This is a genomic window from Legionella resiliens, assembly GCF_021344005.1.
Classification (GTDB): Bacteria; Pseudomonadota; Gammaproteobacteria; order Legionellales; family Legionellaceae; genus Legionella; species Legionella resiliens.
Genome location: NZ_JAJTND010000005.1, coordinates 346,029 through 461,371 on the forward strand (window position 1 = coordinate 346,029; position 115,343 = coordinate 461,371).

Below are 115,343 nucleotides of genomic sequence, written 5' to 3' on the forward strand. Positions count from 1 at the left end.
AAAGAAGGATTTATTCCTAAATACGATAACCCCAAAGATCCTTCAGAGTGCATCGTTTTAAGTACTAGCCCATACATTGGAAGTTTATATGCTGATATTCAGTCAACAATACAGAAAAAAACAGCATATGTATATGCTACCTTAATTGATCCGGAAACTGCTGCGTATTTTGGACAAACATTAGGATTTAGTTCAAGTAAAAAACCTGATGGAAATAATGACTTAGGGCATATTGATTTAATGGAATATCGTTCATCCGCTATTTCACCTCTACACATTCTTGCTGCAAGGACTAGTGATGCTCAAGGAAAAGGACCTGATGACGTTCTCTATGTTAATGGCTCTGCAGAAGAAAAGTTCAAAGCTCTCCTAACAAAGATAAGAGTGGATGACTCAAAATTCAGAGAGTTTATGACTAAACCAAGTCACCAAGTAAAAAATTGGCATCCTCACGATCGTCGCGAAGGAACGCTTGATAAAGCCCCTTTTGTACCCGATTATTTTTAATCACCTATTTGATAATAACTCCTTTCACTTAGGAGTTATTATCATTAATTTAAGGTTAGTTTTGGGATCAGATCTAAGTCGTCCAGCATTTTTACAGCACGTGGATCACCTAAATTCGCAGCAAGAGTTAAATAATACTCAGCTTCCTTATGATCCTTTGGAATACAGCCTTTTCCAAAAGCAAAAGATATTCCTAAACTGATAGCAGCATCGGCATCTTCTCGTAAAGCCGCCATTCTAAAATATTCAATAGCCAACTCGGAATTTTTACTAATACAACCTAATCCATCCCTAAAAGAAGCTCCTAATTCTCGCGCCGCTATATTATCTCCACGTGTTGCCGCCAACTTATAATTGAATATCGCCTTCTCCTGATTTTGGGGTATAGCACCTATTCCATCACAATAAGAAAGTCCTAACAGTCGAGCTGCCCGGTTATCATTTCGATTTACTGCCATATTTAAATAATAAATAGCTTGCTCACAATTTTTTTGTATACCCCCACAACCATCCCTCAATGAGATACCCAGTTCCACCGCTGCATTATTACAACCGCTGAGAGCAGCATCTTGATAATATTTGATGGCTGTAAGAGAATCAAAAGGATAACCATATAATCCATCTCGATAAAAACTTCCAAGCAATTGTCTAGCACCATTATGATTTAATGTTGCTGCTTGTTCACAAAGTGTTTTCCCTAGTTCGATATTCTGATACTTACCCTTATTTTTTAAATATAATTTAGCAATATGATATATAATTTCAGAATTTCCAGGATTATTTTCGTTGTATCGGATCAATTTCCCATAGAATAAATCAATTTCTTTTTCATCTATAGAAATTTTTTTATCTAGAGCCTCATCAATAATCGCCATCGCCAGAAAAATTTCTCGCGCATCTTCTTTAGGATAAAACCCATAATTTGTTTTGCATTGTTCTATCCAGTATATTTTATTGGATTTCCTGTTGATTCTTGAAAATACATCTTTCTCATTTTTTTTATTAAAAAACGAATAAATATGAGTTAGCACTTCAAGTGGTAAATTATCGAACATTTACTTATTTTAATATTAAGAATATCTATATTTTATTCAATGTAATTTCTATTACAAGGCTTATTAGTCACGACGCATCAATAAGGTCAGGCTCGATTGATAGTTACGTAACAAAACCTAAAATAACCCTATCGTTGATAAATACCGGATTGGAGAATTTAACTCAAATGAACTAATACAAAAGACCAAAGTATTTTAATTATTAAATTCCGCCAGTATTTTCAGCTGGAGGAGAAGGAGCTTCTAAAGGTATATTCGATTTTTGAGTTTCATTAGGTGAAGAAGAGTAATGTGAATAATAATAAACCAGAATAATTGCTAGAATGACAATGACGATGATTGAGACAATCCCTCTGTATTCGTTTTCACGGTTTTTCCTTTTCATAATTGTCCTTAGAGTATCTCCATACTACTTAATTATAGTATTAATTTGAGTTAGGGCCATGCTGAAAACACATGTTTACTCAAGACAATTGTTTTTACACAAAGAACTACATACTCAATAGAATTTAACGAGAATCAATAGGGTCAATCTATGATCACGAGCTATCCAGGCAGGTTTTATTTAATCATTTTTGCCACTTCATAGACTTTTTTTCTTATCTCCTGTATCGGTTTGGGAATATTACAGAGCAACACATAAAATATTTTTTCTTCCGGCCACCAGCAATAATCGCTGATAAAGCCACCCTGCGAGCCCGTATGCCCGACCATTTGATGACCAATTGAATCTTGATTGATAAACCAGCTTAGACCAAGTCGTTGCGGAATTTCATCTTTCCAATCAGGGAATGGGTATAGTGTTCTTGATTTATCTATCCATTCAACCGGCAAGAATTTATGCTGTTGAATAGCCTGTTCATAGTTCCATAATTCTTCCACGCTGCTCCATACTCCTCCGTTACCTGCTGCCGCGAATGTTGGCTCTTCGCCATAATCCAGTTCTTCAAATTCTTTTTTATCATTCAATACATAACCATGTGAAACACCTGTTTCAGGATGCGGACCGTCAGTAATAGTGGAAGTCTTCATATCGGCGGGCTTATAAATATTCTCACTGATATATTCCTGCCATTTTTTACCAGTTACTTTTTCAATGATCAATGCAAGGCCATTAAATGCGGGGTTGGAATAACTGTACTTTGTTCCCGGCTCAAATTGTAATGTATCAGTTTGCTTCAACGGGGTAAAATTCTCTTCGTCTTTAGCGGTAAGATAAAAATCATGTTGCTCTTTCACGGGCCGGATATCAGGAATGCCGGATGTATGGGTGAGCAGGTGATAAAGCTTTACTTTTTTTACTATCTCCGTATTCTTAAAATCGGTAAAATATTTATACAGTTCATCATCCAATGATAGTTTTCTTTCTTTGGCAAGTTTTAGTATTCCATAAGCAACAAAGGTTTTGCTGATAGAGCCGACATTAAAAAGCGTCTTTGTATTAATAGGCTGTTTTGTTTTCATGTCAGCCAGGCCAAAGCCGTCCATGTAGATAATCCGGTTATCTTTTACCACCAATGCGGCTCCTCCCGGTTCGACAGGGTTGAAATAAGATTGGAAGATGGTCCGTAACTGCATAGTTACTGTATTTAATTGTGCCGTTGTACTCATGGAAATGAGCATTAATATGAGATAAACATATTTTCATAATAGCATGAAGATAGCGATTAACATTGAAATGCCTAGGATGTACACCAATGAGATCAAGAAAAATTTTCGCAACATATTGATTATTAATTTTTTTAAAAATAAAAGTATCAGGCTTCGGAGGTTCAAGTCCCTCCGAGCGCGCCATTTAATCCTTTTAAAATCATATAAGTATAAATTTTAGCTCATCTTCATTGCCGCGGAGCAACATAATCTACCAGACTAAACAATAAACAACGTAACGAGTTCTTGCTCCTCTTCGTGTTGGCGCTTCTTCGTATGATGGGTATTTGGCGTGAAGAACGCATTCTTGTTGCTTTCGACAGGGGCATTCGCCTTTGCAAAAGCGCTTATTTCTACTGCATGAACTCCAGTTTCTTTCTCCAAAATCAGATTAACCAAATCATCGGGTAACGGTATGTCCTTTAGTTCCACATGTGCTTCATTAATCCATGCCCCCATATGCTTTTTCAGCTCTTGCGTTGTTGCATGGGTGCTGGGTTCATTGTTGGCATCGACAATTTTAATGAGGGAATGAGGCCGTGCTTTTCCTAAGGCAATAAGCTCCTCTGTAGAGCGATTGACAATATCGCTTTCAGATAAAGTGATCGTGGTTACTGCAGATGGAATTGCTGCTAAAACCTGGGCCAGTTCGGCGCCGGTTCTGTTGTCAAGAAAATTTGAATTCAAATTAAGTGTGGTTACACCCGCTGGAATTGCCGCGAAAGCTTGGACTAGTTCAGCAGCAGTTTTGTTGCCAAGGCTATTCCAACTCAAATTAAGTGTGCTCACACCCGCTGGAATTGCCGCGAAAGCTTGGGCTAGTTCAGCACCGGTTTTCTTGTCAAGATAATTCCCACTTAAATAAAATGAGGTCACGCTTGCTGGGATTGCCGCGAAAATTTGTATTAGTTCGGCGCCGCTTTTCTTGCTAAGAGCATTCCAGCTCAAATCAAGTGTGGTCACTCCTGCGGGAATTGCCGCGAAAGCTTGGACTAGTTCAGCAGCAGTTTTGTTGCCAAGATCATTCCCACTCAAATTAAGTGCGGTCACGCTCGCTGGAATTGCCGCAAACGCTTGGGCTAGTTCAGCCCCGGTTTTGTTGTTAAGGCCATTTCCGCTCAGATCAAGTGCGGTCACGCTTGCTGGAAGTGCCGCGAAAGCTTGGGCTAGTTCAACGCCGGTTTTGTTGTAAAGGTTATTTCCTCTCAAATAAAGTGCGCTCACACCCGCTGGAATTGTCGCGAAAGCTTGGACTAGTTCGGCTGCGGCTTTCTTGTCAAAGCCATTCAAACTCAAATAAAGTGTGGTTACGCCTGCTGGGATTGCCGCGAAAATTTGGGCTAGCTCTACAGCAGATTTGTTACCAAGATCATTCCCGCTCAAATCAAGTGTGGTCACGCTTGTTGGAATTGCCGCGAAAGCTTGGGCTAGTTCAGCGGCAGTTTTGTTGCCAAGACCATTCCAGCCCAAATTAAGTGCGGTCACGCCCGCTGGAATTGCCGCGAAAGCCTGAGCCAGTTCGGCAGCGGTTTTGTTGTGAAGACCATTCCAGCCCAAATTAAGTGCGATCACGCCCGCTGGAATTGCCGCGAAAGCCTGAGCCAGTTCGGCAGCGGTTTTGTTGTGAAGACCATTCCAGCTCAAATCAAGTGCGGTCACGCCCGCTGGAATTGCCGCGAAAGCTTGGGATAGTTCGGCATTTTTATTGCCAAGGATATTTATTTTGTAATGCATCATTTAATACCTCTGTTAAATAGAATGAAATAGTCATCCTGATAAATAACCAGGAACCACCCTTCTCCTTGGTTCTTACTTTTATGGGGTGGCTTTATGGTTTCGCTATCGTTGACTGAATTAATTGTCGGGGTAAATATTTTTCTCTACTCGTACAAGTTAATTGCAAATTGTATTTTGTTTGCTCTTTTATTCAAATCGGTGAAATTCGCCCATTGACATGTACTCATAACTCTGGTAGCAGGTTAATTGAGATTTGTTGATAATGATGTCGAGAGAGGGAAGGCTTGCAGGAATTTTGTTTTTACCTAACTTTGGAAAAGATAAAGTATTTGAGAATAAGAAGTACTGATGATAAAGAATTAGATAAGTTGCTATAAAGCCACCATATTGCCAATTTTTATGGTTCTAATTTTAAACAAAGTGGAACATGACCATAGTTGTTCCAAACAGCAATTCAGGGAGTTACTCCATCGCAACTTAATGGTTTTTAATAATATTTGTTCTTCTTGATAAAATGACTTCGAACCGATGTATTGGGAATTCGAATCCCTCCGAGCGTGTCATTTAAGCAGCATGCCCAATAATACTTTTAAGATTAAAATTTTTGCATTTCCTTCAAGTTATAGTGATCTTGCAATAATACCCAGTTTGATTAAACTAATCGCTCATCAGATCAGACATGGAGGTTTGAATTATGGATTCATCGTATTACTGGTTAAAAGTATCCATTTTAGGCATGCTTTTATCATTAATTGTGGTGCCTTTCTCTATTGCAAAAGAGTTTGATTCCGATCTGTTGAAATCAATTAAAACAGTTCCTGTGCCACTTAAATCCGAATATCATCAAAATGCATTGGAAGATGAAGGAATAATTCAGGTTGTGGATGGTTCAGCTTGCGCTGAATCCAATCGTTCCGGAACCGAAGAAGCAATTATCTTACAAGGAAGTGTTGATTTACCGGACTACGCAACCGATGCGACTGTCTTTTTGAATGGGTGGGATACTCGTTATTTAAGCAGCGATCATCACATTGGGCGTGTCGCTGCCATAATTAGAAACATCCAACAGGATAACTCTCGTTTAACATGGGAAGCTGTTGGTTTATTACGAGATAAAAATTTTGATGATGGCTATCGGTGGTGTTATCGCTTCACGGTGGTTGCATGGAATCGAAATCAAATCGATGCTCGAGTTTTGGGGCATAGAGATAATACAACCTTCTCTTTTTATGAAGAGCATGAGCATGTCGCTTTGGTTTCTGCTGCTGGTTTTCTTAATCATACTTTCTTGACCCGAGATATTAAGGCTACTGTATTACCCAGAGGTTTTGTTTATGGTTGGGAAGAAGGATTTAGTCAGGCAGATCATCATCTTTTGCAAATAGCTTATAATCTTGATCATAGTGAAACGTTCATTCAGGCGGGACGTAATTGGAGTGGTCCGCCACCTTCCATTACGAACAGTCAAGCATCTAACTTTGCTAGCTGGGAAACTCTGGGTATTTTTAAAGACAACAGTACTAAACGAGATTTTAGATTTGGTTCTGCAGTGACTGTGCTTGCCGGGCGCGGAGTGGAAACCAAACAACCTCCGTTTACGATTATTCCTACAGAAAATTATGGCAATTGCGGCGAATTAGGAGGAGACGTAGTCACTCAAAACCTCGTGATAGAAAACGTCCCTTATGATTATGCAATCCCAGTACTAACAGGATGGGAATTACGCTATCCCTGCAAAGACCATCATGTCAAACGTCTTGGGGTGTGGTTACATGATATGAGTTATGAAAAAGCTGCAGGAAGCTCTGTAGGGACCTTGCGCTATAGTATTTCCAGCATATTAAGAGATAAAAACACGGTACCATTACATATTCCACGCCATAAGGTCTCAATCTTAGGAATGAATATCACACCAGCTCGTCCAGTTCCTATCCCCGATAAGGAATCATAAAATCCAAGGTTGGGCCCTTTCGCCCAACCTATTACCCAATCAGGTATCATTTTATGCTCCAATTCGAATATTGAAGCAGGTTGAAATTTAAATGAAGTGAGTTAGATAATTGAACACCTTATTTAAACAACACAACAAATGAGATTGACTTATAACTTTAAGAGTAGTATCCTAATCTCAGCTAGAAAATGTCTATTTTATTCTCTCCAAATCGTCGTTTTATTCATTTAATCCCACGTTCTGAAGTTTTAATTCTTGACCGGTTTTCCGGCTAAATTCGCTTATACAAGCATTATAATAAACACTTAAGGATACTTATGTCTAAAACAGTAAATGGAGTCGTTAAATGGTTTAACGAATCCAAAGGATTTGGTTTTATTGAGCAAGAAGCCGGTCCGGATGTATTTGCCCACTTTAAAGAAATTTTAAGTTCTGGCTTTAAAACCCTCACAGAAGGTCAGCGAGTACAATTCATTGTGACGCAAGGAGCAAAAGGTCTCCAGGCACAAAATATAATAGCTCTTTAATTTAAGTAGCTAATATTATTTTTACCACTATATCTCCCTGTAGTTGTAGTGGTGACTTTAAGGAAACGACAGTAAGACAAAAAAAATGGCAATTAAGCACCCATGGGGGAAGCAGCTTCATGATTCAATCAGAACACACCGACCAACACTCTTCATTCTCTCAACTCCCTCTTCGTCAAGAATTAATAAAGAGTCTTGCTTCTGCAAACTATGAAAACATGACTCCAATCCAAAGGCAGAGCTTGCCCATTATTCTTAGAAATGAGGATATTATTGCTCAAGCAAAAACAGGTAGTGGAAAGACCGCTGCATTTGCATTGTCTTTATTAAATAATTTAAAAATTTCTTTTTTTGCAGTACAAGGCTTAGTTCTTTGCCCTACCCGTGAATTGGCAGAACAAGTAAGCCAAGTCATCCGTCGATTAGCCTGTTTGATGCCTAATGTCAAAATTATTAATTTATCCGGTGGTATACCGATGAAGCCTCAGCTTGATTCATTACGGCATGGAGCTCATATCATTGTAGGAACGCCGGGGAGAGTTCTTAAGCATTTAAAAAACGCCTCTTTAGACTTATCTCAGGTAAAAGCTTTAGTGTTAGATGAGGCAGACAGAATGCTGGATATGGGTTTTTTTGATGACATTAACAACATTATTTCGGTTTGTCCCAAACAACGCCAAACGCTACTTTTTTCTGCCACATATCCTGAAGAAATCAAACAGCTTTCAAAACAATTTATGAAGGACTCGAAAGAAGTTTATGTGGAAATTCCTCCTGAAGAAATTGATATTGAACAACATTTTTATGAAGTCCCGAAACAAGCGCAGAAATTTCCCTTATTAAAATCATTATTGTTGCACTATCAACCCGTTTCAACGTTAATTTTCTGTAATACTAAGCAACAAACAACGGAAGTCAAAGACCAGCTCATCCACGAAGGCTTTAGTGCCATCGCTTTAAATGGAGATATGGAGCAAGTCGATCGTGATTTTGCTGTCTTGCGTTTTGCCAACCAAAGTTGTTCTATTCTTGTCGCCACTGATGTTGCAGCACGAGGACTTGATATAAAGGAACTTTCTGCAGTGATTAATTTTGATCTCGCTTTTGATCATGACGTCCATATTCATCGTATTGGTCGAACTGGACGCGCTGGGAATAAAGGCATTGCCTTAAGTATTATAACTCCTGCAGATGCACAACGCATTTGCGCAATTGAAGATAGCCTCCCACACCCCATTCATTGGGGAAACATTAATGAATTAGAAAAGCACCCCACTACTCGTTTAGTGCCAGAAATGGTTACACTTTGCATTGCTTCGGGTAAAAAAGATAAAATTCGCCCCGGTGACATCCTTGGAGCATTAACCAAAGATGCAGGATTAACAGGCAACACAATTGGCAAAATTAACATTACCGCCATGTACTCCTATGTTGCAATTCACCACAGCCAAGCAGATAAAGCGTACCAATATTTACAAAGTGGAAAATTGAAAGGACGCAAAGTTAATGTACGTAAAATAAATTGAATTTGCAGTTACAATGGAACACCAGGTTGCGAACAACAAGGTTTCCTTATAGAACCTCCAGAGAAGATGTAGACTATACAACTGAATTACATCAAATAAAATATAGGAAGCAAATAACTAAGTTACTCTGAAGATTCTTGGATAAGGAGTGATATCGGTAACGATGCACTCTAAATATCAAATGATTTCAACCTCTTCTGCTTGAGGCCCTTTTTGTCCTTGTACTGCTTTAAACAAAACATTGGTACCTTCGGAAAGGGTTTTAAAACCTGTCGATTGAATTGCGCTAAAGTGCACAAAATAATCTTTCCCATTACTTTCAATAAAGCCAAAACCTTTGCCCTCATTAAACCATTTTACTTTTCCACGTAATTTATCTGACATTTAATCTCTCTCATTTATTGTATAGGTATTTAAATTATAACAAATTGAATTGGCTACTGCGAACTAAAAATAGTAGGTACTTAGATTCTAGAATAAAACAGGAGAACTGGGGGAGTATTTTTTGCGAACAAAAGCGTAAAGTACCCCGTCACATCAATCAGGCTCATCCCGGACACTCTTTCCCAAGTCAATATGCTCTTCTGTGAGACGATTTACATAAATCGGACAGGACTTTACCAAACAGTAGCCAGCGTAATGCCCATGTGCTTTTGCAGCTCATGCGTTTTTGCATGGTGGCTGGGTTGATTGTTCTCGTCGAGAATTTTAATGAAGACATGGGGCAGTACTTTTCCTAAGTCAATAAGCTCCTCTGTGGGGCGATTTACAATATCTTCTTCAGATAAAATAACCGTTGTTGCCGCAGCTGCCGCTAAAACCTGGGCTAGTTCGAGCGCGGTTTTCTTGTAAAGATCATTCCCGTTCAAATTAAGTAAGGTCACACGTTTTGGAATTACCTCTAAAACTTGGGCTAGTTCCGCAGCAGATTTGTTACCAAGGACATTCCCGCTCAAATTAAGTGAGGTCACGCCCTCTGAAATTGCCACTAAAGCTTGAGCTAGTTCAGCGCCGGTTTTGCTGTAAAAGACATTCCCTCTCAAATTAAGTGAGGTTACCCTCGCTGGAATTGCCGCAAAAATTTGAGCTAGTTCGGCGCCGGTTTTCTTGCCAAGGAAATTCCCGTTCAAATTAAGCGAGAGCACGCCCGTAGGAATTTCCGCTAAAGCCTGGACTAATTCGGCAGTAATTTTGTTGTGAAGTTCATTCCAGCTCAAATCAAGTGAGGTCACATCTGCTGGAATTTCCGCGAAAGCTTGGACTAGTTCAGCAGCGGTTTTATTGCCTAGGTCAGTTAATCGGTAATACATTACTTAATACCCTGGTTAAATATAATGAAATAGCCATCCTGATAAACAACCAGGAACTACACTGCTTCTTGGTTCCTACTTTTATGGGGTGGCTTTATGGTTTCCCTATCTTTACCTGAATTAATTACTGGAACAAATACCTCTCCATTCGATTAAATTTATTTCGAATTGTATTTTTATTTGGGTTTTCATTTAAATCGGCGAAATTCGCCCATTGATATATAGTCATAACTCTGATAGCAGATTAATTGGGATTTGTTGACTCGAACAGGGAGGAATGTCTTGCAGAAATTTTAATTTTAACTTTGGAAAAGATAGAGTATTTGAGAATAAGAAGTACTGATGAAAAAGAATTAGATAAATTATCTCTACTTAAAGCGACCATATTGGCATTTTTACTTTGCAAATTTACAACAAAAATATAGCGTAACCCTAGTTGTCCACACAGTCATTCAGTGGGTTGTTACATTGCTAATTAATGATTTTTAATAATATTGGTTCTTCTTGATAAATTTGGCTTCGAACCGAGTGTCGGGATTCGAATCCCTCTGAGCGCACAATTTAAAATCAATGAGTTAGCTCCTATTAGGCTTCTCGCTATGATTATTTAGGCTGCCACCCCTATGAATGAAGCCAACATTATGGGATAATTATTGACCAATTTCAATAATGTTAGTTATAATTATATGAAAATAAAAGCAATTTTTTTAATGATCTCTATTTTTTTTCCTGTCGCTTTATTCGCTAGTACTGCAACTTGTCCTTTATCAAACGGAATCAATGTACATACAACAAAGCGAGTTTTAAATATCTGTAAACACGGCGCTGTAATCAAGAGCTTTAAAGTAGCTCTCGGATATAAAGGCGTCGGTAAAAAACATGCGGGCGATAATAAAACTCCAATTGGTTTATATAGGTTAGCTCATCCAAGAAAATCCAATCAATTTAAAGTTTTTATTCCAATTCTTTATCCGACTACAAAGCAATTAGCTGCAGGTTATTCAGGTAGAGATGTAGGGATTCATGGACCAACTCAGTCATCTACTATGTTTAGTTGGTTAAATAACTTACCCTACTCAACGCGTGGATGCATTGCTGTCGGCAAAAATAATTATATCGAGTATGTAGCAAATTGGGTAAAAGCCAATCCTGGAACTAAGGTTTTAATTATTTAAATTGAGACGAAATTAGATATCGTACATTTTCTTCGTACAAATGCGCGCTGTCCTTAGAGCTCAGAGCTACACCCATTGCTATCCACCGATATGTAAATTAGAACGGTGCCGACATTACCGCGCACCTGTGGAACTCAGTGGCAGTTGATGATGCCATTCGGAGATGCGGTTTTGAGTTCTTGATCTTTAACCAAGCCTGGTAGCTTGCTACTGCAAAGCATTTACTACCAGTGGTTCAGGCTTATAGTCTTTCATATTACTCACAATATCACGCAAGCGATGAGAAATGACCCCTTTTGGCCAATTTCCCCTCTGCTCTTGACTCAATTTTTGTTCAGCATTCTGGATGCAAGTATTAATATAATCTTTAAAATCTTGGCCAGGTGAAGGCTCAGATTTCATTAGCTCTTCGATCATTTCTTCGGCAAAACGACATTTATCCGATTTGCGTATTTTTTCTAGATTAATACTCTTACCTTTAATTCCAGTTTCTGTAAATAAGGCGTCTCGATAGTCTAATAACGCTTCAATTGCTTTCTTTCTTTGAGAAGCACATTCCTGATCTTGAAATTCAGGAGCATCTAATTTAGTTCGTAAGTCATCGGTATATCGTTGATCGAGACAGGCAATAAAAGTTGGAAAATTCGTTTCTATTTTTCCTTTAATTTCTTTTTCATCTTCTTTATCTTTAGGAATTTCAAATTTTTCGACATTAGGTGAATCAAGAATATCATCGATTGCATGATTAATAACTTTACCAAACTGACTCTTTGTAAGCCCTTTATCCTCGTCAAAAATCTTGAGGTTCTTTAATAGCCAATTAAGGCCATTTTTAAAACTATTATGCTGGTGACTATTTAATGCTGCATTTAATACTTCATAAACAGTTTTACCCGGATAGTTATTTCGGTTTTGCTCAAGCCAATTTTTTAAAAATTCACCTCTTAACTCGCCCTTATTGCTTACCCGCCAGTCCAGCTGAGCAAAAATATCCTCATCATCTGTATGTGAAATTATTAATCCTTCCCCATCTCTTAACTCTACTTTCATCTTATCTATTGGAATCAGTTTTAACTGATCACAGTGCAATTTGATATAGCGAACCCTGTCTGGTCCTAAGTTTCCTCCTACATTATCCCAGAAACAAGTAAATTCTTCTGGCTTTTTACCTAGAGTATTAAACAGATACTGGCCGAACATTTTACTACTTTGTGTTAGAAAATCTTTATCACGATAAAAAAAAGCCATAATAACTCCTTACAACAATCATTCCTATTAATTAATTTTATAACAATAAACTTAATCACATTCCAAATTGATAGGTATTTATTCTTTATATTTTCTTTCATTAAGGAATTCATGAAAAAAATTTAATTGAGTCTGAGCCTATCAATATCGGTATTTCTTCAAAATTTACGTTCCATGATTTTGACTCGAACAATAAATGCACTCGTATTAAACTTTGTATTGATACATTTTACACGATAATTTTTAGTTTTCTTAATGCATCTCAAAATAATAGGAATACCTATTGCAAGGTCCGTCAGGGTCAATCTAGAATCTAATCCAGGATTTTTTTAAATGATTTGAAGGATAAAGTCTATGAACAGTGAGTCATTTTTTTCATTTTTTAAAAACCTTTTTAGTAATGACTTTATGCCGCATGGACATTGTTATTTTTGGCGCCCTGACATAGTATGGTTGCATGTGATATCAGATAGCTTGATAGCACTTTCTTATTTTGCCATTCCAATCATTTTAATTTTTTTCATGTTAAAGCGAAAAGATTTTCCGTTCCCATGGGTTCTTATCATGTTTGGTGCTTTTATTTTGCTTTGTGGCACCACCCATGTGATGGGGGTAGTGACGTTATGGGATCCTTTATACCGTCTTGATGGAATAATAAAAGCGGCGACTGCAGGGATTTCCGTTTTGACTACGATTATGCTGGTTCCCTTAATCCCAATGGCTCTTTCTTTAAAAAGTCCTAAAGAACTTGAGGCAGCCAATTTACAACTTGCTGATGCCAATGAAAAATTAAAAGAAATTGATCGACTGAAAGACAATTTCTTTTCCAATATATCCCATGAGTTAAGAACACCACTTACTTTAATTATCGCACCTTTAGAGTCGTTTCTTGCCAAGGATTATGGCTCAATTTCAACGGCACAACGTAACGCTTTAGAGACAATGCATAATAATTCAATTCGACTTTATCAAATGGTCAATAGTATTCTTGATTTTGCAAAAATCAGCGCTCAAAAAATTGTAGTAACGCGCGAACCTGTGGATATTGTTGCACTAACTCAATCCATTACGGATGAGTTTAATCCTCTTCTTAAGCAAAAAAACATCAACATGCAATTTAAATGTCCTGTACCCCAAAAAATCGTGAGTCTCGATCGCTATTTATACGAACGTATTTTATTTAATCTATTATCAAACGCCACAAAATTTACTTTAGATCAAGGTTTGGTTTCTATTTTGCTCCATTTTGAAGGTGAAAAAGTAATCCTCACTGTCAAAGACAGCGGTATTGGAATTTCTAAAGAAGACCAGGAAAAATTATTTCAGCGTTTCCAACAAGTTGAAGGTTCTGCCACGCGACGCTTTGAGGGAACAGGACTTGGACTGGCGCTGGTTAAAGAATTTGCCCTTCTTTTAGAAGGAGATGTTACCGTCGAAAGCACCCTTAATAAAGGCTGCACTTTTGCAGTTGAAATAACAGCACCACCTGCAACTCTGGAGGGAGAAACCGGCACCAAATCGCTTGAAGGACGTTTTCAAAAATTTGCTACAACTCCGGTTTTAGAAAACCAACTTGCAAAGGATAAATCCATAAGTACTAAGGTTTCTAAGATATTAATAGCCGAAGATAATTTAGAACTTGGAACCTATACCGCATCCCTGCTCAATGAATTTGCTGAAACCAAACTCACAAGAGACGGGGAAGAAGCCTGGGCAACTATTCAAAAGTGGAAACCTGATCTTGCTCTTTTAGATGTGATGATGCCAAAACGAGATGGGATTTCTCTATGCCGTGAAATTAAATCCTCACCAAAAACAGCCCATATCTCAGTGGTACTACTAACCGCATTAACCCACCGTGACGCGTTGGTTCGAGGTTGGGAAGCAGGAGCGGATGAATATCTGTTTAAACCTTTTCACCCCAAGGAGTTGATCACACGCATCAAATTGTTACTCGCTCATTCTATCGATAATAAACTTCTACAAGAGTTAAATCGAAAACTAATTGACTCGGCACGCTTGGCTGGAATGTCTGATGTCGCAAAATCAATGTTACATAACGTAGGGAATGTCTTAAATAGTGTTAATATCACAACGAATCTCTTATTAGAGCGATTGTCTAAATCAGAAATTAATAATTTAACTCAATTAACGGACTGGCTAAATACAGTTATAGAAGACCCTAAAGTTCTTACTGATGATAAGCAAAAACAAGCCTATCTTATTGATTATTTTACTGAATTAAATAACACCTTATTGGAAGAACAGAAAGAATGTGTTGAGGATGTAAAAATGCTCAATAAATATATCCAACACATTAAAGATATTGTTACCCTACAACAAAAAGAAGACAGACCTCTTGGTGTCATACAAGAAGTGAATATAGCCGAGGTGTTAGATGAAAGTTTGAGGATTAGCCTGCATGATGTGACCGATATTAAAATAGTTAAAAACTATAATGATATGTTAAAAGCTGTTCTAGATAAAATGAAGCTAGAAGACATATTAGTCAATTTAATGATCAATGCGAAAGAAGCCTTGCAAGAAGGTACACCAAAAGAAAAATATCTTATCATACACGCTAAAACCAAGGTCGTGAACGATAAGGAATGGCTAGAAATAGACATCGAGGATAATGGGATAGGTATTCCTCCAGATATTTTAAATAAAATTTTTACCTTCGGATTTACCACAAAGTCAGAAAACTGCGGTTTTGGCCTCCATTTTAGCGCTTTATCTACAAAGGAAATGAGCGGCAAATTAAGCGTTACCAGTCCAGGAGAATATAAAGGAGCTATCTTCTCCTTAAAATTACCCACCGTACCCCCACATACAAAAAAATGGGTAAAAATAACTACCTAACAAATTTTCCCATTCCCATCGAAGCAGATACATTGTGCTAAAATTAAACAATCAAGACATTAGCTAAATATAAAATTTAAGTAAAGATATAGGCATAATTCATTACTATCATTTATGGAGCTTATGTATGACCTCATCATCAATGGATATGAGTTTAGAGGAACAATACAAAATCTTAGAAAAATGGAATCAAACTGAATCTCAATATCCTTACGATAAAATCCTACCCGAACTGTTCGAAGAACAAATTGGAAAGGTATTCCATCAAGAAGCGTTGACCTATGAATCGAATACACTTACCTACGAAGATCTTAATAGTCAAGCCAATCAGTTGGCTCATCATTTAAGAGAACTGGGAGTGAAACAAAATACCTTAGTCGCAATCTGCATGGAGCCTTGTTTTGAATTATTAATTGGTATCTTGGGAATTTTAAAATCAGGGGGTGCCTACATTCCATTGGATCCGAACAATCCTGTCCTACGTCAAAAAACCATATTATCTGATTCATGTGCAAAAATTCTAATTACTCATTCTCAATTCGCGAATCAATTTGAAGGATTGACATCATCTCAAATGATCTATTGGGACGCAATTAAATCAAAGCTAGCCACATATCCAACCACCAACCCGAAGCATATTAATAAAACAAATGATTTAGCTTATGTAATCTATACTTCCGGGTCGACTGGAAAACCTAAAGGCGTAATGATTACACATCGTAATGTAAATCATTTCTTACATTGGTTTGGAAAGGCCATTTCCATTTCATCGGAAGATATTTTTGATTTTTCATCTTCCATTTCATTTGATTTTTCAGTGGCATGTACTTTATTTCCCTTGATCAAAGGAATAAAAATAGCAATTTGCTCTGAAACTGATAAAAAAGATCCCTATTTATATTTAAGGCATTTGCACGATACACATGTTTCGATTATTAAAATCACCCCAAGTCGTTTCAGACAAATCAATGACATTGTATTGAGCGAGAAAAAAATACTGGATTTAAAATACATTGTCTTTGGTGGTGAGACTTTGTTCGCAAGGGATATCAAGGATTGGTTAAAAAAATTTCCCAAACATAAACTGTTTTGTGAATATGGTCCCACAGAAGCTACCGTTGCATCATCATGGATGATCATTGATAAAAGTAATATTGATCAATATAAGCATCGAATTCCAATTGGAAAACCTGCATTAAACACGAAGATGTTTATATTGGATAAAAATATGCGTCCGGTAAGCGTTGGGGTTTTAGGAGAATTATATATTGGTGGTAATGGTATTGCTAAGGGATACTTGAATAAAAAAAAACTTACTGAAAAGAAATTTGTTAAAAATCCCTTTAACTCAGGTAGATTGTATAAAACCGGAGATTTATGTTGTTATTTAAACGATGGAACAATTGATTTTGTTGAACGAATCGATCATCAAATTAAAATTAGAGGATTCCGGGTTGAAATTGGTGAAATTGAACAATGTTTGACATCGCATGTGGGTATTCAAAATGTTGTTATTCAGGCGTGCTCAGGACGTGAAGAGTTTGAAGAAAAACAATTGGTTGCCTATTGCGTTCCCAAAAAGTCCGCAAAATTAGAAACCAAAGATTTGCGTGATTATCTTAAAAATCAATTACCTGATTATATGGTGCCCGCATTTTTTGTGATTTTAAACGAACTTCCCTTGTCCGCAAGTGGTAAATTAGATACCCATAAATTACCTCAACCTGAAGCCAAAGAATCTAGCCAAGTTATAAAACCACGAAATAAAATTGAAATCATACTTCAAAAAATTTGGATAGAAACATTAAATTTAAAGCATATTAGTATCGATGATAATTTTTTTGATTTAGGTGGCAATTCATTATCAGCGGCCCGATTGATCACAAAGATTCGACAAATCACTCATAAAAATATTTTATTACATGATTTGTATCATACCGGAACGATTGCTCATCTTGCTGATGTTATCAATAATGCAGCAGATATTTCCGATGATGAAGATGGAAAACATCATCCACCTCCTCTAAAGGCAATGCCCTTAAATGAATTGCAATTTTTACTCTGGTTAATGAGATTATTTTATCCCAAGTCGAAAGTATCCAATATAGTGGCTAGAAAACGTATTGCTGGAAATTTGGATAATAAGAAATTAAACAGCATCTTTGAATCATTATGTAAAAATCATCCAATTCTATGCTATCGCATCGCAAGATATTCACCTTTGCAATATCCGCAGGAAAATATTCTTCAATTTAAAGTCATTGAAAAGGACATTAGCGACTTGAAATTGGAAGAACAAGAACACGAGTTACATATGTCGTTAGATGAATTAGAAAATTACACGTGGAAGAATGGATCACCATTGATCCTATTTAAATTATTCCGACTCGGAAATAATTCTTGTGAAATACACATCGCATTATCCCATTTTGTCAGTGATGAAATATCAGCGGACATTGTGTTGAATGAGATGTCTCATGCATATGTAGAGTATAAGGAAGGATCTGGGACAGTCGGGCAACAGGAATTAGTTTTTTATGATTATATTCTATGTGAACAAAGAGATCTTAGTAAAAACTTATCTAAAAATATCGACTTCTGGGATGATTATTTAAAAAACATTCCCTTGCTGGTTTTTCCAAAAAATCAAATTTTAAATAGTATTAGCTCATCGTGTACTACGTATTTTGAGATACCAGAAAATGCCTTGCTAAGGTTACGTAGCTTTTGCAAAAAAAACCGTGTCGGTATTGGAGATACATTAATCGCAGCAACGGGTTATACTTTGGCTCCATATATCAATGATAAAAATAAAATAGCGATTATTAATTTTGTTAAATCAATCCGTGAAAATGATTCCTATGATAAAGCGGTAGGGCTTTTTGTTCGGAATGATGTGATTAAAATCGATTTAAATCAACCGGAAACCTTACTCAAATTGGCAAAGCAAGTACAGAATTCGCGAATTGAACATTATTATTATCAATCATGCCCCGCTATAATAAAAATTGCATTTCTTTTGCAAAAAGATTGGAAAAATAAAAAACTCAGTAATTTCCTTATAAAACTTTTCGCAAAAATGTATACACGTATTTTTTATAAATATAAATTAAATTATGAAATTTTATTGATGTTTGGTCGAGTTTTTTTAGCACGTAAAAAACATAGTTTTTTTGTTAATATCAATATCCTGAATCATTTTATTGATGATAACTCTGAAACAAAATTGTTTGGGTTTAAGCAAAAGCCATTTAAAGTGTATCATGATGATAAGTTAGTTGAAAAAAATGTACTCAATATTTGGTTTGATCGAGATGAACAGGGTAAGTCATATCTCATAATATCAGGCAATTTAAGATCTGAATTTCGAAATATTATTGGTTTCAATTTATTAAAACTCATTGACTCGTGTTCGTTACACGAGCTTTAAACCTAGAAAAAGCAGTTAAAATTCGTTGCGCTTCCTTGAATGCAGCGCTTCAATGCATAGTAAGGAAGAACCATTGAATATTACAGGGATGTGATGTTTTGACTATCCATTACCTCTTTGTAATTTTGCCGTACATTGTTTGAAATAATCTATATACTTAAATAACGTGCTCCAACATTCAGGACGAGATTTCGAGTCATTTTTATTAGCTGAATAAACTGTATCTATGTCAGTAACGTTTTCATGAGTAACATAGTAACATTTATTATTTTTCAATGATGAAACAACCCGCACTAAATTAAAATTTTCAAAATGGAGCATGCAATCATCTGGCACAGCAAAACCTGATGGTAATAATCCTTGTTTCACTGCAAAGATGTAAGCATCCATGCGTTCTAAATATTGATTATTGCTATAAACGCAAAGCGATTTTCTTTTCGAATTAGCATGCGGACAAAAACTTTCTTTAAACCAGCCTAAGCAAGATAATGCTCTGTATTGACCAGGTGTAGCATCGCTTAATCCTGAATGAAAAGGATACATTCCGCCAGCACTTACACCGGCTAAAATGGGTAACCGTTTTTCGGATTTCAATTTATTTAGGACAAAAATAAATCCCGATTTTTCCCATATCTCCAACATTTTTTCTGTATTGCCGCCGCCAACAAAAAGTATATCTTGTTGCATAAGATGGGTTTCAAGTTGTTCTTTTGTTAACTGTGATTTTGTCAAGACTAATTCTGAAGTAATGGCACTTTTTCCAAATTTTGCACGAACAAATCGATTAAAGAAAACTCGTTCAATCAACCTATCATTACCGGCTGTGCCGATATAACAAAAACGAATACGCGACTTTTTAATTAAATCAAAGGCGTATTCCATAAATTGATTAAGTGTACGATTTAACTTCATGAAATTACTATCATCAAAGCTCATTAACAACATATGACTCATGTCGGCCCACTCTTAAAGAAAGGAATTAATAAGAATATATCTAATTTTTGCGGATACATGCCTCACTCCTAATTATAGCATGTATTATATAAGACACCTCAAAAGCAGTCGGTTATTACATTAGAACTCATTTTTGTCAGAGCAATAATGGTTATATTGCCGACGTCCCGCCCCCACGACTTGTCCCTGAACGATCGTCAGTTTTTTAAATTTATCATGTACCACTTAAGTTTCTCTACGTACTGCTTTCCTACGTACCGCGCTTTATGCCTGAGAGATGGTCACTTTTTGTGACTATCTCTCAGGACTTGTCCGCGGGATCCTGGGAGATCTGCGCTAAAACACTCAACTCAGCGAACCATGGGCTTAGGAAGAGATGTGTGCAGACTTGATTCTAAAAATATTTTAATGAAGTATTTTGCTCTGTTTGTTCCTCTTGAGCATTTAAATCTATTTTGGGCTTTAATTCAGCAACATAACTAAGGAAAGTCAAACTGGCTTCATCCAATTTTGTATCACTACTCTGATCTGCAATAATATTTCGGACCAAAGTGATAACATTCTCTTTAGTCTCAGTTTTATCTTTTACGCTGGGATCAGGAATGAATTCGCCTCTGGGCCAGGGTGCTATTAAGCAATTTTGCAAAGGATCTGCTCCTAAAGATAATAAGGTTTCTATAATATTTTTTAATTTAGGATTATGCCAACGAATTTGGGGCTTATCTCTGTTAAGAACACATCTATGATCATTAGGACTCCAAACAGCATAATACAGGGGTGGCATAAACACGTAGACTCCATCATCTTGATAAAGACCAGTACAAAAGTAATCGCGGATATTAGCTCCTGATTCGACTAAAGCTTGCACAGATTGAGAATGTAGGCAGCCTACCGCTTCTTTTAATAAGCTAGAGAAATTTATTTCTACAGCAGGATAATGCAGCTTAAGAAAAAGCCGCAAAGAATGGGACGCATTAATGCGACAAAGGAATAGCAACATTTCATTACGCATGCCCTTTTCTATTTTTTCAGGATCCTTAAATAATAAAGAAAAATTAGTATACCATTTAGTAATTAATTCCTTATTAACTTCTTTCTGTATAAAATCATCCATTAGCTGGATAAAGGAATGATAGTTATTCAGTTCGAGTGTACATTTTTCCCATTCATTAATTAGATAAGCAACTCGGCGAGTTGAATCATTAAAATCCCAAAAAGCTTGGGATAAGGCTGAAACCGCTACCGCATAACAAAAATAGAGTTTCCGTTCCTCTAGCAGAGCAGAGTAAACTAAATCTGCTTTTTCATTATTGGGAAGATTAAAACAAAACTCTTCTCTAATTTTTTCCCGGTACATATGATTATAATTTAATCTACTTAGTACTTCCTGCCTCTCTTCCATTTTCCCCTCCATTGTAAATTGACTACCTTATAAATTTTTTATTAATCAATAAGTAAAAAAATATCAGCATTTGTATTTAAATAAAATATATTATGGAATTAGAGATTGTCGGGTTTGGAGTATTTGAGAATGTCTATGATTTTATTTTGCAATCGGTGACAGAATCTAGAAATAATTTATTTTTTATATCAGTGAGTTGGGATGCTTTTTCTATCAGGTCACTTCGATGATAGCAATTTAATTTGTTTTTAGCGTTGTTAATATGGTGTTCAACTGTTCGGGAGGAAATCTGCAAAACATGGGCGATCTGCTTTAAAGCGAATCCTTTGATTAAATAATAAAGACATTGTAACTCTCTTTGAGAAATAATATCGTTGTTAGAGAAAGTGGCCAAAGGAATTTTGCTAGCAATTTTTATAAGAATTAAAACGCCACTTACTTTATCCCTCATATAAACAGGCGATTTAACTGCAGTGCAAGTATACTTATTGTTTTGATGTACCATGTCCTCAGTAAATTCTATCGACCTTTGTGAAGACATTACTTGAAAATCATTTTCACGCCATTTGGCTGCATTTTCTTTCCAAGGGAAATCAAAATTTGTTTTGTACAATAACTCATCTGGTGATAATTCTAAAAATTCACACGATTTTTCATTGCAATTGATGTATTTGCCTTCCGAATCTAAATGATAAACATGCCAATCAGATAAAAAGAATAAACTTTCCATGCTAATTGATGGTATTAAATCGTTGCTTTCAGATTTATTCTTATCACTCAATAGATGCATATTAATTTCATTTAAGGTTAATAGAAGAATAGATTAGGGCTATTATAGATTAAGAACAGTTAATTGTCCATATATTGTACATATCGTTTCAATGATACCACATGTTATATAGTCAATTAATCGCAAATATCAGTGTAAGAATCCATGGGGCAGAACAGTTTTCTTGTTATTCTCCCAAAGCCCACAATTGTTTATTTCGATCAATAATATAAACCGTACCATCATCGGCAATGGCTGGTGATGAAATGCCACCAAGTATACTCGTGTTTTTATCGACGTCATCAAGATTTAAAGAAAATGAATGGAGTCCTTCTTGAGCGTTGACATAAACACGATTTCCTGAGATGGCTGGCGATCCCAGTGCCGCACCAAGTGAATGCTCACTCATTTCAAATTGACGTAATAACCTTCCTCCTGCATCTAAAGCGACCACCCATGTACCCGCAGTAAAATAAATTTGACTAAGAAATGACGCAGGGGGTGATTGTATGGCTTTTCGAGCTTTATACCATGGTTTTAATAATTCAGAACCTGTTAACAGATCGTAAAAAGCTAAAGTACCGTCTTGTTGACCTGCTGCAACCATACTGCTTAAGAATATTGCCGGAGAAGCCCTTAATCTTGGTTTTGTTGAACGCTTATTCCATAAAGGCTGGAATTGTCGATTTTGCCAGCGAAATGCTGATAGTTGCTTGTAATTATCATCAACTACAATCACTGGTCTGGAGGAAAATGGACCAAAATCTGCGATGGCAATTGATGGCTCTGGCCACCCAAACAGTTGTTGGAGCGTTGGACCACCCCCGCTTGGCTCAAATTCCATGCCATTAAGGAAATCCCAAATGCCGCCAAAAATACCTCCAAGAGTTACCCCTCCGCTCGTTTCAATCGGAGGAGGAGGATATTCTGAAACGAAAATATTATTTACTACTTGCCCCATTTGGTCGATAGCTAATAATTCCATTCTTGATACAAGTCTAGTGAACAGTACTGGAATAAAAATGAGTGGTTCTTGTGTATTCCATATTTTGGGTGATGATAGAGTATAACCATCCGTTATATTTCGATTTGGATTAATTGGAAAATTGAAAATCCAACGTAGCTGCCCATCTGGGGTTAAGCTATGTAATTTACTGTGAGCTACATAGGAATATACAGTACTGCCTCCTCGATGATCACGAACTTTAGCTCTAAAAGTAGTAATAACATAAATATTGCCATTTTTATCTACTGCGGGGCTACCGGCAATAATGCTCCCGCGTTGATCCAGCATTCTTTTCCATCTTATTGAACCCGTTGGCGAGATAGCCACGAGTTCACCCAATAAATTGCCAATATAAATAGTCCCATCATTGCCAATAACCGGTGAAGCAAAGGCTACAGGACCTACTTCTACCTGCCATTTTGCAGAAGATACAGGCATGTTAAAAAGAGGAGCAAATCCCTGGCTGGCCGCATTTGCTTGAAATTGATTCCAGTATGCCATTTTAGTCACTCCTTTCACTAAAAAGCTAAAATCATAACTTAACTAATTCCTGACTACAGCCTTTCCTTTTGCAGTTCTTTTTTTAAAGACTTATGCGAAACTCACTTTGAACAATAAAATCCAACTTGGTCAACATTTATTCTATTAATTCTATATCAGGACAGTTACTCCGTCAAAAAGATAAGGACTGATTAATAATCATTTCTATCGTTAGTAATGAGTTATTTTGGATTAAATTTAAAATTTTTTGTCTTTTGGTTTGCCGGTTGCAGTACTGAATTTAGACTAATATTAAATATATGTCATATCAGATTCTGGATCATTGATGTTCACTATAAGTGACTTAGAAAGGGATATCTATCTTGAAGGGAAAGGACCGCTTGCACACCGCATTGATTTTGCATGGGAAATATACAGTGATGAAACGTCCAATGAGCAGAACCAGAAACATGCGCTAAAATTTCTCATTTATGCTTTCGATCTTACAGAAACTGAAGATATAAACGAGCAACTGATTTCTTTGATGGACGATAGAAATAAATACAAAGAGAAAAACCCATATTACATTCCAGGTAAAGCTCCAAAATCACTAAGTCAATTACTTGAGCCAGCACAAAGAAATCTAGAAGATGCTGAAAAACAAGATGCATATATGAGAAAAGCCCTAAGTGAGGCACGAGCTAAGAAAGAGATTCTTAGTATAAATAAAGAATCACAAGAAGCAGATCGTGAATTACAGATTAGATATCTTTCTCCAGAAGAGCGTGCTAAACATAATATAGTAATAAGAGATAAACGTTTCCTTCAAAATGGTGAACCTGTTAATACAAGCGGAATGATATCGCATGGTAAACGAGGATATGCTGCATTTACCTTGAATGCAAATGGTGAGCTTTATATATTTGCGCACAATGAAGGTATCGATCATATTGCGCATTCTTCAATGACTGCAGGTTCACCCGTTGTTGCTGCAGGAGAAATTAAAATAGAAAATGGCGTATTAAAAGCTATAACGACACACAGCGGACATTATAGACCTTCTTTATTTAATCTATATCGAGCATTAGAATATTTTTCACATAATAAAGTTGATATCTCACAGGCAGTTGCGGTTACTTTTACAAATCCATCACTTAAGAATGTTGAAAGTAAAGCAGTTACAATGTGGATGCCTTCCCCAGTTACTCGATTCGAGACTCCAGCTGATAAAGTTTATAAATCAATAGACAAGATTCTTGATGAAAATATTCAATCAATTAGTAAAGACATAACAAATTATAGATCGAGCATACTTACTTCAATATATAAAATAAAAGATAAAGTACTTGGTTCAACTTTAACTGAGGATAGGGCTAAAGTAGCTTCGGGTTTTGTCACAAAACTAACTGAATTTAAACAGAAATTAAATACTGATCTAACTTCTGTAGAACTTAATGATACCATTAAATCCTTGAACAAATTAATCACAGACCACGAGGAACACAATAAAGCTTTAGCAAAAGGAGGACGATTAGAATCCAAATTTTGTTCATTTAAAGAACATTTGTTACAAGTTCATTCAGAATATACTGGTATGGCTGAGCAAATGAAATACAAAACTTAAAAGCGGCAAAGTAGGCATAAAACTTTCAAAAGCAAAACTCAAAGAAGCCAAGCTGTACCCCTAATACTCTCTTATATCAATGCATTCCCGTTTATCATTTAGGTGAGCTACTCAATTCATCCCTTTGATGCCTGGTTCAATAGCCTATATAATCCTTGTTATAAACTCAAATTAATAGTTGGGCAAAGGCTCAATTATAGCTAGGCTAAGGATACCAATGGTTCAATCTGCATTCATAATTGCCCTAATGACTTTGAGCATCATCGCTCAAGCAGCCCTCCCCGCTGATTCAATTCAGCGCTGTTTGGATGTTAGAAGACTCGCAGACTTTACCACAAGACAGAAAATGGCTGCCAAAGAACCCGGAGTATTGCGCTTTAAATTTCATAAAATTTCAGCATCAGAGCTGCCGTTAGACAACCCTGTAGGCAATATGGATGAGGTGATTGAAGCATTAAACAACCAGATTGAAAACTGCGATAAAAACCATGGTGAATTTCAGACAGTGACTCTTGCTGGGCGTAAATTTAAGCGCCAAGAATGGTGCCAAAATACCAATAAAAAAATGCTTGCTCTTGCAAAAGCTGCCCATGGCAATTTTCAAAAATATTTATCGAGCATCAAAACTGAATTTGACTGGTATAAAAGCGAGGGCTGGCCTGAAAATCATGCGGGATTTAAACAGGGTGAGTTTCAATTTACCGCCTATTACGCGCCAGCAGCTGTTGAGGCACGCACTCAACGCGGTGGGAAGTTTTTATATCCTCTCTACAGTAACCCAGGTGTTGTAAGTGTCGCTTCGGAATGCAAAAAATTTAATTTGAAACCTCCTCTTTGCGGTGTTGACCCGCTGACTAAAATGGTGCGAGGTTTTTGTTTGAAAAATGCCAATGGCACATACTCTGTAGTGCCAGACCGACACGAAATTGAACATGGGGCGTTACATCCAAAATATATCATTGGCTACGTTAAAGACCCCAATGACCCTGCTTTTTTAATGGTTCAAGGCTCTGGTTCATTAATTCTTGATGGTAAATTATTTCGTATCAATTATGAGAGTTCCAATGGCAGACCACGCACCATGCTGGGTCGTATAGTCCAATGCGCGCAAGACCCAACCTGTGGTGGCAACCTTGATACAATGGAGCGCTGTGCTAAAGATCCAAAATGTCATGATGAAGCAAAGTTACGCTGTAACGTATCTAAAAAAATTAGACAAAGTGGAGCATCAGAAAAGCAAATTCGTCAATATCTGAATAACCTACTTAGCCGTGAAGCCGACGACTTGCGAAATCGCGATCAAAGCTATGTATTTTTTGCTAAGGAAAATGGCGGCCCTTATGGATCAGAAAATATTACTCTTACGCCCCATGCATCCTGTGCCACCGATCATAAGGTAATTCCTATTGGAATGAATTTTATCTATAACTACAAAAAAACTACTTCCTGGTGTGTTTCCCAAGACCGAGGTGGCGCCATTATGGGGGCTCACGTTGACGTCTATAAGGGTGAGGGTAACCAAGCGGGTTTGGAAGCAAATGCGCTCAATCACCCGGGCACATTATTTGTGGCGCTGCCAAAACGTGAATAAAACAAATCGGGGAGTTCAAACCTCCCCGAGCAGGCCAATTTTCTTATTTGAGGGCGCAAGGTCCTTGCCCGTTAGCAGACCAGGCCGCAGACACAGTCTTCAGTTGATTGCATGATGCGTCTTTACATAATAAGCTTGCAGGTTTAACTAAACAGGCTCCATTAGAGTCGTTAAAATTAAACCCAATGGTTTTTAAAGTTTGGGGGTTGGGTATTTTTCCTTTGTAATTTTGCGCACCAGGATTAGAGATTGTTACTGCATTATGCCAGCCAGAACTATCCTCATAATTAATAGAGATGTTTGTGAGTGGTAGTTTTAGATTTCCAACATCAAACGAGAACTCATGGGTTCCTTGTGAATCTCCTCCAGCCTTGGGAAGTTGATCAGGGTCAAGTTGAAACGAATCCATTCCAGGAAACTTCGATGGATCACAAGTAATTTTCTGTAGGTTGACGCCTTCGCCAAGCATAAGAGGTGCTTTTTCATTGTATTCTGTAATTAAATTGTTTAATCCACCATTAGGTGTTGGAGTTTGTAAACCGTTATCTTCATAAAGACCAAATTGGTCCTCCCCTTTTTTTTGAACGAGGCGAAAAACCATACCGCCACTGATGATATTAGCCCCCTCTTGAAACATCCAATCGACTTGCGCGAATAATCTGGGTGTATCTGGGCGTCCAAACTCAGTCAGAATTACAGGAAGATTAATGCCGTTAAAACCATTCATCATTTTATCGCCATCCCCATCTCCACCATCGGGTATGGAAAGCACTGGGCGATATTTCGCATAGGGGTTAAGTAATCGAGGATAATTTCCTGGATCGGTACCTTGTCCCCATCTATAAACGTTATAACCAATGTAATCAGCTGACGTATCTTCTTTTTCATTTTTTAAGTGGCAGGCATAATAGTAAGCCAATGGAATGGTTACATCAGGAACATCACGTAAAGCAACGCCTACTGGTTTATTGTAATTTTTTTTCTTAATGTAGGCCTTCATATCGCGAATCAGTGCCTTCATTGTAGCTGAAGGCCTTAAATAGTTATCATCTATTTTATGCGGCATCATCCATACTTCGTTACCAACAGAAAATCCAAATACATTACTGTACTTACTGAATGCATCAATTTTTTTAGTAAAACAATCATAAAGTGTTTGCGGATAATTGCCTGTGCTTCGATCAACGGTACATTGGGTACCATTTTTATAATCCGCAAGTTCTACAAGAACTTGAATATTATTTTCTTGCAATGCGTTCATGACTTGATCATGTGAAGCACAGTTACCACCAGGACATACCTGATAAACGCGAATAATATTAACCCCTATGTTTTTTAAAGCCGGAATAAGGGTTTGGGTGATGGTATCGATTTTATCATCACTAAGTGGATCGACATTTTCTTCAGGTTGATAACAAACTCCTTTAGGCATGAAGCGTTCACTGCCTTGATCGCAAGAGTTCAGTCCAATCTGATTTCCACACATTTTAACTTGGGCAAAAGCAGGATTACAAAGAAGAAGGGGGGCAAAAAAGAGACTATATGATAATTTCATGCTGAACTCCAATATGAAGACTTAACATAAAAACCAGAAATGATTTACTTGAACATTAATTTAAGTATAGGTTTAAGTATAGGAAAATTTTTGAACATAAAGTGCAACTCAATAAATTTTCCATGTATTTTTATAGAAAAAACACATTGGCAAATGAGAAATCAGTTGCTTAACTACTAAATTCCACAAGGAGTTAGACAGACTATAAACAGACTTATCCACAGAAAATGTGCATAACTCCAATGAAACTATCAGGACTTAAAAATGAAATAAAACAGGCTCAACAAGGGCTTATATTAGGTACTGGCTTTTGATTAACGATTTGGTTGAAATTAATATCCACAAAACGTGGATACTTAAAAAGAACTAAGACGTAGCTATCTTATACAAATAAAAAGTAAAAAAACAGTCTTGACTCGAACTATTTTTCTTCATTATTTTAGCCTGGAAATGAGAAAAATTTTATTTGTTAGCTAAAAACTCCAGCCCTGGCATAGCAAAGTATAGATACTGTCTTTAAAAGCAAACTTTATGTTGGTTAAAAGTATTTTTACGAAGCAACTTCAGGATCTTTTCTTCCTACGCCCCCGAGAACAAGCAGCGCAACGCAGGAAATAATTGGAATAGTACTTATACGGAACGTTACTTGTTAAAAAACAACATCTTATTTACAATATGTGTCGCATTTAAACATAGGAATGTTCATCACAGGGATTCATGATGATTAAACGTAAACAAGAAATACTGGAAGAGCTAGCAAGAGCATTTACGAACGAATTATCCAAAGAAGCTCGCTTCGATTTAGTATTTTCTGCGCTTTTTGAACTGGATAAAATTCAAAAAGGTCAAATAACTCAACTTTCCAAGGCCCAGCTCGAAGAGGTAAGTAACGAAGCAGCTACAAAAGTATTCCTGGATCGCATTTCAGCCACAACAAAAACAAATAACCCTGATATAAAAACGGCTCGAAATATACTCACTCAAATAATAAGAGATCCTGAAGCTTTTGGTTTAGATGGAAAAATACGCTCTTTTTTTCTTCCCTTCGCTAAAACGTTCATCACCGCTAAAGGAGATGTGGTAGAAGAACAAATCGTTAGCGCACACCTACATCAAAGAGATTGGATGATACGAAAAATACTTTTCATACAAGATTTGGGTACAAATGCAGAAAGCGCACAAATATTTGTTGATGCGCTAAGAACGGGTAATTATGCAATTACCTCCAAATTTGCCCGCTGGGTAATCAGTAAATATAACGATGTGACATTAAACCCCGCGCGAAGACCTATTGGTGCAGATGATATTTTACCACTTGTTGCTTATGAGTTAGCACAAACTGATATTCGTGCCGAAGATATGGCCGCTATAATGTATTTATATGATCATACTAAAGAAGATAATCAATATACGGCTTCTCTTATGTTTTCAGGTGTACAGACTTCGCTTAACCGACAATCCGCTCTTCAAAGAGCATATCCTAAAGACAATCCATCACAAATTTTGATGAGAATACGAACTGAACATGCGACGTTCTTAACAATGGATGATCCTGTCGGAAGTTTGGTGAAAGAAGGATTATCGTATGATCATGAAATCGATTCGGTTAACCTAAAAGAACATTATGAAGAGAATAAAATCACAGCTTTTGCAAAAAAAAACAGAGATTCTATTACGACTCATTTAATCGCATTGAATATCAAAAGAGCTAGCCCTGACGATATTAATACCTTATTAGCCATTAAAAATCATATTATTAAATACATTAACTTTTCAGAAACGCATCCCCCTGAGAAGCCACAGCAGACTTACACTAACCGCTTAAATGCAGCAGAAGAGATGCTAAAAATACTTCAAAAAGGCGAAACAATAAAAGATGACATTTTTCCAGGAATAAGGGCACAAGCTAATATCATTGCAATGAATAAGCCCGGTTTGAGAGAGTTGGGTTTCTTAGGTTGGTTACATAATTTGACCGATAATCACAAGCCTCAAATCAGTATAGAAACTGCTGCGACTCTAAAAGCTATTGATTTAATTGTAGTATCTCAAGTGAGTGAATTACCCAAAGAAGCCCGAGCGAAACGAATAAGTCAAAATTCCCCTCCTGGCGATGAATTAACTAATACGCATACAATACAATATCGCTGATATCATAATGATTATTGCTTTTCTTTGCCATGCATGAATAACCGGTTTAAGGCCATGGCGACGCATTGAAAAAATGCGTTAGTATCCATATAAATTCTTTTGATTATGAAAACGACATGCAAAAAGAGCTAATTCGGAAAAACACAATTAAAAGATTCTTCGGGCTAAAGCCCGACATGCATTAAGGGGTGAATTTCGGGGTATTCTCTTGAACCACTTTTGCAGCGTCATCAATGTCCTTGAGAAATTTATCTTTATTTTGTACGACCATAATTTCGTCGGGTTTTACAGAGTACACTTCATAATCTTTCGCAGCTAACTCTTCTTTTAATTTTGCTAGTTTTTCAACATCATTTTCTTTTGAAGTGATTACTCCAATTCTATCACCATTTTTTTCCATTAATCGTACCCGGTATCCAGGGTTACTATATGCTCGAGAAAAAAATTGAACAAAAGTAGGTCCTTTCGATATAAATAACTTCGTCATCATAAATAGATTCTCACTTAAATTAATAAAATGTTACCATCATTAAGATAAGACATTGTAACAAAATTTAATCAAATCATCAAATTTACACTCATTGATATATTCTATCTTATTGATATTTATATAATTTTATAAAACCAATAGTTCCTAGATTTTTGGTTCTTATTTCTTCTGTACTCTTCATAAGTTAATGTTACCAAGAGCTATCAGACGGAATAATTGAATTTATCAAATAAAGTACTATTATATTAATACAAGTTCATTTTGTTTGGTTTTTAATCATGTCAAGAAGAAAAACTCTAGGCCTTTTTGTACAAGGTTTAACTTCAGTAGGTAAAAGACAATTTTCAGTTGACCGTTTTTTTTCTCTAAACTCCTCAATGTGGGGCAAAATACCCGACGAAGCACTCGAGAAAGGAGGAAGTTATATACCCATTTCTTATGGAGGAGGTCCTCTTACAGTAGAGAACGCCCTGATTAAAATAAGCACACTAGGTACGAGTAGGTTTCTCGCTCGAACAATGACGATGGATCAGTTTAAAGAAGGCCCATCTCTTGATGTTGGTGGGACACATATTCCACTAGGTTTATATGGTAGCAGTCAACTTGTTGAATATGATGATAAAGGTAAAATCAATAAGAAGGAAACCACAAAGAATTTTGCAGGTCATCATAACCCGGATGGCGCAGAAAAATTTAGAGGATATGCGATATCGTGTTCGGACGAATATACAATTTATAGTCTTCTCGCTCTGGTAACTGGAAGATCCAGTGTCGTTTTGATTGATCCATCGGCGCTTCCTCACACACATAGATATGAACAGCTGCCTCCTGACCTTCAGCCATCATATGATTCCCATGGAACTCCTTCGCATTATACTTTTGAAAAGGAAACAACCCTACAGGGAATACCTTCTATTTTTATCCCAGGTCGTTTAGAGAGGCAAGGTTTACAGGTGGTTTTAGCGACCAATCCTTATTTTATTGATATGCAAAGTAAATCTACTCCTCAATCCGTAAAAGATAAAGCACATATTGCATGTTCTGCCTATTTAAACTTTATGACTGAAGTAAGAACGGGTAAACCAATTCCTGGAATGGACAGCGTTTCAAAAAAAGAAGCTCGATCTTTGCAGATGGCTGCCATTTTAGAAAATATGCAAGCAAATCTTGAAATATTGCCTATGAGTAGCAAAGATAAAGATATCTATTTCATCATTTATCAAGATTTAAAAAGTAAAGCACCTCCACCGAGTAAAAAAACGTACAAGGCAATCGAAGTAGAAGAAGTTGAAGAAATGGACAAAGAAACGGATAAATTAAAATCAGAAACTGAGGGGCGGGAAAGGGGTATGGATGAAGAGGATGAAAGCTCTGTCAAGCCTATAATATGATTATGGAGAAAGCTTTTATGCTTCCTCCTTAGCTTGAACTATGGGTCCGCCCGACTCGGGTTATATAAATACTACTTCATCAAATCAACCGGTTGTGGAAAGCTTAGGTAATTTTTAGTCAATTGCTTTTCTTTTTGCTGGTTTGGATTAGCGTTTTGACACCACTCGTTTGACTTGGGATGTTTCTCGCCATCGCTCTTAGTTACACTACAAGATTGCTTATTGACAATTTCCGCTTTATTCGTCGGACATTGTGAAGACTCCATGCCGTCCGGACATGGCGCAAACTGAGTATTGACGACAAAGGTATACACATTATCCTTTAAATCAGTAAAGCGTACCTTGATAGGATATGAAGCAACCGTACCAACCCTGAAGCCAGCGATTTGACTGTTATCAGGCATCATAACGTTTTGTTTGACCTGCTGACAATTCAAATCCTCGGCGTCTTGATTAAATACACATACCCCATATTTTTTGAGCAAGGGCTTATTCACCTGATCCACCATAGATTGAGGCACACCAATCGCCACAGAAAAGCCATCTGCATAGTTAAACTGTTGTTCATTTTCAAGACCCTTGGTCCCGCCCACAGTAAAAATCAACCCATCCCCCAGTTCGCTCATGAACCCAACCGCATCGTCAACAGAGAATCCGTAAGCGTCCATAGAAAGATAGTCTTTATCATGAATCAGTTGGACATAAGGGTTGAACAATAATTCGGAAGTAATATTGGTTTTGTAATTATACTGTAAATCATGGATGTACATGGATTGTATCTGAGCATGATTCCATCCTGGAATCTTGGTATCAGCCAATGGGTTTACTCCAGCACCACATCCCTCGTTGAAAGGTACCCAACCATAGATGTGCTTAAGCGCTTCCCAGTAATTAAATGGTACAGGTTCCACATCAGGTGTTAAGTGACACTTTTTATCAGCATACATTTGCAAATATTGCTGGTGATTTTGCTTGAAAAACTGCTGTAACGCGCCAAGTTTTTCTTTTAAATCTTGTGGGCAATCTATCTTTTGGGTGACGTATTTACTCACATCTTCATCCCAGTTAACGCAAGAACCCCATAGATTTTGCATACGCTGAACCGATTCACCATAGTGCAGTGATTTTTTTTGTTCTTCACTACATTTTCCCTGAATGCAGGACAACACAGTCAGTACAGGCGGAAAACCATCTTTTGGCTTGACCGGTACATTATCCTCAGGGGGCAAAGTACCAGTACGCTGCGCAAAAATATTGTAACCGCCCGGTAATTTCAATTCATTCAAATTATATACTGGCCAGCCTTGTCCTAGAGTCGTTTTTAGAAAGGAATCAAGATGGTCTCTAAATGCAGTCAAAGACTGCGCTGATCCACTGTACCCAATATAGGGATTGTTTTTAGGGCCTATAGCAACCGGCATGTAAACATGATCCACATACGAAATGTTATAACCTACATTCTCTGGTTTTAATATCCGCACTGATTGCTTGGGCTGTATAATCGAGTCGCCAAAAGTATACTCTGATAACTGCGCATATATATTTTCTGGAAATTGGACATCGCTGGAATAAGTACTTAATTTACATTCAGCGTTTTGTCCCTGACACGTTACGCCGGCAGGTGTCGCCAATGACTCATCTTTTTCGTTGCGCAGCCTGTCGTTTTTATCGGCTAACACAACCCGACCACCATTCCACCAGGTAATGTAACGATCCTTCGCTAACTCACTATATAAAGGTAATGTAATCGTTACCGAGGAGCCGGGAGCTATTCCTGTACCTTCGTTGACATACAATTTGTAAACATATTTTGTTGGGTAAGGTTCGGTAGTACGAAAACATCCCTGAATCCACTCATTTACCTCATTTTTGCTTGTCGCCAACACGGGATAAATCGTCGTATTTTCAGAATTGTTATAAATGGTTATCGTCTTTGGTTTGAGCGTCATTGAATTTCCGTTGTAGTCTTTGCAAACAATGTTCTCGGCTACAGAAATTTCTGCCCACAATGACAAAACCACAGCCCCTGAAGCAACAATCAGCGTTTTCAACATAAAGGTATTCCATGAATTATTTTGGGAAAATATAACATAGATGCTGTATTCTTATAGATTCACCCATGTGGCTTTTAACAGTTCTTTAACAAAAAACAGATGTGGTTGGAAAAAACTCTGTCGTTGAACACTGCACTTTTCGAGCAGTAAATTAAGAAAATACGAATTTCTATGCGTACTTGTACTTCCTTTGTCATTCAACTATTATTATGAAGCTGTTTTCTTGGCTGTTTAATTGGCTGTTTTTAATATATGGAGATTGAAAATGAATAAACGAAGCTTAATTATTGCCGCTACAGCTGCTGCGTTGTTTACTTCAGGCGTTTATGCCTCTTCTGCCCTCGACAGTAATGGGGCTAACACAAACTCACCTACCAATCTAGCAAAGAACAATTGCAGTGGGAAAAATAATTGCAGTGGCAAAAACGGCTGTAAGGGTAAAAATGGCTGTAAGGGTAAAAACGGCTGCAAAGGCAAAAACGGCTGCAAAGGTAAAAACTGCTGCAAAGGCAAGAATCATTGCAAAGGTAAAAACGACTGCAAAGGTTCAAATAAATGCAAAGGAAAAAATAGCTGCAAGTCTTAATATTTAACCTGAATTGATGTCTTGCTTGAGACATCAATTCACCCCTAACAATAGATTTCTCCCGTCTAGGAAAAGACAGATGGAAAAAAGTACACAGACCTACCCCAAAAAATATGAGTCTCTCGGAATGGGTTTAGGTTTACGAGCAGAGCATTACAGTTATATTTTAGAACACACCCCGGAAGTAGAATGGTTTGAAATTCTCACCGAAAATTACTTGGTTGATGGGGGAAATCCTCTTTATTACTTAGACAAAGTGCGTGAAAATTATCCTGTTGTGATGCATGGCGTATCACTATCAATTGGTAGCACCGATCCCCTGAATCCTGAATATCTTAAGAGAGTAAAACAATTGGCAGACAGGATTCAACCAAAATGGATTTCTGATCACTTATGCTGGACTGGCGTCCATCAACGAAACATGCACGATTTATTACCTCTTCCTTATACAGAAAAAACAATTACTCATGTTGTTGAGCGAGTTAAATACGTACAGGATTTTTACCAACAACAAATAGTGCTCGAAAATGTATCCAGTTATATCACCTACAAAGAATCTGAAATGACTGAATGGGAGTTTCTCTCTGAAATAGCCCATCGTGCAGATTGTTTTATTTTATTAGATTTAAATAATATTTATGTAAGCTCCTATAATCATGGCTTTAATCCTGAAACCTATTTGCAAAACATTCCCGTTGAACGCGTACAACAATTTCATTTGGCGGGACATCAAAATTGTGGTGATTACATTATAGATACACATGATCATCAAGTCATAACAGAAGTCTGGAGCCTGTATGGCCAAGCGATTAAACGATTTGGTGACGTATCAACAATGATTGAGCGTGATGATCGTATTCCACCATTTGAAGAATTATGGCAAGAATTAGAATATGCAAAAGCAATGAAGCTAAGTTGTTTATCAAATGAAAAAACGGATTTAGCATATGAAACTTACTGAATTACATACTTTATTACAAGACACTATTCTAACCTCTGAGCCACTCATTAATCCTTATCTTGATTCTCCGCCTAAAGGATCTATTGCAGACAGAGTAGCTATCTATGCCGATGGCTTTTACGCGCGGTTAGAAGAGGCGTTAATGAGTGACTATAGTACATTAGTTGAGGTAATTGGTGAGGATAAGTTCACCAAAATGAGCAAAGATTATACTCAAGCATATCCATCATACAACTATTCACTCAATAATTTTGGGGAAAATCTCAGCCGATTTTTAACAGAAACGTCACCTTATCAGAAAAAACCCTATTTAGCCGAAATTGCTGCATTTGAATGGGCTGAATACCAAGCCATTGTGGCTCATGATGCAAATCTACTTTCAATAACTGATTTGCAATCTTTGCCATTAAGCCAATGGCCAGAAATGAAATTCCATCTGCATCCTTCATGTAAAATACTTACCATGCACTGGAATAGTCTTTCTCTTATTAAAGCATCACGAAGTAATAAATCCATTCCCGCCCCTAAGAAGCTTAACACCCCGCAATTCATAATGGTCTGGCGTCGTCAACTTGAAGTACGATACTGCAAGCTAGAATATGCGGAACTAACCATGCTCAATGCAATAATACAAAAAGCATCGTTTATGGATATTTGTGAGATGCTAAGCCATCAGATGCCTGAAGATCAAGTTGCACCTTATCTTGTAAAAGAATTGCATGCATGGATTCAAGAAAATTGCCTTATAAGTAACAATTAACAAAACCAGACTACAGTTATTCTGGGAAAAGCAATTTGGAAAAGCCTTGGGACAAAGCTTTCGTTCCTTATGCTGGATGAACTCAAGTAACACATGAAATGTTACCAAGTTAGATTGTGTGAGGAACTCTCAGAACTTGTTCCTGAAAATATCTATTCTACATTTACAGTAACACCTGAAAGACTCTCATCCTGCAGAGGCAGGGATCCATTTACAATGTACGGGGAAAAACAAATTAAAAGTGAATAGATAATGGAATTTCGCATTATGAAAACTGACGATACCTCAGGTCCTGACACCTAAGTCATTCATTTTGATTCTAAATGAACTCCAGGAAAACCCGTTAATATGACATTTTTAGTCTATAATATACTATTAGAATTGTCCTTCAATTGAGAGTTTGTATGTCTATTTTGAAGGGTCTGGTGGTTGTACTATTGGATTTTGTACGAAGCACATTTGATATTTACTGTATCTATTCGTATTTTCATAAGGAAGGAAATAATGAAAAAATCAAAAATGGTAAATGAATTTGCTATGCCAGCACCACGATGGATAAGAACCTACCCCTGTGGACCATATCGATTTATCAATCGAGAATTTTTCATCATCACTTACGAAACCGCTCCTGAATTACTTGAAGATATATTACCTCCTGGGCTGGAACTACTTGGACCTTATGTAAAATTTGAATTCATTAGAATGCCAGATTCTACAGGGTTTGGTGATTATACAGAATCTGGACAGGTGATTCCGGTTCGATATAAAGGAGAAGAAGGCGGTTTCACTATCTCGATGTTTCTAGATTGTCATGCACCGATAGCGGGTGGTCGAGAAATTTGGGGATTTCCCAAAAAACTAGCCAAACCAAAATTATTTGTTGAGGAAGATGTATTAATCGGTCTGCTTGATTATGGTAGCTTGCGAATTGCCACTGCGACTATGGGATATAAACATCATGAACTGGATTCTAAAAAGATATTAGATTCTATGAAAAAGCCTACCTTCCTTCTAAAGAATATACCAGGGGTTGATGGCAAACCTCAAATTAACCAGCTCACTAAAACCTATCTAACAGATGTAACCGTAAAAGGAGCTTGGACTGGACCTGGTAGTTTGGAACTGCACCCCCACGCATTGGCTCCAATCGCTGAGTTTCCCGTAAAAAAAATTGTATCGGTGATGCATTTTGTTACTGATTTAACCTTACCTTACGGTACAGTGGTTGAGGATTACTTGAGTTAGATTGCCCACGCACCAGTAAAACTTTGCTATGTCGATAGGGAGATTGAAATGTCGAAAAGAAAAAAAATAAATCTAGCCCTGCAGGGTGGAGGTGCTCATGGAGCGTTTACCTGGGGTTTATTAGATAAACTTCTTGAAACAAAGTTATTTACTATCGAGGGCATTTCCGCAACCAGCGCCGGCAGTATGAATGCTGCCGCTCTTGCCTATGGTTATCTTCATGGGAAAGAGGAAGGAGCAAGACAATCATTGTATGATTTTTGGCTTGCAATGAGTAATTATGGAAAATTATTTGGTATTACGGCGAAAACACCCATCGATTATTTCATGGAGCCCTTCTCAAAAACACCATTTAGTTTTTCTCTCTTTAGCTCGATAATCAGTCTTTTATCTCCCTATCAGTTCAATCCTTTTAATTTCCATCCTATTCGAGATGTATTGGAGAAAATAATTGATATAGAGCAAATCAAAACGAAAAGTGATATTAAACTCTTTATTTGTGCCACGAATGTTCAGACCGGTAAAATCCGTATTTTTGACAACAATGAATTATCTATAAACACTCTTTTAGCCTCTGCCTGCTTACCCAAATTATTCCAATCCATCGAAATTGATGGAGAGTTTTATTGGGATGGAGGGTATTTGGGAAATCCTGCTATTTTCCCTTTGATTTATCAAACAAGTTGTAGGGATATCTTAATCTTTCATACGGTACCCATTGTTCGTAACGAGATCCCTTTAACTGCAGCAGAAATTGACTCACGTTTAAGAGAAGTATCCTTTAATTCTTCTCTAATGCGTGAAATGCGGGCTATTGGCTTTGTCACCAATTTGATTTCAAAAGGACAGTTGAAAAAGGAATTCGAAAAGAACTATAAAAAACTGTTTATGCATTGCATTCGTGCTGACGAAGATTTGCGCGAATTCCCACTTTCAACCGTATACTCTCCTGATTGGGAGTTTTTAGTAACCCTGCGTGATTTGGGGAGGCAGGAAGCAAGTCATTGGATTGAAAAAAATTACGACCATATTGGCAAAAAATCCACTATTGATTTTGTTGAATGGCTATAGAAGAAAATAAAAATATACTTAAAAACCTTCCTGCTTTTCGTAAAAAATGGCTCATGGAATATGAAACTGCAATACAAGAAAGGAAAGCCTTGCAAGGAGATAAGTACAATTTGCATTGACGCCTATTCCAGTAGACGAATGCAAGCCCTGGCAAATCATCCAGAAGGACTACAAAAAGCGCAAGAACATAATCTATCTAAAACTCTTTTTGTGCTTCGATATGTGTGTAATCATAGAACTTCTGACTATCGGATGTTGAGAGGGCTTCAATTAAACGGTAATCCGCATGCCTACCAAATACTAATGAAATAAAAACATCGATTGCAGTTTTGCAGAGCTGAACAGGATCATACCACGCCACCATTTTTTGCGGTGGAGGAAGCGGCGGCTGTGGGTGCGCATTTGTAGACATATCCTTGTCTCCTTCATGCATATTAAGTAAATCCCTTGCATGATAAATAAATGCACAATTTGTACTTATTTTATTAATTTTGGGTGCAAATTGCTAGAAAATCGATGAAGATCTTCTCACTGGTAAAAAGACGAGTCAGGCGTTATAGAGCGTGAAGTTTCTCCTTATCTGATGATAAAAAAGTGTGGAGCGACGTAAGGAAAAAAGAGCAAAACGATTCTCTCTTTGAAATTTTTTGGAGTTTTTTATGTTCATTCAACTTTTGGTTGTCGCAATTTTAGAATTCTTGTATTGCACCAAGGTATTTGCTGTTGTACAAGTACCCCCTATCTCAGGGAAAATAAATCAGGTAATTTATATCACCTTGGATGGTGTCCGTTGGCAAGATGTTTATCAAACTCACCAACATTTTCCAAAGTTTTGGCAAAAACATGCAGGCAAATTTATTTTATACGGAAATCCGGCAAGCAATACTCCGATGTATACTGCTTCAGTGCCAATCAGCCTTCCTTCTTATCAAAGCCAAATGGCAGGGGCGGTACAACCGTGTGCAGGTAATGAGTGCGGCAGGATCAAAGTTGAAACATTGCCTGAGAAAATTATTCGCCAATTGCATGTACCTAAAAAGAAAGTAGCAATTTTTTCCTCTTGGCCTGAGATTGGCTATGCTGTGGAGCACGTTGCGGGGACAACGTTCAGTAATAACGGAAATGAATTTGTCTACGATCCTGATAATTTAAAACCTGATGATGTGATGAAAGAATTGAATCAAAAACAACTTAAGGACCATCCTGAAGGCAAGGATCGTTATGATTCATACACTTTTGCACAAGCATGGCATTACTTTGTTACCTATAAACCTCTTTTCCTATGGATATCATTAGATAATTCCGATGGAACGGCTCATGCAAATGATTTAAAAGGATATCATAAAGCCTTGTCCTATTACGATGAAATGTTAGATGAAATTTTGAGCTACTTACAAACGCAGGGACTAGATAAACAAACCCTGGTCATAGTAACTACAGATCACGGTCGCGGTGATGGAAACAATTGGATAAACCATGGGCCTAGGTACCCAGAATCCAGGAAAATATGGGCCTTTGTGATGAACGGAGAATTGGTTCCCGTCGCCCAGGATGAGGAGAAAGGACACTATAGTTTATTGTCGATTCGTCCCACTATAGAAAAGGCTTTAGGCCTAGCAGATCAGTAGTTATATAGGAAAAAATGATTGAAGGAACAGGAAAATACGTATTCTACTCTCTACAGGAATACTAAAAAAGGCTGCCATCCCTGCTTTACGCAGGGATCCATTTACGTGTGCATCTAAGCTTAGTCATAATATTCTATTGATCCCATTTTGGAGAACCGTAGCCTTGGCTGTTTGCAGCTTTTATCTTCTACACAAGTGTGTATCAGTGTCCAACATTTCCCTGTTATACACTTACATTAAGGATAAGCACATGCAATTACGCATAATACTACCTTGTTTGCCAGTATTCGCATTGGTTCTCAGTGCCTCGACGTACCGCGGCTTGTCCGCGGTATCTAGAGAGGATCTAATCCTCAACCCCATTAAAAACTTATAGAGAGATTGATATGATGAAATCTACTCTTAAAAAAACACTTACTTCATCTGCTACAATCTTGGATGCGAGAGTCGTGCCATTCTCTCTGGATACCGCGGACAAGCCCTGAGAGATGGTCACAAAAAGTGACCATCTCTCAGGCATAAAGCGCGGTACGTAGAGAAACTTAAGTGGTACATGATAAATTTAAAAAACTGACGATCGTTCAGGGACAAGCCGGCGGTACGTCGAGGTTCTAGGTTAAGTGCCAAAAACCACATTACCTTATGAGGTTGTTCTATACAGACTTATGTAGAAGATACAGTTGCCTGCAACCAGACAACGATATCATGGACTATTTGCGAGATAGATCCCTGACTATGCAGAGTTTTACTCTAAAAATTAAAAGCCCTTTTAAACACTATGGCAAAGAAATGTAAACAGACCCTAATGAAAACGTCTTACACGAAGTGCAAAACTACAGCAGATCATCGCTCATGATTGATTTGTAAAAATAGTCCTATATTCCCAAAGATAATTTATTTAAAATACAATATCATCACTTTATAGATGTAGATGAGTTCTTGTCAAAAATGTACTTCCTACTCACTACAACTCACTGAAAAAAGATTAAAAATATTTAGAACGTACCTTCCGAGGATAAAAAAATGGATCCGGTTACACATGCAGTCTTAGGGGCTGCTTGTTCTCAGGCAATTTTATATAAACACGATAAACACAATGCGTGGCTTGTAGGCGGCTTAGCAGCAATGGCGCCTGATTTGGATATATTCATTCGGGCGTCAGAAAACCCGATGCTCTTTTTTCTCTATCACCGCCACTTCACCCACTCTCTACTTTTTATTCCAATAGGTGCTTTAATCGTTACTTTAGCTTTACTCATTTTTAAGCGCTTTCGAACCAATTGGAAATTAACTTTTTGTGCAGCTTTGATTGGCTATGCGACCCATGGGCTACTTGATGCCTGTACTACCTATGGAACAGTGTTACTTTGGCCATTTTCAGATGCCAGAATAAGCTGGGATATTATTTCCATTATTGATCCCTTTTTTACGGTACCTTTATGCTTAGGAGTAGTCTCTACCCTTGTCTTCAATAAAAGACAGCCAGTAATTATTGCTTTAATACTTGCAAGTTCATTTATGCTGTTTAATATAGCGCAGCATAATCGGGCAAGTGCAGCCGTTCATGATGAACTTGCCAAACTCCAGTTAAATGTATACAAAGTAGGTGTGTTTCCTAAATTCTTAAGTTCAACACTTTGGAGGGGAGTTGCATTAGCGAATAATCGTTTGTATGTCATTGATGCTTCAGCCCCCCTGTTTAAAAAATCAAGCAGTCAGCTTTTGAGAAGCTTTCCTCATTTTTCTTCCCAGGAATTACCCGATTACATCAAAGAATCACCTTCATTATTACGCGATTTTATTATCTTTAACTGGTTTACAGATAACTACCTCATTTTCGTTAATAAAAAACCGCTCATGCTCGCTGATGGACGGTTTTTAATAAACGCCGAGGCTACAATCGCACTTTGGGGCATTCAGTTTTTACCCAACAGACCGCATGTGAATGAACTCAACTCGATACATTTAGAGAATTACAAATTCAATAAAGGTCATGAGTTCCCAACATCCAATTATTAACTTTTTATTTTCATTATGATTTTGGCAAATTGTCTCATTCTCTCCCCATGGCTCAATCGTTTATCCTCGATTCATTATGATTTACTTTTGACTCATTTAATAATTTCTTAAGCAAAAAACCATATAATTAGCACCCTGGACAATCGTTGAACATTATCTATGAGTAAAATTATTTTATTTATTCCCTTCACTATTAGTGAGAATAATTTCTCTCTTTATATGAGAGCCTTATCATGGAGATATAATTTAAGAAATTTAGAAGAGAACAGCGATAATGTTCCAAGCATAGTAATGTATCATCACCCTGACGAAAATGCAGAAGATTATGACGATTATCCTGAAGCTCAGTTTCATTTTACTCCGGAAAATGTAGACCCCGACACAGTAATTTATATTCTTGCTGATGGAACTGGAGACCCTCGGTGTGTTGTAAATGTTAATCAAGTCTATTATGAACATTTCTCACAAGAACCTTATCAACTACCAATTGATGCAGTGGCCTGGCGGATGAAACAATGTGGTCTTACGCCACAATTAGCCGAGAATGTGAAGGGAATTAATTTATTTATATGCGATGAGAATAATACTAATGATCAGTTAGCTGTTTTTTTTGCGCAGGGTTTGGGTAAAAAATATAAAGATGTTGCGATAAATTATTACTCATCAATAGTTTATATACCTCAGCCAATTTCATCCGATAAAGTTAAAAAACTAGCTTACTTACATATTTATTCCAGTGATGGAACAACAAAACAAGTTGAGGCCGGCTATGCCCATGAACATAAACATACGCTAAATGTTAGTGATGCGTTCACACAAGAGGAATCTTCCTATCATTGCTTGAGAAAATCTAAAGCACTCCTATTACCAACATTTAGAGAACTAAGTTCTACTAGATGTTCTTTAAGTATCGAGGAAATTATTGATACTGAGGATACACAATTTCGTTCGGATCAAGAACTTAAATCACCAACTATAACCTTCCCTGAGGATGAACAAGATACTGAAAATGAAATCAATAGTACAAGCCATGCAGAGCGTAAAATAGAATCTCAGCCTGCAAAGCCTAGTACTGCTATTATTGTACGACAAGAAAGAAGTATTTTTTTCTTTTTTAAAAGCATTGCTGAATCAGATAAAAAGAGTTTGCTCCATACATCGAACTGCAGCCCGAATAATTTCAAGTAAAGCGCTTTGCGGTTTTTAGCAATAATTTAATATACCCATGGAATGTTCCGCTTCGATTTTTCCTTTGGGTATCATAGAACTGAGAGATCGTCAGTTTTTCATTTTAAATTTCGCTACGTACCACTTAAATTTCGCTACGTACCGCTTAAATTTCTCTACGTACCGCTAAATTTCTCTACGTACCGCGCTTTATGCGCGGTATCCAGAACGATATTTTAAGATGCCGCTGAGCATTCCTATAGCAAGAACCCATGGATACCGCGCATAAAGCGCGGTAGGTAGGTGAAAAATTAAGCGCGGTACGTAGGCGAAAAAATTAGTGGAGGTTTCTCATCATAAAACTGACGTTACCTCAGGTATGACTGATTGTACCTTTATGAAGTTTTTGTTTAAAACTCATGATTAGAGATATAATTGAGATGTTCTGAAATATTTCCAAAATGAAAGTAAAACTCTAACCACTTATTATTGATACAACTATGTTTCATATTGCACTTTACCAACCTGAAATCCCTCCAAATACGGGAAACATCATTCGCTTATGCGCCAATACTGGAGCAAAATTGCATTTAATCCACCCTCTTGGCTTTTCATTACACGAAAAAGCATTAAGACGCGCAGGTTTAGATTATCACGAATGGGCTTCCATTTCCCAATATGAAAATTGGGAAACATTCATCCAGCAACATGATCAAAAAAGGATTTATGCATGCAGTGCTAGAGCTAAGAAGTGTTACTCAACAGTTCAATACACTGCAGAAGATATGTTTTTGTTTGGACCAGAATCCAACGGATTACCTAACGAATTGCTACAAAAATATACGTCGCTCTACATTCCAATGCGTGAAAATAATCGAAGCTTAAATCTTTCGAATGCTGTTGCTGTTGTTTTATATGAAGCATGGAAACAATTAGATTTTGACTGAATGTAATTAAAGATCCGCCCCGTCCGCGTCTTTCAGGCAAGCGCTTTCGTTAGGGGTGCATGTAATCGAAGCAGGCGAATAGATATTCTATAAACTGAAATTGTATTCATTTTTATGTTGACAATATAAAAGACAAAATGTATATTCGTTTTATGGATAAAATATGAATTCAAATTCAAATGAGTCAATTTTTAAAACTATTCCCACTGGTAGCAATTATTTTTATATCTTCATGCAAAACAAAAGAAAATGAGGAGTACTTGCATTTTGCAACAGCCGCAGAATATCCACCATTTGAATACAGCGTGCATGGAGAGATAAAAGGTTTTGATATTGATTTGGCAAAACTCATTGCTAAGGAACTTGGAAAGAAAGCTGTTTTTGACAATATGCAATTCAGTACTGTCCTTCCTGCAATAAGCTCCGGACAAGATGACATTGCTATAGCGACAATCTCGGTAACTGACGCTCGTAAAGTCAATTTTGATTTCTCTGAACCTTATTATTTCGAAGGCATGGCCTCGGTATATCACTCCGATCAGCCCGTCACAACACCCAGTCAACTTGAAGGAAAAAAAGTAGCAGTACAGCTTGGAAGTATTATGGAAATTTGGTTGAGGGAAAATTATCCGCAGATCGAACTTACTGCACTGGATAATAACAATCAGGCTGTTGAAGCTTTAGTTGCAGGCCATGTTGATGTTGTTTTAATGGATGGAGCGCAAGGTAAGATCTTTAGTAAAAAAGACACAAAACTCTCTTATTCTGTAATTGCTAAAGCAGATCATGGATATGCATTAGCGCTCAAAAAAGGCTCTCCGTTGACAATAAAGATTAATAAGGCATTACAAAAACTTAAGGAAAATGGAGAAATTCAAAAACTAGAAAATATCTGGTTAAAGGATTCATTATGAAAAAACTAATTCAAAAACCTCTCTTTATTTGTAAAAGAATAGTCTTATCTTTGTTACATACAAAGTTTCAAAGAGGCTCTCTGAATACGACTGCATTATCACATCGATTTCTGGGTAACAAAAGCCAACCGCTGTTTATTTACTGTTTTACCAAGGAGGCTAAATATGTCCCATACCCCAGTTAAGAATAATTTAGTTAAAAGCGATCATTCCGAACCTATTAGTGAAGTAACAACCAATACGTTTGTGATTAATCTACAACAAGCCATATTTGATCTTGAAACAGGAACCCATCATGCCGAAGCGCTGGCTACTAAATCATCAGAAACAATCAATACATCATCTACAAAAAAAATAAAACATTTCCTCACAGGAACCGAATTAAGTACTGAAGAATTGAAACATGTTTTGGAAAAAGCTAAAGCGCTTAAGCAAACGCCTTCCTTTTACAGTCAATCTCTACTCAGTAAAAGCCTTGCTATGATTTTTGAAAAGCCATCTTTTCGAACCCGCTTAAGTTTTGCTATGGCCATTCAGAGTATGGGTGGAATAGCTATCGAAAGCGTGGGTAATACGCGAAAACAGGAAACTCCTGGGGATATGGCCCGAGTTTTAAACGGTTATGCTGATTTTATTATGCTGAGAACCCATGCCGATGAGACTTTACGGGAAATGGCTGCTTATGCAACAGTGCCAGTAATTAATGGTCTTTCAGCGTTACATCATCCATGTCAAATTCTTGCCGATTTACTTAGTCTATGGGAGCAATTCGGCTCACTTGAAGGACTTACTGTTGCTTATATTGGTGATGGAAATAATATTCTTCATAGTTTGATGCTGCTTGCACCTCAATTGGGAATAACGATTAATTACTGCTGCCCAAAATTCCGTCAGCCTAATGCCGCGATTATCAAACAAGCACAAAGCATTAAAAAAGATATGATTTTTAATTTTTCTAAACCTGAAGAAGCAGTTAAAAATACGGATGCAGTCTATACTGACGTTTGGACCAGCATGGGGTTTGAAGATCAGGAAAATGATCAAGACTTTCAAGGATTCCAGGTGAATGAAGCCTTGATGTCTTATGCAAAGCCTGAAGCAGTATTTATGCATTGCATGCCCATGGAACGAGGAAAAGAAGTATCTGAGACTTTACCAGACAGCCCTGCATCAATTATCTTTACGCAAAGTGAAAATAGGATGCATGTGCAAAAAGCATTAATGCTATTTTTAAATTTATAATCTATTCTTACCGACTAGTACTCCCCGAACGGCACGAAGTGTAGCTGCTTGCAGCTGTCTCTTAGCCACAAGTTAAGAATCTTGGAGAAAAGTAAGATTTGAGTGCTGGCCTAATCTTTCTCTCTACCTCAACACCCCATTTCCAACGTGAAAGTATTCGTTGCTGTATTGAAGAGATAGAAAGAGAGTTAAGTCGAACACCACCTCCTTCTGCACCATATAAATATCCTCATTGTTAATGGGCTTTGAGTAACTTTTGCTTTATCTTGACACTGTATCCTGGTAGGCAACTGTCTATCACATCTCTATCTACGCCTCGAGGCTTGTCCGTGGGGTCTAGTGTTTTAGGGTAGATCTGCTGGATCCCGCGGACAAGCCCTGAACGATCGTCAGTTTTTTAAATTTATCATGTACCCCTTAAGTTTCTCTACGTACCGCTTAAATTTCTCTACGTACTGCTTTCCTACGTACCGCGCTTTATCCCTGAGAGATGGTCACTTTTTGTGACCATCTCTCAGGGACAAGCCGCGGGGCGTGGGAATAGAGCTGGGCTAGTTTTTCAGCATGTGTAGAAGATTCAGTTGTAAGCAACCAACAATATGATAAATTATGTCCCTACTTATTTCTCATAAAACAGGATAAGATAAGAACACTACTATAGCATCCCTATAAACTTAAAAGGAAAAGTTCACATGGTAGTCATCTATTACCAAACTGACTCTCGCATACAATCCAGTGCACTTAATGATGAGAATATGCATCTACTGCAAGATGCGCTATGGATCGATTTACTCGATCCAACAAAAGAAGAGGAAGAACTAGTAGAAACCCAATTAAAAATTGAAATTCCTACCAAAGAAGAGGTTGAAGAAATTGAGCCATCCAGTCGATTGTATGTTGAAAATGATGCTATTTATATGACCGCAACAATGGTTGCACTATCTGATTTACCTGAAGCAAAAACGGATGTAGTTGCTTTTATAGTTACTGAAAAATGTTTAATTACCCTCCGTTATATTGAACTGCATCCCTTTAAATTATTTACTAAAAAATTATTACGCTCCAAAGCAAAGGATTACAATGCAAAAGCTCTATTAATCGGTTTGTTAGATGCGGCTGTGGATAGACTTGCGGATATTTTAGAAAAAATAAGTGGAAAGTTTGATGAAATATCAAAAATTATTTTTCATGCAAAAGGAAATAATCATACAGCGCCTGAAACTAACTATAAACATATATTGCAATACATAGGAACAAATGGTGATCTTGGTACTAAAGCCAGTGAAAGTTTAATATCATTCACACGTTTAATATCCTATTTGGAGCAAGCGAATCACTCAGAGCTCCCTAAAGAGTTAATGACTTATCTCACTATTATCCAAAAAGATATCAACGCTCTTCGAGAACATGCAAGCTTCCTCGCTACTAAATTTAGTTTTTTATTGGATGCCACTCTAGGCATGATTAATATAGAGCAAAATAATACGATTAAAATTTTCTCAGTTGCAGCAGTTATTTTTCTGCCTCCAACTCTTATAGCAAGCATCTATGGGATGAATTTTACTTATATGCCCGAAATACGCTGGTATATAGGTTATCCTCTTGCAATACTCATGATGTTTATTTCCGCATTATTGCCATTCAGTTATTTCAAAAAGAAAAAATGGCTATAAATTTTGACTCAAAGTCAAAAAATTACCTGTATTTTTGCAATGCTTCAATTCGTTTTTCAAGCGGAGGATGGCTTGAAAAAATTGCAAGCCAGCCATCATGACTTGATATTTTCATGGCTTTAAATGCAGGTGCACGATCATCTACTGGTGTTTTATCCATGAGTTGCTGCAAACGTTGTAAAGCTTTTATCATTTTGTCTCTGCCGACGTATTGCGCAGAACCCCTGTCTGCTCGAAACTCGCGATAACGCGAAAACCACATTACAATTATGGAAGCAAGAATTCCAAACAGTAATTCAAAGATAAGAGCGACACCATAATAAACAAAACCACCCTGCACCCCTTCATCATTGTCTCTTCGGAAGAATTGCATCACAAAAAACGCTGCAATACGGGCAAAAAAGATTACAAAGGTATTTACCACACCTTGAATTAAGGTGAGCGTTACCATATCACCATTAGCAACATGAGAAATTTCATGTCCTAAAACACCTTGTACTTCTTCTTCATTCATTGCATTGAGCAATCCAGTTGAAACAGCAACAAGAGCCTTGTTTTTATTCCACCCTGTAGCAAAAGCATTGGGCTCTGGACTATCGTAGATTCCCACATCAGGCATTCCAATATTTCTTTTTTGGGCTAAAGATCTTACTTCGTTCATTAACCACAATTCTGATTCGGTAGTTGGTTTCTCAATGAGTTGAACATTAAAAGCATGAATTGCCATCCATTTAGAAATAAAAAGTGAAATAAATGATCCTGTGAAACCAATAATTGCAGCAAAAATTAACAAGGCTTGATAATTTAAACCATATTGGGTCAAGTATGGGCTAACGTTGAATATACTTAGTATAAAAGAAATGACTAAGATTATAGCCAAGTTTGTAACAAGAAATAAAACAATTCTTTTAAACATAGCGTTATTCCTCTTTTCTTAAACCTTTAATTGTTTTTCCACTTCCTTATCTAATTATAGATTGTTCTATGATTTTGGTAGTTGTTTTTCCACTTAAATAGTTAAATTGGAATGCAGCGATAATACTCTGTTTAAGTGATACGGTGCATTGGCATCAAAATTTAATTTGGAATAATCGTACTAAATGTGCCATATTAACAATCTGTTGTAATTTCATAAACGAAGAGGAGTTTTTTTATGAATTATGTGGATGGATTTGTTGCTGCAGTACCAAAGGCAAATAAAGCACAATATATTGAACATGCAACAAAGGCGGCGGTGGTATTTAAAGAGCATGGTGCCCTAAAACTGGTTGAATGCTGGGGGGATGATGTTCCAGAAGGAAAAATTACTTCTTTTCCAATGGCAGTCAAGTGCAAAGAAGATGAAATAGTCGTTTTTTCCTGGATTCTTTGGCCGTCCAAACAAGTTCGTGAGGAGGGGATGAAAAAAGTCATGGAAGATCCCCGATTAGAACCAAATATTAATCCCATGCCTTTTGATGGCAAGCGTTTGATTTATGGAGGATTTAATATGGTTGTTAATGTTTAACAGGATGAAAAATCTCATAATTTATTTGTTTTTAAATGAAAATTGCAGAGAAGCATCAACTTTTGCCATGCCTGTTCTGATGACCAATACTACTCCTAATAGATTCACTTTTATCCGGAGAATTTAAATGCCTGGTCCCTACAATACACATGTAATAGTGAATGTATTTCGCTCAATTGTTCAGTTAGTATCCCAAAATCCAGAATTATTAAATACTCCCGGGGTTTTTCGAGTCGCGGGAGCAAAAGAAGAAACGCAGAGATTGCTTGATCAGCTTATTAGAGAACAATTTGATGCGGACATTCTAAGTTCTTATGTGATGGAACAAAATAAAGTAGATAGCGAGCGATTTCATAACATTTTAGGAATGATACCTGCTGTTTTTAAAGACAGACAAATATTAGATGCTGCAGATAGCCAGCGTGTCATCTTCTCTAAAAAATTAAAATCTTTATTGAAGGATCAAAAAGAAGAGGATCTGATAAAAGCAGCTCAATTATTCGATGAGTTTATTCGTGATCTATTACTTTCGAAAAGAGTAGATCATCAACGTGCAGGAGAAATCCTTGATCATTACTGCCATTTAATGCATCAAGCGGGTACGTTCCAAGATACCAATCTCATGACGCACAATAATCTAGCTATTATTATGGCGCCCCGTTTAACCGAAGTTTTAGATCTCTTCCCTGGAACAGACTTTTTGGGACTCAGTGGATTTATAAGTCAGTTAACTCCAGTGTTAGAGAATTACATTATGGATGAAAAGTGGAACTATGATTTTAAAGAACGTCATACTGATAAATTGGAGCATTTAGCAAGTACTAGACAGTCTATTCGGGAACAATTGGAACATATGAAAGAAGCCGCCAGGGATGCAGTAACGGTTCCCATGAAAAGTTTGATACAGCAAGCATCAACACTCAAAGTCAGGATTGATGCTGTAGAAAAACAACTTAACGATAATTCCCTTAAAAGAAAAGCAAAGAAAGAATCAAGCAAACAGTTGAAGCAATTAAAAGCAGAAATGAATGAACTTGACCTCAGAATTTCTGAATTAATGCCTCAAATTTCAATGATGAATCGTGGATGTCAAAAAATACAAGAAGAAATCAATCACCTGTCTTTTGCAGAAGATGGAATAAGCTCAGCAAAAGTTAGTCGTGGAGAAAAATCCAGTGATTCAAATCTAGCCCGATTCAGCATTTTTGAGTCTGGAGGCAGCATGGACGCATCTACTTTTTTATTTCCAATTACAAAAGAAGATGAAATCGCTGAAAACGAAGAAACTGATTATGAGAATCAGTTTGTTGCTCACGTTTAGGAGTTCAAAGAAAAATTGTATTTATCTCTCAAGCCAATAAGGCTTGAGAGCTTTGGGTTTTACTGGATACTAGAGCTCAAGGCCCCTAATATCCAGAAGCCTTTATTAATCCCCTTTCTAAGGACCACCACCACGCAGCAGCAATACAAGAATCAAAATTACAAGAATTAAGCCTACACCGCCGCTAGGATAATATCCCCATCCGCTACTATAAGGCCAAGTGGGAAGTACTGCGAGCAAAAGAACAATTAAGACAATTAATAAAATTAAGTCCATAGTAAATTCCCTTTTTTTAAATGATCGTGTTCTAAATATAGATTATAATTTTACAATTGGCTTTTTTTTTAATCGAAACCAGCTTAGTCCACCTTAAAAAATCATAGAACGTCTAGAAACGATTTATTCCAAGATCAATTTGATTTACTATACATTCGCCTCGCAGGAGGTCTGTGAAAAATATTGAATTATTTATATTTTTATTTATTTTTCATAGTTCAAATTGATATTTCCAAATATTATTTAAGGGGTTCTAAATGCGTAAATTATTGATATCATTTTTGTCTATCCTATTTACAATATCCTATGCAACTCTAGCTAATAGTTATGGTGTTCACGAAGACCATCCCTATGATTTTGTAGTTACAAAAGATGTTTATAAATTTTCTGAAATTTATCAGATTAAATCCCCCCAAAAAGAAACCTATCCTGGATCAGTAAAAAAGAGCTCATTTCGTATCCGAACAAATTATGATTTATCCAATAAAGATGGATGGCAGGCAACGGGTATTACACGAATCATTTCCTTAGGTTCCCTATATCCTTGGGCCAAAGAGATTGATATTTATGATACTCGAGGCGTGCAAATTGGCTTTATTGATGGAAATTTAGCAACTCTTGAATCTGCAAAATTTACTATTTATGACTACGATGAAGCAGGAAAAGCGACTGAAATTGGCGTTGCTTATGCAAATCCAAGCTTTGATCGATTTGTTATTTTATCATCAACTAACAACCCCCACCCAATTGCAGAATTCAATCGAAACTTTGACGACAAAAGCTGGAATGCTTCTGTGCATTATCCTGAAAAAATTGATGACCGCATCGTTCGAATTTTTGCCGGTTTTGTGATTGATTATGAAGATAAGTTTTTAGCAAATCCAGAAGACTCAGACGAAGATGAGTTCCCTTATCAAAGCACACATTAAAGTGATTCCTAAGTTTGGGTAAAATGACCAGAGGGATCGTCAGTTTTTTGATAAGAAACCCCCACTAATTTTCGCCTACGTACCGCGCTTTAAGCGCGGTACGTAGAGGAGTTTAAGCAGTACGTAGTGAAATTTAAGCAGTACGTAGTGAATTTAAGTGGTACGTAGTGAAATTTAAAATGAAAAACTGACGATCCCTCTGGTCATTTTACCCATCCTTGTCCTAATTAAAAACATCAACTAAACGCTGTCACGCTCCAAATCGCTACATCAATGACATTGAAGCATTTCCAACTGCATTTTTGTCAATAGCATCCAGATGCGCGAGATCCCTGTTAAGGTCATCGCCTTTTTGTTTTATAATTTTGTCCATTTCTTTTACAAAGTTATGTACATCGGCCAGAATAAAATGACGCTTCTTATGTTTTACATAACTAAGATACTGCAAAGCGATTTCTACACATTTCTCCGGAGTGTATATTTTATTACCATCCAGTCCTTCTTGATATATTTGCCTCAACGCCTTAGCTACTTTTGGGCCACTCTGTTTCCCTTCAGAAATATAACGAGCAATTTCTTGAGGATATGTTTTTTGCAATGATTCTTCGGATTTTTTAAACAAAGTATGATGGGAAAATTTACTTAGAGAGCTCATTTGAACTTGTTTCGAGATGAGTTCTTTACCAGATGAATCTTCAGAGGACAATTCTTTGCTTTCCAGGCTCATTGGTTTGTCTGCTAAAAATTTGGGGGTACACTCGATAAACGCAGAAAGAAAATTGCCAAGTAGTAGTCTCCAAGAAGAATCAGACCCTAATTTCATAATTAATTTACCAGCAAGTTGAAAGACTGACTCAATTGCTTTTTCTTTCATGGCATAACTCGGGTTAGCATAAATTAAATCCATTTCTTTCATCAAAGTGGATAGCAGATCATGTTCCATCTTATCCTTTTCCAATGCAATCTTAGAATGCATCATACGGAGTTCATCAAGTAGTTCGAAAAGCTTTGTCTCATTGGCTGTTAATTTTGTTGTGAATATTGAATCAGGAATTGTAGAAGTCCAATGAATATCACTTTGATTATTCAAAATCATATCCGGGCTTCTGGATTGAAAAAAGGGACTGCTGCCATTTCTATGAATATGTAATACGAACTCAGTATCGTAAAATGTATCAATAGTTCCTTTTTCGTTTCGCACCATGCGCTCACCTTGTAGTGCTCGATGTAAAACGAGGAGTGTTTCTTCTGAGCCCCATACATATTCTTTTTGCAGATGCTCTTTATACAGATTCAAATATTTTTCATTATCTGATAAAAAGAAGTGAACTGTTTCATCTCTTAAAATATGATCTAAAAGCTTTTCTTTATAAACCTTAATCTCTTTTTCAGTAAACGGTTTCTCTTCTTTTTTGAGTTCTTCTTCCTTGATGGCCCACAGGCGTTTAAATTCCTCTATAACATGTGGCACTCTTCCAATTGCATGCTCTGTCATCGCAAGATCGGTGCCACTCATCTTATATATTTCAGCTGCCGTGTAATCCGGATTAGTAAATCCATGATCAATAAGCTCATACAGTTCTGAACCATTCTCCCGTAGTGCTTGTCGGAAACAAAACTCCAAACCATATTTCGCTGAAGTAAATAATGGGGAGTCATGAGGAGACAGTTTAAACTCTCGCAGTGTATATTCAGCAGCCAAATCCCGAGTGGCTTTTCCAAGAATAGGTTCAATAATGGTTTTGATTTCCCGAGATGTAAATTGATAATTTGGGTTCTTAGACACTAATGCTCGCAACAGAACTTTATCATCTTCTTTAAGCTTTAACTTGTTAAAAATATTTTCTGTAGTATCAGGAGCATTTTTAGCCCGTAAATAATACATTAAAGAAATGCTATAAGCGTAGTACATACAATTGCCTTTACCACTATTATCTACATCAAACATATTGACTCCTTTTTTTGTTTTTATATTCCTCGACATTCTTATGTAAACTTTACATTGGCAGTTTATAAATTATGATTTGGATCGGTTTATAAAAGAGAACGCTATTTAAATCTAAACTATTTTCTTTATTGCTAATGGATTCTTAATCCTCTGCATCAAGTACAGAATGGTTTTATGATTGGATAGATTATCCTTTTGTATGATGGGAACGAAACACATTGACATAACATTAGTCCTTTAGTTTTTATTTCGCTTAACTTGTAATCTATACGATCAAAATGGCATGCGCAATACTTTTATACCATTATCAGTTCAAAAAGTATTAATTATGGTAGTCATTGATTTTTATGAGAATTTTTTGACCGACCCATTAGGTTAGAATGGACAAAATAACCTTCCATTTTGCTGGGCAGTTAAGGCCAAAGGATTGTCAGTTCTGGTTAGACCTTTGATCTATTACCCTTTACTACTCCGCCCCACGGCTTAACCGCCCAGCAATGGATGGATTTTCTTTTGTCCCTAAAAAGAAGGCTTACACTCAGGATGAGCCTCTGCATAGGAAGGAATATTTTCCTTATTTATTGTTTTATCCTTAGAATAGATTATATTTAAATTTCTTCGATCCGTTTGTTTCCCTTCAAGGTTCACTAAATAGGCTTCCATATTATAAATATGTAACGTGACGCTCACCCCTTCTCCTAAAGCTTTTCTTCGCTTGAGTTGATGGACAAATACTCCGCTTAAGTCATCGCGATTGCTGTGGAATTGATAACGATCAACACGATTCACAAGTTGCGCAGAGCATTCACTAGTAGGTTGGTAGTATTTCTCGGATACAGGCCCCTCTAGAACAGTAACAGTGCCTTTGTATTTGTGGTCATGTATTGTTGTTTTTTGCCTCGGTGCAAATGCAAATACCCATATGGAGAAAGGATTGGATTTATCAGGATGATCATAAAGAAGATATCGGCCAACACCATTTGGCATCACTGTAGTTGCATCAGCAGGCTTATAGGTACTGTGATCGAGTTTTAGTGTACCCTCTGCAAGTTTCTGAGCTAAAGAAGTTGAAACCGTCTCATAAGTTACTGCATCTAACTCAGTTATTGCTTTGATTATTGTTTCTCTATTTTTTTGTTTTATTCCATCAATTTTTTTAAACATGTCCCTTCCTTACTTAATTATCCCTGCTTAAAGCTCATTAAGATTGATAGTCCCCATGGTTCAAACAGTACTGGGTAGTGATAATCTGCTGGATGACCTGGAACTATCGTCATTGCGATTGTTATTAACCAATAAAGCTTCTGATTTATGCCGACTAAAAAAAAGCGACCTGTTTACCATCTGAGACTTCACCTCACCCACTTTATTAAATAGGATATTAACTATGTGGATTGCTTCATTTAAAATAGTTGATTTTTGCGAGGTGTCAAATGTTTTTAGAGCATCATATAGAGTGATATGAGCTTGCTCTGATAAAGAACTATCGGATAAACGGACCTTTAATGCATGAGTGTAAAAAAGGTTTAACGCCTTAGTGGATTGAAGATCGATGCATTCCATCCTTTTCCTATCATAAAAATTTTTTAAGACAAGCAGGTCATCAAGAGGCAATTCGTCACTTTGGGATTCTATTATTGCTTGCCAAAGGATTTTATCAGCTGAAATTTTTTCATAGAGCATCCTGTCCGTAACATCCGCCTCTTTTTTATCAGTTTGTGCCACAAAATTATCCATCTCCATTAAAGAACCGTTACTTTTTTCTAATATGAGAAGGCTTTCGTCCATTTGCTTCAGTCCCAACTCAAGACTGTACCGACGTTGCAAGCTTCTAAAGTCATCCTGAATTTGATTTAAGACCGATGCAAGCTCCTTCTGCAAAAATTCTGGCAGATTTTCAAAAAGATTATTTAGTTTATCCACTACGACTCTCTTTGTAGCAAATTGAGATATGGATGACGATTCACTAACTAAAGTTAAAAATAAAGTATAATCTTCATGACATTTTCGTAACTTAACAATGTAATCATTTATTTTCTCTTGATAGAGTATTTCGTATTCTTCAGTTAGAGCCTGATTCATACGCGCCCAAAGTTCAGGATTTTTCAGAACTATTCCGATGAGAAAACTCGAACTTATAAATTCCATTTCATTGAGACAAACCCGTGCAAGTTGTGTCCCCGACATTAAGAAAAGCATATCGTGCATCTCTTGCAGAAACATATGATGAACCGCATTCAGATCAAGTAGGTATGTTTTTAAAGCATCAAACAAAAAATGGATGGAAGATCCACTGGCGAGCATTGTAGTGGTTTGGGTGCTTTGCAGCACTCTAATAGTAATAATGGCGTTAAAACCCATGGTTAATACTGTTTCAACAAGTTCCCAGTACGGCTTTTTGTAAGAAATACGTGACTCTGCATAAGAGGAGCATGGTTTTAAATCCATGTCTAAAGTAAACTGCTTCCGAAAAGAATCGCTTATTGATAAAGATTGCGTCTGATCCTCTACATAAGCGCACTGGTCTAAGTGTTCTACTTGACGCAATAAGGCCTCCATAAAAAAATTATATTGTTCGACTAATTTAGTGCGATCAATACTGTTAAAATCAAAAATACTGCGTTCATCAGATAAAGAAAGTATACTCAGCCAAATACTCATTTGCTGATTAAAAGGAATAACGCTATTCACGGGTAATCCAATAGCCGTTGGTATGCTTTCTGCATATATAATTTGTGGTAAATCCGATTCCGCTTCAGTAACTGGAAAATCCTGAAGAACGGTCATCTTTTCTAATCGATTAAATAAAATATGCGCCAAATCTCGTGCAAATTGCTGCTCTTCCTCACCAAAATTGATTTTTTCAAAAGACTTAATACATAAATATTTAGCTAACTCTAATTTAGTCTTGTTATCAACTAAATCGACTGGGAGTTGTCTTAAAACAGAGTTAATCATCTCAACAAACAATATTTCATCTACTTTTTTTTGTAATAGACTCGCCTGTTCAGCAATGGCCGGGAACAATCCTTTTATTTTTTTGTAATTGAGAAAATACCCTTTGGTGTATCCTTTATGATTGAACCATCCTTGATACTCTAATGGATTCAAAAGATTTTCATTATTCTTTTTATGGCCGTAATAACGGAATGCGGCTCCCCAATCAATACGAGCAAACTGAATAAACATCATTTCAACTGCTGACAGGACATCCAAGCAAACCACATTCCCACTGTGCACGCTATGATCGCCTAGGAGCAAAGAAAACATCAATACAATCGCAAGACCAAAGTATGATTTTAATTGGGTGAGTAGTAAGTAGGATTGGGGACCGTAAAACATTTCCACTAAAGGATCTCTATCAGAACCATCTCGATAGCCTGTGCCAATGATTTTATATAATTCTTGAAAGTCGATTTTAGGCTGAATCAGCCCGTAACTGCCGTCTTCAAATTGAATCAGTTGAGCACAAATGAATGATGCATGATATATTTTATCAATCAACTCGCGACGGATACATTCTTGAAGCAATAAACCTGCAAACAATTCTGTGAACAATTCTCTAGGGTCTTTAGGTTTTTTTATAAAATATTCCATTCCGTCCGAATCACGATAAAAGCCATCTACTTCCCCTTGATTTTTACCGCTGTTCTTATTTTTAAATTTAGTTAATACCTTACCTTTATAAATTAGCATCCCTAACTCGAACGAAGACTCATACAAATCATTTTTATCATTTATCAAACGTTTGAGAAAGTTTTATAACACCATGATCTTAAATAAATATGATGTAATTTAAGTGAAAGAAAAAAGTGTTTTTTGTGTTCTATAAATTTATTGCGTTAAAAACTGATTTCGCAATTTGGATGTCTTGCACGGCAAGGCCAGTTAAGTCTGCAATTGTAATCTGTGAATCATTGGTTCTACCCTCCTTTACCCCGGATATAACCTGGCCCAATTCAATTAAGTTTCTTTCATTAATTATTTTTTTATGGATAGCATGCGATATATCTCCGCGTTCAATACATTGTTTTATACTATCTGCAACGATAACATCTGCATTTTTAAAAATATTTTCATCCAGTTCTTGTTTTTTGGGAGTATCCGCTCCAACTGCGGTGACATGAGTCCCTTTTTTTATTTGATGTGCAAATAAAAGCGGTGAGGTAGAAGGTGTAGTGGTGATTATGAAATTGCAAGATGATACTACCTCTGCAATTGTTTCCGTAGTTTTTACTTGAAAGCCGCTAAGTTCCATTTCAGTCTTGAATTCAATAAGGTTCGATCTGTTTCTTCCAGATACCACAACTTCTCTACAGTGAACAATATTTTTCAAATAGTATAATTGCAATTTAGCTTGAGTACCTGTTCCAATAATACCAATTTTGTTAACGCGACGTGGGGCAAAATATTTCGCTACAATAGCGCCAGCTGCTGCTGTTCTTAAATCAGTAAGATAGCCTTCATCCAGCAAAATACCACAAAGAATCCCTGTTTTTTGACTAAAAATCAGCATCAGTCCATAGCTCGAAGGTAAATGTAATTTGGGATTCTCATAAAACCCCGAGGCCACTTTAATAACATAATAGTCTTCACCCAGAACATACCCATATTTAATATGAACATCTCCAGGAGGATTATTGAAAAGAAGTTCACCAACTGGTGGTAAAACAGTTTCTCCATTGGAATATACGATAAATCCTTGTTCTACAGCAGGAATAATATCGATTTTTTCCAAAATTTTTTTAATTTGCTCAAGGTAAATTATCTTCATTTTTATTGAACCAGAATTTTTTAGAGATACGACAGTGGATTGTTTTTTTATTCATTATAGTCTAAATTAGACTTATATGTAAAATATTTACTGTGGGGATAAAATTATAAGTTGAAAAAAATACGGAACCGAGAATTCTGTATCCTAAGGTATCGTCAGTTTGGATAAGAAACCTCCACTAATTTTTTTCGCCTACGTACTGCGCTTTATGCGCGCTATCCAGGAGTCTTTAAAAAAATTCAGCAGTATCTTAAAATATCGCTCTGGATACCACGCATAAGCGCGGTAAGTAGAGAGATTTAAATTAACAAGTCGACGATACCTCAAGTCACTATATCCATATGAGCATAAGAACCAAGCACGATGATTAATAAAGAAAAATGGGATAAATTAACCGAGTTAATGGTTCAACTTCATATTAGGAGTGATGATCTCATCGAAAAATTTATTGTGGGTAGTGGGAAAGGAGGTCAGAAACTCCATAAAACCGCCTCGACAGTTTATTTGAAACATATCCCTTCCGGTTTGGAAATAAAATGTCAGGAGTCTAGAAGCCGCGAAGACAATCGATATTTTGCAAGAATACGGCTTTGTGAAAAATTACATTCAGCCGTGAGTGAGGAAAAAACAAAAGAACAACAAAAAATTGAAAAATTAAAACGCCAAAAGAAAAGACGATCAAGGCGAGCTAAGCAGAAAATTTTAGAAGAAAAATCCAGACAAAGCAAAATAAAAGTACTAAGAAAAAAAAAAACCTGAATCCTGCGAATAACCCTTTACTTACTCTTTGCCCAAATTCAAGGATGAATGTATCAAGCCATGGTATTCCAAGAAAACTTGACACGATTGGTAAAATCCCATAATTAGTATATATTTTATAAATATTGTATTATTTTTAATCAAGTCGCATTTGGAAATGGAGTTCGAAATGGGATACCGAGACGGATTAAAATTCCAATTTACAAAAATGGATGCATTGCACGCTCTAAGTCAACCTGTTTCTTCCTTGCTTGGAGTTTCAACTCAAACAGAACAAACCTTAAATAAATTAGGTATTAAAACGATTTACGATTTAGCAACAAGCCCTTTATTCCAGATTGCTCATGATATTGCTGCTGCAGCAAATGGAGTGGGAAACTCAATCGTTGCTCGTGCAGGAAAGATTTCTTCGAGTTTTATCACGGCAGACTCACCACAAACTCCAGATGCTTTAGTTGGAGAAAAAATTAGTGTCTTTAGAGATATTGGCACTGTGCTTGTTTCTGAAATAGAAACAAACTTGCAAGTTGAAACCGTTGGTGATTTGGGTCGATGGCCTCCATTCTGTGCCGCTCAAGTTATATTAAGTGTTGGAGTTCCGGACCTAAATCAGGAGGGAGAAGAAAAGGGAAGTGAATTAGTTCCGCGCCTAGGCGAATATCCGACTGAACGGCATTTTTATCGTTCGGTAGTTATCGATCAGGTTACACCGCAACAAACAACTGATTTAAAAACGGCAGGTGCTATTGACATCTCTCCCACTGTTTCCTCTGATTTTGGTTTTAAAGCTCCGGCGGTAGGAGCGATATTAACCTTTGCCCAATCTTGGTTTGCCCAAGGAGTAACTTTAGGTAATTTATTACATAGCGTTGCACTGGCACCCGGTGAAAGCACTCGTATTGCAGTCATGGACTGGTCACGACAAGTCAAAGCATCCGGACAAGAAACGATTGCAGAATCGGAAAAACTAACTAATACGACTACTCACAATCGCGCGATTAGTGAAGTGCAGGATGCAGTAGCCACAGAAGTTCAAACAGGCTTTTCAAAAACGAGTGGTAGCTCAACTACTTCAGCAGGTGGTGGCGGTTTGGGATTAAGCTTAGGCCCCTTAACTTTAGGCGGAAGTGGCTCTTCCGCTACTTCAAGCTCCAATGCTGAAAGCTTTTCAACTTCATCAGGTACCCGTAATCTGGCTGCAACTATGAATCAACGAGTTGCAGATTCAACACAACAAGCTGCATCCTCAGTACGCGATCGTCGGGCCTCAATCGTTAAAGAAGTTTCCGAAGAGGAACATCAAACAGTATCTACTCGCATTATCGCTAACTACAATCATATGCATGCCTTAACAATTCAATACTTTGAGGTCATCGAAATTTACCGGGTTAATGTGCAATTACAGCAAGTGGAACGTTGTCTTTTTGTCCCCATGAAATTAATTAAATTTGATGAAGCAACAATTAAACGCTACCAAGGGATCCTTGCCAATGCAGCCATAAACCAGCGCGCAAAAGAATTATTAAATAGAGAATTCGGTTCTGTAATTATTCAACCCGTCCTACCCCTTCGTCCAACACGTTCCGTGTTCGATCGCGTAGCAGTGCTTGATCGAATGGCTGCACTAAACGTTTCTGCGCGATCGTCTACGAATGCAACAAACGCTACAGAGGTTGGGGAGAATGCTCCCTCAGCTGCGACAACAGAGCCTGCAGCCCCACCCGCAGCTACTCTAACAAGTGGACCTTATTGGATAAATGATGAATTAATACGAGCCTCACGTATTACTCTGGCGGGCATCACAAAGCCAGGAACAAACAATATCTCGCTACCCGGTGAAACTGTATTTTATGGAATTTCACTGGATCTTACAGCTCAAAATCGTTCATCTATTTCCATTACCGCAGTTAATGTAGATTTGCAATCCGGTAACCTAATTAAATTAAACAGTATCAGTCCGATTACCTGGATTTCTACTGAATCGATTCCAATTCAAGAATTAGCTGCAATTAGGATTACGTCGGCGAATACAAGTTACTTAACAGGAAGGTTAACTCTGCAGCTCAGTTACAACAGTGCAAAGTTTCCTATTAGTTTACCTGTTGAAGTGAGCCCTAATGCAGTAGAGTTACAACTTTGTCGCTTTTTAGTCAACCAAAGTGATGAAACAGAATTAGAAATGCACCTGGAGAAAAACCGGTTGCATTACAGTCAAGCGATTTGGCGTGCATTGGATCCTTCACAAATTTCCTTGCTTTTATCAGCATATACTTTTGAAGGTAAACCAATTGGGGATTTAATTGATCCAAATCCTATCATGGTGGCAGGTAATTACTTAGTATTTCGCATGCCCAGCTTTATCACGGCTGTGGGTATTGAAGATACTGTATCGGATACAGAAGATGAGGCTCATAAAAAATGGCGGGGTTGGTTAAAAGATCGTGGCTTAATATTAGGTGCGAATACAGCAGTCGAACAACTTATTCCTATTCCAACAGGTGGTGTCTTTGCTGAAGCAGTACTGGGTCGTTCTAATTGCGCGGAACGCCTTGATGCCACTCGCTTCTGGAATTGGCAAGATTCACCTATACCGCTACAACCACCCGAAATTGCAGCAATTCAAATGGAATCTCGTGCTCAACCAGTTGATGCTACCCCTGGCCAACTGGGGGCACCTGTTCTAAATATTATGAATCCTACGACACTTCCTGATCCAACGGGTGTCGGAGCCATATTAAATGCTGTTCAAAATGGCAACATGTTCCGTGATATGGCGGGACTTGCATCCACTGCCGCATTAGCCCAGGCTTTAGGAAGCAACTCAACCAGCGCAGGCATTGAGGCAGGGAGACAAGCAGCAGCTAATTTAGCTGTCGCAGCCCAAAAAGACATTGAAGAAAAGAAAATTGCTGCGCAACTAGCCCTGGCTGCAATGGGATTACCTTCAGCGAATGCTGGCTCAACTAAAAATATCTCTGAGGGCGGTGCCTTATTAAATACTGCTACAGAGATGGATAAGCGCTCACCAAGATCAGCACCTTCTAACTCTCCGAATGTAGGCGGTAGCGGTTCAATAGAGGATTCGGGTGATGACTTAGGAGGAACCAATGGTCCGATGATGCCAGGGGTCCCCGAGGATGTACAAAATCTATTCGGCAGTCCCAGTCGAGCTGATGAAGTGCTTTCCAAAATGAATTGGGGAAGTCTGGGACAATCAGGAGCTTCAATTGTTCCAGCCAGTTACGCGGACAAGGGAGGTGGCAGCGGCAGTGGCAGTTCTGCTACTACAGTGATTAGCTACGAATTGGCTTGCTATGCTAAATTCCCTAAACCATGGGCCAATGAAGCAGATGAAGTTCAAGGTTTAGCAAATGACACATGGCTTCCTTCAGAAGAAGAGTTTGATATCATTAGTCCTGCTGCCACCAGTGCAAATAATCAAGCCACGAAACCTTTTGGCCAAGTCATGGCTTCACTCGAAGATCTCATCACTACAGTGACCTATTTTGCACCCAAAGTGCCTGGCTTTGGAACATCGTATTCATCCAAAGTGCTAAGGCTTAATCTTTTCTTGTATGCACAAAGTGACAATGTAGGATTTGAAGGAATTTTAACCACTAACGGTAAATGGCAGTCCACTCTTGGTACTGATATTAAATCAGCAGGCTTAGATTCAGCCCTAATAACTGCCATTAGTAAAAAGGCTGCCACTAAAACATTATTGGCCAAACTCAAAAAGGCTTGGACTCCCTCTACTGAAATCTGGCTTTATACCTGCTCTGCTGTTGTTAGCGATGCATTTGGGAAGAAGTTGGCAAAATTACTTGGGGCAAGAATTCGAGCATTTGATGAACCATTTTGGGTATTACCTACTTTTGATACCACCCAACAAAAAGTCTTAACCCGAGATGAGTTTGGCATAGGCGCTGATTTTACAAGTGCCTCAGCTACCAGGACCAAAGACCTGCACAGTTTAGATGCCTTATCAAAAAGGACATTTAGACCATAACGTCCATTAGGCTTCCAAACAAAGTTTAATGGACATGCATCGAGTTTATCTTCTATTGGAAGAACTTGATGCTTTTAGCTGATCTGCATGAAATATTTTGCTAATATATACAAATAAATCATTTTTTATACACAATGATTCTATTCATTTTGGAGAAATCAATGACTAAAAAAATGCCAAAAAATTTTGGAAAGTCGATTGACTGGACTGTAACAACAGACAAAAAACAAATCAACTCACTGAATAAAAATACCCGAACAATTGCCGAGCAATTAGATGAGAATCCATTGCCAGAGAAAGACCAATTAAATCCAAAGAAAAAACAATAACATATCAACGAAAAAATAAAACTTGCATATTTTTTATAAAAATTTATCATAACTAATGCGATTTTTTATTGAAAAAGGATTTCAGATGATGATGTTATTTAGAAAATTTGCTACTTCTTCTTTCCCTAGAACCGTTAAGCCCTCTTCTGCTCCCAGCCGTTTTTTCAAAAATATCGATTGGTCAATAGTCAAAAAAAGTGAGGCTGAAGCAGAATTAAATAAATCCGTTAAAACCATCGTGAAAGAGCTTGAAAATACCTCGTCAACGGATGCCCCAGGACCTGCTCCTAGATTTAAATAATTGTGATGCAGAGGATTCCTTCTGGAATCCTCCGCACCTTATTTTGTAGCTGCTGGTAATGAATGGTGAGATGTTAAACTCTCCAATACTTCAAAATGCTCGGGAGTATCCGATTTTAACTTCTCAAAATCTTCTTCGTTTTGAATATCAAGCGTACCATCCTGAACTGTAGCTACGACATTTTTCTCAAGGCTAGTAATTGAAGTTGAAGTAATTCCTTGGCGAACAAATGCAATTTTAGCCGATCCAAATTTACTCGGATCAATTACTCTTGTCATACTCGTCTCAATTGAAATATCTGCGCCTTCAAAAAGTTCATCTGCAGATGTGGCATTACTATTGAGTTGGCTTTGATTAATGAAGTCTACATATTGCAAAAGATTGATAACATAGATTGTATTGGTCTCACAATCTACTACTACAGCTGGCTTATTATCTTCTGCCTGCTCCAACTCTTGCCCTTTTCCTTTACTGAATTTTTTCTCAATCGCCAACTCGTTATTTACCACACTAATAATTACTTTTTTAGATTGGTTTTCTTGAATCACGAATGGAAAACGTTCACTAACACTACGGTAAGAATTCAATACATACTTAGGAGGTGTAATAAAATCATTATTTGAAATACCCCTCTGAATCACTCCATCCACTGCTTTCTCAGGTTTTCTTGTCGAAACGGTGATTAAATAAGTACCATTCTTTTCTAAGCCGATGTCAACCCATTTAGGCCAAACATTGCACATTTCTTTAAATACATTAGGCACTCGTTTGTGTTTATCCATACGACGTGTTAAGAACTCACCACTCATATTGTAAGTCACTACTGCTTCGTCGTGCGTCAATGTACCAATATGTTTTCTATGAGCTCCCTTTACACATTCGTCGTCATAAAAAATTGTGCGTTTTCTATCAACGGTAAGCAGAGCCAGCTCATCTAATGAATATCCTGTTTGCCGTTGTAATTGCAAAGCAAAACTCTCTGTTGTAATGGATTTACCACTTCCAGGCCCTCCAGCCATCAAAACAGTGAAACGGTCAGGATAACTTTTAGGTACTTCGGGGACACCAATAAATGTATTCGCTTCTATTGCTGAAACTAAAGGTAACGATTCATATTTAGCTTGTTTAATAAGAGTTTCGATTACGCGTTCTGAAAGAGCATATATTCGCGCATCTACCTCGCTTTTAAGTAGTTCATCTGATACATGAACCATAGCTAACTCGCTTAGCGTAGCATCAGATACATCAATTATTCCTTTTTCTCTCCGTTGTCTCAGCTCTGTTTTGAATTTATTAAAATGCTTATGAACCTGGGGATGCTGAACTTGCGTGCTTGTATCATGAAGGGTCTTATATACCCAATCAAAATATTTCTCTCGCTGAGTCAACATGCTTATTTGCGGAATCATTGGTAAAATATGTTGTTTGTGAAAATCACGGACAAAAACTCCAAAATCATTATTTTTAGGGGGAGTTTTTAACAATAAAGGAATTAAAGCTCCAGTTATTTGTAATGAGCGGCGAGGCGTTTCAAACAGTATTAAATCACCTACGGATTGGCCATTTTGACCTTTATGGCGTCCAAACCCTTTAACCTTCAATGACAGTTCATCTTTTTTTTGTACTGAATTTTTTAATGCAGTAAATTCAACAGAAGAATCTCTAAATACCTCTGGGAATGAGCCTTTCCCTGATTCAAGAACTGACTCGATATCACAAGAGCCTGCATTGAATTCCTTCCAATTGTATTGAGAATAAAAACGAACAATTCGTGTGTTGCCGCCTAGAGAGATAGTTCTATTGACTCCTTGAGATGTCAATCTATTTTTCGTATGTCTAACTGTTCTACTCCACATCGTTTAATTCCTATTTTAACGCATTACGTAATCTGGAGTGTATTTTACACATAACACATTAACTAAATATTAAGCATTCCGTTAATATATAAGTCCTTTCGGGGTAATCGCACTATTTTTAAACATAAAGATTTTTTTTTGAATATCTGCTGCTTCCGCCCCCAGACTTGTTCATAGGGCGCAGCGCAAAAAGTGATTGGATAGAGGACGCAATTGTATCGAACTGCAGGAACACCGGAGCTGAATCCCGCGCCTAAAGACTAAGTATTATGGTAACTATAACCATATTGCCCTGCATACCGTGCATAAAGAGACAGTACGTAGATTTTTATTAAAAACTTATTAACAAAAACTCACCATTTTATTTTATAGGTTTCCCCCTCCACTAACTGTTCAGAAGGTTTATCAATTTTCCTTGAAATTTCTTGATGTTTAATTAAATACCTAAGATCCTCATCAAGAAATGGCTTCTTTTTATCCAAACCTTCCTTTTCACCTTGCTTGCCAAGCAACTCTTTAAGCTTACTATCATAGACCCCTTTTAATACGGATAATACCTGTTCATGAGCCTTTGTTTCCTCAGATTTCCCTTTAAAGAAAGTTAAGCCTGACTGCGGTAAAAAATCCTTAGGTGTACGAATATCATTCGCTTTGATTTTTATATATAAATCATTCAATTGCGCCATGGCAATTAAAGGATCATCACTCAATCTTTTCATCAATCCTTTATTAAAGGTTTTAGGGTAATTGAATATGGAGTCAGAGCTAGCTTTCTCAAGAAATCTAGCCGCTGAAGAAATATTGGTATGAGCTCCCTCTTTCATCAATTTTACGCATAGGTGATAGTAGTTTTTCGACAAAGCAATATCTAATATTGTTTTTTTATTCACATCTTTTGTATTTAAATTTACTTTTTCTTTTATCAGAAAATCACTTAAATCCATAAACTTAATTTCATTTTCTTTTTTAAAGCGTGCAGAAAAACTTACACTATCCAGTGCCTGATGAAATGGATTTCTCCCTTCAATATTTCTCTGGTGAATCAAAGTGCGATCCCGGGACAGAATTTCCTGGACCACAGGCAAAGGACACCTACCCATAGCAGTATGTAACATGTTATTTCCTTCTACATCTTGGAAATCAATCTTTGCTCCCATGTCTAATAAAATTTGCGTGCATTTGAAATCTTGCAATGTAATCGTGGAATATATAGGAGGACGTCCATATTTATTTGGTTTATCAAGTACTTCTTTGTTTTTTTCAGCGATTATCTTTACCAAAGCTTCTCTAGGCTCTGGACCTGTAAAAAAAACATAATGCATAGGAGAATGCCCACTCGCATCAGTTAAATTTGTATCAGCACCTTTTTTTAATAAATACTTGACTAAATTTATATTTCCACTACCAACAGCTAACATTAATGGAGTTGCATTATCTTTATTTAATGGAGTATTAATATCCATTCCTGCCTGCAAAAACTTTCCGACAAGGCTTCTGCTTCCCAAACCAATAGCAAGTCTCAAAACATCTTGATTTAAAAGAAGTTTTTCATTCTTGCTAATAATTTTTTTAAATGTTTCAATATCTTTTCGAGCCGATACTGTATCAAGAAGCTCTTTACTAATCTCTGCACCAGCATCTAACAATATCTCAAATGTTTCTAATTTACGATTTTTATACGCTAAAGTTATAGGAGACATGCCTCTTTTGTCGGGTTCATTTATCTGAACAACACCTGTGGATATTAAGCCAGTAATTAACTCTGGATTTCCATGCTCAGCAGCATAATGGAACGCTGTTTTGCCTTGATTGTCTTGAACGTTTAATAGTTTAAGCGCGTCTTCTTGTTGCGATAAAGTTTTTAATATTTTCGACATTATTTCTATATTTCCAGATTCCGCAGCGTAATGAAGAACTGTTTTGCCATCGTAATCCGGGATTGATAAATCTGCCTTTTGCCCAATAAGCTCATCAACCATTGCACTATTGCACATCATGACCGCTAAATGCATAGGAGTTTTACCTACATAAAGCGGAGGAGCACCTTGCTTTATGCGTTTATTAATTTGAGACTCATTCATGGATACAAGTTCTTTTATATCACTAGGATCACTAAGATAAACTGCTCCTCGATGCAGTGGATATAGAGCAGCTAATGAGGCGAGACAATCTTTGGTATCCCTTTGAAGGGTTTCAATATCGGAGTGTAAAAAACTATTCCCACGAATTTTCGTATAAGCAGGGCTATCCAGCATCTTCATAAATTGATCTCTATCTTCTAAGCTGGAAGAATACCCGTACAAGGAAATATCTTTTTTGCTTCTTTCAATAACCTCTACTGTATTAAAAATTGCTTCCTTAATCACCACGACTAATTCATCAGCACTATATAAATCAAAAACATTAGGCTCGTAGAATGTTGCAGGCGGCAAACCTTGCTGCATTAAAAGAATATTTAATAAATTATTTACGAAAGTTCTGCCATTAGCATCTCTAAAAGGATGTAATACTTCATAATATCGAATGTGCTTGGCAATCACTTGAAGTTTTTCATCAATGGTATGGGCGGCTTTAATTTCTTTGTTATAAGATCGAGTGATGGCTTCCAGGAACCCATCAACATTTTTTTGCACTGCGAGATAAAAATGAGTCGTATTGCTATGGCCATCTTCAGACATGTCTTTATATATTTTTTTAGCAAGCTCAGGTATTTGTTCAGGAGACAAATCTTTAAAATAGTTTTTATCGAACTTTGGGTAACCTAGTGGTCCAAGTTGTCCAGGACCAAACTCTGCTTCACCTTCTAAAAGGAAAAATAAACCTAGAAATTCTTCGATGCCTTTAATTGATGCACGGCTTGCAGGAATACCAAATGACACAGGTTCATCCGTTCTAATTTCACCTGGGTTTTTGTCCTGTAACTCTTCTACTTTTTTCCCGCATTTTTTATGTATTTCCTTTATTAAATCAACACTTAATTCAAAACCCTCTCCTGCCGTATCAACTTGTAAAGCAATGGAGCATAAACTTTCTAGAGCAGCGTTGAGAGAACCGCGTTCTCTTGACTCATAACCCTGCCAACCATTTTCTTTTGACCAAAAACGCCCATCAACAAATAATCTCCATATTTCCTCAGGTGGATACGCTTTTAGATAAAACAGCCCAGGTAGATTAGCCATAAAATTACTCAAAAAAAGCAATCTTATTTATAATAATAGACCAGGGTGGCTCAAATTGACTCAATATATCAATATTTTGTGTTACGCTAATTTGAGGTTATAATATCCGCAAAAATTTATAATTTTTTAAAAAATCTCAATATATGAATTGATTTCGTGGAACAATGATTTAGATGTACAGAAAAAATAGTTCTTTTAATGAAATTTAAAACTTTGCAAAACAAAATATGGGAAAAATTCTGTTAAAATAGCAACCAGCTTATATCCAAGATAGTTTTCATGGGCATAAAAAGCCGCCCCGTTCTGATTTTTTAGAGTAATACAATGAGAAATAAAATCATCACAAATAAAAAAGTTATTTTTTCACGAGCCATTGCAAAAGACTCCGCCAATGAATTGGAGAATTTTTTATCAACACGATTTTATTCTGTGAATCAAAGTCATAACTGCGCCATTGTTATTGGTTCAAGCCTCGCTCATCAAGATCAAGATATGGAACAGGATATGATACTTGATAGTTCTGGAGCATTAGCCACTACAGATAAAGTGGGCACAATTAATGGTGCTCGCGTTGCAGTCACCGACGGCTTAGGCGGAGGAGCTGGTGATCAACAAGAAGATGAAATGATACACGAAATATCCCAAGCGAGTTGTGAAGCATTTTTGGATTGTGATGAAAATATAGATGCAACACTCGACTTAATTAGCCAAGCAACTGCATCAAGAAAAAATAGTGATGGAAAAGGAACGTATGATGCACATGCATCTATAGCAGCTTTTATCTATAAATACCAACAAGGAGAGCGATATTCTGGAGAGTTTGCAAATATCGGCGATGGATTAATTATTGTATTAGATAAACACTATAAGATAAAAAACACTCTTTGTGCCCGGCATATTTATCGAGGATTTGGTACATGGACTCCCTCATCCCTGCAAACACTTACTTCAACTTCCAATAGAGATAATGTACTTGTCAGACAAACACTCGAACTTGCTGAGGGCGATATTATCGTTTCAATGACCGATGGGATCTGGGGAGAATTAGCATCTGATTTGATTTCGCAAACAAAAGATCATCGAGATATCGATATTGATCGAAAATCATTTGAAACGCTTTTGGAGGGATTCAATGGTGTTCCCTACCCATCTTCATTCGATATAGCTCGAAGGATTACGAATCAGGCGATATCTCAAAGTTTAAAGCGCAGGAAGACATTAGTAACATTAATTCAAGAAATAGAAGAACAAGACTTTCAGGAAAAAGCTATAAAAACGGTTAATGATGCATTAGCTTATTTGGTTAAAATAGGCCATCATAAAACAGCAAAGACTTTAAAGGCGGTTCTTTTTGAACAAGCCATGAATGATGGGATCACTTATTTTGAGAACATGGAAATCCCACTTGATGTAGTGATGCATGATTTAAAAAGTCGTACCGTCGGAGATTGTTCGACAATCAATGTCACCAGAATCCCTTATCATTTAGATGAACTCATACGTTGTTTTATAAGGTATCCTGAAAAATGCCGAGTTTTATCACCGCAATTTGAAGTAACGATCAAATCCGAAGCTGATTTAGAGCAGGCATTTAAGCGTCTGTCCCTTGAGGTAATACAATCTGAAGTTGAATCAGGCCTTTCTAAAGTACATTTTGCACCTGCATTTAAAAAAGAAACTCTTAATAAAACCCAGACAGTACTAACCCATTTTTTCCGCATAACGACTCATTTAGACAGTAAAAAGAGCTATCAAAAATGGCTAAGTAATCTAAGTGCTTATATAACCCAAGAATCGTCACTGGAAAAAGAAGATATTAAATTATTATTATCCATGCTAGAGGATAAGATTAAGCCTAAAAAAGGATTCTTCCAGACATTCTTGGGAGAAAATCAAAGCAAATTATATAAGGCATTTCAGAAACAAATCGAATTACAATTTTTAGACAGTGAAAGAACAAGTGATTTTACGCTGCATTGATACAGCATAATAATTTCATAGATACCCAATCATATGCATACAGGAAAGCGCGGCGGATTTATTAATAAAAAATCAGTTTATTAATATCAAAATGAATGATTTCAAATTAGTATCCGCTGAAATTAAAAGCACTCAAATTAATTTAGAATCCTATCAAGAATTATTTCAAAAAATTAATCGTAATCCATTAAAGCCCATTCGTCGGCTTGGAATTGGTGTTCATTTTGATCACCCTTCAACCGAGGCGAGTTATTAAGTCGCTGCATAAATAGCTCGAATTATTTTAGATTAAGATGGAAATCTTCGACCACATCACGAGGGGAAAATCCATCTCTATATTTAAAATGTTCACAAATATGGGTAACAATAATATAAGTGGACTGTTTGCTTTTTTTTAAAATCCAAGTATGACTTAAATCCGCGATCAGTTGTTGGCTGTAGGCAGCAGGAGATTGCCAAATTTTTGCAAACCAAACCCCTTTAGTACTCAGCGTGATATGATCGCTTTGGGTTTCACTTTTAATAAGCTCACATTCAAACTTTTGATCGAAATAAATGAGTTTACCTATTTGATGATCAGCAAAGCCAGCAATGCCTTTAAAAACTATATCGCTACCGCGCAGAGTAATAATTAACTTTTCTGGATCAACGATTGGTAAAAAATCGGATATGGGCGCTCGTGATGCATTCAAATGATTAAATTGTTCAACCACTTTTAACGCATCTTTTTCATTATGTGTGATTTCATTCATAAATTGGTCCACTCGTTGAGTATTATAGCTTGGGCGAGATTGAGAAATTTTATTAAAATCCAGAAATCCCAGACTCTAACGCGCTGCCCAAGCGATGTTTTTAAAAGGCTCCATTCTTATACAAGATAAGTAAGATTGAATAAAACACCATTTGTATAAAGATGGTTTTGTTCCAAACCATTTCCCATTGTTTGACCTGATGCACGACCCAATTTACTTTTACCCCAATCTGCAAACTCATATCCCAAACCCACTTGCCAATTTTGATTCAATACTTTTTGTATTCCTGCACTCACAGTGTAGGTCAATGTTGTTTGGGTATGTGACGTAAAATCAGGATTCGGTAAGGCCTCAAAAATCTTTGGTGTATTGCTAAAAGAATGCGCATCGTTAAAACCTACACCAACACTGCTACTCACCCAAGGCATTACTATAAATCCCCAATTTGCCAATAATTTCCCCTTTAATGCTATATGAGTGTGTTGGATTTTGTAATTGTAGGTATAGTTGTCAAATTCTGGGCTGGCATCATCCCAAATGTCTCCTGAAAAATTGGCATTAGTGGTCGCTGCAACCGCCACACCTAACTGCCCCAAGAATGTAGCGGTTAATGATCGTTGCAAACCCAAAAACACCTCAAAATCCGCAAGTGTATTTGTTGAGTTATTCTCAGTATAAGTTTTTTCAATCCCAGGGGCTAAAAAGAACGTCTGGGCATCACCCTCACTTTGCCATACCGGACCAATACTTAATGCTGCGACATAATTGAAGTGCGGGACCGCTTCACCCATGACGCCCGCTATTACACTGCTATTGCTTAAAACGCTTGCCAATATTACCAATAAATAGGGCTGTTTCCTCATTCAAACTCCTGCATCAAGCCAATTAATATAATTATTCTTTAGGGAATAATACAGGTATTAATTGTTACACCACCGGGAATGTTTCCTGGATTATATAGTGCAACATTATTATCTATATTCGCTTTGTTACTTAAAAATTGATTCGAAGACAAACATACATGAGCCAGACTCATATTAATTGGAGTACCTGCTGTACCTCCCACTAATATCGCGCCTCCTCTGTTATCTTCTCCTAATGGATTTTTTAGTGCCATATTCTTTTTAAAAATATTACCGAAAATCTTGGCCTCTCCAAAAAGTCCAACAGCAATTGCCCCTCCTCCTGGTGCCATAGTAGTTACTGAGGAACTTCCTCCACTAAAAAAATTGGCTACAGAGTTAAAGAAAAATAGAGGTGAATGAATACCAACAGGAACTCCCTCAATCGTGTTGTGGACAAAAGTGTTATTGGAGATTTGTGCCTGCGACCGTTGAAGGGAAGCAAATACTGCATTCCCATAGTTATTTACAAAAATGCCCCCACCTTCCAATTGTGCTTTATTATCCACGAAAGTAGATTTTGTGATTGTTGTAGGTATTGAGTCCACATACATTGCTCCACCAACACCCCCACTATTGTTGGTAAATTCAGAGTTAATGATCGTGGCTTGTGAACCTGGGTTAGGAAGTATTCCAAAAACATTAATAGCACCTCCCCCAAATGCTGCACCAACATTCTTGATAAACTTTGAGTTTTCAACGTTTAAAAAATGAGGCATGCCATTATTAAAGGGGGTATGGAAAAAAATTGCCCCGCCGCCAAACCCTGTACGGATAGTTTGATTTTGCGTAAACGTTGAATTGGATACAGATAAATTGGTATTAATCATCCCAAGAGCGCCGCCGCTTGCATCTGGAACAGGACCATTCAGAACATTGCTCTTAAAATCGCTTGAAAAAATCGTGGTACCCCCTGCATCTTTACTACGAATTGCTCCACCATTACGAAAGGCAACATTTTGTTCAAATTGACTTGAAGCAATAATATAGGCAGCGCCAATTAGATTCTCCAAAGCCCCTCCGCTTCCTCCTGGAAATGTGGCAAAGTTATTCATAAATTTGGAGTTTTTTATAGTAATTACAGTATTTGTATCTATTGCTGCTACAGCTCCTCCACCTGAAGCTAATGCAAGGAGCTCCCCATCAAGAATTTCGGTCACTGTAGCATTGAAACCATCACTTATATTTTGCTCAAAGAGCATATGGCTGAGCTCAATCGTAGAACCATAGCGTGCTAAAAGACCACCGCCCGCAGCATGTTCATACTCCAAACTCTCGAGAACATTGTCAACACCTAAAACGCCACTGTCTGGGCCTACTGCATACCCCCCTCTTACGATCAGGCTATCGAGCGTGATATTTTTAACACCTGTGCCTGGAGGGACATCACTTCCGGCTGTAAGCACATGCCAAACCCGATCATCGTTACTATTAACTACATAGGGAGTCAGACAGGTTGAAGTCATGTCCCCACATAAGATAGTGGGATGAAGTTGTCCATTTCTTTGTTCACGACGAGTTTCCGTCCCAGAGAATCCCCCATATATGGCTGTATTACTTGGTAAGTTAAACGTTCTTAACTTAGGGGTATTCACCCCATAAGCCCCGCCAATAATTCCTTGTGGAGCATATACTCGAGAAGGTTTATAGACCCCATTTGCTACCCAGATTTCAACAAAATCCGGGTCAGCGTCGGCAGCTTCTAGTGCAGAATCTAAATTATTAAACGCATTTGCCCAACTCATTCCATTACCGTTTGTCGGTCTACTGCCGTTAACATAAAATCGTGTTGTTTCTCCTTTAATGATACTCAGGCTGTTTATGGCGCTTGGTTGATAACACTGCAAGGGATTGCCTTGGTTGCAAACCATAGGACCTCCTGATACATCGCCCAATAATTCGCGGCCAATCACTTCCAAGGTTAAAGTACAGGATTGTTTATACCCTAATAAAAATGGATTGTTGCAATTTCCTTCCCCTGATACCACTTGATTGATGCCGATAATAGGGTTCATAACCAGAGTCTGTGTTTTTTTCGATTGATTGGTTACGATGTATTTCACTGTAGCAGTTCCTGTTGAACTCACAGAGACCTTAGGTGGAAAATTTGCATCGGGCATAAAAGTCCATAAAGGGCTACCAGCCTGCGCTGCAGTGATAAAACAAAAAGTATATAAACCAAAGCCTAATTGAGGCATTAAATGAGAAAATTTCATGGCGGCGCATCCCTACGAACTAATGTGAAATTAAAAAAATTAAGACTTAGGAAGGTTTTTAAAAATTGGCATACAGCACTCCAGCATAAGTTTTTAACTTCTCATCTCAATATTTAAAATTTGCAGCCGATTTCAGAGTTATGAGCCTCAGCTTTTGACACTCTAGGAACTGCACTAACCGTAGCATCTAAACATAAAATGGTGTAAATATCAATAAATGAACTTTTGAGCGCTTACCAAAAATATTTAGAAGGTTTTTCTTTTTTTTCAACAGCTTATGTTCGGAATAGAAAACCCGAATTATGACGTAGTTCATTCGGGTTCCCTGCTATTTTCTTATGGAAAAATGAAGACTTTTTGCAAAGTGCAAACGCTTATTTGATGATGTGTTACATCTTATTGGCGATGTCTAGAATCATATAAGCACCCGCCGTAGACAATGATTTATGTAATAACCGACAGTTAAATCCTTTAAAAAAGCTGCTAATTCCATGATTCGTATATATACCTGATGCAATTTCTCTTATTGTTGGCTTCAATTCATCAGTACAAGCCTGTTGTCGGCTTTTTATTACATCAAGTGGGGTAGTTGCAAAAACAACTGGGACTGAAGCAGCAGTTGCCCACAGAATCGTTGATAAAAAAGTTTGTTTTTCCCGTTTGGTTTTAATTGCATGATATGTCATGAATAAATAGAGCCAACTAGGGAATGCTTTTCCCAGAGTCGCTGTACTACCAACAAAAAAGCCTGGAACCCCTCTTTGTTGATAAATAGTTTGTATGGCTTGAACAGGTTTTATGGGCTTATCCTGACTTGCTATTGCTCTCATTTGAACTGTTTTAATATTTTCAAGCGGGCTAAGTACCAAAGTATCAAAAGTTGCGGCAGTTGTTGCTTTGAGGAAACTGCCGAACCCCAGAGGAAACTGGTATTTATCAATTTCTTTTGGCATGTAGGTAATCAACAAAGGCCTGTATATTATTTTACTTTGTTGCCGAATAATACATGACATGAGTCCTGTAGATAAATGGCTGAAATTCGCGCCTAAGAAATGTTTTGTGACAGAATAAGAACTTTGGTAAAGATTTGTTTGAATTGCTACCTTAAGTCGTTCTGCCGGATGCCCTATTAAAGTAGTGAGCCCTGTATAACTGACACTAAATGCATAAGCATCCCAAAGCGTCTTTTTCTCTTTTTTTTCTTGACTCATAAAATATACCCTTCTTCGCAATAAAACGCGCGAATACTACCATGATGCCTGTTTTTAAGACACTGTGTTTTTTATACGAAACAATTTGAAATTGAGTGTTCTTATCACGGAAAGAAAACAGAAATTCTGAATTAGAAGTTATATAAATCCCCACTGGCTTTTATTTATCTTACTCATGATTTATGTAGCAAATTTGAATGGCATTAATTAGTATTGTGTCTCTTGCTTTAAAATAAAATGAATTAGAAAAGCTGCGCTGTATTACCTAGAAATGAGTATGATGACGTAAATTGCTTATGTATCAATGACACCACATCCCCATTTTAAATAGCATTTCTTATTGTTGAATTTATTATTACTAAAAGGGAACATTAGAGTGAAAATGAATCAATTCCAATTAGCATGCACTTTATTTTTAATGATGAGCCAGACCTTTGCGGGCAATCCTGTTCTTCATTTTTTGGATAAACCTTTCCCAACAAAGAGCTCCACCTTAGGAGGGAGTGTCACTTCTACATATACTTTTACCAATAATCTCCCTTTTACTTTTAAAAAACCATTTCAGGTAATTCCGATATTGTGCCCGTCTCCTAATCAAGAATGTACAGCTACTGGAGTAGAATTTAAATACAACGATCAATGTACAGGGAAACAATTGCAGCCTAAGGAAAGCTGTACTTATAGTATTACCTTAACTCCCAACAGCATTGGCCGAAAAACGATTTTAGTGGCTTACAGCGGATATGATAATAACGTAGTTCACGTGCAACCTGCATTAACCACAATTGCAACAACAGCCCCGGCGGGTATTTTAGGTACAACCAATTTTCCTTCAGCCCAACCTTTGCCCCGTCAAACATTTGCAAATACAAACTATACAGTAGTTTTTACGTTCACAAATTACGATGCCTCAACGGCCAGCTTTATACAAAATATTACACAAAACAATAATCCGCTCCATCCCAATTTAGTCATCACATACAACAGCTGCATCCCCTCTGGAACAACGGGAACATTAGCAAGCGGCGCTCAATGCAGTATTGTCGGTATATTCAATTCACCCACTCATGGAACGGTTACCCTCGCCGCTGAATTGATTGGCAACCTAAGTTCCAATAAACTCATTACATCGACCACAATACAATCCGTTTCATTCAATCAGCTGATTGGTGTTGATTATAATCCCAATCATTATACCAATAACTACCCATTCAATTTTCATGATGTTTTCTATACGGGCACACCTAACAATTCCGCTGCCACTAATGTTTATGCAGAACTTCAACAATTGCAGGACGCTGGTTTTACAACAGTTCGCTCCTATCAAACCGAACCCTATAGTTGGATAGATATTATTAAGCAAGCTAACGCTTTGGGGATGAAAGTTATTTATGAGGCAGTGATTCCTCAACTACCCAATGACGCTATGTATCCTGGATGTCCATTAGGTGCCCAAGATTATATTCCATGCGCTCAAGCTACATTAACTGCTGTGATTCAGGCAGTTACCCCTGCAGTGTTTAATAACACCGTCATACTAGTTTTTGCGGGTCATGAAAATTACTGCAACGCAGGCAATATGATTCCTCCATGCACAGGTACCTCAAATGTTACTTATCTAACAAGTGCAGTATCTGCTTTAAAAGCCACCCTCACTGCACAGGGTTTAACAACTCCTGTAAGCTCTGCAGTCCTTAGTGGCAGTTTTGTCACCCCAAGCCCGGCAATTTCTACCGATATGCAAACATTAATTAATTCTTATTCTTCGACAGCCCCCCTGGCCTTTGATCCGTATCCCTTTCAATTTGGCGTAGCTCCAGCAAAAGCAGCTGTATGGATGCCTCCGTTAAACACAACAGTTCAACAGACCAATTCACTCGCATGGGATTACATAAAGGTTGTAGGTTCAACAACGCCACCTGCTTTACCCATGGCAAACCAACAACCTTTTTATACACCAGGACGTGTTCTCTTGACAGCAGAAACAGGTTGGGCAACAGCAGGAACTACTACTGGATATGCATGTAATTCCCCTGGCCCCTGTGCACCATCTGTGGCAAATGCTACTGCTTATTTCCAAACTCTTTATCAATTGAATACAAGTAACTTTGTAAAAAAATCAGGATATAATATAGGAGTTCTCGCCTTCGAGGCTTACGATGAGCCCGCAAAAGGTGGTCCTACAGCAGAACAAAATTATGGTCTTTTTAACTCAAATTGTGTTCAAAAAAGCGCGGGTATTGTTCCTAACAATACGACGGTATCTGCAAAGGGATGTCAAGGATTTACCAATGGTACACTATTAACCCTATTTGGTACGACTCCCCCGACCCAACCATCATTTAGGGTGCACATTACTTATCCATCGGGGCAACATCCAACAATTGATGTGACGATACCTGCTAATTCTGGAGTCGCTCCTAATATAAGTACGATAACACCATGGCCACAATTTTTAATTTATCAAGGTGCCCGAATTACTGTGGCTTCGACTACAAGTACTCAAACCTGTACAACTACTGCCGTAGAAGTTACAGCATCCCCTTCTTCAATTACTTTCGGACCAGTGACCTGTACTAATCCCCCTCCCAGAAGCATGGGATGCTTCGGTCTGGGATGTCAATTATCTAATCCTTTTTAGATTGGAGATTTGAACCTTAGATCCCGACTGTAAGCTAAGCAGAAAGTGGATATGGTGATTCCTGCGAAGGCAGGAATCCATCCATGAAGCATTGCCAATATAAAAAGGATCCCCCCCCCCCTATGCGGGGAGGACAGGCTTACTTGCTCACGTTGCGTTGATCTTACGCAGATACATAAAAAAATGGGGATCCCGGTAGTTTGCAGCCCGGAATAGACCTTAATTTGAGCCAAGTAACTTAAATAGTGCACTTACAACGTCTCTCGGCTTGTCGCGGAAGTAGTAACAAAAGATAATGAAATGCCGATCCTTCATATTTCTTAAGTACCTTAAGTTATAAATGCTATGAACAGACGATACAGAAGATTTAATTTGCATCATCTTCTAATTAGTTTATTGATCGCCAGAAGAGAAAATTAATAAACATTATGGATTAAAACTTGACAACATAGCATGTGCATCTGTAAACTTATGCGCACATTGATTAATATCAGAACACAAATAAGCGAGATAAACCATGCAATCAAAATTTTTTAATAGCGCATCCATTCCAAAAACCAGCCAAGAAGCGTTTCGTATATTAACCAAAACTGATGATTTGGAAGATATTCAAAATATTTTATTTCACTTTAAGCAATTGGTTGATATTAAAAAAAGTAGGCTTACTTCTCATGGTCGTCAAGATTCAAAAATACCTAACAATCAGAAATTTATTGAAAATATGGAAACACTCTTTCAGAAACTGCAGAACGCAGTAGCGGATGGAAAGCCCTACCAATCTTTATTTGGTGATGTGTGCAAGTTAAAAGAGGATTTGCAAGTAATTTTAGGATATTATCAATCTCAGATCCGCCATAATCAGCCCATTGTGAAAAGCTATCTAAAACAGGCAAACAGTAAGGATAGTGCGGTTAGAACATTAGCAACAGAAATTGAATCTCATGAAAAATCGTTACTTGATGAAGAGGATTCAAGCATCTTAGCCAAGTACACAATTAATTTTAGTGCTACCGATATTATGCGGAAAGATATCGAAATGATTAGCGACATCGTTCTGAGACCCTACTTAGCTGATCATAGTAATGAACCTGGATTTTCCTATATCTAGCACTATCTTAGTAAAAAAGTACCAAAATATTTGGTACTTTTACTCTCGTCGCCTACTCTATTATATAAAGAAATGATTATTGACACGTTGCTAACGCAAAAAGAGTAAGGTGTATGTTCAATGAATAAAAAAAGTTTGAGATTTCTTCTTTGTCTGACGATTTTTCTTCCTTTGAAATGGGTCAATGCAACTCCAGAAATAATAAAACAAAAAATTGATAATACAGTCTCTGTCTTTATGCAGAAAAACAATGTTCCTGGATTAGCATTAGCAGTACTCAAAGATGGCCAACCGATTCTCATAAAGGGATATGGTTATGCCAATATTGAAACAAAAGACCCTGTAAATTCACAAACCCTATTTGGTATTGGCTCCGTATCTAAAGTCATCACTGCTTTTGCACTCATGACGTTAGTCCAGGAAGGAAAAGTAAATTTAAATAGTTCTGTATTGGACTACGTGCCCAAAGCACCGGAACAGTGGCAGAATGTTACCATTCAACAATTACTTTCACATTCAAGTGGTATTCCTCAACATCATGGGCCACATCTCCCTTGGATTAAAGTATGGGACGACTTAGCAAAAAAACCCATGCAATTTCCACCAGGATCTGCAATTACCTATAATAATTTCGCCTATAGCGTGTTAGGACGTGTTATTGAAAATGTGAGCCATCAAACATTAGGTGATTATTTATCAAATACCATTTTTGAGCCGTTGGGGATGAATCATACAGGTTTCCCTAAATCGCTCTTTCCTCCAAATTTGGCAACAGGCTATCAATCGAAAAAAGGTAAAGTAGCTCTTAACCCAAATCAAAACCCATGGAGTCAAATGTGGGGTTCGGGAGGAATCGTATCGAATATCAGTGATATGGCTAAATGGGATAACGCCATGTCTTCCGGGAAAATATTAGCACCAGCAGTCTATCGTCAAATGTGGACACCCGTCTTTTTAAACAATGGAGCGCTTGCAGGCAACAAAAACTGGGCATGGTCTTTAGGATGGCAAGTTTCTTCTATCAATGGTAAACGTCTTGCCTTCAAAAACGGTGCTATAAGAGGCTATAGCAGTTGGATAGAACGTCATATTGATGATCATGTGAGTATCATCATACTTACAAATACGAATCATGTGCCATTAAAACGACTGGCAAAGCGTATTTTCAATCAAATCATGGATGGCACAATAATATCAGTAAAAAAATTCCCTTCTTATACCGTAAATAAGTGATTTTCTAAACCTAGTTAACCTATTGCAAGTACTAATAAAAATCCTTTATTAAGTGCTCAAATAAAACTTTCTTCTCCATAATTTGGATAATGCAGTAGATATTTACTTCTTGATTAAAAAAATTGCGAAGTTACAATAATCTTTTTGTTTTTCGAGCAATGATTATGGGATTTTACTTTAATACCTTCAGACAACAACAAGGCGATAAGGCTTATAATGAACAAAGATATGAAGAAGCACTTATGCATTACTCAGAAGCGTTAAAAACTCTGAATTTGCATGCTGCTTCCAATAGTGTTCGACACAATGATTTTTACGATGCCTTGGTTTATGTACTTTCCGAAATTGTAACAACCAGACTTCAGCTAATCCGTCGTGAAGCTCAAGACTTGCACTTTGATGCCATTGCAAAATATTGGCAAGATATTCCCGGTTTACTGCAAGAAATGGAACTTACTTATAAAGAGCATCTTACCGGACTTACGCATTTTTTTAGCAATAAAGAGCAAGTGATTAAGAAAACTCATAAATTGCTCGCCGTCGTTTGTGAAGAAATAAGTGATGAATTAATGGATCAATTAGAAGATAAGGACGAAATAAATCTTAATTCGCAAGAAGTACGTTCACAAGCGATTGAATGGATGAATCGAGCCATTACCTTTCAGGTAAAAACAAAAGATAGTCCCAAGCTCTCAAGCAGTCTAGGCTATTTAAATTTACTTGAGCAACAGTATAAAGAGACGGAAAGTGAGACCAGCCTTCACGTCATGTCTGAGTTCATAGGTAAATACAAGCTCTTGGAAATGCCTATTCAATCTCCCTTGCGTAAATTGGAGCTGCTAAGCTACGTAGCACGATTAGCGATTTTTAATCTTGAGGATATCAGCGAACTTGTTCATGAATGTAAAGCGCTCTATGACTTACTTTCTGAAGAAGAAAAGGAAAATCCCATTCTCGATGATCTGCAAAGTTTAGTTAATCTAATACCCCAGGAAGAAGAAGAGGAAAAAGAAGAAAATCAACTAACAGACATGGTGCTCACAGAAGAAACGCCTCCTTTTTCAAATTTAGATGAAAACGCAGATTATTCAAAAGAAGTTTCCGTTGCATCAGAAAAATTTAATTTCAGCACTGACCATCTCGATAGTTCGATGGAAGTTCAAAATCCCAGCTCTGAAACCACTCCACTTTTTATTCCCACACTTCCTTCAACAAGTCCATTTGAGACATCAGATCAGGTAATAACACCACAACCTTTGTCGATCCAGTCCAGTAGTCAGGGAAGTGCTCAAACTTCACAAAGTTTTTTTAATACCTCGTCTCAGACATCATCATCAGAAGAGTTTCACCCTTATAGCAAAGCCTTTCAATCAGCCCTGGACAAAATAATCTCTGACACATCCAATCCAAAATTTTTGGCAAATTTACTTTCTCTTATAGCCGATTTCTTCGGTAAATATAAAGCGGCTGGGATTCAAAAACAAAATGCTATTGTGTTAGCTTTTGATCTGTATCAACAAGTACTTAAAATAGATCCTACGCATAATAGAGCCTGTATCAAATTGCAGGAGTCGTCTATTCAACATCGCAGTTTGATTGGACCCTATAAATTTTTTAATGGGGCTCAAAACCATACAGCTGTTGCCACTCAAATATCGGCAGCAAAAGCTTGTTTTAAGCAGACACTCGAAGAATTAACCGTTCAGTTAGAAAGTCTACTAATGAATCAACCTGGCAAGATGCGGATAACAATAGATCTATTAATCTGCTTTATTGAAGAGCAATTAAGGAAAGGCGCGATTACCTTAACACCGAATCTTGAACTGGCAAAAATGCTTACGGACACTTTTGAGATTGAGCTTAAAAATTCAGCCTACCCAGGAGCTATCCTGGAAAAGTTTTAGCAGCTCCAAGTTCATATTTTGGAGTTTAACCCTTTGAAGAGCAATGGTACTATATATTATGGTTGTAGACTTTTACCTGATCTTTACCTGCCCGTTTCGCTGCATAAAGTGCATGGTCAGCAGCCTTTACAATCTCGTCGATAGTGGCACCATGTTTGGGTGCTTCTGCTACACCAATTGAGATGGTAATGTTATGCAATGGATTGCCTTTATAATAAATGGATATCGCTTTTATCTCTTCACGGAGTTCTTCCATTCTACTTACAGCATTGTTCAATGTCGCATTTAACAATACCACAACAAATTCCTCGCCACCGAAGCGAAAAGAAACGTCGCTTTCCCGGAAATTTTCCTTTAGTAATTTCCCTATCGATTTAAGAACTTCGTCTCCGGCTAAATGGCTGTAAGTATCATTAAATCTCTTGAAATCATCGATATCCAACATCGCCACGCATAATGTCTTTTTTTCCCGGGCAATTCGAATCAATTCCCGTGACAAAATATCATTTAAATAACGTCGATTATATAAATTAGTTAATGGATCATGTAATGACAACTCACTCAATGACACGCGCAGATTAATATTGGCAATTGCGAGCTTCACAATATTGCCAAATGAATTTGCCATATCTTGTTGGTGTTGCGTCAACTTTTTACTTTTTGACGCGAGCAAATGGATAACGCCTATTAATTCATTTTGGACCATGAGGGGCAACGCCATATTTCCACCTTGGGGTGGAGCCAGATAATGGGCACAAGGTACTGATTTATTGGGATCATCAACCACATTAGTAGTCGCCTCACGGATTGAAAAACAATCCATGGGGAAGAATGTTTTTGGCAGGAGCTGTTCCTTTCCCCACTGAACTACTGTTTCCATTTGTTTCATTCCCTGATTATAAATGGATAAGCCGCCGCTTAAGTCAGAAAATAAGTCTTGGGCAATTATGTTAATGCGTGGATAAGCCTCTTCTGCTGTGATGCAAATTTGCAGTGAACGGTTTAATTTATTTAATAAGCTTTCATCATGTTCAAGTAATTTTAACTCGTTCAAGGTTTCCATCGTTTTCTCATTCAGTTCTCGCATTTTTTCTTCATTCTGAACGCGATCACTCACATCTTTCATTTGGGTAATAAAATTAATCGGTTCCCCCTGCTCATTCCGGATCAGGGTCGCGCTGACCATTGCCCAGATAATACTGCCATCTTTTCGTACATAACGTTTTTCCATATGTGAAATACGCAATTTGCCCGAAAGGAGTTGTTTCATGGCATCTTGAGTCATAGGTACGTCATCAACATAAGTGATTTCCAGCATATTTTTATTACGCAACTCCTCATCAGTGTAGCCTAGGATCTCTTGTAGCGTACGATTGGCATGGATGCATATTCCTTCAGGTGAAACAATAGCCATGCCAATTGGTGCATTTTCAATAGTATTGCGAAAACTCTCTTCACTACGCCTTAAATCAGATAAAAGATTGGAGCTGTATATTTCCAGATAAACTGATTTCAGTAAAAATCGATTTACTTCTAGGGTGGCATAGATCACAATCGTAACGTAAAGTATTGTCGCAAAAAGCAAGGCAACCGAAAGCGAGGGTGCAATAGATACTGATAAAAAAATCAACATTATCCAAATGGGGATCATAAATGCGGCATAAGCGCTATAAATTGTTAATAACTTAGCTGCAGGCGCCGCAAGCAGACCAATAAGATAGACAAAAATTGCCATGCGATGAAGGGGATCGTCTATATAGAGGAACAATAATCCCCCTAAACTCCATAAAACACCTGATTGCAGGTTATTAACTATAAAATATTTCTTCCAAAAACCCAGGTGAATCAAGGTACCTTTTTTTTTATGACGATGATAATGAATTAAAAAAAGCCCTCTTAGTATGTGATTGAAAACAAACATCACGAGAACCCATATTATTAACAGAAGCTGGTTAGTAACTTGATTCCAAATCAGAATAGAGAAGAAGATCGTTGCAAAAAAATCAGCAATAATCATAACATAAAATTTTTTATATGACTCGCCTATCAGCTTGTTTTCTATTTGAGTGCTCGTCACGCCCGGAAAGTCCATTAAAAATTTCCTATTCTTATAAAGAATCGTCCTATTTATTAAAATAATAATAGTATTATATTGATCTTATTGCACAATTAAAGCTTACCACTATATTAAGTTACTTTGATATGCTCTGAGCAATCTTAGTTAAGATAAGTATCTATTTAATTTACAAAATAAAATTTTTAGGCTACATAATATAAACAAAGGGATTTTAATGTGAGTATTCATGAAAAAATGGACCGGTATCATCATAGCTTTGGTAGTGCTTATTCTTGTTGCTTACTTTGCTATTGGTTTCTCAATTGAGAATACCTTAAGTAAAAATATAAATTCGATTCCTAAAACCTCTTCATTTAGTGTCCATTTAGATAAATACCACCGCGGCTGGTTTTCCTCACAAGCGAACTTAAGATTTAAGATGCATATCCCTGCACAAAATATAACAGATAAAAATGGGATCACTAAAACGGAACCACCAGCAGATTTTGATGTAGACATCCCTATTTATATCAAACATGGACCTTTTATAGCTACAGATCACGGGATTCGTTTTGGAATAGGTCTTGTCACAACTCAACCTGAAACCCATTATGAAGCATTTATTAATTATCTGAATAAAACCATTTTTAGATATACGCTTCCCTCCTTCGCCATAGAGGGTACGATTGGACAAAATGAAGGAGACTTCAAGTTAAATTGGCAGGGCTTATCTTCTTTGCTCTGTGTTTCTTCTAATCTTGATTATATAGATGGTAATTTAAGATTATTGGGAGTCAAGGGAGCTGCTAATAATCCATCCAATGCGAAGAATAATCTTGTCTTCGATATTGGTGAGATCGCCTATGACTATAAATTTAAACGGCATCAGGACTGGTTATGGCTTGGACACGCTCGTTTTGATATTCCTTCTGTTGCAGTCAATCTCGGTGGTCAAAAGGCATTCGAACTCGCAGGATTTGACTTATCGGCCGGTTCTAATGTTCATGATGGTGTAATGAATATTGATTTTAAACTGTCATTACAAAAGCTATTTACTAATAATCAAAATTATGGACCAGGCACTTTTCACTTGAGTTTTAGAAATCTGGATCCAGAAGTTGCAGCGAAAATCAATCAGCAACAATCAAATATGATTCAAAATAATAGCGACCCCAATCAAGTTACGCTTGCGTTCGTAACGGAACTACCCAAACTCCTTGCCAAAGGGGCAGTATTAGAACTTTCGGAAATGGCTTTGAATGTACCGGAGGGGAAAATTACAGGCAATTTTAAAATGTCACTGCCAAAAAACGAAGGAGGGGACTTGTCTCAGATGATGCAAAAGATGAATGGCGAAGGTCACTTTAAAGCGCCGATAACAACTGTAAAAGCACTTGTGACCGCATCACTTAAGAATAACCTTGCCAACCAGACTCAAGCCACTCCAGATGCCCCAGGAACATTGCCTAACGCAACAAGTCCGGCACAAATCCTCACTAATCCGGATAATGAAGCTGCATCCCAAGCGGACAAAATGTTACAAGATTTTGTTAGTAAAGGATTTTTAAAAATTGAAGGTAGTGATTATGTCCTTACTTTCAAGATAGAAAATCAAAAGATTTTTGTGAATGGACAACCTTTTAATCCTGAGATGTTGAAATAATTTTAGAATAGTTTGCACCCACATTAACATCCAATTTTAGGATAGTGCAGAAAAGCCCATATAACGCATTGATATGGGCTTAGAAATTTTATGAGATCATTGGCATTCTACTGGGCGTATCCTTCGGATCCATGCGTTTAACATAAGTCTCAACCAGTTCAGCCAAAAAATCGATCTTATCTTGCGCAGGAAGATCTGTAGCTAAAACTCCTTGGGTAATGCCTTCAAATATTTGTGTCAGTGGAGTTGTTTGTAAGCGTTTTTCTAATCTACCCTTCTGAGAAGAAGGTTGATTCTCTAGAGCATGACTAATTCCTTGAACTATTGAGGAAATAATGCTCTCTTTTTTAGGCACAAACTGCAATACTACGCCATCATCCTCTACAGAGATTATCTCTGTCTTTTGGTTTTCAGGTACTTTTCTAGAAGGAACTATGACGGTTTTGCTTGGGCTGAAAAATGTAATGACACCCCTTTCTTTTGTAGTTTCTTGTTTTGGAGCTTCAACTTCTTGTTTTGTAGTTCCTTGTTTTGTAACCTCTTCTGTTTTTGCAGGTTTATGGCTTCGAGTAAAGTTAACTTCTAACCAATTGACTAAGCGAGAAGGATTCGCAGTGTGAAGACAAAATTTATTATGAGTACACGGGTCTTCGATATTTTTACCTCTCTCAATGCGAGCAACGTGGTTATCAACAATAAAATATTCTCTTGTTGCTTCAAAAGGAGGCAAAATAGCACCTGGATAAATAACAAAATTATAACCTAACTGCGCTGCCAATAGCATAATAGAAGGACTTTCTTCTTTGAGATAACCTCGAGAACGTTCAATCCATACTCCACGATCCTCATCTTGTTTCGCATGACGCTTCACAAAATCAGTAACTGAGTTATCAATAGCCACTCTAAGGCCATTAACTTCGTCATAATAAGGTAAAATCTCTTTTAATGTTTTATCAAAATCACGCTGAGTTACCCACGTATTCCAACGAACGATCTCGAAATTCTTTCCTTGTTCCAAAGCAAGTTGATTGATAATAGAAATTTTTTCATCCGTTGATGCATGAGGAAACTTGCTTTTGAACTCATCAATATTCATACCTAAAGGACCTAGGAAAGCAGCTAAATTTTTCTCAAAATACGCTTCACCTTCATCTAAAGCACGCCTCTTAAGACTCATTTCTTCGGCGGGAATTGGAGTTTTATCCTTAAGATTATGCCAATAAATCTCATCAGCAATTAAAAAAGTTGTTTTACCTTTAGGACCAGAATAATCAACAGGAGTTTGATGAGTTGCAACAGCTTGTTGCACAATAGCTCCTAAATACTCACCAGCGCAAAACTCATTTCCTACAATACTTAAAAGGACTAAATCTTTTGTAGTCTTTAGAGAAGGGAAACGACTTTTACTATTATCTTTTTTATTTGCTGGATCAAAACTTGCGGTAACAATTTTACCGTCTTTGGGACCTCTAACTTTTGGCATCTACATATTTCCTTCGCGTTTATTTTATCACTTCTGTACGCTATCGATTCATTCATCTTTAAAATTATCTAAAATTATGATATTACGTACGTAAATTAGTGTTTTTTAGATTACTAAAATCAAAATCATTAAATTTCCAATCGAAAATAGCTATAGTATAATTCATTTTGAAGAAAAAATAACCATTTTTTTCATAAATAGTTTATAATATCCTCACATATTATTTATAAGAGACAGCTCATTTGACGGTGTACTATACTCTTCTCAAGGAAGTCCATTATTATACTGTCTACAGAAGTTACAAGAATATTTCTACTTAATAATGCATCATCTCGCTTATTAAGATTATTTATACGGTGAAAAATGGATTCTAAAAAGATAAAAGAATTACACGACATTATTAATCAAAAAAATGCGGAAATTCATCAATTAACGCTTTCTCTTGAAGAGGAAAGATTAAAATTTAATCATGAATTACAAGCTGTTCATGATTATTATGAAAATATAATTGCTTTAATGCCAGGACATGTTTATTGGTTAGATAAGAATAATATATTTTTAGGTTGTAACGACGCACAAGCTAAAAGTGCACGTTTGAAATCAAGAAAAGATATCGTTGGAAAGACCAATTATGACATGCCGTGGAAAGATCAGGCAGAAGAGTTAAATAAACTCAATACGTTAGTAATGGAAACTGGCATACCCCATACGGCTGAAGAATATGCGGTCATGACTAATGGAATGGGCATTTATTATTCCCAAAAAGTTCCTCTACGCAATCAAAAAAATGAGATTATTGGTGTTTTAGGTATTTCGCTTGATATCACAGAGCGAAAAAAAATGGAAGTCGCGTTGCGTCGTGCCAAGGAAAACGCGGAAGTTGCTAACCAGGCGAAAACTGAATTCATAGAAAATATGAGCCATGATATTTATACTCCATTAAGCGGTATTGTTGGGATGTCGCGACTTTTAGAAGAGAAAGCCGAAGATCCTGAAAGAAAACAATATGCACGCTGGATTCATGAAAGTAGTGAACAATTACTGGATTTGCTCAACGGAGTAATGGAGATCGTTACCGCAGATAACCTCAGAGAAAGTGATGTACATGAGGAGTTATTCGAATTACGCAAGAACATTAAAGATATTGCACATCTTGTTCAACCAACCCTGGAAATGAAGAAAATTCAATTGAATATTGAAATTGATGAAACAACGCCAAATAGTTTTATCACTGATGGTACGAAATTACATCGAGTTTTGTTAAATCTTGTAGGAAATGCAATTAAATTCACTGACACCGGTGTCGTTACAATTAAAGTAGAAACCCTTTCTCACGAAAACAGTTATGCACAAATTCGATTTAGTGTAATCGATACAGGAATTGGTATACCTCCTGAATTGAAAAATAAGATTTTTGATCGTTTCTTCCGCGCTATCCCTTCTTATAAAAGCCAGCATAGCGGTTATGGGGTCGGCCTTCACGTGGCCCAAAAATACTTAAGCCTATTAGGTGGAGAAATAAATCTAGAAAGTGAAGTTGGAAAAGGCTCCTCTTTTTATTTTACCCTTACCATGAAAATTGGATACAATGAGAGCAATTCCTCTCTCTATGGGACGAGTGAAGCTAAATTACAGCAAGAGAAAACAGGAGCCAATTCACCGCTAATTTTACTTGTAGAAGATAATATTATCTCCCTGCATATGCTTGAAAATGTTGCAGAGCAAGCTAATTATCCGTTTTACTCAGCGATTGATGGTGAACATGCTTTAGAGTTGCTGGAAACAAATGATTTTGACTTAATCATTACAGATATAGGCATATCCAACAGTGAAGATAAGAACCTCATTCAATGCATTCGCGAGCTAGAAAAACAAACGCAGAGAAATGCTATACCAATCATTGGCCTAACTACCAATACCTCGGGTAAGGTAGAAGATGAACTTTTGCGTTCTGAAATGAATAAAGTGTTGACCAAACCCATTCATTTAAAAATGCTACAGGAAGTAGTCAATGGTCTCAATTTATCCTCTTCAAAAGAAGAAAATAATTTTAGCTAAAAATCTAAAAATGCGGCCCGTATGCAGCACCGAGGCAACATCCAAAATCCTGCGTTATACCCGCCTAGGATCGGTGACACGTTGCAAGATTGACCAAAATGGTGTGATTTTAGAGCACCGAAACCAGCATACATGTAGTATGCGAGTACAGAGCACAACAAATCACACCCTGTTCACCAAGCGAGTAGAATTGTCTACAGGCCTTAGCTTATTTTTATGGGATTACAAAATAATTAGAATCGAACGGATAACAAACCCAAGTCAACGATGAACCATGGTAATTAACTTCAAGTGTTGATGTATCTAAAGCAGATAATTCTGGTTGCTTATCTATATAACACACTTGACGTTTTCCATTTACGCTTACATAGTAATAAGATTGTGTGGATTGATAATCACTGGGCACATAGTAAATATTACCTTGTTTTTCCAAGATAATTGGCTGGCCGGTAATTATTATTTTTTCTGCGAAGGAAACTGCATTAAACAGTGTAAGCGAACAAATGATTAATAATAATTTTTTCATAATAATTTCACTCCATGAAATGATTTGAGTCGCCATGAGTAAGTATAGAACAATAATAGTGTGTCCATAATCTATTTTTCATTCATCATAATCACTGAGCGAAATCGCACTTTATTTGACATCATCGCTTCAAAAGCTTTTTCCGCTTGTGCAAGTGGATACTTTTGAATCATAGGACGAATCCCGACCAAAGCACAAAACTTCAATGTTTCTTCGGTGTCGATTGCGCTTCCAGATGGCCATCCTCTAATCGAACGTCTGTTGCCAATAAGCTGAGTCGATATCACTTCAATTGGATCATTAGAAGCTCCTACAATCAGGAGCTCCCCTTTATTTCCAAGACCATTAATTAAAGGAGCAATCGATTTACCACTTGGTGCTGTTGCCAAAATAGCTCGAGCACCACCTAATTTTTGCAATTCAAGAACCACATCATGCTCATCAGAATTTAAATAAATATGAGCCCCTAACTTTTTGGCAAGTTCTTCTTTGTCAGCCCCTGAGGATAGAGCAACTGTTTTAAACCCCATTTTATTAGAAAATTGAATTCCCAGATGCCCTAGTCCCCCCACGCCCTGTATGGCAACCAAATCCCCCGGACGAGCAACACTATGGCGTAGCGCATTAAACGTGGTTACACCGGCACACATTAATGGCGCCGCATCAGCAAAAGAGAGTTCATCAGGGATTGCAACAAGCGCTTCAACTGGAGCTATCATATACTGGGCATATCCACCATCATAATGTAATCCTGTGATTTGATGGTTTTCACATAGAATAAAATCACCATGGCGGCAGGAAACACATTGGCCGCATAAAGCACCTGCCCAGCCTACTCCAACACGCTGACCTGGTTTCCATTGAGTAATATTAGTCCCAACCTCATCAATTACCCCTGCCACCTCATGTCCTGGGATTCTTGGGAATTGAAGATTAGGCCACAAATTTTCTTTCACGAAGACATCCGAATGACAGACACCGCACGCTTCAACTTTGATGCGTACTTGCTTTGCTGTAGGCATCACAATATCTTTTTCAATAGACTCCCATTCTCCTGACTTATTTACTTGCACTGCCTTCATCGTTTTCATTGTTCATTTCCTTATGTAGATCCAATGACATTAATCAATAATTAAAAATTCCCCTTTCCAGATTGTAGATGATTCATGCAAAATGTCACAATCAGGTAGGCTTGTGCTGTTTGGTGTTTTATACATTGAGAAAGTTTATAATCCCTTAATCGCGCCGTGCATTCATGACACACTGCCACTTAATTTAAAAGGAATATTATAATGAATACCCTGGATTGGCTGACAAAACTTATCGCCTTTGATACTACCTCGCGTAATTCCAATTTATCTCTAATAGAAACTTTGGCGAATGCTTTGAATGATTATCAGATTAATCCCATTTTAATCCATGACAACAAAGGGCTTAAAGCAAATTTACTCGCCTCTATCCCCGATCATCATGGTCGACTTGAGGGGGGACTTATTTTGTCGGGTCATACAGATGTAGTGCCTGTTGACGGGCAAACTTGGGCTAGCGATCCATTTCAGGCAACAATTAAAGACAAAAAAATATATGGAAGAGGGGCATGTGACATGAAAGGTTTCATTGCAGTAGTGATGAACCTTATTCCCCAATTGAAAGCACTTAACCTCAAATTCCCAGTGCATTTTGCTTTCTCATATGATGAAGAAATTGGTTGTCTTGGCGCACCGAGTCTCATTGAAAAAATGACGCAATTAAATTATAAACCCAAGGCATGTATTGTGGGTGAACCAACCTCCATGCAACCTGTAATTGGACATAAGGGAATACAATGCTATCGTTGTCAGATTCACGGCGTGGCCGCTCATTCATCACTGACGCCTCAAGGATGTAATGCAATAGAGCATGCCGCATCATTTATTACTTATCTTCGTAACATGGCTCACCAGTTTAAATCTCAAGGAAATCGGGATGAATCATATGATGTACCTTATACTACGGTATCCACCAATCTCATTCAGGGCGGCAATGCGTACAATACGATTCCCAGTTTGTGTGAATTTGTTTTTGAAATTAGAAATTTAGTGGTTGATAATCCCGAGGATCTTCATCAACAAATAGTTGATTTCATAGATACTGATCTACTCCCTACACTACGTAAAGAGCAATTAAATACGAACGTGATTTTGGAAGCCCTCGCTAAAGCGCCTGGATTGGATACGCCCCTCTCAGAACCAATCGTTCGCGCTGCCCAATCAATTTGTCACAATGAAAAAAAATTAAAGGTTGCTTATGCCACTGAAGCAGGCTTATTTCAACAAGCAAAAATACCCACAATTGTTTGTGGTCCAGGCAGCATTGAGCAGGCTCATCGTGCTAATGAATTCGTTGCTCTTGAACAACTGCATCAGTGTGAACAATTTATTATCAAAATGCTGCAATCATCATTCCTTAAGAACTCAGAATAAACCACGAATCGTTACTGGCCATTATGACATGATAATCCTTTATATCCCATTCCATGAAGAAAATGATCTAATGGTCCATGCACTGCAGTGGAAAGAAATACTTAATGATCAAAAGATACTTATTGTACAACATGGTGAGGCAATTAATTATAAATTAATGGAACATGAACACCTCACCATCTATGTACTTGCTCATGGAATCGATAATTTATTGGAACATTTTCATCTGGCAAGCGCTATTACAAATCAATCTACCCATCTGGGTATCGATAAGATAGCAGAGCGCTTTAACTATGATTTTGTCTATCTACATCACAGGATTGGCAAAATAAAGCTTTATTTTTGTAATAATAAAGGAAACCAACAAACCATAGCACAAAAATTTCACAGACATTTAGTCTTATTCGATGCATTTATTGATTATTATGCCGGAACCCTTTTTTCTCCTTCAGCGGATAAAAAAAAATATTCCCATTGCAATGGCAAATGGTATTCCAGCTCAAATGTGCGCACGACACTGCATAAAAATAAAATTTGCCAAGAAGCGTATGACGAAATAAGTATAAAACAACTGAGTATGCTTAATTTTTTAGCAAGCGCAAAACAAAAACGTATTGATTTAATGCTAAATAGACAAAAAAAGGCACGCCAACAACTTTTTATGCAAAGAAGAAATGAATATCAGAAATCAGATAGTGAAGAGGAAGAGATGCAAACCACAGAATCAAAGCAGCTATCCAGTCGCTACAGATAATCCGGCATTTGCATTAATGCCAATTTATTATCAGCACCGAGTACGTTAACTACTTACCCATACTGTGTGCTTGCGGTAGAAAATCATAAAGTTTTTTATGGTTTATTTTTCCGCTATGGGTCAATGGTATCTTTTCAATAAAATATATTTTTACTGGGATTTTATATTTTGCTATAAATTGGGTTAGATATTGGCTAAGTTCTGCGTCGGTCAATTTCTTTCCCTTTTTTAGTACCACAAATGCGACGGGCACCTCCCCTTCATGAGGATCAGGAATACCTATTACTCCCGCTGCTTCAATTGCGGAATGTTGATAAATCGCAGCCTCAACTTCACCTGGCATTATATTTGAAGTGTTCCGAATGATTATATCTTTAATGCGACCGCTAAAATAATAAATTCCTTGGCTATCTTGCTTTGCACTATCACCCGTTTTAAACCAACCGTCTATAAATGCTTTTTGTGATTCGCCAGGATTATGCCAATAATTCAGCATGAGTATATTTCCCCTTACCAAGATTTCTCCATCTTCCCCTTGCGCTACTTCTTTGCCTGATTTATCCACCAAACGCAGTTGTACTCCGGGAAGAGGTTTACCAATACAGCCACTTTTAGGATTCTCCTCTCGGCAAACTGCCATCCAAATACCCTCGGTCATCCCATAACCAACGTGAATTGGCTTGCCGGCACAGGCAATAAATCGCTTTTGAACTGAGTCAGGCAATACATCCCCCCCGGTATACACCCCACGTAGTGAAGCAAAAGTATCTGAGGTACAACGGCCGGAATCCAAAAGTTTCATCAGCGTATCAATGTGGGGGACAGCCAAAGTGGGTCTGTGTTTCGTTAACCCCTCTAAATAACTATCCAATTGAAAACCATCATAGACCAGAACAGTGCCGCCTCGCGATAAAGTAGAAAAGGTTTCCATAAAGCCGCTTATATGACATTGTGGTTCGCACACGATTATTTTATCTTGCGCAGTAATCGTATCTAAAGCATCCGAAGTTGTGTCTAATATTGCCTCTATTGAGTTCAGCGTATGAACTACCCCTTTGGGCTGCCCAGTGGAGCCTGAAGTATAAAAAATAACCGCAGGGTTATTATTGGTAAGCGCGGATACCTGAAACTCAGTCGATGCATTCATAATTTCTTGAAACAATGAGTATTTATTGGGCGTCTTGTTGCCGCCAACAACAAACACCTCTTTAATACGTGTTGCGGCCAAATTAAGGTCTTCCAATAAAAATAATTTTTCCTCTTCAATAATCAAATAATAAGGCTCTGCATCATGAAGCACTCTTTCCAGTTCAGGTTGGGCATAACGGCGATTTATGGGCATTGCAATACAACCCGTCTTAAAACAGCCTAGATAAATAGAAATGATTTCAACGCTATTAGGAAGCATAAACGCGATACGTTCACCCTTAATGTCTTTTTGAGACAAAAAATTGGCAAAGCGATTTGCTGCATGCTCAAGCTCCTCATAGGAAGTATATGTTTTTTCAAATATAAGTGCAGGCTTGTGTCGATAATTTTTTTCTTGAGAATAAATTAGGTTTTTAGAGAACATGCCCATCATTGTATCCATCGCTCTTCAAATACTTCTGTTAATACTATAGGTTAAAATTTATTTACTTGATATGAGAGATGAATTAATTTATAACCGAGTGTAAAATTTTTAGATAAACGTTCATCTTAAGAATTAAGAAAATCCTTGAATTTCTGCTTGTAACGATGAAAAAACGCACGATGGTTAATAAAAACTTAATAAAACTTTTTTAAACTACCGCCATAAAATTTTATAATTATAGGTGTTCATAATGCCAACCATTCGATTCAGAGAAACTCCCTTAATCCGTGAAATTTTAACAATTTATAAAGATTTGCGTACGAAAATCATGGATGTCACTCACACCAGTCTCGTTGAACTCCCTGTAGAGCATCAAGGCTGGGGCTATACGTTTGGTTTAACCTATAAAGAAGGAGTGATTGAAGGATTGGAATATCCTCAACCTGGCGCCTTATCAAGCATGGCCAGGAGAGTACAAGAACAAAATCACTCAAAAGAAATTAAAAGAAACTGTGATTATTTTAACTTTGTATACAATACGTGTTATCAATACATTGCGGATAATCAAAACCGTTATTTTGGTCGCGCCAATTTGAATGATATTTCGCATGGCAAAGTTATCGCCATGATCTTATTGGCTCACCTTTGTCGCCAGGCCCTGGAAAAACCCGTTCAGGAACAAAACAAATACAAAGAGCGAATTCAACTTTTTACTGTTGAATTACTAAAGCATAAAGACATCCAAAGTACTAGCAGCCAAGATGAGAAACTTCTTTCCTGTAAGTCTGCTCTTGATCGTATATTTTCTGCTTCACAATACGAAGATGCCCTGGATCAAGAAAATAAAATTGATGCTTATTATCAACACATTGAGGACACAACACGAAAATTAAATGAATTGCTTGTTGGTATTGATGACCAAATGCTGCCGTTATTTAGCATGCAAAATCAAATTGATGTGACGCATTTGCAGGAGCTGTTCACAAAAGAAGATAAAACGACGTTCACTCTTACAGAACAAAGGGTGATTCATGACCCATTTGTTGCAGAACTATTTGGCCGACCTGCAGCTTCTTTACAAGAAGATAACTACCTCGCACTTTATAAAGGACTTGATTATCAATTGCCCAATGAGGGTAATTTTTTATGGGAACAATTTGAACACGAACAACGAGAAAACTTGATTAAGTTATTAAGGTTGCGAGATAAATTACACGTATTGCAAAATGAATTAAAAAAACTTCACCAGTTCACCGGCGCAAACAAAATCAGCTACTTTAATGATTTTATTAAATTATCCGAACCTTACTTGAAAGACATTCATCATGTCAAAAGTGAATTAAATGTTTGTTTGGAAAAATTTGAAGCAGATTGTGGTAAGGTTTATCGACAACGAAGTAAATCTTCAAGCTCAGCCCGCAGTTTATGGGAACCTTGTTATTTAGATAAACTTCCCTTAGTTAAAGTACGAACTCATTTTATCAGCGCATCCCAACACATTAGTGCAGCATTTGCGAGTATTCCATTTGATTGCTTTGATGCACTAAAAGAATTCAGTAAAGAAGCCAATGAGGTCGTAAAACGCGGACACACTCTATTGGGTGACGAATTTGATATGGCAAGCAGCTCCTTTCAATCGGATATTTCACGCGCACAAGCAAAAGAATTGAATCGACAGGCTGAGCTTATTTTAGTAAAACAAAAAAGTATCTTGGCTGAGTACGATGAACTGATTTTACAAGCACAGCAATCTCAGGATGAAACAATAAATAAACTGATTGATGTCCTGCAACGTAGACGCGCAGTTGTTGCGCAAATGATCCAGGCTCTTGAATTACAAACTCATGATGTTGCTGAAGAAGAAGGTTTTGTGCTTATTGAGAGCAATAATTTTGAAACCAGAATACTCGAAGAAGAACATCAAACTGCCGGTTTTTTTCAAATTATTAGAAACTACTTATCACGCCCATCAGTGAGTACCCTTGAATATACTGCGTTAAAGAGTGAACTTGAAGAATTAGGCGTCGAATTAAGCGACACTAAAAAAGAAAATTTAAGTTTGAAACAACGTAATGAAGAGCATGGAAAAACTCTTTTGCAAAAAGATGAGGAAATTCGATCTCTTACTGATGAAGTACAGAAAAGAGATGGGAAATTGGAGCTTGTCGCAGATGTAGCGAACGCCATGACATTAGATGCACATAATTCTCGATTATTGATGAAGCACATTACAAACGATCAAACGTCCCAAGTAAAAAAATTATTAAGTGTGGTACATAATATTGAGGCGATTATCCAACAAGGAAAAAACTATCAAAAAGCTTATGAGACAAAAGCTGGCCAATACGATAATTCATTCTTTTTTAGTCATAATGATAATGGCAAAAGACATGCACGTAAGATGATGAGTACATGGGAGCGTGGTGTGCACTCAATGATGAATAAAGCGCTTACTCAAGCACTCGAAAAAGGTGAACATATAGATAGAGCAATAATCCAGGAACTTACCCAATCCCTCTCTGAAGCATTAGTGGACTCAATCGACAATTTAATAATTAATGAAGAGTACAGCAGCTACAAACAACATTCTTTCCGTAATTATCTGCGTTATATGCATCAACAACTCATTACCGCCGATGGACATTTAAATGAAGGTTTAACTGCTAAAAGAAATCCAATTAAAGACGTTGATGCAATTTTTACAACAGTCAATAATTCATTTAATCAAACAGAGTTAGAGGAGTTTGAGCAATCGATTAAGGACTATAAATCATTCAGTATCATTTAGGAACATTTCAGTCTGGCATTGGGAAACATGTTTTCTTATCTGGATTAATTGTTAAAATTTTACTATATATATATAGATTATCCCCTCAAGGAATACTGATGAATAAACATAAGGAAGAGAAAAAACACCCAGAGGTCGCTGATATAGAACATATTTGCGATATTACGCCTAGCAATCCGCAGACAGGAGATGTTTGTGATAAAGTGAATAAACATAAAGACTCTAAGCAAAAAATAAAGTCAAATCCAAAAGCTAAAAAAACTTAACACTAGGGCGAAATTAATTTTCTACAATACTATTTGATCAAAAAATAATCTTATCCCAGGCTCCATAAGAAGAGTGGATTTTTCCTCGCGGAATGGATAAGAAGAATAGAAGAACGCCACTAACCAGACTTGCAAAAATACTCCATGCTGATGCATGATAAATAAATGGTGTAATAAACAAAGCGACAGCTAAAAATAAGTTAAGTAGGCGCAAAATACGGACTGTTTCAGCTAATGCTGTTATGGTTATTGTTATGATAAGACAGCCAATGAGATGATCACTATTAGCCATTGGACCCGTTGTCTCCAAAGTAATACGTGTAAACATTAACCAGATACCAATGAGTATGCATCCTATTAAATTCCAAGGTAAAGTGATGCCACCACTCAACATTTCTCGCAGAATTATTTTAGGCGATTGCTCAAAGTCATCCACTCCTTTCCTAGATTGAGCTGTCTCATCATCTCGATCACCAACAAATAAAATTCTCAATAATGGCCTGCCCGCTTTCCATCTTCGCCAAAGAAAAGCACTCGTTGCAATTAACTCATCAAAAGAATAGGGGACTTGAATAAGCATGGCAACTGCAGCGATTAGACATAAGGTACACCATGTATTTAAAAGAATAGGTTGGATGACAATAAAGGAAATAGAGACTATTCCTAATGGTACAATCATAATACCAAACAAAAGCACCAGCCATGGCATCGTACGCCAACGATTTGAGCCTCCAATAATACCCGTTAAAATTTCTAAAATATAAACTGCTGCACCTAGCCCTGCATCTGGGACTGGAAATGCTTTAGATATAGAAGATGTAATAATTTCTTCGGTTCCATTTTTTGCATCAGGTAAATATCCCATAAAAAATGGTTCCCAGACATGATCAATATGACCGAGTTGATAAGCCGTCATATATCGTGAAATAAAAAAACCAATATAAGCCAAAATTATTATCGGCAATCGCTGGAACCAACTTGAAGGCGAAAAATCCCATCCAGGAGGAATGATCGGCCCTTCTAAAGCAGCATTAGGTGCTACACCTAAGTCAGGCCGAACTATTATAGAAAAACCAACAATTAGGGTGCCAATAAGCGTATCATTTAAATACGCAGCAGCAGTAGGTGCCCAAAAAACCAAAGGGGCAAATATTAACCACAGGCCAATTAAAGCACAAACCCATCGAGCTGATGATAAACGCCAGGATAAGCTTAAAAATGCAAAGAAAATAAGGGCACTACCACTAATAATATCACTTAATATTAGAGGATAAGATGTATATCCTAAGGATGCTGGCGAAGTAATTAGCCAGAATCCAAAACCCATATTTAAAAAATGTGCCCATAGGTTTTGCTGGTGTTGTTTGCGGAAGTTACTTTCGTAAAGGGAGCGTATTTTCTCTGGATTATGCTTAATGGCAGCCATCCAGTCTGGTTGGATTACTCTGTTTTTTTTATACCAAATTTCAGGATCAGCCTTCAAAGAGTCGATAATTTTAGGAAGGGTTTCTTCAATTGAATGTTTGGGTTCCCAATGAAGATGTTTTTTTGCTTTAGTAATATCTAAAGCATAATGATCTGAAGCAAGGTCTATCATAAATGAACGAATAAATGGTTTTTCTCCCTGATCAAAATCATCAGGTATCAATGGTTCTGCCTGATGCTCAAGCCAAGCGCCTGCTTTAGCGACAGTATAGGGTACTTTGTAGAGAGAAGATTGTTCCCCATGAATTAATTGAGCTATACGATTTTGCAATTTCCTATAGCTGAGCGTTTTGGGTTCTCCTGCTAAAATAATTTCCTTTTGCGGTAATTCATTACGATAAAAAAGAGCTTTTTTAAAAAGCTCTATCAAGTCTTTCTGATGAATAAATGACTGACCCACATTTAAATCTCCCGCGTATAAATGGCTTTTAATATCCCGTTCATAGGTTCGAGCAATTTGGTTAGCGAGTGTTGGGGCACTGGTCACGTCGTCATATAAACCTGCCAAGCGCAAAATCAGATAAGGTATTTTTCCATGATATTTTTTAATTACTTTTTCCGCTTCTAATTTGGATTTTGGATAGGACCATTTCGGCAGGAGAGGAGCATTTTCATTAATGGTCTCTCCTAAAATACAAGGTTCATGTACGAGCATGGTACTAGCATAGATAAATCGTTCTACCTCAAAATCTTGTAATGCCAGAAGTAAATTTTTTGTACCATTTACATTTACAGCCTGGTACAAAGAAGACTCTTCACCCGTAAAATCAAAATAGGCTGCAAGATGAATCACAGCGGCAATTTTATTTCCATATTTTTCTTTAAATAACCGAAAAGATAAAGCTAAAGAGATATCTGATGTAATATCACAGGGAATCTCACAAGCATCTTTATCTTGGTCAAAACCTACAATTTTATAAGAATTTCGTAATGCACATGCAAGCGCAGTTCCTATTTTGCCACTAGACCCCGTAATAATGACAATGGGCTTATCTGCTTTCTTGACCATATGAAAATTCCTTTTTCATAAAACTAACTCGGTTTAACGATTAATTTAATTAATTCTGCATAGGCTTCATATGAATTATATATGTGTTTCACATCTTTATTAAAAAGTTAAGCACGAGTCAAAAATCTTCTTAATATCTTAATCATAGTACATAGTATTGGATAAGGGTATTAACGAGATTCCCTTGGGCGTCCTTTATCCATTTAATATATAATGACTCAAAGGTACTCTCTACTGTGGCAAAAAAAGTAAAGCCATAATTTTCATAAAGGGACATTAATGAAATCAAAACTATTGAACTTCTTTTCAGAATTACGTGCAAGCTATTGGTATATTCCTCTACTTATGTGTGTGGTTTCTTTATTGCTATCCATTTTAACATTACGCCTGGACTACTTATTTGATTGGAATTGGCTAGAAAGATGGGGCTGGTTTCATGCAAGTAATCCTGAGGGGGCCCGAACTATTTTATCCTCAATTGCCACTTCCATGATTACTGTAGCAGGAGTTACTTTTTCTATGACAATTGTAGCAGTAGCTTTTGCTGGAAGCCAGATAGGTCCTCGTCTCACTACAAATTTCATGAGGGATAGGGCAAACCAAATTACACTCGGAACTTTTATTGCCACCTTCTTATTCTGTCTGTTTATTTTACTGGCTCTTTTTAATGCAAATAAAAATGATATTCCACAAGCTGATGAATTAGTTTTTATCCCTCAGATATCGTTACTTGTTGCTATTATCCTAACTCTAAGCAGTATCCTCGTTTTGATTTATTTTATTCATCACATTCCTGAAAGTATTAATATGTCCAATGTAATTGCTCAAGTAGGTGAAGAACTAAATCGCCAAATAAACTCCCAATTTCCTATGAATATAGGTAATGAAAATGCTAATCTATCAATAAACTTAACTCAAAATACTCTAAAAAAAACGACTGTTGTTGCCCCCAACCAAGGATATATTCGCATTTTAGATGGAAACTCTCTTATTGATATCGCCACAAAAAATGATTTAATTATTCAGTTAGAAGCTAGACCTGGAGATTATATAACTGAAGACTCAACACTATTAGTTATTTATTCGTCTCAAACAATTGACGACTTCATCTGTAAACAATGTATTGATGCATTCGCATTGGGTCATAAACGTAATCAGGAGCAAGACCCACTCTTTCTTGTAGATGAAATGGTCGAAATTATAGCTCGGGCGTTATCACCTGGTATTAATGATCCGTTCACCGCAATGAATTGTTTGGATTGGCTGCAATCGAGTATACAAAAACTATCAAAGATCAATCAGCCTTCTGCGTATCGCTGTGATACAAAGAATAAATTACGATTAATTACAAAGCCAATTACGTTTCCAGAATTTTGTGACCTTGTATTTAACAGAGTTCAACCTTATGTATGTAGAGATAGAAATACGACATTCCATATGATGAAAATGATTGTATCGATACATAAAAACATAACGAATCAACAACATAAAATTATTTTAATATCTTATGCAACATCGCTAAAAGACGTGGCAAATAAAAGCCTTTCTATTGAAGAGGATCATAAAAAACTTTTAAGCCTGTATGAGCAATATTTCCTTAATTAAAAGAATGGGTATATGAAACAGAACTTTTAGATTGAAATATGCAAAGATATCACGTTTAATTAGTTGCTGTTATATTGAGATGACAACTGATTTGACTAGTCTAACTAAAGAATTTTCAGCATCTGATGTTGTATACTCAGTTTATAAAACATGGGTAATATATTGAATAAATATTCGAAACCGATTAGAAATATACTTCTGCTGGCACTAGGATTATTTTCTCAAGATAGAGTACAGAATAATAGATTGGGTAAGAATAATCCAAAAATTTGGCTATGAGATGCTAAGCAAAAAGAATAAAAAAGCTGTGCGTACGAAGAAATACGTGAACATATGAAATTTTCCTTAATTGAAGGACTCGCTATTGTCAACGGAAAAAGCAGGATCGCAAAATGTATCAACCTCTTATTTTGTTTATTATATTAGTTATTACAATAGCTTTATTTGTGTGGGGGTATTGGCGTTATGATTTCGTCGCATTATTTGCATTAGTTTTATCGGTATTAACAGGCATAGTACCAGCAAAACAAGCTTTTTCCGGATTTAGCAATCCCGCTGTCATTACAGTAGGTTGTGTCATGATTTTAACTTACGCTATTACACAATCTGGAGTGTTAAATGTCTTGTTAACCAAACTAGAATTTTTATTTAAAAAACCGCTTCTTCACATCAGTTTATTTACAACCACTATTGCAATTATGTCGGCATTTATGAATAACGTCGGAGCATTGGGACTCATGATGCCAATCGCCATTCAATCTTTTATTAAGCAACAGACCTCTCCTTCTATTATCTTAATGCCAATTGCATTCAGTTCAGTCCTCGGGGGATTGATGACCCTCATTGGTACGCCGCCTAATTTGCTGATTTCATCTTACAGAGAAGAAATCATCGGCACCCCTTACACCATGTTTGATTTTTTTCCTGTTGGACTAGCCATTGCATTTTTTGGCATACTGTTTATTTCGTTGATTGGATGGAGACTTGTTCCGTCACGACAAAAAAATAACAAAACAGATGATTTATTCCAAATGTCAGATTACATGACGGAAATCAAAGTTCTAAAAAACTCTCCATTTTGCGATAAAACTATCAAAGAGTTTCTGGCAGGAACCCAAGCTGATTTTGATCTCATTGCTATGAGTCACAGAGGTAAGAAAAAATTTTCTTTTAGTAAGAAAGACATTATCCGGAAAAATGATATTTTAATCATAGAAGCGTCACCCGATAACTTGGAAAAAATTCTCGAATCAAGCCAGTTCATATTAGCGGGAGATAAACCATTTTCCTCAAAAAAATTATCAGATAGCGACATTATTATCATGGAGGCAGTTGTTCCCCCTGGCTCCAACATGGTAGGTCGCTCTGCGGCCATGGCCAACCTTCGTTATCGTCACTCCATTAATTTGCTTGCCCTCTCAAGAAAAGGTATTTCCTTCAGACAAAAATTAAATGATATTCGATTCGCTGCAGGAGATGTAATACTCTTGCAAGGAAATGTTGAAACCTTACGCGAAACAATTGTCGATCTGGGACTTTTACCCCTAGCCGAACGTGACGTCAAGATTGGATTATCACAAAAGAACCTTTTGCCTTTATTATTTTATGTTGCAGCCATTATTTTAGCAGCGCTACAGGTTTTACCTATTACTATTTCTTTTCTTTGTGCCGTGCTTGCGGTGGTTATTTTTAAAGCCATGCCGCTGCACAACTTATATCGGAGCATTGACTCATCTGTGCTGTTATTATTGGCGGCCATCATTCCAATTGGGGGAGCCATTGAAACCACTGGAACTGCAGACCTTATTTCAAATGCCTTTATTCAAATAGCTGGCCAGCATTCGCCAGTAGTTGCACTGATTGCAGTTTTGATTGTAACCATGACCCTGTCAGATTTCATGAATAATGCTGCAACTGCCATAGTCATGGCACCAATTGCCCTTAATATTGCACGCTCCGCACATGTGAATATAGATACTTTTTTAATGGCTGTTGCAATCGGCGCATCCTGTTCTTTCCTCACCCCTATTGCTCATCAAAATAATACGATGGTCATGGGGCCAGGAGGTTATCACTTTTTTGATTATGCTCGCTTAGGACTTATTCTTGAAATCATTATTGTAGTAATAGGAGTCCCTGCTCTATTGTGGATTTGGCCATTACATTAAAAAATCGATGTCTTATAAAATTCAAAACATATATATTTTAAGTCAACTTATCGACAATTAAACTGGGATTTAGCTGCTAAAAGAAATCCAATTAAAGACGTTGATGCAATTTTTACAACAGTCCATAATTCATTTGATCAAACTGAATTAGAAGAGTTTGAGCAATCGATATAAATCATTCAGTCTCTAGGAACGTTTAATTAAATATTAAAATCAGTCCAAGTCACTTTGGCTTGGCTGGGTATCCCGAAATATCGAATTTAGATCATTTTGATTGAAATGAGTACACAGCTCAGGTATAATTTTCCGGACTTCTTGGAGCAGAGTAATCATGAAATATAACGTCCAAAATAATCAAGCACTGGATTTTTGTATGTCAGTGGAGTTGAGCGACTGTCAGGACATCATTGTATATTCACCACTATATGACAAAAAAGCAAAAGAAATTTATTATAATCAAGCTGATTTCACCAATATAAATTCTAGTAATAACGAATTCTTAGATATCCTTGGTTTTTTTAATGATTCTCGTTCAGCAGTTGCTGTTTTTAAACTGGGTGGGGGTGTATTTCATTACTTTATGATTCAAAAAGAATGTGTAAACAATCAGAACTTCTACCGCATTTTACAAGCTTATGATGAAGAGTACTCCCTGCAAGACTGGTTGCAACCAGCTAGAAAATGGAGCACCACAGCAAAGGAAAAATTTGGGAAAGGGCAATGGCTATCCCAGGAACAAATACAAGAATTCGTTCTTAATTTAAAAAGAATTTGTCAAGACGATGAAGAAGCTTATTTCAGCAATTTTGGAGTAAAAACTACCTTTACGGATTCTGTCTTTATTTCTGTAAACCATTTTTTAAAGAAATTCGATTGCCAGGAACAGATTACTGTTACATTGAATCCTCCCACGCCAGTCTCCTCTGCATTAACGGAAAACAGCATGTTTACAAAACCTGGATTTGAAAACAAAACGGATAATACTCCACGGATAAACCATACGCTGTGAGAAAAAACCGTGACAAAAGGATTGTCGCACTTGGAGTTAAAATGCGCCCCGCGATTATTTTTTATAACTCATTGAGTTTATTGATAGGCCGTATAGGGTTCGAACCTATGACCAAGAGATTAAGAGTCTCCTGCTCTACCAGCTGAGCTAACGGCCCGTTTTTAAAATGAATTGCAAAGAGAATTGTTAAACATCTACCATGTCAACTACACTTAAATAGTAGCTGATATCGATAAATTTTCCAACCCTATCTCTGTACTTAAAATTGTTTTGGATATGGTTGATTTTTAACATTTATTTAGATAAAGGCTGGATTGGACAAGTTCAGCCTGACATTGTTTTTTCTTAATCAGGGCATTCATTCTACTCAGCACGTACAGCTAGTAGATTGAGGCAATTTTGACCTGAGGTAACGTCAGCTTTTGACCTCCACTAATTTTTTCGTCTACGTACCGCGCTTAATTTCTTCGCCTACATACCGCGCTTTATGCGCGGTATCCAGGGGATCTTGCTATAGGAATGCTCAACCGCATCTTAAAATCTCGTTATGGATACCGCGCATAAAGCGCGGTATGTAGAGAAATTTAAACAGTACATAGAGAAATTTAAGCAGTACGTAGAGAAAATTTTAAATAAAAAACTGATGATACCTCAGGTCAAACGACCCAACCTACCTTGCCTTAACTTGGTGACCCTACTGGATAGAGCTTTGATACGGCATATTTCTCTCGATATGCAACGAACAGAAAACCGATAACTCCCATTGCCAGCGTGATCGGGATAACCCCTACCCCGTAAATAAAAGCACTCGCTTCACGAATACCACCATTTGCATTGACTACATAACCAATTACTGTATGGAACGCATAGCCAAAAATCATGATTATCATGTTAGCAATCGCGGTCGTCAAGCCAGCAAGATGCTCAGGAACGTAAGTAGAAACTGTATAAATCGCCAAAATCTGATAAGCGCAACACATTCCAACCAATATAAACGATATGGTAATGCTGGATACTGTTAACATACCTGTAACAAGTGCGGTGAAGACCACGCACATGGTTATTCCAGCTGCAATGATTGTTCCCAGGTAATACCCCGTTTTTTCTGCGATTAAACTTAAAATCGGCGATCCGAAACACATTCCTATAAAGATCATTGAAGGCAAGTAGTTTGCTGTTGATGTATTCAAACCATAGACTTGTTTTAAAAAGCCAGATCCCCATACATCAGAAAAACCTTCAAGAGGTCCGAGCATCAATCCGGAAAAACAGCAAATCAAGATTACTTTTTTATTGGTAAAAACCGTTTTAATATTGGAAAGGACTGATGTGTGATAAGTCGGTTTTTCATCAGGCACAATAAAATAGGTTATGCAAGCCAGTATGAGACCAATAGCAATAAACACTTCAATTACCATTTTATAACCCACTGCCTGACACATGTAACTTACAGGTCCTCCACCATAGACAGCACCGATAAGTCCTATCATCACCGAAAAACTGAGCATCCGGGAAAAATGCTGCTCTTTAAAAGCCATACGTATGATTTTAAATGTTCCCAAAATGGCAGCAGAAGATCCAATACCAATTAATGCCCTTCCTGCAAGCGGATAGAACCAATGATCAGCAAAAATAAGCGGCAGCAATCCAATAACAGGGAGCAAAATGCATATTGTCATTACTTTTCTTGGCCCAAAACGATCCAACATGATCCCAATCGGCAAGTGCATTAAAGAGTAACCAAGATAATAAACACCAGAAAACTGCCCAAAAACCGTCGCATCGATATGAAATTGCGACGTAATATCATTCATCATAATATTGGGCATCACTCTAAGAACATATTGGTATGCATAAAATATTGACGCAATAATCCATACAAACCAGGCAACAACTCGTGATGTAGACATAAAAATCCTCAAAAAAACAAGCAGCTAATATACGCACAATGGCTATAACCTATGCATTAACGCATATTTTAATTCATTTTCTTTGAAATTTTATTGCAAATATAAGTCTTTATTGAATTAATTTGAATTAAAATTTCAATTTTTAATGATTTTTTAGATTTAAATGCTAAAATATAAAAAATTCATGTTATTTTTAAACACTATGGACCGCACTGATAAAAAAATACTTGATATACTTCAATCAAATTGCCAAATCAATAATCAAGAGCTCGCAGACATGGTTGCCTTATCCCCTTCTCCTTGCCTCCGCCGTGTGAAATTATTGGAAGATAATGGATACATAAAGAAAAAAGTGGCTCTTCTTGAACCCGAAAAAATAGGTTTAAAATTAGCCGTGATTGTTTTAGTTGGATTAAATAGTCACCAACCCGCTGTGATGAATCAGTTTGAAGAAGCGGTGCGTTTTCTTCCTGAAATCGTTCAATGTTATTTAATCACAGGTCAATCCGCAGATTACGTATTAAAAGTAATTGTACCCGACCTAAATGCATACCAATCTTTTTTATTAGATAAGCTAACACGTATCAATGGAGTAACGAGTGTCCAATCAAGTTTTATATTAAGAACTATTTGTGAAACAACTGCTCTTCCACTAGATCATCTCGATTAATTATTTGCTTCTTTTGATTAAGGTTAACCAATATTGATCTCATTTTTCAAAGGACCATCATGCTCTGGGCGCTGATTTCACTATTTTTCTTCTGGCTAGTTTACAGAGAACTCACTGGTCACTTACCCATATCCAAAGGCTATCTCACCGTATCGCTGATCTTGGCTTTGTTATTTGCTTGGCCTCCTTTTCATCACTGGCGTTTTGAACATTTTTTAACAGAAATTGCGAGTGAATTAGCCGAAAATCATCCTGCAAAAGTACACTGCAATACTTTATTTGACACACTTTTCGATGAAGAACCAAGAGTTTATGGTCATGCGGACCCCAAAACTGGATATATTGTTATCCAATATCCCAAATGCTCACTCTTGATGGATTATGTGAGTCATCCTGAGCGTGCAACTTTGGATGAAATCATCACGCTAAATATTCTAACCCATGAAAGCATGCACGCACGCGGTGAATATAATGAAGCAAAAACCGAATGTGAGGCAGTACAAAGAAATTATCGCACCGCACGCCTACTTGGAGTTCCAGATAATATCGCCAAACAAAATGCTCTTGATTACTATAATGATGTTTACCTCAAGCGCCGTGATGGTTATTTCTCCAAAGAATGTGCCCCAGGTAAAGCAATGGATGAGCATTTAAGTGATTCGACTTGGAATGAATGAACGCTTAATTAAGTATTCATTATTAGCAATTGTTGACTAACCCTAATCATTTCAAGGAATATAATGAATAACCTTTGACAACATAACCTACTGTAAATAAACATGAGAAATACATTTCTGCTCGAGACGATGATCGATTCATGTTAAAGAAAATACTGTTCTTGATATTCTTGGTAGTAGGATTGTCAAGCTGCAATAAACGTGTTGCACAGCAAATCGTTTTGCCAGCTAAATTTCCTTCCAGTACAAAGGATTACAAACCCATGGCCGATTTACCTTATGTTGCTTGGTGGCAACAGTTCCATGATGTAGAATTGAATCAATTGATTGAAGCTGGCTTGAATAACAACATGGACATTCACATTGCCATAGGAAACTTACAACAAGCACAAGGTGAATTGAAGCAAGTCAAGCTCAGTTGGCTTCCTCTAGTACAAATACTTGCTGGCTACTCTACCAATCCCGCCCTTGGAGCGCCCGGTGCATTTTATGGGATATGGCCCTATTATTTTGTGAACATTATGAAGCTTTGTGCGCAACAGAAGCAAGCCACATACAATGTTCAATTTTACCACGCTGCAATTGAGGGAATGCGCCTGGCATTAATTGGCCAAATCGCATCAGCTTACTTCACCTTAATTGCGCAATTAGAACAATTAAGATTATTGCAACAATTAGATAGTGACTTGAAGTCATTAATTAAATTGAGCCAAGGGGACATTAAAATTGGTTTAGAAAATGAAATTGCCCTAGCCCAGTTGCAAACTGATGAGCGTCTGATTGCCGCACAAATTAAACCTATTTTGCATAACATTGTGCTCAGTGAAAATGCGCTTCGTTATTTGATCAATGCAAATCCTGGCAGGATAAACAATAAAAATAATTTCGCCAAAATAGATTTTTCCCGTTTTAAACCAGGCAGCTTACCCGCTACAGTATTAAACAATCGTCCTGATTTGAAAATGGCACTCTATGCCTTAAAGACCGCTCATGCAGGTATTAAAGTTGCCTACAGTGATTTTTTCCCCGGAATTCAGTTAGATGATTTTATCGGTGAAGTAGATTTGCCAAACAGTACTTTTGCTGACACAACTGATGCTTACGTCAATTGGACGCTTGCCCCCAGTACCTTAGGAAAAATTGCGGCAAGTAAAGGCGCCTATAATGCAAAAGCTGCTGAATTCAATAAAACAGTCAGGCGGATTCTAAAAGAAGTCGATAATGACTATTCTGCCAACAGACGCATGAATGAAAAATTTATGGCTTACTTAGGTGCCGAAAAGGATTATCGCCACAAATACAAATTACAACAAGGATTGTTAAAAACAGGATTAATTTCTTATAAAGAATTATTACAAAGCAAAATCTATTTGGATAACTTGGCGCTCTCAACAAATCTGGCCAAGTTAGAACTTGCTATGTCATTGGTTATTTTATATCAAGACTTGGCGGGTGGATATGCATATACTCAATAGTCACTCTAATAGCTCTTAGGAATAACCTGTGTGCAGCCAGGAATTTGGTTAAGTATGGAATTTTAACGGTAACTTATATTTATGATACATTTACGCAGATATCGTCTACACGTTAAACAGGGATTTGTTCGATTAAAACACTGGTTTACCATAGCCAATGTCGTCATTTTGATTGGTATTGTAACGAGCATTATTTATATTTTTTCTTATTTATTCCCTTTCACAGATAATGCATTTGTCGTCAATAACGTACGCCCCGTCGCAGCGCTTGCGAATGGCTATATCACAGACCTTTATGTGCAAAATGGAGAAATTGTTAAAAAAGGACAAAAGCTTTTCACTGTCTTTCAAAAACCCTATATATATGCGGTGGAACAACTTAGTGCGGATTTGGCAGGTGCCGAGGCACAATTAGCTGCGTTAAAAAGCACTTATGAGCGGGATCTCAAACTCAGTGAAAACGAGCAAAAAAGCTACATCAGGCTCAAACAGGATGATCAAAAATATTCTAAAGGCTACGCGTTAAAATCGGTCTCTCTTATTACCTTACAAAATTCCCAACAAGAAACAAAAGCTGCTCAATATAAATGGGATGCCGCTTTAAAACAGTTGGAAATTGTTCAACATCAAATGAAAGCACAAGAAAATGAAATTAAATCCCTTCACGCACGATTAAAAAATGCCAAAGTGAATTTGGAACAAACCAATGTATACGCACAATGTAATGGGATTATTCAAAATTTGTTTTTTAGTATTGGAACACCAGTAAATATTAATCAACCTCTTTTTTCTTTAGTGGATGTAGATAATATTTACATTCAAGCAAATTTTAATGAAACGGATTTGGGGCATGTGCGTAAAGGCGCAAAAGTATTGATATTTCCCAGAATGTATCTGGGAAGAAAAATGTTTCATGGTGTAATTGATTCAGATTATTGGTCGGCTAATCGACAATTAGTAGACAACCGTACTCAGCTACAAAATGTCATCAATGAAAATCAATGGATCTTATTACCACAAAGACTTCCCGTGATCATTCGAATCACCGATCCTGATCCTCATTACCCGCTGCGCCTTGGGACAAGTGTCTATGTCTATATCAAAGTTTAAGCAATGGCTTGATGAAGTTGATCCCTACGCATTACAACGAATTACTCTATATAAGTGTCTCTTTGTTGCGACTATAGAAGTATATGTTTATTGGTTGTTTCAACCTGTCAGTTTCCTTACTTTTTTTGCTCCCTTTCTTTTGGTTGGCATGTATGAAGCCCCAGTACTCACCACTTTTAAAGAAAAAGAGTGGTTGCTGTTTTTTATTGGCATTGCAATTATTCTCATCAGTGTATCCTTTTATCTTGTCTATCCATTTCGTGGCATCTTTTTCTTTTATTCAGTGTTTGCCTTCACAGTAACTTATTTCTGTGTATTAAAATATTTCTATGCACTAAAAAATTTAATCATGTTGCTTATAGCAACTGGAGCTGTAGTTTTGAGCACAGAGCCACCTGCTAACCTTGAAGTCGCATATGGTTTTATTTCATCAACTTCATTAGCGATGATCTTTGTATTCATTAGTTTGAAATGTTTCCCCAATGTCTATTTAATCGTATGGAACAGGGCCATGCAAAAATTTATTCAATACCTTGAGGAAGATATTGATTCTGCCATAAATCAGAATAATAAAAGTCCTACAGGAGAGGAGATTCTTCATTTGGGAATGGTACGAAACTATCGACGAATGCTTCCTAAAAAATACATCATGCAAGCGTGTCGTATTTCGGTACACATAAGAAATATCCAACACGCATTAGATAATTTATATTACGAGGCAAAGAATGAGATATTTTGGTACGGTATAAAAAATAATCTCCGTTGGCTTAGGCTCAATATGCAAACGTATACACAATGCGGCACGCCCACAATGCCCATAGAACCAGAAACAAAATTACAGCATTACGTTATGCATTGCTTACAACAAGCATTTATCCGTTGGAATAAATTATGCTTTCTGCGACACAACTGAAAAAGAAACTTGATTATGCACGTTTTACTCAACTGGCAATTATGTTTATGGTTGCCATGTTGATTTATTTATTTACAACGATACCTCATAAATTTTGGGTTTTACTCACGGTTCTGGTGATTAGCGCAGGAATTGAACCCGGGCTTATTATCAGACGAGCTGTTCATCGTATTGGTGGAACTTTTGCCGCTTTGTTGATTTTGATTCCTTTAATTTATCTAATGCAGTTAAATTATCGATTAATCCCTGTCGTATTTATTATTTGCATCATTGGATTATCTGTTTCAGCATTAAACACACGCCGCTACGATATTAGTGTATTTTTCATTACTGTTGTAGTTTTTTTGCTATTAGCGCAAACTACTGATGCGAATTCACCTGCAGGCCCATTTGAAATGGTAGTGAATCGCGGCATCTGTACCTTAATCGGTATTTTTATTGTTCTAGTAGGTGATTATTTTTTATTTCAAGCTTATCGTTATTCACAAAAACTCTATTTATTTCACCAGATGATTGTTTATAATTTTTTTAACAAAATCGTTAAGGAAATAATTAAGTGTCGGACAGAAAAAATTAATACGTTTATTTTTGTTGAAAAACTACGAAGTCAAGTAATTAAAAATTGTGCCCCCATTGCAATTAGTTCTGAAAATTTAAAACTGGAAGTTAAAATCAGCCCTGAAACCAAAAAACGAATTGATATTTTTCAGGAAACAATTTGGGATATACGCAGGCTCATATTTGCATTATGTGTTTCTGAATTTGTTCTCCATTCCACACCAGCAACTGAGAAACACCTACAACAATTTAAGATCCTTATGAATAAAGCAAGGAACAATTTTATTTATACTCAGGATATTTTAGAGTAGCCTTTCTTCCTATTATTGTTAGTTTGAAACTAAAAACCTAGGGCAAAGTATTCAATAAGCTTGATGAATTATTGAATACTTTCAATCTCGTTTTATTTGTACCTCAAAGAGAACTTAATATCAAAATCCCAATTGATTCATGGTGGGTCCAGGCATGGGTTGTCTCTTTTCTTTGATAACATCATTTAAAATTCTTAATTCAGAAACAGCAGTTCTTTTCTTTTGCTCTAAAACCAGAATAGCATCATTCGCGCGCTTAATTTCATCAGATGTTTTTGATATTTCTTCACTGATACTCCTTTCCTCATATTCATACATCTCCATAGGAGAAATACCCATTGCTTTTAATCCTAGATTTCGATCGGTTTGATTCGTTTCCATGAGCACCTCGTTGCGAGTTGATTGGTATGATTCTTCATGGATTGCGGTTGCTTCATAAGTCTTTAGGTGAGCCTTTTGCCGTCCTATAAAGTAAGCCCTGCGCGTTCCAGCCTCATTCAAAACCTTTTTGAGTTCATCAACTCGATTATCCAGAGACACGAAATGCGGTTCGTAAGAGTGGTTAATTTCGATTAGTTTATCCAAGCTTTGTTGATTAAAGTATCGGCGCAGCTCAGCAGGGGTTTTAAGCGGAAATTTTGACATAATTCATTCGCCTGTATGTGAAAAACTCTGAATAATATCACTCTTTATCCATATAAGAAACTATTCCATCATTGTGTTTATTTCTCACTCTATAGTATTCAGGAGCTATTTAGAATTTTGGGATTGAAGTGTCTCGTTTTACCAAACAATTTAACACGAAAGCATATCTAGCCATCAAGCCTCGCTAAAACATTGAACTCAGTATTAGGAAAAGCATGAAACAGATTAATTTTTATGAGATCTGCCAAAGTTTTAGTTTCCATTTTTCGCATAACATTTGCGCGGTGGACTTCTACCGTAGATATAGATATATCAAGTTCATGAGCTATTTGTTTGTTTAATTTCCCTTCAATGACTAAATCCATAACCTGTCGTT

The 115,343-nt window shown here is 37.1% G+C and carries 88 protein-coding genes and 1 tRNA gene (2 of these 89 cut by a window edge); 52 read left to right on the top strand and 37 right to left on the bottom strand.

All coding sequences use genetic code 11. The annotated features are described in order from the left end of the window. Nucleotides 1–507, top strand: partial view of a hypothetical protein gene (locus LXO92_RS14100; protein ID WP_182350169.1) — the 3' portion only. Its footprint begins 210 nt before the window's first position; 507 of the gene's 717 nt are visible here — the last part of the coding sequence; its start codon lies off the left edge, out of view; it ends in the stop codon at nt 505–507. Between the two features lie 44 nt (nt 508–551). On the opposite strand, the gene LXO92_RS14105 is transcribed toward LXO92_RS14100, so the two are convergent. The 4 genes from LXO92_RS14105 to LXO92_RS14120 all read right to left on the bottom strand — a co-directional run bounded on the left by LXO92_RS14105 (nt 552) and on the right by LXO92_RS14120 (nt 4,949). Then, nucleotides 552–1,562 (bottom strand): tetratricopeptide repeat protein, encoded by a 1,011-nt coding sequence (locus tag LXO92_RS14105; protein ID WP_182350170.1) that lies wholly within the window; start codon nt 1,560–1,562, stop codon nt 552–554. 202 nt (nt 1,563–1,764) lie between these two features. Then, complete coding sequence (locus LXO92_RS14110) at nt 1,765–1,947, bottom strand: hypothetical protein (RefSeq protein ID WP_182350171.1); 183 nt, start codon at nt 1,945–1,947, stop codon at nt 1,765–1,767. Nucleotides 1,948–2,123: 176 nt separating this feature from the next. Further along, entirely contained in the window at nt 2,124–3,173 is a 1,050-nt protein-coding gene (locus tag LXO92_RS14115) for a serine hydrolase domain-containing protein (protein ID WP_182350172.1), read from the bottom strand. 258 nt (nt 3,174–3,431) lie between these two features. Next, nucleotides 3,432–4,949 carry a leucine-rich repeat domain-containing protein gene (locus LXO92_RS14120; protein WP_232891193.1) on the bottom strand — a complete coding sequence of 506 codons (1,518 nt, stop codon included), beginning with the start codon at nt 4,947–4,949 and terminating at the stop codon, nt 3,432–3,434. Nucleotides 4,950–5,643: 694 nt separating this feature from the next. Here LXO92_RS14120 and LXO92_RS14125 point away from each other — a divergent pair. The 3 genes from LXO92_RS14125 (at nt 5,644) to dbpA (ending at nt 8,953) form a co-directional block, all read left to right on the top strand. Continuing rightward, nucleotides 5,644–6,900, top strand: coding sequence for a hypothetical protein (locus tag LXO92_RS14125; protein WP_232891194.1), 1,257 nt, complete (start codon nt 5,644–5,646; stop codon nt 6,898–6,900). 317 nt (nt 6,901–7,217) lie between these two features. Further along, complete coding sequence (locus LXO92_RS14130; RefSeq protein WP_027228556.1) at nt 7,218–7,427, top strand: cold-shock protein; 210 nt, start codon at nt 7,218–7,220, stop codon at nt 7,425–7,427. A gap of 119 nt (nt 7,428–7,546) precedes the next feature. Next, nucleotides 7,547–8,953, top strand: a complete 1,407-nt coding sequence (dbpA, locus tag LXO92_RS14135) for an ATP-dependent RNA helicase DbpA (RefSeq protein WP_182350175.1) — start codon at nt 7,547–7,549, stop codon at nt 8,951–8,953. A 177-nt stretch (nt 8,954–9,130) separates the two neighbouring features. Here the strand turns inward: dbpA and LXO92_RS14140 are convergent, their stop codons facing one another. Both LXO92_RS14140 and LXO92_RS14145 read right to left on the bottom strand, forming a co-directional pair. Beyond that, nucleotides 9,131–9,337, bottom strand: a complete 207-nt coding sequence (locus LXO92_RS14140) for a cold-shock protein (RefSeq protein ID WP_182350176.1) — start codon at nt 9,335–9,337, stop codon at nt 9,131–9,133. Nucleotides 9,338–9,570: 233 nt separating this feature from the next. Continuing rightward, nucleotides 9,571–10,263: a leucine-rich repeat domain-containing protein gene (locus tag LXO92_RS14145; protein WP_232891195.1), complete on the bottom strand. Its 693-nt coding sequence runs from the start codon at nt 10,261–10,263 to the stop codon at nt 9,571–9,573. 686 nt (nt 10,264–10,949) lie between these two features. On the opposite strand from LXO92_RS14145, the gene LXO92_RS14150 reads away from it, so the two are divergent. Further along, complete coding sequence (locus tag LXO92_RS14150; protein ID WP_182350178.1) at nt 10,950–11,438, top strand: L,D-transpeptidase family protein; 489 nt, start codon at nt 10,950–10,952, stop codon at nt 11,436–11,438. Nucleotides 11,439–11,645: 207 nt separating this feature from the next. Here the strand turns inward: LXO92_RS14150 and LXO92_RS14155 are convergent, their stop codons facing one another. After that, the gene (locus tag LXO92_RS14155) at nt 11,646–12,686 is read right to left on the bottom strand and encodes a hypothetical protein (protein ID WP_182350179.1); all 1,041 of its coding nucleotides are present in this window, start codon (nt 12,684–12,686) and stop codon (nt 11,646–11,648) included. Nucleotides 12,687–13,040: 354 nt separating this feature from the next. Between LXO92_RS14155 and LXO92_RS14160 the strand changes: the two genes are divergently transcribed. Continuing rightward, nucleotides 13,041–15,548 carry an ATP-binding protein gene (locus LXO92_RS14160; protein ID WP_232891197.1) on the top strand — a complete coding sequence of 836 codons (2,508 nt, stop codon included), beginning with the start codon at nt 13,041–13,043 and terminating at the stop codon, nt 15,546–15,548. Between the two features lie 127 nt (nt 15,549–15,675). Next, the gene (locus LXO92_RS14165; protein ID WP_232891198.1) at nt 15,676–18,978 is read left to right on the top strand and encodes a non-ribosomal peptide synthetase; all 3,303 of its coding nucleotides are present in this window, start codon (nt 15,676–15,678) and stop codon (nt 18,976–18,978) included. 102 nt (nt 18,979–19,080) lie between these two features. On the opposite strand, the gene LXO92_RS14170 is transcribed toward LXO92_RS14165, so the two are convergent. The 4 genes from LXO92_RS14170 to LXO92_RS14185 form a co-directional block, all read right to left on the bottom strand. Next, nucleotides 19,081–19,923, bottom strand: coding sequence for a Type 1 glutamine amidotransferase-like domain-containing protein (locus LXO92_RS14170; protein ID WP_182350182.1), 843 nt, complete (start codon nt 19,921–19,923; stop codon nt 19,081–19,083). A 403-nt stretch (nt 19,924–20,326) separates the two neighbouring features. Beyond that, nucleotides 20,327–21,334: a hypothetical protein gene (locus tag LXO92_RS14175; protein ID WP_232891199.1), complete on the bottom strand. Its 1,008-nt coding sequence runs from the start codon at nt 21,332–21,334 to the stop codon at nt 20,327–20,329. 133 nt (nt 21,335–21,467) lie between these two features. Continuing rightward, on the bottom strand, nt 21,468–22,124 hold the full coding sequence (locus LXO92_RS14180) for a PAS and helix-turn-helix domain-containing protein (RefSeq protein ID WP_182350184.1): 657 nt from the start codon (nt 22,122–22,124) through the stop codon (nt 21,468–21,470). 166 nt (nt 22,125–22,290) lie between these two features. Then, nucleotides 22,291–23,610 carry an outer membrane protein assembly factor BamB family protein gene (locus LXO92_RS14185; RefSeq protein ID WP_182350185.1) on the bottom strand — a complete coding sequence of 440 codons (1,320 nt, stop codon included), beginning with the start codon at nt 23,608–23,610 and terminating at the stop codon, nt 22,291–22,293. Between the two features lie 325 nt (nt 23,611–23,935). On the opposite strand from LXO92_RS14185, the gene LXO92_RS14190 reads away from it, so the two are divergent. Together LXO92_RS14190 and LXO92_RS14195 are read left to right on the top strand one after the other, a co-directional pair. Further along, complete coding sequence (locus LXO92_RS14190; RefSeq protein ID WP_182350186.1) at nt 23,936–25,213, top strand: hypothetical protein; 1,278 nt, start codon at nt 23,936–23,938, stop codon at nt 25,211–25,213. Between the two features lie 217 nt (nt 25,214–25,430). Continuing rightward, nucleotides 25,431–26,804 (top strand): MltA domain-containing protein, encoded by a 1,374-nt coding sequence (locus LXO92_RS14195; protein WP_182350187.1) that lies wholly within the window; start codon nt 25,431–25,433, stop codon nt 26,802–26,804. A 43-nt stretch (nt 26,805–26,847) separates the two neighbouring features. On the opposite strand, the gene LXO92_RS14200 is transcribed toward LXO92_RS14195, so the two are convergent. Next, nucleotides 26,848–28,359: a glycoside hydrolase family protein gene (locus LXO92_RS14200; RefSeq protein WP_182350188.1), complete on the bottom strand. Its 1,512-nt coding sequence runs from the start codon at nt 28,357–28,359 to the stop codon at nt 26,848–26,850. Nucleotides 28,360–29,076: 717 nt separating this feature from the next. Between LXO92_RS14200 and LXO92_RS14205 the strand changes: the two genes are divergently transcribed. Further along, a complete protein-coding gene (locus tag LXO92_RS14205) occupies nt 29,077–30,510 on the top strand; it encodes a hypothetical protein (protein WP_232891200.1) in 1,434 nt (477 codons plus the stop codon). A 181-nt stretch (nt 30,511–30,691) separates the two neighbouring features. Here LXO92_RS14205 and LXO92_RS14210 read toward each other — a convergent pair whose 3' ends face one another. Beyond that, a complete protein-coding gene (locus tag LXO92_RS14210) occupies nt 30,692–30,910 on the bottom strand; it encodes a hypothetical protein (protein WP_182350190.1) in 219 nt (72 codons plus the stop codon). A 368-nt stretch (nt 30,911–31,278) separates the two neighbouring features. Between LXO92_RS14210 and LXO92_RS14215 the strand changes: the two genes are divergently transcribed. Further along, complete coding sequence (locus tag LXO92_RS14215) at nt 31,279–32,391, top strand: hypothetical protein (protein WP_182350191.1); 1,113 nt, start codon at nt 31,279–31,281, stop codon at nt 32,389–32,391. A 71-nt stretch (nt 32,392–32,462) separates the two neighbouring features. Here LXO92_RS14215 and LXO92_RS14220 read toward each other — a convergent pair whose 3' ends face one another. Continuing rightward, on the bottom strand, nt 32,463–34,445 hold the full coding sequence (locus LXO92_RS14220) for a hypothetical protein (RefSeq protein WP_182350192.1): 1,983 nt from the start codon (nt 34,443–34,445) through the stop codon (nt 32,463–32,465). Between the two features lie 398 nt (nt 34,446–34,843). On the opposite strand from LXO92_RS14220, the gene LXO92_RS14225 reads away from it, so the two are divergent. From LXO92_RS14225 to LXO92_RS17160, 6 genes are all read left to right on the top strand, one after another. Further along, a complete protein-coding gene (locus LXO92_RS14225; RefSeq protein ID WP_182350193.1) occupies nt 34,844–35,038 on the top strand; it encodes a hypothetical protein in 195 nt (64 codons plus the stop codon). 72 nt (nt 35,039–35,110) lie between these two features. After that, nucleotides 35,111–35,992, top strand: a complete 882-nt coding sequence (gene bufB, locus LXO92_RS14230; RefSeq protein ID WP_182350194.1) for an MNIO family bufferin maturase — start codon at nt 35,111–35,113, stop codon at nt 35,990–35,992. Continuing rightward, entirely contained in the window at nt 35,979–36,752 is a 774-nt protein-coding gene (locus LXO92_RS14235) for an HvfC/BufC N-terminal domain-containing protein (protein WP_182350195.1), read from the top strand. The genes bufB and LXO92_RS14235 overlap by 14 nt, the downstream gene beginning before the upstream one ends. Before the next feature lie 504 nt (nt 36,753–37,256). Then, the gene (locus LXO92_RS14240) at nt 37,257–37,997 is read left to right on the top strand and encodes an acetoacetate decarboxylase (protein ID WP_182350196.1); all 741 of its coding nucleotides are present in this window, start codon (nt 37,257–37,259) and stop codon (nt 37,995–37,997) included. Between the two features lie 48 nt (nt 37,998–38,045). Further along, on the top strand, nt 38,046–39,068 hold the full coding sequence (locus LXO92_RS14245) for a patatin-like phospholipase family protein (protein ID WP_182350197.1): 1,023 nt from the start codon (nt 38,046–38,048) through the stop codon (nt 39,066–39,068). After that, nucleotides 39,059–39,187 (top strand): hypothetical protein, encoded by a 129-nt coding sequence (locus LXO92_RS17160; protein WP_255666707.1) that lies wholly within the window; start codon nt 39,059–39,061, stop codon nt 39,185–39,187. The genes LXO92_RS14245 and LXO92_RS17160 overlap by 10 nt, the downstream gene beginning before the upstream one ends. 77 nt (nt 39,188–39,264) lie before the next feature. Here the strand turns inward: LXO92_RS17160 and LXO92_RS14250 are convergent, their stop codons facing one another. Beyond that, the gene (locus LXO92_RS14250) at nt 39,265–39,480 is read right to left on the bottom strand and encodes a hypothetical protein (RefSeq protein ID WP_182350198.1); all 216 of its coding nucleotides are present in this window, start codon (nt 39,478–39,480) and stop codon (nt 39,265–39,267) included. Nucleotides 39,481–39,727: 247 nt separating this feature from the next. Between LXO92_RS14250 and LXO92_RS14255 the strand changes: the two genes are divergently transcribed. The 7 genes from LXO92_RS14255 to corA all read left to right on the top strand — a co-directional run bounded on the left by LXO92_RS14255 (nt 39,728) and on the right by corA (nt 48,658). Further along, on the top strand, nt 39,728–40,696 hold the full coding sequence (locus LXO92_RS14255; RefSeq protein ID WP_232891201.1) for an alkaline phosphatase family protein: 969 nt from the start codon (nt 39,728–39,730) through the stop codon (nt 40,694–40,696). A 1,023-nt stretch (nt 40,697–41,719) separates the two neighbouring features. Next, complete coding sequence (locus tag LXO92_RS14260) at nt 41,720–42,715, top strand: metal-dependent hydrolase (protein WP_182350200.1); 996 nt, start codon at nt 41,720–41,722, stop codon at nt 42,713–42,715. 159 nt (nt 42,716–42,874) lie between these two features. Further along, nucleotides 42,875–43,903 carry a hypothetical protein gene (locus LXO92_RS14265; RefSeq protein WP_182350201.1) on the top strand — a complete coding sequence of 343 codons (1,029 nt, stop codon included), beginning with the start codon at nt 42,875–42,877 and terminating at the stop codon, nt 43,901–43,903. Between the two features lie 479 nt (nt 43,904–44,382). Then, nucleotides 44,383–44,829: a tRNA (cytidine(34)-2'-O)-methyltransferase gene (locus tag LXO92_RS14270; protein ID WP_182350202.1), complete on the top strand. Its 447-nt coding sequence runs from the start codon at nt 44,383–44,385 to the stop codon at nt 44,827–44,829. 179 nt (nt 44,830–45,008) lie between these two features. Beyond that, nucleotides 45,009–45,743: a substrate-binding periplasmic protein gene (locus LXO92_RS14275; protein WP_182350203.1), complete on the top strand. Its 735-nt coding sequence runs from the start codon at nt 45,009–45,011 to the stop codon at nt 45,741–45,743. Between the two features lie 165 nt (nt 45,744–45,908). Then, nucleotides 45,909–46,985, top strand: a complete 1,077-nt coding sequence (argF, locus tag LXO92_RS14280; protein ID WP_182350204.1) for an ornithine carbamoyltransferase — start codon at nt 45,909–45,911, stop codon at nt 46,983–46,985. Between the two features lie 692 nt (nt 46,986–47,677). Further along, nucleotides 47,678–48,658 (top strand): magnesium/cobalt transporter CorA, encoded by a 981-nt coding sequence (corA, locus tag LXO92_RS14285; protein ID WP_182350205.1) that lies wholly within the window; start codon nt 47,678–47,680, stop codon nt 48,656–48,658. 22 nt (nt 48,659–48,680) lie between these two features. Here the strand turns inward: corA and htpX are convergent, their stop codons facing one another. Further along, entirely contained in the window at nt 48,681–49,574 is an 894-nt protein-coding gene (gene htpX, locus LXO92_RS14290; RefSeq protein WP_182350206.1) for a protease HtpX, read from the bottom strand. 237 nt (nt 49,575–49,811) lie between these two features. Between htpX and LXO92_RS14295 the strand changes: the two genes are divergently transcribed. Both LXO92_RS14295 and LXO92_RS14300 read left to right on the top strand, forming a co-directional pair. Continuing rightward, nucleotides 49,812–50,165, top strand: coding sequence for a DUF1428 domain-containing protein (locus LXO92_RS14295; protein ID WP_182350207.1), 354 nt, complete (start codon nt 49,812–49,814; stop codon nt 50,163–50,165). Between the two features lie 127 nt (nt 50,166–50,292). Then, nucleotides 50,293–51,486: a RhoGAP domain-containing protein gene (locus LXO92_RS14300; protein WP_182350208.1), complete on the top strand. Its 1,194-nt coding sequence runs from the start codon at nt 50,293–50,295 to the stop codon at nt 51,484–51,486. A gap of 117 nt (nt 51,487–51,603) precedes the next feature. Here LXO92_RS14300 and LXO92_RS14305 read toward each other — a convergent pair whose 3' ends face one another. Beyond that, complete coding sequence (locus tag LXO92_RS14305) at nt 51,604–51,762, bottom strand: DUF3309 family protein (RefSeq protein WP_182350209.1); 159 nt, start codon at nt 51,760–51,762, stop codon at nt 51,604–51,606. A 257-nt stretch (nt 51,763–52,019) separates the two neighbouring features. Between LXO92_RS14305 and LXO92_RS14310 the strand changes: the two genes are divergently transcribed. Further along, nucleotides 52,020–52,691, top strand: a complete 672-nt coding sequence (locus tag LXO92_RS14310; protein ID WP_182350210.1) for a hypothetical protein — start codon at nt 52,020–52,022, stop codon at nt 52,689–52,691. A 265-nt stretch (nt 52,692–52,956) separates the two neighbouring features. On the opposite strand, the gene LXO92_RS14315 is transcribed toward LXO92_RS14310, so the two are convergent. The 4 genes from LXO92_RS14315 to LXO92_RS14330 all read right to left on the bottom strand — a co-directional run bounded on the left by LXO92_RS14315 (nt 52,957) and on the right by LXO92_RS14330 (nt 59,413). Beyond that, entirely contained in the window at nt 52,957–54,639 is a 1,683-nt protein-coding gene (locus tag LXO92_RS14315; protein WP_232891202.1) for a hypothetical protein, read from the bottom strand. Nucleotides 54,640–55,158: 519 nt separating this feature from the next. Continuing rightward, nucleotides 55,159–55,803, bottom strand: a complete 645-nt coding sequence (locus LXO92_RS14320; RefSeq protein ID WP_232891203.1) for a cupin domain-containing protein — start codon at nt 55,801–55,803, stop codon at nt 55,159–55,161. Between the two features lie 60 nt (nt 55,804–55,863). Then, entirely contained in the window at nt 55,864–58,335 is a 2,472-nt protein-coding gene (locus LXO92_RS14325; protein ID WP_232891204.1) for a LepB GTPase-activating domain-containing protein, read from the bottom strand. A gap of 130 nt (nt 58,336–58,465) precedes the next feature. Next, nucleotides 58,466–59,413: a Rossmann-fold NAD(P)-binding domain-containing protein gene (locus LXO92_RS14330; RefSeq protein WP_232891205.1), complete on the bottom strand. Its 948-nt coding sequence runs from the start codon at nt 59,411–59,413 to the stop codon at nt 58,466–58,468. 363 nt (nt 59,414–59,776) lie between these two features. Between LXO92_RS14330 and LXO92_RS14335 the strand changes: the two genes are divergently transcribed. The 4 genes from LXO92_RS14335 to LXO92_RS14350 all read left to right on the top strand — a co-directional run bounded on the left by LXO92_RS14335 (nt 59,777) and on the right by LXO92_RS14350 (nt 64,811). After that, on the top strand, nt 59,777–60,172 hold the full coding sequence (locus LXO92_RS14335; protein WP_232891206.1) for a peptide chain release factor family protein: 396 nt from the start codon (nt 59,777–59,779) through the stop codon (nt 60,170–60,172). A gap of 169 nt (nt 60,173–60,341) precedes the next feature. Further along, on the top strand, nt 60,342–64,181 hold the full coding sequence (locus LXO92_RS14340; protein ID WP_232891207.1) for a hypothetical protein: 3,840 nt from the start codon (nt 60,342–60,344) through the stop codon (nt 64,179–64,181). A 161-nt stretch (nt 64,182–64,342) separates the two neighbouring features. Continuing rightward, nucleotides 64,343–64,510, top strand: a complete 168-nt coding sequence (locus LXO92_RS14345) for a hypothetical protein (RefSeq protein WP_182350217.1) — start codon at nt 64,343–64,345, stop codon at nt 64,508–64,510. Between the two features lie 85 nt (nt 64,511–64,595). Beyond that, nucleotides 64,596–64,811 (top strand): hypothetical protein, encoded by a 216-nt coding sequence (locus tag LXO92_RS14350; protein ID WP_232891208.1) that lies wholly within the window; start codon nt 64,596–64,598, stop codon nt 64,809–64,811. Nucleotides 64,812–64,849: 38 nt separating this feature from the next. On the opposite strand, the gene LXO92_RS14355 is transcribed toward LXO92_RS14350, so the two are convergent. Beyond that, complete coding sequence (locus LXO92_RS14355) at nt 64,850–66,667, bottom strand: DEAD/DEAH box helicase family protein (RefSeq protein ID WP_232891209.1); 1,818 nt, start codon at nt 66,665–66,667, stop codon at nt 64,850–64,852. A 353-nt stretch (nt 66,668–67,020) separates the two neighbouring features. Further along, nucleotides 67,021–69,846, bottom strand: coding sequence for a Dot/Icm T4SS effector AnkN/AnkX/LegA8 (gene ankX, locus LXO92_RS14360; RefSeq protein ID WP_232891210.1), 2,826 nt, complete (start codon nt 69,844–69,846; stop codon nt 67,021–67,023). Nucleotides 69,847–70,170: 324 nt separating this feature from the next. Between ankX and LXO92_RS14365 the strand changes: the two genes are divergently transcribed. Together LXO92_RS14365 and LXO92_RS14370 are read left to right on the top strand one after the other, a co-directional pair. Then, a complete protein-coding gene (locus LXO92_RS14365; protein ID WP_232891211.1) occupies nt 70,171–71,826 on the top strand; it encodes a phosphocholine hydrolase Lem3 in 1,656 nt (551 codons plus the stop codon). Between the two features lie 91 nt (nt 71,827–71,917). Then, nucleotides 71,918–72,082, top strand: a complete 165-nt coding sequence (locus tag LXO92_RS14370; protein WP_232891212.1) for a hypothetical protein — start codon at nt 71,918–71,920, stop codon at nt 72,080–72,082. A gap of 22 nt (nt 72,083–72,104) precedes the next feature. On the opposite strand, the gene LXO92_RS14375 is transcribed toward LXO92_RS14370, so the two are convergent. From LXO92_RS14375 to LXO92_RS14390, 4 genes are all read right to left on the bottom strand, one after another. After that, nucleotides 72,105–72,578, bottom strand: coding sequence for a hypothetical protein (locus LXO92_RS14375; protein ID WP_182350221.1), 474 nt, complete (start codon nt 72,576–72,578; stop codon nt 72,105–72,107). 116 nt (nt 72,579–72,694) lie between these two features. After that, complete coding sequence (locus LXO92_RS14380) at nt 72,695–73,441, bottom strand: outer membrane protein (protein ID WP_232891213.1); 747 nt, start codon at nt 73,439–73,441, stop codon at nt 72,695–72,697. Between the two features lie 38 nt (nt 73,442–73,479). Next, on the bottom strand, nt 73,480–75,696 hold the full coding sequence (locus tag LXO92_RS14385) for a hypothetical protein (protein ID WP_232891214.1): 2,217 nt from the start codon (nt 75,694–75,696) through the stop codon (nt 73,480–73,482). Between the two features lie 389 nt (nt 75,697–76,085). After that, entirely contained in the window at nt 76,086–76,907 is an 822-nt protein-coding gene (locus LXO92_RS14390) for an MC/SLC25 family protein (protein WP_232891215.1), read from the bottom strand. Between the two features lie 382 nt (nt 76,908–77,289). On the opposite strand from LXO92_RS14390, the gene LXO92_RS14395 reads away from it, so the two are divergent. From LXO92_RS14395 to LXO92_RS14410, 4 genes are all read left to right on the top strand, one after another. Next, nucleotides 77,290–79,548 carry a glycosyl hydrolase family 17 protein gene (locus LXO92_RS14395; protein ID WP_182352854.1) on the top strand — a complete coding sequence of 753 codons (2,259 nt, stop codon included), beginning with the start codon at nt 77,290–77,292 and terminating at the stop codon, nt 79,546–79,548. A 517-nt stretch (nt 79,549–80,065) separates the two neighbouring features. After that, on the top strand, nt 80,066–80,656 hold the full coding sequence (locus LXO92_RS14400) for a hypothetical protein (protein ID WP_182350225.1): 591 nt from the start codon (nt 80,066–80,068) through the stop codon (nt 80,654–80,656). Nucleotides 80,657–80,776: 120 nt separating this feature from the next. Further along, nucleotides 80,777–81,889, top strand: a complete 1,113-nt coding sequence (locus LXO92_RS14405) for a serine hydrolase domain-containing protein (protein WP_182350226.1) — start codon at nt 80,777–80,779, stop codon at nt 81,887–81,889. Between the two features lie 164 nt (nt 81,890–82,053). Next, a complete protein-coding gene (locus tag LXO92_RS14410) occupies nt 82,054–83,793 on the top strand; it encodes a hypothetical protein (protein WP_232891216.1) in 1,740 nt (579 codons plus the stop codon). Nucleotides 83,794–83,842: 49 nt separating this feature from the next. Here the strand turns inward: LXO92_RS14410 and LXO92_RS14415 are convergent, their stop codons facing one another. Then, nucleotides 83,843–85,885: a GGDEF domain-containing protein gene (locus LXO92_RS14415; protein ID WP_182350228.1), complete on the bottom strand. Its 2,043-nt coding sequence runs from the start codon at nt 85,883–85,885 to the stop codon at nt 83,843–83,845. Nucleotides 85,886–86,096: 211 nt separating this feature from the next. Here LXO92_RS14415 and LXO92_RS14420 point away from each other — a divergent pair, with 211 nt between their 5' ends. Beyond that, on the top strand, nt 86,097–87,512 hold the full coding sequence (locus LXO92_RS14420) for a YdgA family protein (RefSeq protein ID WP_232891217.1): 1,416 nt from the start codon (nt 86,097–86,099) through the stop codon (nt 87,510–87,512). Between the two features lie 88 nt (nt 87,513–87,600). Here LXO92_RS14420 and LXO92_RS14425 read toward each other — a convergent pair whose 3' ends face one another. Further along, nucleotides 87,601–88,995 carry a hypothetical protein gene (locus LXO92_RS14425; RefSeq protein WP_182350230.1) on the bottom strand — a complete coding sequence of 465 codons (1,395 nt, stop codon included), beginning with the start codon at nt 88,993–88,995 and terminating at the stop codon, nt 87,601–87,603. 363 nt (nt 88,996–89,358) lie between these two features. Here LXO92_RS14425 and LXO92_RS14430 point away from each other — a divergent pair, with 363 nt between their 5' ends. Next, nucleotides 89,359–91,053 (top strand): ATP-binding protein, encoded by a 1,695-nt coding sequence (locus tag LXO92_RS14430; RefSeq protein ID WP_182350231.1) that lies wholly within the window; start codon nt 89,359–89,361, stop codon nt 91,051–91,053. Between the two features lie 214 nt (nt 91,054–91,267). Here the strand turns inward: LXO92_RS14430 and LXO92_RS14435 are convergent, their stop codons facing one another. Continuing rightward, nucleotides 91,268–91,579 (bottom strand): hypothetical protein, encoded by a 312-nt coding sequence (locus tag LXO92_RS14435; RefSeq protein WP_232891218.1) that lies wholly within the window; start codon nt 91,577–91,579, stop codon nt 91,268–91,270. 71 nt (nt 91,580–91,650) lie between these two features. Beyond that, a complete protein-coding gene (locus LXO92_RS14440; protein ID WP_232891219.1) occupies nt 91,651–92,670 on the bottom strand; it encodes an alcohol dehydrogenase in 1,020 nt (339 codons plus the stop codon). Nucleotides 92,671–92,871: 201 nt separating this feature from the next. On the opposite strand from LXO92_RS14440, the gene argE reads away from it, so the two are divergent. Further along, nucleotides 92,872–94,041: an acetylornithine deacetylase gene (gene argE / locus LXO92_RS14445; RefSeq protein WP_232891220.1), complete on the top strand. Its 1,170-nt coding sequence runs from the start codon at nt 92,872–92,874 to the stop codon at nt 94,039–94,041. Between the two features lie 28 nt (nt 94,042–94,069). Beyond that, nucleotides 94,070–94,795 (top strand): hypothetical protein, encoded by a 726-nt coding sequence (locus tag LXO92_RS14450; protein ID WP_232891221.1) that lies wholly within the window; start codon nt 94,070–94,072, stop codon nt 94,793–94,795. Nucleotides 94,796–94,844: 49 nt separating this feature from the next. Here LXO92_RS14450 and LXO92_RS14455 read toward each other — a convergent pair whose 3' ends face one another. Next, on the bottom strand, nt 94,845–96,368 hold the full coding sequence (locus tag LXO92_RS14455; RefSeq protein WP_232891222.1) for a class I adenylate-forming enzyme family protein: 1,524 nt from the start codon (nt 96,366–96,368) through the stop codon (nt 94,845–94,847). A 250-nt stretch (nt 96,369–96,618) separates the two neighbouring features. Between LXO92_RS14455 and LXO92_RS14460 the strand changes: the two genes are divergently transcribed. Both LXO92_RS14460 and LXO92_RS14465 read left to right on the top strand, forming a co-directional pair. Next, nucleotides 96,619–99,156 carry a coiled-coil domain-containing protein gene (locus LXO92_RS14460; protein WP_232891223.1) on the top strand — a complete coding sequence of 846 codons (2,538 nt, stop codon included), beginning with the start codon at nt 96,619–96,621 and terminating at the stop codon, nt 99,154–99,156. Nucleotides 99,157–99,254: 98 nt separating this feature from the next. Beyond that, nucleotides 99,255–99,422: a hypothetical protein gene (locus LXO92_RS14465; protein ID WP_182350237.1), complete on the top strand. Its 168-nt coding sequence runs from the start codon at nt 99,255–99,257 to the stop codon at nt 99,420–99,422. A 37-nt stretch (nt 99,423–99,459) separates the two neighbouring features. Here LXO92_RS14465 and LXO92_RS14470 read toward each other — a convergent pair whose 3' ends face one another. Continuing rightward, nucleotides 99,460–101,916 carry a vitamin K epoxide reductase family protein gene (locus tag LXO92_RS14470; RefSeq protein WP_182350238.1) on the bottom strand — a complete coding sequence of 819 codons (2,457 nt, stop codon included), beginning with the start codon at nt 101,914–101,916 and terminating at the stop codon, nt 99,460–99,462. A gap of 279 nt (nt 101,917–102,195) precedes the next feature. On the opposite strand from LXO92_RS14470, the gene LXO92_RS14475 reads away from it, so the two are divergent. The 3 genes from LXO92_RS14475 to LXO92_RS14485 all read left to right on the top strand — a co-directional run bounded on the left by LXO92_RS14475 (nt 102,196) and on the right by LXO92_RS14485 (nt 106,698). Then, nucleotides 102,196–103,521, top strand: a complete 1,326-nt coding sequence (locus LXO92_RS14475) for a DUF2254 domain-containing protein (RefSeq protein WP_182350239.1) — start codon at nt 102,196–102,198, stop codon at nt 103,519–103,521. A 392-nt stretch (nt 103,522–103,913) separates the two neighbouring features. Next, entirely contained in the window at nt 103,914–105,689 is a 1,776-nt protein-coding gene (locus LXO92_RS14480) for an SLC13 family permease (RefSeq protein ID WP_182350240.1), read from the top strand. 331 nt (nt 105,690–106,020) lie between these two features. Beyond that, nucleotides 106,021–106,698 (top strand): hypothetical protein, encoded by a 678-nt coding sequence (locus tag LXO92_RS14485; protein WP_182350241.1) that lies wholly within the window; start codon nt 106,021–106,023, stop codon nt 106,696–106,698. Between the two features lie 84 nt (nt 106,699–106,782). On the opposite strand, the gene LXO92_RS14490 is transcribed toward LXO92_RS14485, so the two are convergent. After that, nucleotides 106,783–106,855 (bottom strand) — tRNA-Lys (locus LXO92_RS14490). Nucleotides 106,856–107,378: 523 nt separating this feature from the next. Then, entirely contained in the window at nt 107,379–108,608 is a 1,230-nt protein-coding gene (locus LXO92_RS14495) for an MFS transporter (RefSeq protein ID WP_182350242.1), read from the bottom strand. 202 nt (nt 108,609–108,810) lie between these two features. Here LXO92_RS14495 and LXO92_RS14500 point away from each other — a divergent pair, with 202 nt between their 5' ends. From LXO92_RS14500 to LXO92_RS14525, 6 genes are all read left to right on the top strand, one after another. Further along, nucleotides 108,811–109,278, top strand: coding sequence for an Lrp/AsnC family transcriptional regulator (locus LXO92_RS14500; RefSeq protein WP_182352856.1), 468 nt, complete (start codon nt 108,811–108,813; stop codon nt 109,276–109,278). 59 nt (nt 109,279–109,337) lie between these two features. Continuing rightward, complete coding sequence (locus LXO92_RS14505) at nt 109,338–109,955, top strand: hypothetical protein (RefSeq protein ID WP_182350243.1); 618 nt, start codon at nt 109,338–109,340, stop codon at nt 109,953–109,955. A 140-nt stretch (nt 109,956–110,095) separates the two neighbouring features. Beyond that, nucleotides 110,096–111,430 carry a TolC family protein gene (locus LXO92_RS14510; RefSeq protein WP_232891224.1) on the top strand — a complete coding sequence of 445 codons (1,335 nt, stop codon included), beginning with the start codon at nt 110,096–110,098 and terminating at the stop codon, nt 111,428–111,430. An 81-nt stretch (nt 111,431–111,511) separates the two neighbouring features. Continuing rightward, nucleotides 111,512–112,540 carry an HlyD family secretion protein gene (locus LXO92_RS14515; protein WP_232891225.1) on the top strand — a complete coding sequence of 343 codons (1,029 nt, stop codon included), beginning with the start codon at nt 111,512–111,514 and terminating at the stop codon, nt 112,538–112,540. Further along, nucleotides 112,521–113,453, top strand: coding sequence for a hypothetical protein (locus tag LXO92_RS14520; protein WP_232891226.1), 933 nt, complete (start codon nt 112,521–112,523; stop codon nt 113,451–113,453). The genes LXO92_RS14515 and LXO92_RS14520 overlap by 20 nt, the downstream gene beginning before the upstream one ends. Next, nucleotides 113,432–114,322, top strand: a complete 891-nt coding sequence (locus LXO92_RS14525; RefSeq protein WP_232891227.1) for an FUSC family protein — start codon at nt 113,432–113,434, stop codon at nt 114,320–114,322. Before LXO92_RS14520 ends, LXO92_RS14525 begins: the two co-directional genes overlap by 22 nt. A 120-nt stretch (nt 114,323–114,442) precedes the next feature. On the opposite strand, the gene LXO92_RS14530 is transcribed toward LXO92_RS14525, so the two are convergent. Further along, complete coding sequence (locus LXO92_RS14530; RefSeq protein WP_182350248.1) at nt 114,443–114,967, bottom strand: hypothetical protein; 525 nt, start codon at nt 114,965–114,967, stop codon at nt 114,443–114,445. Between the two features lie 167 nt (nt 114,968–115,134). Further along, nucleotides 115,135–115,343, bottom strand: the 3' end of a protein-coding gene (locus LXO92_RS14535; protein ID WP_182350249.1) for a response regulator transcription factor. Its footprint extends 436 nt past the window's final position; 209 of the gene's 645 nt are visible here — the last part of the coding sequence; the start codon falls outside the window, past its right edge; it ends in the stop codon at nt 115,135–115,137.

Excerpts from the sequence above, each read along its gene's own strand:
- LXO92_RS14105 (WP_182350170.1), bottom strand. The coding sequence starts at position 1,562 with ATGTTCGATAATTTACCACTTGAAGTGCTAACTCATATTTATTCGTTT.
- LXO92_RS14110 (WP_182350171.1), bottom strand. The coding sequence starts at position 1,947 with ATGAAAAGGAAAAACCGTGAAAACGAATACAGAGGGATTGTCTCAATC.
- LXO92_RS14115 (WP_182350172.1), bottom strand. The coding sequence starts at position 3,173 with ATGAGTACAACGGCACAATTAAATACAGTAACTATGCAGTTACGGACC.
- LXO92_RS14120 (WP_232891193.1), bottom strand. The coding sequence starts at position 4,949 with ATGATGCATTACAAAATAAATATCCTTGGCAATAAAAATGCCGAACTA.
- LXO92_RS14125 (WP_232891194.1), top strand. The coding sequence starts at position 5,644 with ATGGATTCATCGTATTACTGGTTAAAAGTATCCATTTTAGGCATGCTT.
- LXO92_RS14130 (WP_027228556.1), top strand. The coding sequence starts at position 7,218 with ATGTCTAAAACAGTAAATGGAGTCGTTAAATGGTTTAACGAATCCAAA.
- dbpA (WP_182350175.1), top strand. The coding sequence starts at position 7,547 with ATGATTCAATCAGAACACACCGACCAACACTCTTCATTCTCTCAACTC.
- LXO92_RS14140 (WP_182350176.1), bottom strand. The coding sequence starts at position 9,337 with ATGTCAGATAAATTACGTGGAAAAGTAAAATGGTTTAATGAGGGCAAA.
- LXO92_RS14145 (WP_232891195.1), bottom strand. The coding sequence starts at position 10,263 with ATGTATTACCGATTAACTGACCTAGGCAATAAAACCGCTGCTGAACTA.
- LXO92_RS14150 (WP_182350178.1), top strand. The coding sequence starts at position 10,950 with ATGAAAATAAAAGCAATTTTTTTAATGATCTCTATTTTTTTTCCTGTC.
- LXO92_RS14155 (WP_182350179.1), bottom strand. The coding sequence starts at position 12,686 with ATGGCTTTTTTTTATCGTGATAAAGATTTTCTAACACAAAGTAGTAAA.
- LXO92_RS14160 (WP_232891197.1), top strand. The coding sequence starts at position 13,041 with ATGAACAGTGAGTCATTTTTTTCATTTTTTAAAAACCTTTTTAGTAAT.
- LXO92_RS14165 (WP_232891198.1), top strand. The coding sequence starts at position 15,676 with ATGACCTCATCATCAATGGATATGAGTTTAGAGGAACAATACAAAATC.
- LXO92_RS14170 (WP_182350182.1), bottom strand. The coding sequence starts at position 19,923 with ATGTTGTTAATGAGCTTTGATGATAGTAATTTCATGAAGTTAAATCGT.
- LXO92_RS14175 (WP_232891199.1), bottom strand. The coding sequence starts at position 21,334 with ATGGAAGAGAGGCAGGAAGTACTAAGTAGATTAAATTATAATCATATG.
- LXO92_RS14180 (WP_182350184.1), bottom strand. The coding sequence starts at position 22,124 with ATGCATCTATTGAGTGATAAGAATAAATCTGAAAGCAACGATTTAATA.
- LXO92_RS14185 (WP_182350185.1), bottom strand. The coding sequence starts at position 23,610 with ATGGCATACTGGAATCAATTTCAAGCAAATGCGGCCAGCCAGGGATTT.
- LXO92_RS14190 (WP_182350186.1), top strand. The coding sequence starts at position 23,936 with ATGTTCACTATAAGTGACTTAGAAAGGGATATCTATCTTGAAGGGAAA.
- LXO92_RS14195 (WP_182350187.1), top strand. The coding sequence starts at position 25,431 with ATGGTTCAATCTGCATTCATAATTGCCCTAATGACTTTGAGCATCATC.
- LXO92_RS14200 (WP_182350188.1), bottom strand. The coding sequence starts at position 28,359 with ATGAAATTATCATATAGTCTCTTTTTTGCCCCCCTTCTTCTTTGTAAT.
- LXO92_RS14205 (WP_232891200.1), top strand. The coding sequence starts at position 29,077 with ATGATGATTAAACGTAAACAAGAAATACTGGAAGAGCTAGCAAGAGCA.
- LXO92_RS14210 (WP_182350190.1), bottom strand. The coding sequence starts at position 30,910 with ATGGAAAAAAATGGTGATAGAATTGGAGTAATCACTTCAAAAGAAAAT.
- LXO92_RS14215 (WP_182350191.1), top strand. The coding sequence starts at position 31,279 with ATGTCAAGAAGAAAAACTCTAGGCCTTTTTGTACAAGGTTTAACTTCA.
- LXO92_RS14220 (WP_182350192.1), bottom strand. The coding sequence starts at position 34,445 with ATGTTGAAAACGCTGATTGTTGCTTCAGGGGCTGTGGTTTTGTCATTG.
- bufB (WP_182350194.1), top strand. The coding sequence starts at position 35,111 with ATGGAAAAAAGTACACAGACCTACCCCAAAAAATATGAGTCTCTCGGA.
- LXO92_RS14235 (WP_182350195.1), top strand. The coding sequence starts at position 35,979 with ATGAAACTTACTGAATTACATACTTTATTACAAGACACTATTCTAACC.
- LXO92_RS14240 (WP_182350196.1), top strand. The coding sequence starts at position 37,257 with ATGAAAAAATCAAAAATGGTAAATGAATTTGCTATGCCAGCACCACGA.
- LXO92_RS14245 (WP_182350197.1), top strand. The coding sequence starts at position 38,046 with ATGTCGAAAAGAAAAAAAATAAATCTAGCCCTGCAGGGTGGAGGTGCT.
- LXO92_RS17160 (WP_255666707.1), top strand. The coding sequence starts at position 39,059 with ATGGCTATAGAAGAAAATAAAAATATACTTAAAAACCTTCCTGCTTTT.
- LXO92_RS14250 (WP_182350198.1), bottom strand. The coding sequence starts at position 39,480 with ATGTCTACAAATGCGCACCCACAGCCGCCGCTTCCTCCACCGCAAAAA.
- LXO92_RS14255 (WP_232891201.1), top strand. The coding sequence starts at position 39,728 with ATGTTCATTCAACTTTTGGTTGTCGCAATTTTAGAATTCTTGTATTGC.
- LXO92_RS14260 (WP_182350200.1), top strand. The coding sequence starts at position 41,720 with ATGGATCCGGTTACACATGCAGTCTTAGGGGCTGCTTGTTCTCAGGCA.
- LXO92_RS14265 (WP_182350201.1), top strand. The coding sequence starts at position 42,875 with ATGAGTAAAATTATTTTATTTATTCCCTTCACTATTAGTGAGAATAAT.
- LXO92_RS14270 (WP_182350202.1), top strand. The coding sequence starts at position 44,383 with ATGTTTCATATTGCACTTTACCAACCTGAAATCCCTCCAAATACGGGA.
- LXO92_RS14275 (WP_182350203.1), top strand. The coding sequence starts at position 45,009 with ATGAGTCAATTTTTAAAACTATTCCCACTGGTAGCAATTATTTTTATA.
- argF (WP_182350204.1), top strand. The coding sequence starts at position 45,909 with ATGTCCCATACCCCAGTTAAGAATAATTTAGTTAAAAGCGATCATTCC.
- corA (WP_182350205.1), top strand. The coding sequence starts at position 47,678 with ATGGTAGTCATCTATTACCAAACTGACTCTCGCATACAATCCAGTGCA.
- htpX (WP_182350206.1), bottom strand. The coding sequence starts at position 49,574 with ATGTTTAAAAGAATTGTTTTATTTCTTGTTACAAACTTGGCTATAATC.
- LXO92_RS14295 (WP_182350207.1), top strand. The coding sequence starts at position 49,812 with ATGAATTATGTGGATGGATTTGTTGCTGCAGTACCAAAGGCAAATAAA.
- LXO92_RS14300 (WP_182350208.1), top strand. The coding sequence starts at position 50,293 with ATGCCTGGTCCCTACAATACACATGTAATAGTGAATGTATTTCGCTCA.
- LXO92_RS14305 (WP_182350209.1), bottom strand. The coding sequence starts at position 51,762 with ATGGACTTAATTTTATTAATTGTCTTAATTGTTCTTTTGCTCGCAGTA.
- LXO92_RS14310 (WP_182350210.1), top strand. The coding sequence starts at position 52,020 with ATGCGTAAATTATTGATATCATTTTTGTCTATCCTATTTACAATATCC.
- LXO92_RS14315 (WP_232891202.1), bottom strand. The coding sequence starts at position 54,639 with ATGTTTGATGTAGATAATAGTGGTAAAGGCAATTGTATGTACTACGCT.
- LXO92_RS14320 (WP_232891203.1), bottom strand. The coding sequence starts at position 55,803 with ATGTTTAAAAAAATTGATGGAATAAAACAAAAAAATAGAGAAACAATA.
- LXO92_RS14325 (WP_232891204.1), bottom strand. The coding sequence starts at position 58,335 with ATGCTAATTTATAAAGGTAAGGTATTAACTAAATTTAAAAATAAGAAC.
- LXO92_RS14330 (WP_232891205.1), bottom strand. The coding sequence starts at position 59,413 with ATGAAGATAATTTACCTTGAGCAAATTAAAAAAATTTTGGAAAAAATC.
- LXO92_RS14335 (WP_232891206.1), top strand. The coding sequence starts at position 59,777 with ATGATTAATAAAGAAAAATGGGATAAATTAACCGAGTTAATGGTTCAA.
- LXO92_RS14340 (WP_232891207.1), top strand. The coding sequence starts at position 60,342 with ATGGGATACCGAGACGGATTAAAATTCCAATTTACAAAAATGGATGCA.
- LXO92_RS14345 (WP_182350217.1), top strand. The coding sequence starts at position 64,343 with ATGACTAAAAAAATGCCAAAAAATTTTGGAAAGTCGATTGACTGGACT.
- LXO92_RS14350 (WP_232891208.1), top strand. The coding sequence starts at position 64,596 with ATGATGATGTTATTTAGAAAATTTGCTACTTCTTCTTTCCCTAGAACC.
- LXO92_RS14355 (WP_232891209.1), bottom strand. The coding sequence starts at position 66,667 with ATGTGGAGTAGAACAGTTAGACATACGAAAAATAGATTGACATCTCAA.
- ankX (WP_232891210.1), bottom strand. The coding sequence starts at position 69,846 with ATGGCTAATCTACCTGGGCTGTTTTATCTAAAAGCGTATCCACCTGAG.
- LXO92_RS14365 (WP_232891211.1), top strand. The coding sequence starts at position 70,171 with ATGAGAAATAAAATCATCACAAATAAAAAAGTTATTTTTTCACGAGCC.
- LXO92_RS14370 (WP_232891212.1), top strand. The coding sequence starts at position 71,918 with ATGAATGATTTCAAATTAGTATCCGCTGAAATTAAAAGCACTCAAATT.
- LXO92_RS14375 (WP_182350221.1), bottom strand. The coding sequence starts at position 72,578 with ATGAATGAAATCACACATAATGAAAAAGATGCGTTAAAAGTGGTTGAA.
- LXO92_RS14380 (WP_232891213.1), bottom strand. The coding sequence starts at position 73,441 with ATGAGGAAACAGCCCTATTTATTGGTAATATTGGCAAGCGTTTTAAGC.
- LXO92_RS14385 (WP_232891214.1), bottom strand. The coding sequence starts at position 75,696 with ATGAAATTTTCTCATTTAATGCCTCAATTAGGCTTTGGTTTATATACT.
- LXO92_RS14390 (WP_232891215.1), bottom strand. The coding sequence starts at position 76,907 with ATGAGTCAAGAAAAAAAAGAGAAAAAGACGCTTTGGGATGCTTATGCA.
- LXO92_RS14395 (WP_182352854.1), top strand. The coding sequence starts at position 77,290 with ATGAATCAATTCCAATTAGCATGCACTTTATTTTTAATGATGAGCCAG.
- LXO92_RS14400 (WP_182350225.1), top strand. The coding sequence starts at position 80,066 with ATGCAATCAAAATTTTTTAATAGCGCATCCATTCCAAAAACCAGCCAA.
- LXO92_RS14405 (WP_182350226.1), top strand. The coding sequence starts at position 80,777 with ATGAATAAAAAAAGTTTGAGATTTCTTCTTTGTCTGACGATTTTTCTT.
- LXO92_RS14410 (WP_232891216.1), top strand. The coding sequence starts at position 82,054 with ATGGGATTTTACTTTAATACCTTCAGACAACAACAAGGCGATAAGGCT.
- LXO92_RS14415 (WP_182350228.1), bottom strand. The coding sequence starts at position 85,885 with ATGGACTTTCCGGGCGTGACGAGCACTCAAATAGAAAACAAGCTGATA.
- LXO92_RS14420 (WP_232891217.1), top strand. The coding sequence starts at position 86,097 with ATGAAAAAATGGACCGGTATCATCATAGCTTTGGTAGTGCTTATTCTT.
- LXO92_RS14425 (WP_182350230.1), bottom strand. The coding sequence starts at position 88,995 with ATGCCAAAAGTTAGAGGTCCCAAAGACGGTAAAATTGTTACCGCAAGT.
- LXO92_RS14430 (WP_182350231.1), top strand. The coding sequence starts at position 89,359 with ATGGATTCTAAAAAGATAAAAGAATTACACGACATTATTAATCAAAAA.
- LXO92_RS14435 (WP_232891218.1), bottom strand. The coding sequence starts at position 91,579 with ATGAAAAAATTATTATTAATCATTTGTTCGCTTACACTGTTTAATGCA.
- LXO92_RS14440 (WP_232891219.1), bottom strand. The coding sequence starts at position 92,670 with ATGAAAACGATGAAGGCAGTGCAAGTAAATAAGTCAGGAGAATGGGAG.
- argE (WP_232891220.1), top strand. The coding sequence starts at position 92,872 with ATGAATACCCTGGATTGGCTGACAAAACTTATCGCCTTTGATACTACC.
- LXO92_RS14450 (WP_232891221.1), top strand. The coding sequence starts at position 94,070 with ATGATAATCCTTTATATCCCATTCCATGAAGAAAATGATCTAATGGTC.
- LXO92_RS14455 (WP_232891222.1), bottom strand. The coding sequence starts at position 96,368 with ATGTTCTCTAAAAACCTAATTTATTCTCAAGAAAAAAATTATCGACAC.
- LXO92_RS14460 (WP_232891223.1), top strand. The coding sequence starts at position 96,619 with ATGCCAACCATTCGATTCAGAGAAACTCCCTTAATCCGTGAAATTTTA.
- LXO92_RS14465 (WP_182350237.1), top strand. The coding sequence starts at position 99,255 with ATGAATAAACATAAGGAAGAGAAAAAACACCCAGAGGTCGCTGATATA.
- LXO92_RS14470 (WP_182350238.1), bottom strand. The coding sequence starts at position 101,916 with ATGGTCAAGAAAGCAGATAAGCCCATTGTCATTATTACGGGGTCTAGT.
- LXO92_RS14475 (WP_182350239.1), top strand. The coding sequence starts at position 102,196 with ATGAAATCAAAACTATTGAACTTCTTTTCAGAATTACGTGCAAGCTAT.
- LXO92_RS14480 (WP_182350240.1), top strand. The coding sequence starts at position 103,914 with ATGTATCAACCTCTTATTTTGTTTATTATATTAGTTATTACAATAGCT.
- LXO92_RS14485 (WP_182350241.1), top strand. The coding sequence starts at position 106,021 with ATGAAATATAACGTCCAAAATAATCAAGCACTGGATTTTTGTATGTCA.
- LXO92_RS14495 (WP_182350242.1), bottom strand. The coding sequence starts at position 108,608 with ATGTCTACATCACGAGTTGTTGCCTGGTTTGTATGGATTATTGCGTCA.
- LXO92_RS14500 (WP_182352856.1), top strand. The coding sequence starts at position 108,811 with ATGGACCGCACTGATAAAAAAATACTTGATATACTTCAATCAAATTGC.
- LXO92_RS14505 (WP_182350243.1), top strand. The coding sequence starts at position 109,338 with ATGCTCTGGGCGCTGATTTCACTATTTTTCTTCTGGCTAGTTTACAGA.
- LXO92_RS14510 (WP_232891224.1), top strand. The coding sequence starts at position 110,096 with ATGTTAAAGAAAATACTGTTCTTGATATTCTTGGTAGTAGGATTGTCA.
- LXO92_RS14515 (WP_232891225.1), top strand. The coding sequence starts at position 111,512 with ATGATACATTTACGCAGATATCGTCTACACGTTAAACAGGGATTTGTT.
- LXO92_RS14520 (WP_232891226.1), top strand. The coding sequence starts at position 112,521 with ATGTCTATATCAAAGTTTAAGCAATGGCTTGATGAAGTTGATCCCTAC.
- LXO92_RS14525 (WP_232891227.1), top strand. The coding sequence starts at position 113,432 with ATGCTTTCTGCGACACAACTGAAAAAGAAACTTGATTATGCACGTTTT.
- LXO92_RS14530 (WP_182350248.1), bottom strand. The coding sequence starts at position 114,967 with ATGTCAAAATTTCCGCTTAAAACCCCTGCTGAGCTGCGCCGATACTTT.